This window comes from Pseudomonas sp. zfem002, from assembly GCF_032621685.1.
Taxonomy (GTDB): domain Bacteria; phylum Pseudomonadota; class Gammaproteobacteria; order Pseudomonadales; family Pseudomonadaceae; genus Aquipseudomonas; species Aquipseudomonas japonica.
Genome location: NZ_JAVYJH010000009.1, coordinates 57,672 through 170,084 on the forward strand (window position 1 = coordinate 57,672; position 112,413 = coordinate 170,084).

Sequence of the window (112,413 nt, forward strand, 5' to 3'; positions counted from 1 at the left end):
TGACCGCGGCGCGCAGCCGGGCCGAACTGAAGCAGGCACTGGAACGGGTCGCCACGGTACTCGGCGAATTCACGGCGCAGGATCCGGGGTGACAAGTCGCCCTGCCCCCCTACACTCCAGCGGCTTTTGCGGAACGGATAGCCATGAACGAACGCGACCTTTTCTACACCCGGGCCACGGATCACCTGCGCCAGCAGAGTGCGCAGTGGGCCGCGCATATCGAGGCCATCGGTGCGTGCCTGCATATGCCCTTGCCGACCCGCGATCCCTACCAGGCGCTGGTGCGGGCCATCGCCTATCAACAATTGCATGCCCGGGCCGCGGAAGCGATTCTCGGACGTTTTCTCGCGCTGTATCCCGGGCAGGACTTTCCGTCGCCCGAACAGCTGCTGGCGACCACCCCGGAACAACTGCGCGCCTGCGGCTTTTCCGGACGCAAGATCAGCACCGTGCAGGCCGTGGCGCAGGGACGGCTGGACGGGCTGGTGCCGGATCATGGCGAGGCCCGGAACATGGATCACGAGGTGCTGATCGAACGCCTGACCCGCCTGCCCGGCGTGGGTCGCTGGACCGTGGAGATGCTGCTGATCTACACCCTGGAGCAGATGGATATCCTGCCGGTGGACGACTTTGGCGTGCGCGAAGGCTATCGCCGGCTGCATGGCCTGGAGGCGCAGCCAACGCCCAGGCAGTTGAGGGAACTGGGCGTGGCGTGGAGCCCGTACCGGACGGTGGCGGCCTGGTATCTGTGGCGGGTGCCGGCGAAGTGAATTCGAAAGCAAGAGGCGGAGTTACTGAATGTCGTGGAGTTTCTAAGCTCCATCCACAGCCCTCGAGAACGACACGATCCCTGTAGGAGATCGCCATGCGCCGCAACGACAAACTCGTCATCACCGAATCCGACCCACGCTGGCAAGCCCTGCTGGCCCGTGACGCCTCCGCCGACGGCACCTTCGTCTATGGCGTGCGCACCACCGGCGTGTACTGCCCGCCATCGAGCCCCGCACGACGCCCGCGGATCGAGAACGTCGAGTTCTTCGACACCCCGGCCGACGCCGAGGCCGCTGGCTATCGTCCCAGCCGTCGACGTGGCGGCGACCAGGGCGCGCTGGCGCGCCAACACGCCGCCCAGGTCACCCGTGCCTGCAAGCTGATCGAAAGCGCCGAGGTCGAACCGAGCCTGAACCAGCTGGCCGAGCAGGTGAACATGAGCCCCTACCACTTCCACCGGGTGTTCAAGCGCGCCACCGGCCTGACCCCCAAGGCCTACGCCAGCGCCCACCGCGCGCGCAAGCTGCGCAACCAGCTGCAGCGCGCCGACTCGATCACCGAGGCGATGTACGAGGCCGGCTTCAACTCCAACAGCCGCTTCTACGAATCGAGCAACGCCCGCCTCGGCATGACCCCGGGCACCTGGCGCGACGGCGGCGCCAACACCGACATTCACTTCGCCATCGCGCAGTGCTCGCTGGGCGCGATCCTGATTGCGCAAAGCGCCCGGGGCATCTGCGCGATCCTCCTGGGCGACGACCCGCAGGCGCTGCTGCAGGACCTGCAGGACAAGTTCCCCAAGGCCAATCTCATCGGTGCGGACGCACGCTTCGAGCAACTGGTGGCGCAGGTGGTGGGCTTCGTCGAGGCGCCGGCCATCGGCCTCGACCTGCCCCTGGACCTGCGCGGCACGGCCTTCCAGGAGCGGGTCTGGCAGGCGCTGCGGGAGATTCCGGTGGGCAGCACCGCCAGCTATGCACAGATCGCCGAACGCATCGGCGCGCCGAAAGCAGTGCGCGCGGTAGCCCAGGCCTGCGGTGCGAACAGCCTGGCGGTGGCGATCCCCTGCCACCGGGTGGTGCGCAGCGACGGCAATCTCTCCGGCTACCGCTGGGGTGTGGAACGCAAACAGCAACTTCTCGAACGGGAAAGACAATGAGCAGGCAATAAAAAAGCCCCCGTCAAGACGGGGGCTTTTTTATTGAGCTCTACAACTTTCAGCCCTGGCTGCAACCATCACCCATTACCCGGTATTCGATGGTATGACGCTGGCCTTGATGATCTTCATAGACCATGGTGGCCGGCACGACTTCACAGACATTGGCAACTTTCGACAGGCTGATGACCTTGGCGATATCCAGGTCGGTGCTGTAGCTGTATTGCTCGGGCGCCGGCTGCTGGGCACTGGCGGCCTGGTCAGCGAGGGCGAACGAAGACACGGCAAGTAATGCAACTGCAACTAATGCTTTCATGATGTGTGGGCCTTTAAAGCAATCGAACCAACAGATTGACTTCATATGCCAAGTGGCGCGGAGAAGTTGTTATTCCAACACTGGAGATAACACGAAGTACCGATCCCATCAGGTGGTGTTCAGTGGGGATGCGCTCAGTTTACTGATCTGCTAACTTCATTGAATCATCAAGCCTGACATTCACTGTTACCGATTCGACAACAATCCCGGCTGATCCTTACCCGATCGACCCGCATTCAGTCCGCAGCAAATGCCCGCCCCAGAGCCCCCGCCCGTGACCGACCCGATACCGATCCAGTGCAGCCCGCTGAGCGCCAGCGAACGCCCGCTGCTGAACAAGTTCTATAAAAGCCAGGCCTCGTCCATGCGCGGCAGCGACAGCGGCGTGGCCTGGGTCGCCCGTGCCGGAACGATCGTCGCGGCGCTGAACCTCAGCCCGGTGCCGGGCGGGTACTGGTTGACCGGTTTGCTGGTGGCCGAGGACTGGCGGTGGCAACAGGTGGCGCGGCGCCTGATCGAACGGGCCAGCCAGGACGCCGCAGGCTGCGTCTGGCTGTTCTGTCATCCGGACCTGCGGACGTTCTATGAAAGGCTGGGCTATGCCGTCAGCGAAGACCTGCCCGCCGTGCTCGCCGAGCGCCTGGCCCGCTACCGGCGCAGCAAGCCCCTGCTGGCGATGGCGCGGCATCAGTCGTCGGCGGCGGGATCGAGTCCGGGGAACAGCACCTCGGTGTAGCCGAAGCGGCTGAAGTCGTGGATGCGCGACGGGTACAGGCGGCCGATCAGGTGATCGCACTCATGCTGCACCACCCGGGCGTGAAAACCGTCGGCGGTGCGGCGAATCGGCTCGCCCTGCGGGTCCACGCCCTCGTAGAAGATGCTCTTGTAGCGACTGACCACCCCGCGCAGGCCCGGCACGGACAGGCAGCCTTCCCAGCCCTCCTCCAGCTCGGTACCGATCGGGGTGATGAGCGGATTGAGCAGGATGGTCTGCGGTACCGGCTCGGCGTCCGGGTAACGCTCGCTGCGCTCGAAGCCGAAGATCACCAGTTGCAGGTCGACCCCGATCTGCGGCGCGGCCAGGCCGACCCCACCGACATGGCGCATGGTTTCGAACATGTCGTCGATCAGTTGCTGCAGTTCGGCACTGCCGAGCAGGTGTTCAGGGACCGGCGGAGCGATGCGCAGCAGGCGTTCATCGCCCATTTTCAGGATTTCACGAATCATGGGAGGTTCGGCTCACGGGTTCGGGTCCGGCGGCCGGGGCGTGATCGCGGCCCAGCCCGGAGTCGCGAGTTGTAGCACGATCCGGTGCGCCGTCGCCGGGTTGTTTTTCCCCGGGACGCTTGCCTTCGGCGCACAGGTGCTCGATCGCCGCGTTCATTTCCGCGCCGAGCAGCAGCACCGCGGCAGAAATGTAGAAATACAGGAGCAGGACGATGATCGCGCCGATGCTGCCGTACATGGCGTTGTAGTCGGCGAAGGTCTTGACGTAGTAGCCGAAGCCCAGCGAGGCGATGATCCAGACCACCACCGCCAGCACCGAACCTGGGGTGATGAAGCGGAACTCCTGCTTGACGTCGGGCATGACGTAGTAGATCAGCGCCACCGCCACCATCATCAGCATGACGATGGCCGGCCAGCGCGCCACGGTCCACAGGGTAACGATGAATTCCTCCATGCCCACCTGCGAGGCCACCCAGCCCATCACCTGCGGGCCGAGCACCATCAGCGCGGCGGCGGCCAGGAGCATGCCGGCGATGCCGACGGTGTAGAAGATCGACAGCGGAATGCGCTTCCACAGCGGGCGCCCCTCGACCACGTCGTAGGCGGCGTTCATCGCGCTCATCATCAGGCGCACGCCGGCCGAGGCGGTCCACAGGGCAATGACGATACCCACCGAGAGCAGGCCGCCCTTGGATTGCTGGAGCTGGTCGATCACCGGATTGACCTGTTCCAGCGCCTGCGGCGGCAGGACCAGTTCCGACTGCAGGCGCAACCAGGAGAAGAAGTCCGGCAGGTGCAGGAAACCGATCAGGGCGATCAGGAACAGCAGGAACGGAAACAGCGAAAAGAGCATCTGGTAGGCCAGTGCCGAAGCGTAGGTGGACATCTCGTCATCGAGGAATTCCTTGACGGTGTGCACCAGTACGCGATGTACCGGAACACCGCGCAGATGGGTGAATCTCATTGGCGTCTCCTTGCGCTGCCCGCTCATATTCCCGGGTCACAGTGGGAAGAGTTACAAAACAGTCTAATAGACCCTCGATCACCAGTCGCGATTCACTGTCCCGGTAAAAAAAACGGCCATCCGAAGATGGCCGTCATCGTGCGCCGGGTACAACGATCAAGGCTTCTTCACGGCATCCTTGACCTTGCCCACGGCTTGCTGGGCTTCACCCTTCAGCTCCTGGGCCTTGCCTTCGGCGCGCAGGCGATCGTTGTCGGTCGCCTTGCCCACGCCCTGCTTGATATTGCCGACCGCTTCGTTGGCCATGCCTTTGACTTTGTCTTTGGTGCCACTCATGGGATGTCTCCTTGAAGGGAACGTCGGAATCGACAGTCGGTGGAGTGGCGAGCGCAGCGCAGAGTTTCATTTATTTTCACGCAAGGTGCCGCGGACCTTGCGTGAACGTGCCTTGGCGTTGTCGGTTCAGCGCGTTTCAGACTCGCACATCCTGCGCAGATCGTCGTCGCCGATACTGCCGCAGCTGCCATTGTGGGTTTTCGCCTCGCAATAGCGACGCTGGTCGGAATCGTCGATGCTGCCGCAACTGCCGTTTCCGGTTTCGGCTTCGCACATCCTGCGCAGATCCGAGTTACCGATGCTGCCGCAGCTGCCATTGTTCGTTTTCGCCTCGCAATAGCGACGCTGATCGGAATCGTCGATGCTGCCGCAACTGCCATTCCGGGTTTCGGCCTCGCACATCCTGCGCAGGTCGGAGTTGTCGATGCTGCCGCAACTGCCATTGCCCGTCTTCGCTTCGCAATAGCGGCGCTGGTCCGAATCGTCGATGCTGCCGCAACCGGCATGGGCGAAACCGCTGAACAATACCAACAGCGCGACAAGTACTCGCATTTTCGTTCTTCCTTGCAGGGGGTAGGCGAAGAAAATCGCCGGTCGCCGAGTAGCGACATCACATTGACATCAGCCGTGGAAAAAGTTCCGGCTTTCGAGGCGCCCTGCGACTTTATGTTTCAGCCCATTCCCCGCAAAATACCCGGCCTTACCAAGCGTCACTCGCAGGACACCCGCATGAAACTCGACAAGACCACCGCCATTGCCCGTCGCAACGAGGCCCTGGGGATCCCCGCGCTGGACAGCGACAACACCCTGTTCGCCGTGCTCGACGGCAAGCGCTGCCTGTGGTGGTTCGATGTGCCAGTGGCCTGGCTGCGCACCAATACCGGGTGGGTGAACCTGTTGCTGCACACCCCGGAAGGCGACCAGTTGCAGCACCTGAAGGTACCGAGACGCTACCTGCGCTCGCACATGGAGCAGATGGAAGTGCGCAACCCGGGCAAGCGCCGCTCGACCATCAGCCTCGCCCTGTCCGCCGACCGCGACTCGCTGCTGCGCGACCTGCGCCCGGGCGGCGAAAACCTGGATTTCTCGGGTTTCCGCCAGCGCTGATCAGGCCAGTTCGATGCGGTTGTCGTGAATGACGATCTGACCGCTCTTGTACAAGGCGCCGATGGCCTTCTTGAAGTTGCCCTTGCTGACCCCGAACAAGTCGCTGATCACCTGCGGGTCGCTCTTGTCGCTGACCGGCAGCACGCCGTCGGCGGCCTTGAGCTTGCTCAGGATCTGCTCGTGCAGGCTGCTGGCGGCGGCTTCGCCGACCGGCTGCAGGCTCAGGGCGATCTTGCCGTCGTCGCGGATTTCCTTGATGTAGCCCTTCTCCTGCTTGCCCGAACGAAGGAACTTGAACACCTCGTTCTTGTGGATCAGGCCCCAGTGCTGGTTGTTGATGATGGCCTTGAAGCCCATCGGGCTCTCTTCGACCACCAGCAGGTCGACCTGCTGGCCGACCCGGTAGTTGACCGGGGCCTTGTCCAGGTAGCGGTCGAGCTTGGCGGTGGCGGTGATGCGCCGGGTACGGCGGTCGAGATAGACGTGCACCACGCAGTACTCGCCGGCGCGCATCTGGCGCTTTTCCTCGGAGTACGGCATCAGCAGGTCCTTGGGCAGGCCCCAGTCGAGGAAGATGCCGATGCTGTTGATCTCGACCACCTTGAGGCTGGCGAACTGGCCGACCTGGACCTTGGCCTTCTCGGTGGTGGCGATCAGCTTGTCCTCGCTGTCCAGGTAGACGAAGACGTTCAGCCAGTCCTCGACCTCGGTGGGCGTGTCCTTGGGGATGTAGCGATTGGGCAGAAGAATCTCGCCATCCGCGCCGCCATCCAGGTACAGACCGAAGTCCGTGTGCTTGACCACTTGCAAAGTGTTGTAACGCCCAACTAAAGCCATCGTCGAAATCCTCGTTGCGAGCCGCGCATTCTACACCCGAACCGCAACCCTCGCCCGGCGCTTCGGCAGTTTCCCCCCATCGATCGGGCCAGGGACATCGGCTTGAACCGCATTGGCCGAACCTGCTCTATAAACACAGAGGAAGCCCACGCAAGGACTCGCATCATGTCCGCTCGTCCATCTCGCTGCCTGCGCCCGGTTCTGCTGATGCTCGCCAGTCTCCTGCTGCTGTCCTGCACGCGCCTGGACCTGGCCTACCGCAACCTCGACGTGCTGGTGCCGTGGTCGCTGAGCGACTACCTGGACATGGACCGCCAGCAGAAGCGCTGGCTCGACGAGCGCCTCAAGGAGCAACTGGCCTGGCACTGCAAGACCCAGTTGCCGGGCTACCTGACCTGGCTGGACGGCATCCGCCAGATGGTGGCGAGCAACCAGGTCACCGACCAGCAGTTGCGCGAGCGCACCGGACAGGCGCACCAGGCCGTGGCCCGGGTCGCCGAACGGATCACCCCGCAGGCCGCCGAGCTGCTGCGCGGCATGAACGACGAGCAGGTGCGCGAGCTGCGCGAGAACTTCGCCCGCGACATCGAGAAACGCCAGGCCTGGTACGTCAGGACGCCGCTCGCCCAGCAGATCGAGGAGCGCGGCGCGCGCATGGAAAAACGCCTGTCGCCGTGGCTCGGCGGGTTGAGCCCGCAACAGAAGGAGCGCGTGGCCGCATGGTCGGCGCAACTGGGCGGGCAGAATCGCCAGTGGATCGCCAACCGCGCCCACTGGCAGGCGCAGTTCAGCCAATTGATGGAGCAACGCCACCAGGACGATTTCGAACCGCGCCTGGGTCAGTTGCTCAAGGAGCGCGAGCGCTTCTGGACCCCGGAATACCGCATCGCCTTCGCCAGCACCGAAGCCCACCTGCGCAGCCTGCTGGTGGACCTGATGGCGCAGAGCAGCACCGAACAGCGCCAGCATCTGGACCAGCGCCTGGACAAGGTGCGCAAGGACTTCAGCGAACTGAAGTGCCTCAAGCGCTAGGGTCTGTATGAAATGTATTGGAGCGAAGGCCAGGCAAGGCGAAAACGGGCGAGGAACGGCCGGGGTCGCGCCCGACTTTACTTGTGTAAATGAGCATTCCGAGCCCGTTTTCAACGCAGCATGGGCGAGCTCGGATGCATTTCATACAGAGCCTAGACGATGGCCTGCTCCCTGCCCTTGCGCCGATACGGGAACACATCGATCACCTTGCCTTCACGAATCGCGTCCTGCAGGCCTTTCCAGTAATCGGCGTCGTACAGCTCGCCATGCAACTGGTTGAACAGCCGGCGCTGACCGATATCGGCGAACAGGAACGGCGGGAACTCCTCGGGGAACACGTCGTGCGGGCCGATCGAATACCACGGCTCGCTGGACATCTCGTCCTCGGGGAAGCGCGGCGGCGGGATATGGCGGAAGTTGGCTTCGGTGAGGAAGGTGATCTCGTCGTAGTCGTAGAACACCACGCGACCATGGCGAGTGACACCGAAATTCTTCAGCAGCATGTCGCCGGGGAAGATGTTCGCCGCCGCCAGTTGCTTGATCGCCAGGCCGTAGTCATCCAGCGCCTCGCGCACCTGGGCGTCGTTGGCGTTTTCCAGGTAGAGGTTGAGCGGGGTCATGCGCCGTTCGGTCCAGCAGTGGCGCACCAGCACGGTGTCGCCTTCCAGGCTGACCGTCGAGGGCGCCACTTCCAGCAGCTCGGCCAGGCATTCCGGTTCGAACTTGCTCAGCGGGAAGCGGAAATCGGAGAACTCCTGGGTATCGGCCATGCGCCCGACCCGGTCGACGCTCTTCACCATGCGGTACTTTTCGATCACCGTGGCGCGATCCACGCTCTTGGACGGCGAGAAGCGGTCCTTGATGATCTTGAACACGGTATTGAAGCCCGGCAGGGTGAACACGCTCATGACCATGCCGCGCACGCCGGGGGCCATGATGAAGCGGTCGTCGGTGCTGGCCAGGTGGTTGATCAGGGCGCGGTAGAACTCCGACTTGCCGTGCTTGTAGAAACCGATCGAGGTGTACAGCTCGGCGACATGCTTGCCCGGCAGGATGCGCTTGAGAAAGCCGACGAACTCCGCCGGCACCGGGACATCGACCATGAAGTACGAACGGGTGAAGGAGAAGATGATCGACACGTCGGCTTCGTCGGTGATCAGCGCGTCGATCTCGATGCCATGGCCTTCGCGGTGCAGCAGCGGGATCACCAGCGGCCATTGTTCGTCCTGGGTGAAGATGCGCCCGACCAGGTAGGCACCCTTGTTGCGATAGAGCACCGGGGAGAACAGCTCGACCTGCAGCTGCGGGTCCTTGCACACCCAGTCCGGCAGGCTATCGCGCAGTTGCGTCTGCAACCGCGCCAGGTCGCCGGGCAGGTCGGCATAGGGCGCATCGAAGCGATAATCCTCGAAGATCCGCGCCAGCAGACCGGACAGGTGGCCATCAGGGCGGTAGATACGGGTCTGCGCCGCGCGTTCGTGGGCGCGCAGCGACGGCCGGGTGGTGTGGATGAACATGCAGCCATCGCTGATCAGGTCGTGGCTGAACAGGCTGCAGAAGATCGAGTTGTACCAGGTCTCCGACAGCTCGTCGTCCAGACGCGGGTCGATCAGGCCGATGTAGGCGCTCTTCACCAGCGGCCACAGGGACACGTCCAGCAGTACCTCGTCGGTGAAGGCTTCATGCAGGCGCACGGTGACTTCCGAGACTTTCTCTTCGTACAGATTGATCCGCGCCGCGGCGGCGCTCTGGATCTGTTGCCAGAGGGCTTTTTCGAAGCGCTCGCGGGCACCGTCGGTGATCTGGCGGAAATGCTCGCGATAGTTGTCGAAACCATCGAGGATCGTCCGCGCGATAGCGGCGGCCGGCCATTGCTGGGGCATATCTGGACCTCTGGCGGGAAGGGCGAAAGCCTGAGAGTAACCGCGGCGCCCGCGCCTGCACAGGGGTGGATCGGCCAAATCGGGGCCAGGGTGCCAGCATCGCGAACGGCTGTTTCTGCGCAACAGGCGGCATAAACCGCAATGAACGGATTCAGCCCGCAAGAAAGCGCACGAGATCGGCCCCGGTTATGCCGTACACTCGCTTCCCGGTTTTCCCCTGGAGTACCCCGTGAGCCCCATCGCCCTGTCCCGCCTGCTGATCCTCGCCGCCATCTGGGGCGCCAGCTTCCTGTTCATGCGCATCATCGCGCCGGTCCTGGGGACGGTGCCGACCGCATTCTTCCGGGTGTCGATCGCCTGCCTCGGGCTGATCGCGATCCTTGCCCTGCTGCGGGTGCACTGGGACTTCGACGGCAAGTTCAAGGTGGCCCTGGTGCTGGGGATGATCAACTCGGGGATTCCCGCGACGCTGTATTCGGTGGCGGCCCAGGTGCTGCCGGCGGGCTACTCGGCGATCTTCAACGCCACCACGCCGCTGATGGGCGTGCTGATCGGTGCGCTGTTCTTCCGTGAGGCCATGACCCTGGCCAAGCTCGCCGGGATTTTCCTCGGGCTGCTCGGAGTGGGCATTCTCAGTGGTGCGGGGCCGGTGGCCTTCGACCTTCAGTTGCTGCAGGGCGCCCTCGCCTGCCTCGGCGCGACCGCGTGCTATGGCCTGGCCGGGTTTCTCGCGCGGCGCTGGCTGGACCAGCGCGGCGGCCTCGACAGCCGCCTGTCGGCGCTGGGCAGCATGATCGGCGCCAGCCTGCTGCTGTTGCCGCTGTTCGCCTGGAGCGTTGCCACCCAGCCACCTGCCAGCTGGGGCGGCTGGCAGGTGTGGCTGTCGCTGCTGGGCCTGGGCCTGCTGTGCACCGCCTTCGCCTACATCCTGTATTTCCGCCTGCTCAGCGAGATCGGCCCGGTGAAATCCTCCACCGTGACCTTTCTCATACCGGTGTTCGGCGTGCTCTGGGGTGCCTGGCTGCTGGACGAACCGCTGTCCACCGCACACCTGTACGGTGGACTGCTGATCGGCCTGGCCCTGTGGCTGGTGCTCAAGCCGGCGCCGCGGCCCGCGCCGGCTGACGGAACACGAACAGCAGGCCGATGACGATCAGCCCCATGCCCAGCAGGCCCATGGCCGCGAGACGGTTACCGAAGATCAGGTAGTCCATCAGCGCAGTCACCGCCGGCACCAGGTAGAACAGACTGGTGACGTTGACCAGGTTGCCGCGGGCGATCAGGCGGTACAGCAACAGGGTCGCCAGCACCGAGACCACCAGGGCCATCCACAGCACCGCCAGGCTGAACTGCCGGGTGGGCTGGATTTCCAGCGGCTGGAACGGCGCGAACGCCATGCACAGCAGCAGGCCGGCCAGGTACTGCAAGGGCAGCGTGCCAAGGGGCTCGCGGGTGATGCGTTTCTGCATGATCGAGCCGCCGGTCATGCTCGCCAGGGCCAGCAGGGCGAAGCCCATGCCGGCCAGGGACATGCCGCCCAGGCCGATCCCCTGCCAGACCACCATGACCAGCCCCGCCAGCCCCAGGCACAGGCCGAACAGGCGGCTGAAGGAACGCTGCCGCTCCATCAGGGCCACGGTGAGGATCGGCTGCACACCCATGACCGTGGCCATGACGCCGGGTGTGACCTTCAGGTCCAGGGCCAGCAGGTAGAAGATCTGGTAGGCGCCGAGCAGGACCGCGCCGGTGGCCAGGGCCTGCCACACAGCGCCCCGCTCACGCGGCCAGCGCAGGCGCAGCAAGGGCCCGAGCAGCAACAGCGCGACCAGGGCGATGGCGAAGCGGACGAGGAGGAAGGCGAAGGGTGTCGCCTGGGCCAGTCCCAGCTTGGAGACGATCGCCCCGCTGCTCCAGAGCAGGACGAACAGGCTGGTGGTGGCCGACGAGGCCACGGATGCTTTGTTGAAAAGAGACATGTGAATTGCCACCTGTATTCGGGCAAATGAGCCGAACGGTCGGGCTGCGTCGTGGCAGCCGCCGTACTTCAGAAACGTTGGCGGTGCAGGGGCCTCAGGCCACTACCACCACGGCTGGCGGTGCGACTACTACGCACGCCACAACGGTTCCGACAGGTGGAGACTGGCTGATGGCCGGCTGCTGAATCCCGCGCACGACAACCACCGCGTCAGGCGCGGCAGCGAGTACTGGGGTTACAGGGGAAGCTGGCATGAGCGAGTCTTCGGTGAAGAGAAAGAGGTGGGGACTATAGGCCTGGCCATTTGATAGCGCAAGCTCCAGTTCAATTGCCGCGCGCTGCTCTTGTAGGAGCGCGGCTTGCCCGCGAAAGGACCGCGTCAGCGGTCCCAGACATCACCGCTATCGGGACCGCTGACGCGGTCCTTTCGCAGGCAAGCCAGCTCCTACAGCCCCAACCCGATCAGAACAACCAGCGATACAGCAAGTAAGCCACCACCACCGCCAGCACCGGCCGCAGCACGCGGTAGGCCTTCGGATTGGCGCGCTTGAAGGTCTTCACCCGGGCGCTGATGACATTGCTGAACTTCTTGCTCCAGGCATAGGCCTGGTTGATCCCGCCGACACGCTCGTCGTCAGTGTTCTGCGGCGCGGTGGCACGGCCGAGGAAAGCACTGACCTTGCGGTTGATCTTCGTCATCAACGGGCTGCTCAACGGACGCTCGACGTCGCAGAACAGGATCACCCGGGTCGTCTCGGTCTCGTTCTTCACCCAGTGCACGTAGGTTTCGTCGAACATCACGTCCTCACCGTCGCGCCAGGCATAAGGCTGGCCGTCGACGTAGATGCGGCAGTTGTCCGAGTTCGGCGTGGCCAGGCCCAGGTGATAACGCAGGGAACCGGCGAACGGATCGCGGTGCGGGTTCAGGTGGCTGCCGCCGGGCAGCAGGGCGAACATCGCGCCCTTGACGTTGGGGATGCTGTTGACCAGCTCGACGGTCTTGGGGCACAGCAGCTCGGCCGATGGCAGGGCCTTGTCGTACCACTTCAGGTAGAAGCGCTTCCAGCCCTTCTTGAAGAACGAACCGAAGCCGGCATCGTTGTCCTTCTCGGCGGCGCGGATGTAGCCCTCGTCGAACAGGTGCATGGCCTCTTCGCGAATGGTTTCCCAGTTGTTCTTCAGCACGTCCAGCTCGGGGAAGCGCTCACGGTCCAGGTACGGCTTGGACGGTACTCCGGAAAACAGGTACATCAGCGAGTTGTAGGGAGCGAACAGCGCCGAATGGTTGACGAATTGGCGCAGCACGGGCAGCCGCGCCTTGCCGCGCAGGTGCACGAACAGGACGCTGCCGAAGAACAGCAGCAGCACGCCTGCCTTGGCGATGAAGGAAAAAGTCATTCAACACTCCTAAGAAATTTCGTTCGGACTCGGCGCCGGAAATCGCCCATGATAAACCGAACAGGCCCCGGTAAAAACAACCGGGGCCTGACATACAGTGTTGAGGATTGTGCAACAACGGCAGGGCCGCTTCCTTGCCCTCGATCAGGCAACGCGGCCCCGGTCGGGCTTACTGCTGGTTTTCCTGATCGGTGAACAGATCGCTGAACAGCATGCTGGAGAGGTAGCGCTCACCGGAGTCCGGCAGGATCACCACGATCGTCTTGCCCTGCATTTCCGGCTTCTCGGCCAGGCGCACGGCGGCAGCCATGGCGGCGCCACAGGAAATCCCGCAGAGAATCCCCTCCTCCTGCATCAGGCGCAGGGCCATGGCCTTGGATTCGTCGTCGGTGACCAGTTCCACCTGGTCGACCATGGCCAGGTCGAGGTTCTTCGGCACGAAGCCGGCACCGATACCCTGGATCTTGTGCGGGCTCGGCTTGATCTCCTCTCCGGCCCGCGCCTGGGTGATCACCGGCGACACCACGGGCTCGACCGCCACGGAGAGAATCGCCTTGCCCTGGGTCTGCTTGATGTAGCGCGACACACCGGTGATGGTGCCGCCGGTGCCGACGCCGGCGACCAGCACATCCACCGCACCATCGGTGTCGTTCCAGATTTCCGGGCCGGTGGTCTTCTCGTGGATCGCCGGGTTGGCCGGGTTGTCGAACTGCGCCGGCATGAAGTACTTGGCCGGGTCGCTGGCGAGGATCTCGTTGGCCTTCTCGATGGCGCCCTTCATGCCCTTGGCCGGCTCGGTCAGGACCAGTTCGGCACCCAGGGCCTTGAGCACCTTGCGCCGCTCGATGCTCATCGACGCCGGCATGGTCAGCAGCAGCTTGTAGCCGCGGGCGGCGGCGACGAAGGCCAGGCCGATGCCGGTGTTGCCCGAGGTCGGCTCGACGATGGTCATGCCCGGCTTGAGCTTGCCGCTGCTTTCCGCGTCCCAGACCATGTTCGCGCCAATCCGGCACTTGACCGAATAACCCGGGTTGCGCCCCTCGATCTTGGCCAGGATGGTCACGCCGCGCGGGGCAATGCGGTTGATCTGCACCAGCGGTGTATTACCGATGGAATGGGCGTTGTCAGCAAAGATACGGCTCATGGCAGGAGGTCCTTTTGGCACCGAGCGAAAACCTCAAGGGTAAGCCTGCCCCGGGAGGTCGTCTACCCCGGTGAAACTCCGTCGGTGCGCTACAGGTCAACCGTTCATCCGTGTCCATCCGCATTCCGGGAGAGGCCGATGAAACGCCGCTATCGCTGGCCGCTGCTGGGGCTCGCCAGCCTCCTCGCCGTGCTGCTCGCCGTGCATCTGGCGCTGCCCTGGCTGGTGCGTGACTACCTCAATGAAAAGCTCGCCGACATGGGCGACTATCGCGGCCAGATCGCCGACGTTGACCTCGCCTGGTGGCGTGGCGCCTACCGGATCAACGGCCTGCAGATCGTCAAGACCCGCGGCAAGGTGCCGGTGCCGCTGCTGCAGGCGCCGCTGATCGATCTCTCGGTCAGCTGGTATGCCCTCTGGTACGAGCGGGCGGTGGTCGCCGAGGTGGAGTTCCTGCGTCCCGAGCTGAACTTCGTCGATGGCGGCAGCCAGCAGGCCTCGCAGACCGGCCAGGGCACCAACTGGCGACAACAGCTGGAAAAACTTCTGCCAATCACCCTCGACGAAGTGCGCATCGTCGACGGCACCCTGAGCTTTCGCAACTTCAACTCGAAACCGCCGGTGGACCTCCAGGCCACCCGCTTGAACGCCAGCATCCGCAACCTGACCAACGTGGTCGACAAGCAAGGCCGGCGCGACGCCAGCTTCGCCGGCAAGGCCCTGCTGCCGGGCGACGCGCCGGTGGAAAGCACTGCCACGTTCGACCCGCTGAGCGATTTCGAGGACTTCCAGTTCCGCCTGCGCGCCACCGACCTGCAGTTGCGCCGGCTCAACGCTTTCGCCAGCGCCTACGGCAAGTTCGATTTCAAGGCCGGGCATGGCGACCTGGTGATCGAGGCCCAGGCGGTGAAGGGCCGGCTGAGCGGCTATATCAAGCCACTGCTGCGCGATGTCGAGGTATTCGACTGGCAGCAGGACGTCGAGAACAAGGACAAGACGATCTTTCGCTCGATCTGGGAAGCCCTGGTCGGCGCCACCGAGACAGTGCTGAAGAACCAGCCGAAGAACCAGTTCGCCACCCGGGTCGAGCTGTCCGGCAGCGTGCGGCAGAGCGATATCAGCGCCTTCGAAGCCTTCCTGCAGATCCTGCGCAACGGCTTCATCGAGGCCTTCAACGCACGCTACGAGCGCTCGCCGCCCAAGTCTGACTGAGTCACCGAGTGACGGCCCATTCAGAGACTGAATGGGCCGTCTGCGTTCCCACTCCTGTAGGACGCGCGTTATAGTCGCGTATGACAATTTTCCACCAGGGCCACGTCCCCTGGCATTCGCAACGAGGATGGACAGATGAAGTTCGAAGGCACCAGCGCATACGTCGCCACAGACGACCTGAAACTGGCGGTCAACGCGGCGATCACCCTGGAGCGACCGCTGCTGGTCAAGGGCGAGCCGGGCACCGGCAAGACCATGCTCGCCGAGCAACTGGCGGCGTCCTTCGGGGCAAAGCTGATCACCTGGCACATCAAGTCCACCACCAAGGCTCACCAGGGCCTGTATGAATACGATGCGGTCAGCCGCCTGCGCGATTCGCAACTGGGCGTGGACAAGGTCCACGACGTGCGCAACTACCTGAAGAAAGGCAAGTTGTGGGAAGCCTTCGAGGCCGAGGAGCGGGTGATCCTGCTGATCGACGAAATCGACAAGGCCGACATCGAGTTCCCCAACGACCTGTTGCAGGAACTGGACAAGATGGAGTTCTACGTTTACGAGACCGACGAGACGATCAAGGCCAGGCAGCGCCCGATCATCATCATCACCTCGAACAACGAGAAGGAACTGCCGGACGCCTTCCTGCGCCGCTGCTTCTTCCACTACATCGCCTTCCCCGACCGCGACACCCTGCAGCAGATCGTCGACGTGCACTACCCCAACATCAAGAAGGACCTGGTCAGCGAGGCGCTGGACGTGTTCTTCGACGTGCGCAAGGTCCCGGGCCTGAAGAAGAAACCCTCGACCTCGGAACTGGTGGACTGGCTCAAGCTGCTGATGGCCGACAACATCGGCGAGGCCGTGCTGCGCGAGCGCGATCCGACCAAGGCCATCCCGCCGCTGGCCGGCGCCCTGGTGAAGAACGAACAGGACGTGCAACTGCTCGAGCGCCTGGCCTTCATGAGCCGCCGCGGCAACCGCTGAAGCCACGGGGGCGATCGCCATGCTGCTCAACCTGTTCAATGAAATGCGCGCGGCGAAGGTGCCGGTGTCGGTGCGCGAACTGCTCGACCTGATCAATGCCCTGAAGCAACGGGTCACCTTCGCCGACATGGACGAGTTCTACTACCTGTCGCGGGCCATCCTGGTGAAGGACGAACGGCATTTCGACAAGTTCGACCGGGCGTTTGCCGCTTACTTCAAGGGCCTGGAAAACCTCGATCGGCACCTCGAGGCGCTGATTCCCGAAGACTGGCTGCGCAAGGAGTTCGAGCGCTCGCTGACGGACGAGGAACGCGCGCAGATCCAGTCCCTGGGTGGCCTGGACAAGCTGATCGAAGAGTTCAAGAAACGCCTGGAAGAACAGAAGGAACGCCATGCCGGCGGCAACAAGTGGATCGGCACCGGCGGTACCAGCCCGTTCGGCTCGGGCGGTTTCAACCCGGAAGGCATTCGCATCGGCGATGCCGGCAAGCGCCAGGGCAAGGCGGTGAAGGTCTGGGACCAGCGCGAGTACAAGAACCTCGACGACCAGGTCGAACTGGGCACGCGCAACATCAAGCTGGCCCTGCGCCGGCTGCGCAAGTTCGCCCGCCAGGGCGCCGCGGACGAGCTGGATATCGACGGCACCATCGACCACACCGCGCGCGATGCCGGCCTGCTCAACATCCAGATGCGCCCGGAGCGGCGCAACAGTGTGAAGCTGTTGTTGCTGTTCGATATCGGCGGCTCGATGGATGCCCACGTGAAGACCTGCGAGGAGCTGTTCTCCGCGTGCAAGACCGAATTCAAGCACCTGGAGTACTACTACTTCCACAACTTCGTCTACGAGTCGGTGTGGAAGAACAACCTGCGCCGCACCTCGGAACGCACCTCGACCCTGGACCTGCTGCACAAGTACGGCGCCGACTACAAGGTGGTGTTCGTCGGCGATGCGGCGATGGCGCCCTACGAGATCACCCAGCCGGGGGGTAGCGTCGAGCACTGGAACGAGGAAGCCGGGTATGTGTGGATGCAGCGCTTCATGGAGAAATTCAAGAAGCTCATCTGGATCAACCCGTATCCGAAGAACACCTGGGGTTATACGTCTTCGACCAATATCGTCCGCGAACTGGTCGAGGACCGGATGTATCCGTTGACCTTGCAGGGGCTGGAGGAAGGGATGCGGTTCCTCTCCAAGTAATGGGCTGCCTGCGCGGTGCCCTGTAGGAGCTGGCTTGCCTGCGAAGGACCGCGTAGCGGTCCCTGATAGCGGTGAGGTCCGGGACCGCTGCGCGGTCCTTCGCGGGCAAGCCTCGCTCCTACGGGGGAGTTTGAGTATCGGCAAATCTCTTCAGCCAGTCCTGCATCTCGCCCCACGCCAACGCCTGCACCACCGCCCTGAACCGCACCTTCTCCCCCGGCAGACACTGCGCCAACCGTGCCACCGCCAGCGGCGTCAACGCCCCCAGCCGCGGATACCCGCCAATCGTCTGTCGGTCATTGAGCAACACGATCGGCTGCCCGTCCGGCGGCACCTGCACCGCGCCCAGCGGAATGCCTTCGGAGATCATCGGCTGGCCCTGGTAGCGCAAGACCGGTCCGGTCAGGCGAATGCCCATGCGGTCGCCGCGGCTGTCCAGCGTCCAGGCGCTGTTGAACACCTCGAACAGGCTCTGCCCGCTGAACTCGCCCAGTTGCGCGCCCATCACCAGGTCCAGGCAGACCTCGCCGACCAGGCACGGACGCAACGCTTCAGGCACCTCGCCGCGCCCCTGTGATCGCCCCTCGAAGCGCAGCTCATCGCCCTTGGCCAGCGCCCGCCCTGCCCCATCCGGTCCGCCCAGTCCCTCGCGAACCACGGTGGCACAACTGCCCAGCACGTGCGGGGCGGCAAACCCGCCGGGCGCCGCCAGATAGGCGCGAGCGCCCTGCAGTGGCTGGCTGAACTGCAAACGCTGGCCCTGGCGCAGGGTGAAACTGCGCCAGGGTTGCAAAGGTTCTCCATCGATCCGCGCATCCAGATCGGCCCCCGCCAAGGCCAGACGACAATCCGCCTCGGCCACCACGGCAAAGCCCCCCAGGGTGATTTCCACCACCGGCGCCTGCGCCGGGTTGTCCAGCAACCAGTTGGCCCACCGCGCGGACACCCAGTCCAGCGCTCCGCCCTGGGTCACGCCCAGGTGGCGCACGGCGAAACGCCCGGCATCCTGCAACTGGCATAGCGGCGTGCTGGCCTCGATGCGCAGGTGGCTCATGAACGCTCCTCCAGCGGCGTGTCATCGCCGCCCAGCTTCAGGAATTCGTTTCTTTCGATCGCCACGAAACGCACCCGGTCGCCGGGTTGCAACAGGCTGTAGCCATCACGCTGGCGATCGAACAACGGCGCCGGTGTCCGTCCGATCAGGTTCCAGCCGCCGGGGGACAAGGCCGGATAAGCCGCCGTCTGTCGCTCGGCAATCCCCACGCTGCCCGCCGCCACGCGCTTGCGCGGAGTGGCCAGGCGCGGCGAAGCCAGGGATTGCTCCACCAGCCCCATGAAAGCGAACCCGGGCGCGAAGCCCAGGGCGAACACCTGGTACTCGCGGCCCGTGTGGCGCTTGACGATCTCCGCCTCGCCGACGCCGCAACGCGCCGCCAGCAGCGGCAGTTCCGGCCCGACGCTGGCGTCGTACCACACCGCGATCTGCATCGACCGCCCGCCCTGGCCGCTGTCGGGCTGCAGGTCGCGCAGGGCATCGGCGATCAATGCCCGTGCCTCGCCCGGCGCGCAGTCGAACTGCACCATCAAGGTGGTATAGGACGGCACCAGCTCCACCAGCCGCGCGCCGAACACCGCGCGCAGGCGCCGGCTGGCGGCAAGCATCCAGGGCATGTTGGCTTCGTCGATCGCGTCGAACAGACGCACCATCAGCGCGTCGAGGCCGACCACTTCGATACGCGGTTTCATGCGTCGGTCAGGGCGTCCAGCGCCTGGCGGATCTGCCGTACCGCCGCCAGCGAGCTGTCGTTGTCGCCATGCACGCAGAGGGTCTGCGCGCGCAGCTGCACGGCGCTGCCATCGCTGGCAGTCAGCGCCTCGCCCCGGGCCAGGCGCAGGGCCTGCTCGACGATCAGCGCCGGATCGTGGTGCACCGCCCCCGGCAGGCGCCGGGAAAGCAGACGGCCGGCGGCGTCATAGGCGCGGTCGGCGAAGGCTTCGAACCACAGGGTCACCCCCACTTCGTCACCCAGCGCCCGCGCCGCGCTGTTGTCGGCGGTAGCCATGAGCATCAGCGGCAAGTGGCGGTCGTAGGCGGCCACGGCGTCGAGCACGGCGCGCAGCTTGCCGGGGTCGGCCATCATGTCGTTGTACAGCGCGCCATGGGGTTTGACGTAGGCGACACGGCTGCCCTGGACCCGGCAGATGCCGTCCAGCGCGCCGATCTGGTAATGCAGCAGGTCGCGGATTTCCTCGTTGCTGCAGGCCATGGAGCGGCGGCCGAAGCCGACCAGGTCGGGATAGGACGGATGGGCGCCGATCCTGACACCGTTCGCCACGGCCAGGGCCACGGTCTGGCGCATGATTCCGGGATCGCCGGCGTGAAAACCGCAGGCGATGTTGGCACAGTCGACGAAGGGCATGACCTCGGTATCCAGACCCATCGTCCAGTTGCCGAAGCTTTCGCCCATGTCGCAGTTCAGTAGCAGACGGCTCACGGCAGGAACTCCGAAAAGAGGTTAACGCCAGCTGGGCTGCACGGCCTTGCGCCGGCCACCCATGATCACCCAGCCGATAAGCAGCAACAGGCTTTCCACCAGCAGCGCAAACAGCAGCGCGCAGGCCAGGCCCCAGCCCGCCGCTTCCGGCGTGAGGAGAATCTGGTAGCTGTAGCCCTTGAGGGTTTCCTCGCGGATCGCCGGGTCCGGCTGGGTCAGCACATGCAGGGTGCGACTGGCCCAGCCGGCCTGCAGCGCCTGCCATTCGCCCTCGAGCATGCGGTTGCGGCTGACCAGGCTGTCGATGCTCTCGGCGTCGCTCTGGAACACCGGGTCGTCGCTGGCGCGGTAATGCCGCACCAGGGCCTGCAGGTCGCCCTTGAAGAAACGCTGCGCGGTCTGCTGGAAACCCTTCAGGCCCTCCCGCGACTCCAGCAGGTGCGCCTGCACGCGCTGGCTGTAGTCGTTGATCAGGCCGGGCACCTGGATGCCCAGCAACAGGCCGCATGTGAACAGGATCAACCGCAGGTAGCTTCTGAGCATGTGCCCGTCCTTAGCTGGTCTGGCCCTGGGCGATGCATTCGCCCTTGCGCCACAGGCCCCACTCGCCGGGCTGGTAACGCTGCCAGGTTTCGTTCTCGGTGAGCGCTTCGGTGGTGATCACCGTGACCACGTCATCGGGTGTGGTTTCGGCGTGGAAGTCGACGATCATGTCGACGTCCTTGAGCCGCGCGGGGCCGAACGGCGCGCGCCGGGTGATATGCACCAGCTTGGTCGAACAGAAGCAGAACAGCCAGTCGCCATCACTGAGCAGGCAGTTGAACACGCCCTTGCCGCGGTACTCGGCGCAGGCCTGCTGCAGCACCGGCAGCAGTTGCTCGGCCTCGACCGGCTCGGGGAAGGCTTCGCGGATGCGGTTGAGCAGGTCGCAGAACGCCGCTTCGCTGTCGGTGTCGCCAATCGGCCGGTAGAAGGTGGTCAGGCCGTCGAGCCCGGCCAGCTGGCCGTTGTGCGCGAAACACCAGTTGCGCCCCCACAGCTCGCGCACGAACGGGTGGGTGTTGGACAGGCAGACCTTGCCGACGTTGGCCTGGCGGATATGGCCGATGACCACTTCGCTCTTGATCGGGTAACGCTGCACCAGGTTGGCGACTTCCGATTCGCTGCTCGCCGCCGGGTCCTGGAACAGCCGCAGGCCGCGGCCTTCGTAGAAGCCGATGCCCCAGCCGTCGCGGTGTGGGCCGGTGCGGCCGCCGCGTTGCATCAGGCCGGTGAAGCTGAAGACGATATCGGTAGGGACGTTGGCGCTCATGCCCAGCAGTTCACACATGTTCGGGTCGCTCCAGGGCTGCACTCAGAGACGCGGTTCGAGACGCTGGCGCGGGCCACCCAGCGGCGGCTCGGGCGGCTCGTTGCGATAGCGCTCGCGGCTCTGCGCAGGCTCGGCCACGACTTCCTCGGCATCGCGCCTGGCCGCCGCCTCGGCGCGCTCGCGTCGGGCACGGGCGCGAGCCTCCAGGGGCATGCGAATGGCGACGAAGATCAGGTACAGGGCGAAGGCGATCATGCCGTACATCGCCAGGTCCGCAGCCGCGCGCCAGACGTTGTTGCCGACCTTGAAGGCCAGATCGAGGGCGCTGATGGCGATGGCCGGGGCGAACAGGTCCTTGGCCGGATCGACGATGGTCGGGGTCAGCAACAGCACCGCCAGCAGCAGGCGCAGCGGCTCGCGCAGCCAGCGCCACATCCAGCCGGTGATACGGAAACCCACCCACAGGCAACCCAGGGCAGCCAGGGCATACAGTCCCCAGGCGTACAGATAATCGTTTTCGGTCATGGCGTCCGTGGAAGGTAGGCAAACAGGCGCTTATGATAACGATTTTTCCGCGCGCAGGCGCCCCCCAGCCAAGGAACCGCACATGCCCTCCACTGCCCCAGCCCTTTGCGCCCCGCTCGCCCGCCGCGACGACGGTGCGGATCCCTATGCCTGGCTGCAGCAACGCGACACCCCCGAGGTGATGGCCTACCTGGAAGCGGAGAACGCTTTCCAGGACGCGCAGCTGGCCGATCAGGCGCCGCTGCGCGAGCAACTGTTCGAGGAGATCAAGGCGCGCATCCTCGAAACCGACCTGTCGCTGCCCTCGCCCTGGGGTCCGTACCTGTACTACACGCGCACCACTGCCGGCGACGAATACCCGCGGCACTATCGCTGCCCGCGCCCGGCAGACGACTCCAACAGCGTCGACGAAAGCCGCGAGGAACTGCTGCTGGACCCCAACGTGCTGGCTGCCGGTGGTTTTCTCAGCCTCGGCGCCTTCAACGTCAGCCCGGACCACCAGCGCCTGGCCTACAGCCTGGATACCAGCGGCGACGAGATCTACACCCTGTACGTGAAGGAACTGGCTGACGGCAGCCTCAGCGAACTGCCGTTCGACGACTGCGACGGCAGCATGACCTGGGCCAACGACAGCCAGACCCTGTTCTTCACCGAACTGGACGACACCCACCGGCCGTTCCGCCTGCGCCGCCACCGCCTCGGCAGCGCAGAGGCCGACACCGTGTTCGAGGAACACGACGGGCGTTTCTTCCTGCACTGCTACCGCGCCAGCTCCGAGCGCCAGCTGGTGCTGGCGCTCAACAGCAAGACCACCAGCGAATCCTGGGTCCTCGATGCCGATACGCCGCAACAGGCCTTCCAATGCATGGCGCCGCGGGTCGAGGGTCACGAATACGACGTCGACCACGGCAAGCTGGACGGCGAATGGCACTGGTTCATCCGCAGCAACCAGGACGGCATCAACTTCGCCCTGTTCCACGCACCGAGCGCTTCGCTGCCGACCCGCGAACAGTGGCAGGTGCTGGTGGCGCACCGCGACGACGTCATGCTCGATGGCCTGACCCTCAGCGCCGACGCCCTGACCCTGAGCCTGCGCGAAGGTGGCCTGCCGGTGATCGAGGTCCGCCCGGCCGGCCTGCCGAGTTACCGCGTACAACTGCCGGACGCAGCCTACAGCCTCTACGTGCAGGACAGCCTGGAATTCGCCAGCCCGCGCATCCGCCTGCGCTACGAGGCGCTGAATCGTCCGGCCCAGGTGCGCCAGCTGGAGCTGGCCGATGGTGCACAGAAAGTCCTCAAGCAGACCCCGGTGCTCGGCGACTTCAACGCCGACGACTATGTCAGCCAGCGCCTCTGGGCCCGCGCCAGCGACGGCACCCTGGTGCCGATCAGCCTGGTGCAGCGCCGCGCCGACGTCGGCCACCCGGTGCCGCTGTATCTGTACGGCTACGGCGCCTATGGCGAAAGCCTCGACCCGTGGTTCTCCCATGCCCGCCTGAGCCTGCTGGATCGCGGCGTGGCCTTCGCCATCGCCCATGTGCGCGGCGGCGGCGAACTGGGCGAAGCCTGGTACCGCGCCGGCAAGCAGGAACACAAGGCCAACACCTTCAGCGACTTCATCGCCTGCGCCGAGCACCTGATCGCGACCGGCGTCACCAGCGCCAGCCGCCTGGCGATCAGCGGCGGCAGCGCCGGCGGCCTGCTGATCGGCGCGGTGCTGAACCAGCGTCCGGATCTGTTCAAGGTCGCCATCGCCGAAGTGCCGTTCGTCGACACCCTCAACACCATGCTCGACCCGGACCTGCCGCTGACCGTCACCGAATACGACGAATGGGGCAATCCGCAGGAGCCCGAGGTGTACCAGCGGATCAAGGCCTACGCGCCCTACGAGAACGTCAGCGCCCAGGCGTATCCAGCCATGCTGGTGATCGCCGGCTACAACGACAGCCGCGTGCAGTACTGGGAAGCGGCCAAGTGGGTGGCCAAGCTGCGGGTGACCAGGACCGACAGCAACCCGCTGCTGCTCAAGACCGAACTGGGCGCCGGCCACGGCGGCATGAGCGGGCGTTATCAGGGCCTGCGCGATGTGGCCCTGGAGTACGCCTTCGTCCTGAATCAGCTGGATGTGGTGTAAATCGCGTTTTTCATTGTCTGAGCTTGCGCCGCGACCGCCGTCGCGGTGCGATCTCCTCCGGACCGACAACAAAGACCGAACCTGATGCCCGACGCCTCCCTGCTCAACAACGCAATCCGCGACCAGCTGATGGACTGCGGCCTCTTCGACCAACTGCAGCCCGGCGACTTCGCCGCGGCCGCCGGTTACTTCGCCCTGAGCGCCATGAGCGCAGGCCAGGACATCTTCCGCGAAGGCGATGCCGGCACCTTCATGTGCATCATCGTTTCCGGCCAGGTCTCGGTACGCAAGACCGATGCCGAGGGCCGCGAGGTGGAAATCGCCGTGCTGCGCAAGGGCCGCGCCTTCGGCGAAATGGCGGTGCTCGACGGCGAACGGCGCTCGGCTTCCTGCGTCGCCGCCAGCGATTGCCAGTTGCTCAGCCTGGGCAAGGACGCGCTGGAAAAGATGCTCAACGATGCGCCGAAGATCGCCGCCAAGGTGATTCGCGCCCTGGCGGTGGCGTTGTCGAAGCGCCTGCGCATGGTGGACGGGCAGTTGCTGGCGCAGCAGGTCTAGCTCGACCGTTAGGCGCCTTTCGCCCGGTCCCGTTGCGAATCAGGGGTCAGGCCCGGCAAGGGCTGGTCCTTCGGCGGTGCTGGCAGGGGCATCGGCGGCAGCAGCGGCCCGCCGGGCTGGCCATCGTTGGCGCGCGGCGCCTGGGGTGGCGTCACTTGCGGATACGGAGTGGGCGTCGGCGTGCCCGGCGCACCGGGCACCGGGGCGATGACCCGCGGTTGCAGGTCTTCGGCCTGGGCGCTGGCAGCACTGGCCAGGCACAACAGCAGGATGCTCGTCAGACGCATGGGGGGCTCCTGGTCGAGGTCATGTCCTACAGCCTACTCCGCCGTGTGGCGGATTGCCTGCCCTGCGTGCCGGAGTAGCGTTAGACTGACGTCAAAACCGTGAAACACCTGAGCAGGCACAACAATGACGCAATCTTCCTCCGCCGCCGCCACCGCGCGGCTCGACCGTATCCTCGCCGACGCCAAGCGCGACGACGAAAGGGGCTATCGCCAGAAAGCACTGAGGATGTACCCGCACGTCTGCGGGCGCTGCGCCCGTGAGTTCTCCGGCAAGCGCCTGAGCGAACTGACCGTGCACCACCGCGACCACAACCACGACAACAACCCGCAGGACGGCTCCAACTGGGAGCTGCTGTGCCTCTACTGCCACGACAACGAGCACGCCCGCTACACCGACCAGCAGTACTTCAGCGAAGGCTCGCTGAGCACGCCGTCGATCGCCAAGGCCACGCACAACCCGTTCGCCGGCCTGGCCGGGCTGCTCGGCAAGAAGGACGAGTAAGGTTCGCCGCCCCGCACCCGGGCCCGTATAATCGCGTCTTTTTTGCGAAGGGCCCGGCACGTGGCGAACAAAAGGTACAGCTGCATCGGCCTGTACAACCCCAAATCCCCTGAGAACGTCGGTTCGGTGATGCGCGCCGCCGGCTGCTATGGCGTCAATTCGGTGTTCTACACCGGCAAGCGCTACGAGCGTGCCCGCGACTTCGTCACCGACACCAAGCGGGTGCACTACGACATCCCGCTGATCGGCATCGACGACCTGCAGAAGATCATTCCCCTGGGCTGCACCCCGGTGGCCGTGGAGCTGGTGGATGGCGCGCGCCCGCTGCCGGAATACACCCACCCGGACCGCGCGATCTACATCTTCGGCCCCGAGGACGGCAGCCTGGACGACGACGTCCGCGCCTGGTGCGAGGAGACCATCTACATCCCGACCAACGGCTGCATGAACCTTGCGGCCACGGTCAACGTGGTGCTCTACGACCGCATGGCCAAGGGGCTCAACACCCGTTCCGGGCCAAGGTTCAAGTAAGCGATTGAACGCCGGCCGCGGGCTGGCGGTCTGCTGACTATCCCATCACGCAAGAGGAGTAGCGCCCATGCGCCAGAAGCCCGAGATTCCGCCAACGCCCTTTCACAGCGACCCCGAACACAACGTGCAGGGCTGGGAGCGTGCCGGCTCCGTGGCCACCGGCGTGGTGATGGTCGGCAAGGGCCTGCGCCGTGGCGGCCTGCTGGGCCTGATCCAGATCGCCATTGGCGGCGCGGTACTGGCGCGCGGGGTGACCGGACATTGCTCGGCCAAGAGCCTGCTGGAGCGCGGGCGCCAGGACCTGGACGGGATCCGGGCGAAGATCGAGCGCACCGGGAGCGAGTTGAAGGCGCTCAAGGATGCGGCGGAAGCAGCCACCAGCAGTGCCACCGTGACCGGGAATGACTCCCTGGTAAATCCCAAGCCCTGAGTCTTGCAGGGTTCTTGAGGACCTCATCGCTGGCAACGCCAGCTCCCACAGGGTCCGTGGCGTCGCTGAACCCTGTGGGAGCTGGCGTTGCCAGCGATGAGGCCCTCAAGAGCAACGCAAAAACCAGCGCCCGTCAACGCAACAACGAACTCTGCAAAACCTCCGACTCCCGCCCCAGCACACGCTCCGCCAACTGCACGAACTCCGCCGTATTCACACTGTCCAGGCGCATCAACGCCCGCACCAGGTCATCCAGCGACTGCTTGTTGTGGGTATGGATGCGAATCTCCCGGTCCAGCGCCTGCAACAGCAGCACCGCGCGGGCAACGGTCGGTGCGTTGACCTGCTCGCCACGCAGGCTGGTCACCGCCTTGCTCTCCTTGGCCAGGCGCGCCTGCAGCGCCTGGTAGCGGTCATCGCTGATCCCGCCGGCACGCCGCAGCAGCTCGGTGGCGTAGTACTCCGCCAGCCCTTCGCCGATCCAGTCGCTGGCCTCGCGATCGTCGATCCGCGCGAACACCCGCACCAGCTCGCGCAGCAGCGGACTGCTACCGCTTTCACTGACCAGCGGCGTGGCGCTGTTGAGGTAGATCGAGTTGTTCGCCGCCCGCGCGCCACGCCACAGGTGCTCGCGGGCCCCGACCAGCAGCAGCTTCGGCGGATTGCGCGGGAACACCGCCTGGTACTGCGGCCAGACGAACGTCAGCAGGGTCAGCGCATCCATCCGGCGCAGGCCCTGCCCCACCGGGCCGGCCACACTGACCTCGGTTTCGCCGAGCCGCGCCCGCCGCGCACCGACATTGCCGGCGAGCATCCAGCCGGTCGGCCGGTCGAACAGCCGCGAGGGGTTGTCGATGCGAAAACGCTGCTTGCCGACCCGCGGCCAGGCGGTTTCGATGCTGTTCCAGCCGCTGGGCAGATCGACGCTCAGGCGCGCCACCAGCTCGGTGCCGTCCTGCTGGTCAAGGTGCGCCGCCGGTACCAGGTCATCGCCACGGAACAGCGCCCAGTTCGGCGCAATGCGGCTGTCGTAGCTGCCGTTGCGCAGCTTGTGGTTGAGGCGCACCCGGTAGCTCAGGCTGGCCTTGCCCGACGCCGGCTGCCAGCGCCCGCGCTGGTTGTCGGGCTGCAGTTGCCACGGCCCGTCGGCCTTGAAGTCGCTGTACAGGCCTTCGGTGCCCAGGTCGAAATCCAGGCTGCGGACCTGGGTGCCCTCGGCCAGGGTCAGGCGCACCTCGGCCTGGCCGCTCTGCGGCAGCAGGCGCACGTGGTAATCCAGGTCGACTTTCTTCGCCCAGGCGGCATTGCTCGCCAACAGCAACACGACCCACGCCAGAGGGTGACGCACAGGCATTGCCCGACTCCTTGTTCGAACGCGGAACGCGCCAGCTCAGCTAGCGCGGAATATCAGATAGTCTTCCCAGTCGTCTTCGGCGACGCTGTTCTCGCTGAGCATGCGCCCGGACTGCGAGATGCGCTGGACGTGGACCTGCTCGCGGTCGCCACAGACCAGGTGGTGCCAGCTTGGCAGGTCCTTGCCTTCGCTGACCAGGCGGTAGCCACAGGTGGGCGGCAGCCATTTGAACTGGTCGGCCTTGCCCGGGGTGAGCTGGATGCAATCCGGCACCTGCTCGAAGCGGCGCGGGTAATCGCTGCACTGGCAGGTCTTGAGGTCCAGCAGTTTGCAGGCGATCCGCGTGTAGTAGACGCTGTTGTCGTCTTCGTCCTCGAGCTTCTGCAGACAGCACAGACCACAACCGTCACACAGCGACTCCCATTCCTGGGGGTCAAGCTGATCGAGGGTCTTGCGGGTCCAGAACGGCTCGGGGCTTGCCAGCATGTTGCGGTGATCCTGTATCAAAATTCTTCGGCCTGTGTCAGGCGGCGCCAGTCTAGGACGTGTGCTGCAGCTTTGCCAGACCGCTTGTCAGGGTGCTGGCGACAGTTGTAGTTTTGCAAATCGTTTCAGTTCTCATCCCCCCATCAGGAACCCGTCATGAGCGCCAACCCACGTATTGCCGATTACGCCATTCATGAACAGTTCATCCAGCGCTGGTCGCCGCGCGCCTTCACCGGCGAGGCGATCAGCGAGGAAACCCTGCTGAGCTTCCTCGAAGCCGCGCGCTGGGCGCCCTCGGCGTACAACTCGCAGCCCTGGCGGTTCCTCTACGCCCGTCGCGACACGCCAAGCTGGGAGCGTTACCTGGGCCTGCTCAACGAGTTCAACCGCAGCTGGGCGCAGCATGCCTCGGCGTTGGTGATCGTCATCTCCAAGACCACCTTCACCGCCCCGGGCGCCAGCGAGGAAACCCCGGCGCTGTGGCACACCTTCGATACCGGCTCGGCCTGGGGCCACCTGGCGCTGCAGGCCAGCATCAGCGGCTGGCATACCCACGGCATGGCCGGCTTCGACCAGGAGCTGACCCGCAAGGAACTGAAGATTCCCGAGGAATACGCGCTGCACGCGGCGGTAGCGATCGGCAAGCTGGGCGACAAGGCGACCCTGGCCGAGTACCTGCAGGCGCGGGAAGTGCCGAGCCCGCGTCGGCCGTTGAACGAGCTGGTGGCCGAGGGTGATTTCACTCTGTAAGCCTTTTGGGACCGCTTTGCGGTCCTTCGCGACGGTTCGGCGCCCCGACAAGCTCGCTCCCACAAGAGCAGATCGGCGCTGTTCCTGTGGGAGCGAGCTTGTCGGGGCGCCGAACCGTCGCGAAGGGCCGCAAAGCGGCCCAAATCAATAGCCCCGCTGGAAATCCACCTCGCCACGCAACCCGTCATCCCGCTGATACGCCCCCAGGTTCTCGACGAACAAGCGCACCATCGCCGCCGGCGAGGTCGGTGCCGAGCTGTGCCCGGTCAGCAGCAGCCCCAGCGCAGTCCAGAACGGATGATTGCGCGGCAGCGGCTCCTGCCGGCAGACATCGATCACCGCCGCGGCCAGATGGCCCTTGGTCAGCGCCTCGACCAGGTCACCATCGACCACCGCCACGCCCCGCCCGGCGTTGATGAACAGCGCGTCCGGATTGAAGCGGGCGAACAGCGCCGCGTCGTAGATATCCTGCGTTGCCGGGGTGTCCGGCAGCAGGTTGAGCACATAGTCCACCTGCCCGACCAAACGCCCGAGATCCTCCAGCCCGGCCACTTCGATGAACGGCGCCAGTTGCCGCGGCGCGCTGGCGATGCCGTACAGCCTGCAGCCAAACGGCACGAGGAAGCGCGCCACCTCGCAGCCGATATCACCGGTACCGACGATCAGCACCCGACGCCCCTCCAGGCTGCGCCCGGGACGACCATCCCATTTACGCTCGACCTGGCTCATCAGCCGGGTCAGTACCTCGCGCTCGTGACCGAGCATGTAGGTCAGCACGTACTCGGCCATGACCTGGCCGAAGATGCCCACGGCGCGGGTCAGCCGGTAGTCGCGGGGCAGCCCCTCGGCCAGCAGCGGGGTGATCCCGGCCCAGGTCGACTGCAGCCAGTCCGGGCGATGCCCCTGGCGCAGCAGGCTCGCCAGCAGGTCGGGCTGGCCCAGCCACACCGGGCACTGCGCGGCATGGCGCGCCAGTTCGGCGGAATCACCGCTGGTCAGGACGTCGAGTTCGGGCAAAGCCTCGCGCAGCAGGCGGGCATAGAGGGCGTGATCCTGTTCGGCGATCAGAACGCGCATATCGATTACAACCTTGCAGAACGGCAGGAGGACCGACCGCCAGAGTCGGTCCCGCGGGGAGAGGGATCAGACCGGGTCGTTGCGGCGCAGCAGCTCTTCCGGGAGGTGTTCGATGTACTCCTCCTCGGTCGGCGGCATCTGCAGGTGATAACCCTGGGTGTCGAGGTTTTCCAGGACCTTGGCGATGTCCTCGCGGGCCAGGGTGCGCTCCGGGGTCAGCACCAGGTCGAAGGCGTGCTGCGGCGTGCCGAACAGCGGCAGCAGGGCTTCGGGCACCTTGCTCAGGCCGTCGGCCTTGAGCAGGTAGAGGTACATTTCGTTCTTGCGGGGACTGCGATAGATCGAACAGATACGTTTCAAGACGGTTCTCCAGCGTCGGCCAGGCAATCCAGCAGGGCCTGGCCCATGCGCTCGCGGCGCCAGCCGCGCAGCGAGTCGGGCAATTGGTACGGTCCCCCGGGGAAGCCGCTCTTGAGCAGCAGTTCGAGGGTTTTCTTGCGCAGCATCAGCTCCGGGGCGATGTTCAGGCGCTCGGCCTCTTCCTGGCCGATGGCGCGCAGCTTCTTCAGCAGCGCCGCGGCTTCGATCGGCAACGGCTCCGCGACCGCCGGCGGCCACTGCGCGGGCGGCAGGCTGCCCGTGCGCTTGATCAGGTCGAGGAGGAATTCGCCATCCTGACGGATGGTGCGCGGGTGCATGTCTTCGATGCGGCCCAGGGCCACCAGGTTGTCCGGCTGGGTCCGCGCCATCGGCCACATGGCGTGTTCACGCAGGACGCGGTTGCGCGGTACGTCGCGCTCGCGGGCCTGGATCTCGCGCCAGGCGCACAGCTCGCGCAGCACCGCCAGTTGGGCACGGGACAGCTTCCAGGCCAGCTTGGCCTCGCGGTACAGCTCGTAGGGATCGGTTTCGCGGCGCAGCTGCACGACCAGCTCGGCGCCGTCTTCCAGCACCCAGGCGTTCTTCTCGTCGCTGAGCTGCGGGCGCAGGCGCTCGTAGAGCTCGGCCAGGTGCACGGCATCTTCCGCGGCATAGCTGATCTGGGTGTCGGAGAGCGGACGCTGCAGCCAGTCGGAGCGGGTTTCGCCCTTGGGCAGCTCGATGCCCAGGACTTCCTGGACCAGGCGCGAATAGCCCATGGAGAAGCCGAGGTTGAGGTAACCGGCGGCCAGCTGCGTGTCGAACAGCGGCGCCGGCAGGCTGCCGGTCAGCCGGGCGAGCACTTCGAGGTCTTCGCTGCAGGCATGCAGGACCTTGATCACAGCGGCGTCTTCGAGCAGCTCGGCGAACGGCCGCCAGTCATCGATCAGCAGCGGGTCGATGAGGAAGGCGCGGAGCCCGTCGCCGACCTGGATCAAACCGGCTCTGGGATAGAAGGTATCGACCCGCATGAACTCGGTATCGAGGGCCACGAAGGGCAGTTGACGCCAGCGCCGGCAATGTTCCGCCAGGGCGCTGTCGTCGCGAATCCAGTGAATATCGATGGCCACAAGGCTCTCCCACAAACAATGGCGCGCAGTATATACGGCACAGGCCGCCGCCGGGAAACCGCTCGACGGTGGCTCTTGGAGCGTAGATGCGGGAGGCCCGGGGCGGCGTTTTTTCGATTGGGCGCTAGCGCGAAGCCTGCGCCGGACGACACCCGGCGAACAGGTCCAGCTGCGGGTTGTACAGCGCGGTCTGCACCTGCAGCAGGCCGAGCATGGAATGGAACAGGTTGTCCTGGCTCAGCGGGCGCTCGCGCTGCTGCCGCAGGCAATCGACATCGACGGCGAAGCTCGCCCGGTAGTTGTCCGAGAACCAGGCCAGCATCGGCACGTGCTTCTGCTGCTGCGGCGCCAGCATGTACGGGGTGCCGTGGAGGAACAGGTTGTACTCGCCCAGCGACTCGCCGTGGTCGGACAGGTAGATCATCGCGGTGTCGACCCGGTCCTGCTTGCTGCGCAGCACATCGATCAGCGCAGCCAGCACATGGTCGGTGTACAACAGGGTGTTGTCGTAGCCATTGACGATGCTCTGCCGGTCGCACTGGTTCAGGGCATTGCTGTGGCAGACCGGGGTGAAGCGTTCGAACGCCGTCGGGTAGCGCTTGTAGTAGTCCGGGCCGTGACTGCCCATCTGGTGCAGGACCAGCACAGTGTCCTGCTTGAGGTCGTCGATGCGCGCGGCGAGGTCCTTGAGGAGGATTTCGTCATGGCACTCGCTGTCCGCGCACAGCCCGGGCTCCTTGAGGTCGCTGACGTCCTCGAGGTGCACGCGATCGCAGGTGCCCTTGCAACCGGACTGGTTGTCGCGCCAGTACACGGCAAGGCCAGCGCGCTGCAGCATGTCGAGCAGGCCCTCCTGGTTCTTCGCCCGGGCCGCGTCGTAGTCCTTGCGGGTCATGCCGGAGAACATGCAGGGCACCGACACCGCGGTTTCGGTGCCGCAGGAAGTGACATTGGCGAACGCCACCAGGCCCTGCTCCTTGCTCAGTTGCGGCGTGGTATCACGCTCGTAGCCGAGCAGGCCGAAGTTTTCCGCCCGGGCGCTCTCGCCCACCACCAGCACGGTCAGGGATTTGCGCGGATGAGCGGCCCAGGCCGGCGCCAGCGTGGCGTCCTCGCCAATCTTGCGGAAGGGTTGCGAGGCCACGCCGACTTTCTCGCGGACATAGTTCAGCGAAGCGCCGATGTAGTTGCTCGGCACCACCATCAGGCGCAGTTCGTGGTGATTGCGAAACAACGACGCCAGGCCCTGGTAATTGACCATCGCCACCGCCGCGAGCAACACCGCGCTGGCCAGACCCACCCATAACTTCTGCAATAACTCGCGGGGCCAGGAACGAAACGCGATGGGGGCCTTGAACAACAGCAACGTCGGCAATACACCGAGCAGCACTATATAGACGAACAACTTCAGGGAAAGCAGATCACGCACTTCCGTGACATTGGTTTCCACGGTATTGCGCAACATGCCGATATCGATCAATACCCCATACTGGCTCATGAAATAAGCCACACCGGCACTGACGATGAACAGCGTCGCCAGCAGCGGCTTGAGGGTTCTGCGAAAGGCCAGCAGGGTCAGCACGATATTGAACGCGCACAGCAGCAGCACGCCGAAGGCCAGGCGCAATAGCAGTGCATGGCGATCACCCTGCAGCACGCTGCCGATGTGTTGCCACAGCACGGAATTGAAACCGAGCAACAGATAGGCACTGGCAAGCAGCGTCACCCATTCCGGACGCAGCGAAGTTATTTTCGGCATGACGATTCGCTTATAAAAAGTTCCACCACTAATGTCTTTGCGACATCAGTCTGTTTGCGGGGTGGACTTTAAGCAGCCTTTCATCAATTTTCCGTGAAAAAAACGCCAACAAATACGGGTCTGAAATTAACTTTTATTTATCTGCGCGGTAAGGTTCGGCCGCCGTTCGGCAAACGGCGGCCGTGGCACTCAGCCCGGCAGGCGCACTTTCGAGTAGGAATCGCGATCGATATCGAGCATTTCCACGCACAGCTGGATATCCACCCCGGCCTGCGCCGGCACCAGGTCCTTGAGGACCTCGAGCAGATCGGCGGACAACTGGCGCTTCACCTCCGGCGAGCGACCGCTGAGCAGCGCCAGCTTCACATGGACGAAGGCCCGCTCCGCCGGCGCGATGCCGACGCGGAACACCTGATGGGCCACGGCGCGGCTCTTGATATCCACTTCGTCGCTGAACTGGCCGCTGGCGACCAGCGCGTTGTTCAGGCGCAGCAGCGCCTTGTCGGTGTCCAGACTGCGCAGGTTGGCGCTGTACTCCAGATGCAGTTGAGGCATGACGGTTACCGGTTACAGGAAAGATCCGACAGACTAACGCCAGCTTTCCAACCCGGCAAAGGCAACTATTCTGAAGGTTCATGCCCCGACCCGACTGAGGAGATCCATCTATGCCGGTCAAGCACAATCTGTACGCCGACCTGGGCGTGACTGCGGAAGCATTCGAGGCTCACAAGAAAAAGGACTCACGCCTGAGCACCCTCGAAGAGGACTACCTGCGCAAGGACAGGCAGGTCGTCGAAGCCGAGGAGAACGCCAGCGCGGATGAGGAGATCAACCGGCTACGCAAGGAGCGCCTGAAGATCAAGGACGAGATCACCGCCCATCTGCGCAAGACCTGACCCACCCGCGACGCTGGCGCGGGCAGGCACTCGCCCCGCGTCAGCGCCGCGCCTGGCGCAGCGCCTCCAGTTCCAGGTACGGCTGCCGCGCCCACGCCTCGACCCGCTCGCGCACACCCTCGGACGCTTCGTCGCGCTTGCCCTGGCTGTCGGCAACGAAGGCATCGCGCGGGTGCTTGGCGTTGCGCGTCGAGGCGCTCATGGCCAGTTCCACCTCCTCCGGGTCAAGGCCGAAGAAATCCGCCAGGTGCCCGCTCATGGCCGCGGGCAATTCGTCGTAGTTGAGCAGCAGGCTGCCTTCCGCCCGGCTGTGCTGCACGGCGGCCTCCAGGATCAGGCCCAGGCGCCGGGCAATTTCATCCTCTCGCGTACCCGGCCCCTGCTCGCCGTCCAGCCAGGCCGAACCGATCAGGCCCGGGATCATGTGCATGCCGCTCTGACGCAAGTGCGACACGGCGATCTCCAGCGGCTCGCGATACAGATACAGCCAGGGCACCTCGGGGAAGCAGTCACGCAGCAAGGCCCGCTCGCGGATGTTCCAGGCGTCCAGCTTGATCACCAGCGCCCGCTCCTGGCCGCCGCGGACCTGACCGAACGCCGAGAGCAGGCCGCGCAGGGCCGGCCTGCGCACGGCATCGGGCAGCTCGGCGCGCAACAGGGTGTCCAGCGGCGGCGGCTCGGAAAGCACCACCTGGCTCGGCAGGCGCGCAAGCATCTGGCCGAGCAGCGTCGAACCGCAGCGCGAGGCATGGTAGATGAAGGCGCTCGGCGCCACACCGGGGCTTTCGTGCTGCCACTGGGTCAAGGCCGCCAGCGGCGTCTGGCGCCGGAAGGCCTGGTTGAACGGCAGGCGCAGGACGTCGTCCACCGACTCGCGGAAAAACGGCTGGTCGAGGCGCTGCTCACCGAACCAGCACCAGTCCACCGACCATTCCCCGGCCTGCTCCCAGATGCGGATCGGCAGCCAGCCGTGCAGATTCAGACTTTCCATTGATCACTCCAGCTGCTGCGCCCCTGGCGCATGGCCGCGCGCACCTGCGCGTGGCTGAAGACGAAACCCTGTTCGGCGGCGAGGGCCAGGGTCTGTTCGATGAACGACTCGCGGTCGCTCAGGGCCTGCAATCGCGCGCAGGCCTGCGGCTGGCGTTCCAGCCAGCGGGAGAAACCGGCGAAGGCCGCGGCGAAACGGCCGATACCCGGCGCCGGGGTGGTTGCCAGGCCGTTCTCGATCGCCGCGTCCAGCCATGGGCCGGGACGACAGTCGATGACCAGGTGGACCCGCGGGCTGCTGTCGTGGTTGTTCACGCTGTGCGCCCGGTTCAGGTCGAGAAACCAGCACTCGCCGGCCTGCATCGGCACGCGCCGGCTTTCCAGCATGAAGTCCACCTGCTCCGGCGTGAGCAGCGGCACATGCAGGCGCATGTCGGCATCCGCGCCGCCGAGGTCGTAGTCGCGGTGCTCGTGGATATGGCTGTTGGGGCCGAGGCGCATCAGCCGGGCGCTGCGAATCTCCACGTCGAGCCCGCGCAGACCCTGCTGCCAGCGCGCATCGTCGCGCCAGGGCTGGCGTTGCACCGCCGGCCCCTCGCCATGGGTCAGTTCACTCGTCGCGTCGGCCGGAGAGATCAGTGCGACACCGCTCCAGTCGCCCTCGTAATAGCCGTGATTGAAATGCGCCTGCCACTGCCCCTCGTCGATCTCCGCCAGCGCCGCCAGCAACGGCACCACGTCGATCGCGACGGGCAGGCGCGAGAACGCCGGACGACGCACGCCGGCGTCCAGACAACGCGAAGAATCCATATGCCCAACTCCCAGTGGAATGCGGCCCAGTCTAGGGCGGGCAGGATTGCCGTCAAGCAAAATGCCATCACGCAGCCCACGCACTTCGTCGCAGGCCTTCGCCAGCTCCGGCTACCCTGAACCGCCATACCTGTTGTGGTCAGCGGAGCGCCTGGTGCATGCTGCGCCGGCCTTCATGTTCGCCGCCCGGCGGCCGATACACTGGTTGAGCCGGCCCACCTGGCCGCCGAACTTCACGCCCCCTTCGAAGCGATAACGTATGCAGTCCATCTACCTGAATCTCGGTTGCGCCGACCACCCACGCCAGGGCTTCTTCAATATCGACCTGGACGAAGCGGGTGCGGATTTCCAGCTTGTGCCGGGCCAGGCCCTGCCGTGGGAACGCGGGACGGTTCCGGGGATCTACAGCGCCCATCTGCTCGAACGCCTGCCGTTCAACCAGGGCATCCGCCTGCTCCACGAGTGCCGCCGGGTCCTGCAGCCGGGTGGCGTGCTGCGCCTGGTGGCGACCGACCTGCGGGCGCTGATCGACGATTACCTGAGTGACCGCGCCCACCCCGAAGCGCCTGGCATCGGGCGCAGCGAGCGCCTCAATCGGGCCCTGCGCGCGCAGGCCTGGAGCTACGACGCCGAGGAACTGACGCGGATCTGCAAGAGGATCGGCCTGGAGCCGGTGGAAGACATCGCGGCGGGCCGCAGCAGCGATGCCAGGCTGAACGACCTGGAAGACGCGGTTACGGGGCAACTGGTCCTGGAGTTCCGCAAGCCGCAGCGCCAGTTGGCCGCGGATGCCGAGCCGCTGGTCAGCATCGTCATGCCGACCTACAAGACCGAACACCTGCACCAGGCCCTGGAAAGCGCGCTGAACCAGACCTACCGCAACCTGGAAATCCTCCTCTGCGACGACTGCCCCAGCGACGCCATCGAAAACATCGCCCGCGAGTACGGCCGGTTCGACCCGCGCGTGCGCTACGTGCGCAACCCGGACGCCGGCAAGGACATCGGCCGCCTCAACCATGTGCTGTGCCTGAACGAAGCGCGCGGCGAATTCATCAAGTTCCTCAACGACGACGACCTGCTCGACGTCGAGTGCGTCGAGCGCATGGTCAAGGCCTTCAGCGACTATCCGGACATCACCCTGGTCACCTCCAAGCGCCAGCGCATCGACCAGCATGGCGCGCCGCTGGCGGATATCCCGGCGACCCAGGCACCGGTCGCGGCCGACTCGATGATCGAAGGCCTGTCCCTGGGCACCGCGCTGATGCTCTCGCAGATCAACTTCGTCGGTGAGCCGAGCACGGTGATGTTCCGCCGCGCGGACATGCTGGAGGTCACCCCGGACTTCATGTCGGTGGACGAGCAGCCGATCGCCTGGGCCTCGGACGTGGCGATCTTTCTCAACCTGGCCCTGAAGGGCAATACGGTGTACCTGATCCAGCCGCTGAGCAGCTTCCGCATCCACGGCGAACAATGCCAGGTACTCTATGGCGCCGCGGCGCAGGGCGAGTCGCGGCGCTGCTGGGGCATCATGCGTGACTTCTGGACCCGGCATGAATTCGACAAATCGCTGTGAACAGGCCACCCGGCCATGGATCGGATGAAGAAACGGATCGAGGCGATGTACAACCCATGAGCAAGCGGGAACCGATCTACGTCACCCAGCCCGCCCTGCCCGAGCTGGAAGCGTTCATCCCCTACCTGGAGGAAATCTGGGACAGCCGCATGCTGACCAACGGCGGTGGCATGCACCAGCGCCTGGAAGCGGCGCTGTGCGAGTACCTGGAGGTCGAACACCTGTCGCTGTTCTGCAACGGCACCCAGGCACTGATCACGGCCATCCAGGCCGCCGGGCTCAGTGGCGAGGTCATCACCACGCCCTACTCCTTCGTCGCCACGGCGCATTCGCTGCTGTGGAACAACCTGCGCCCGGTGTTCGTCGACATCGACCCGCACACCCTGAACCTCGACCCGGCGCGTATCGAAGCCGCGATCACCGCACAGACCACGGCGATCCTGCCGGTGCACTGCTACGGCCATCCCTGCGCCACCGCGGCGATCCGCAGCATTGCCGAGCGCCATGGCCTGAAGGTCATCTACGACGCCGCCCACGCCTTCGGCGTGCGCGACGCATCCGGCAGCCTGCTGCGCCACGGCGACATGGCGGTGCTGAGTTTCCATGCGACCAAGGTGTTCAGCACCTTCGAGGGCGGCGCCATCGTCTGCCGCGATGCGGCGACCAAGCGCCATATCGACCAGTTGAAAAACTTCGGCCTGTCCCCTGATGGCAGCACCGTCGAGTTCACCGGCAGCAACGGCAAGCTCAGCGAGGTCCATGCCGCATTCGGCCTGCTGCAGCTGCGCCATCTCGACCAGGCCCTGGACAAACGCCAGGCCATCGATCAGCGCTATCGCCAGGGCCTGGCCGGGGTCGCCGGCATCCGCTGCATCGACGGCATCGGCGAGCAACGGGCCAACCATGCCTATTTCCCGATCCTGGTCGAAGCCGATTACCCGCTGCAGCGTGATGAACTGTTCGAGCGCCTCGCCGCCCACGACATCCATGCCCGCCGCTATTTCCAGCCGCTGCTCAGCAGCCTGCCGATGTACCGCGACAGCCCCTCGGCCGCCGCCGCCAACCTGCCGGTGGCGCAGCGCGTGGCGGACCAGGTGATCTGCCTGCCGATCTATCCCAACCTGGACCATGACAGCGTCGACTTCATCATCGAACTGATCGCCGGGGCCGCTGCATGAGCGCCGTGGCGATCATGCAGCCGTACCTGTTTCCCTACATCGGCTACTGGCAACTGCTCAAGGCCACGGACTGCTTCGTGGTCTACGACGACGTGAACTACATCAACCGCGGCTGGATCAATCGCAACCGCATCCTGGTCAACGGCGAACCGGGCCTGATCACCCTGCCGCTGCTGCAGGCCTCGCAGAATCGCAAGATCGACCAGATCGACATCGCCCCCGCCGGGCAGTGGCAGGGCCGCCTGCTGCGGACCCTGGAGCTGACCTACCGCAAGGCGCCGTGTTTCGCCGAGGTGTTCCCCGTGCTGGAGCGCATCCTCAGCCATGACGAGCGCAACCTCGCGCGCTTCCTCAGCCACCAGCTGCAGACCCTGGCCCGCTTCATGGACCTGCCGACGCGGATCGTGCCGAGCAGCCGGGTCTACGCCAATGCGCACCTGGCGGCGCAGGAGCGCATCCTCGATATCTGTCGCCAGGCGCAGGCGAGCCGCTATGTGAATGCCCAGGGCGGGCGCGAACTGTACGATCCGGCGGCGTTCGCCACAGCCGGCATCGACCTGCGCTTCATCGCCATGCGCGCCCTGCCCTACCCGCAGCGCGGCAAGGGTTTCACGCCGTACCTGTCGATCGTCGATGCGCTGATGGAGGTGGGGGCCGCCGGTATCGGGGTGCATCTGGCGGCCTTCGATCTTTGCTGATCCAGTACCGCAGTCGTTACTTCGGCCGGGCCGCGAGCCAGCCTCTGAGGACATTGACGACCACCGGGGCGAAAGGTTGCAGCCTGCCCTGCTGAGGACGGCTGAGATCATCGATGAGCATTTCCAGCAAGTCGTCGTCCTCAAGAGGTGAGGACGGATCCAGACCATTTACCGTCAACAGGGTTCGCGAAAACTCCCGGCGCTTTTCCACCAGCTTCTTGTTGTTTTTCTCGTGGTCACCCAGGTTGAGCACGGCAATCGCCTCGATCGCTCTCGGCGACAGGCCTTCGACGCGCCCACTGATGGAAAAACGCAGCTCCTCTTCGCATGCGCTGATCAACGGCGAGAGCGGAAGGTCCTTGTTGCCCTTGGCGGCATCACACTGACCGGGGGTAGTACAGCTGGCAACGATGTTGTCGAAGGTCAGGCTGAGGTGGGGATGACGGTCGCGACACTGCAGATGCTCGTTCATGGTGTCGGGTCGCTCACCGGAAACTTCCGCACAACAGTAGGCGCACAGATAGAACTGCTCTGCAGCGCAGGTTGCCCGGATGGCGGAGCGCTCCGGCTGATCAAGATCCCGGTAGTGCTGGCCAGGGTGGCGTGCCTTGAAGCTCGTCAGCGCCGGCGGCTCTGCGCCCTTATCGATCTTTCTCAAAGCGCAATTCCTGCTTGCGAAGGACCAGCTTGACCTTGGCCAATTCCAGGTTGGATGAGGGCAACTGCTCGTCGAGCGCTGCGATGAGTGCTCGGGCTTTATCCAGATGTCCGCTCTGGATGGCATCCAGTGCATCATTCAGTTTCGCGCCGACTTCCGGATTGCGAATATCCGTATCCATGACATCCAGCAGGACGGTATTGGCATCCTGGCCGAACTGCGACGGCACCTTTTCCAGCTGACCATCGTTCAAGGCGTATACCAGGACGTCCGGATAATCACTGATGACCAGGGGAGAATGAGTGGTGAGGATGAACTGGCAGTTGGGGAATGTCTGCGTCAGGTTGTGAATGATCCTTCGCTGCCAGGTCGGATGCAGGTGCATATCGACTTCATCGATCAACACGATGCCCTGGCCGTGAAGAGGGTTTTCAAGGGCCGGGTTCATCATCGCCAGACGCCGGGCGATATCACCGACCAACGCCATCAGGGTTTTCTCGCCTTGGGAAAGTTGCAGGATATTCAGTGTCAGATCGTTCTTGTCGATAATCAACTGCAGGCGCGGCTTACGCTGGACACGAAGATTGGAAAAGCCGGGCATGAATTGCTCGATCGCGGAACGGACCGCTGACAGCTGAGGGTCCTTGGGGACCTTCGAGAAGTTTCGAATACCCGTCATCACCTCGCGCAGCTTGGAAAACTCTTTATTCAGCGCTTTGAAATCCAGAGGTTCTATATCCTCGATGGACTGCTCGCTCAAGGCATGCACGAGTTTGTCCAAGCGCTCAAACTCATCGCGTTTGCTATCACTTTTGAATGCTTTGCTACTCAATTCATTTTCATGATCTTCACGATCCCTGAACCACTCGAAGAACTTCGTGAAGTTTACCGACGGGGTCAAAAAATCCTCATACCCGACCAATTGATAGAAAGCATTTCTCTTGTTGACCTTCAACGGCACTTCCAGCACCGAGCGCTCAACCGGGTAATACGCCACGAGCGGAAGACTGCAGTTGCCAATGAGGGTCAGCTGGGAGCGATAGTGCTCCGCCAGGTCCGAAGCATCGATCAACACGGAAGAATGCTGACCTTTCATACCTTGACGGACTCGCGCCACGGTCCAGCGAAACGGCTCATGCCCTACCTCAGCGTTGTCGACACTGATGTCGATTGCCGCCGACGGCGCGCGCTCACGAATCGAATGGTCGGAGATTGGCGTACCACTGCCCTTTTCCGCACGCAGTCGACCGACAAACCAGCTCAGAGAAGTGGCCAGCGCCTTGAGGATGGACGTCTTGCCGGCACCGTTGTTGCCAACCAGGACGATGACCTTGGCAGGATCGGTTTCGTTCTCCATGAACGAAGCCTCGAGGTGTTCGAACCGTCCGAAGTTATGTAGCTGAAACGCTCTGATCTGCATGCTTGATTTCCGGAATAGCCCTGCTTCCAGGGAATACCCAGGGCCCTGAAAATTGCCCGAGCATAGCATGAGGTCACCCGGGAATCAGGGCGCGGGCCCTGATTCCGCCTCAGGCCGTACAGACCACGTACACGCTGGCGGTCAGATCCGGGTACTTCATGCCCAGCTTGTAGCAGCCATCGAAGAACGCCTGGTCGATGATGCCGGCGCGGTATGCCGCATCGAACTGGAAGTTGGCCAGCGGCTTGAACAGGATGCCGCCGCGCTGCTCGACCTGGAACCCCGCCTGCAGGGCTTCGTGTTCCAGGGTATCGAGGCTGTAGGTGCAACGGTGGCCATGCTTGCGCTCGCCCTCGGTGACCGCCGCGTTGAAGTCGATCAGGCCCATGCCCACGGCGATCTGCCGCGACGCCGCATTGGCGTTGGGCACCACGATGAACAGGCGACCGCCCGGGCTCAGCCATTCGCGCACCTTCTTCAGCACCGGCTGCGGCTCGCTGAGGTGTTCGAGGGTGTGGATCAGGAAAATATTGTCGAAGCGCTGTTCCAGCTCGACGTCCTCGAACTGGCCAAGGATGAATGTGGCTTTTTCCTCGACATTCCTGCGGGCGATCTCGATCAGGTCCGAAGCCCCCTCGATCACCGTCACATCGGCGAACGCCTGCAGCAGCTTGCGGGTGAATTCACCGTGATAGCAGCCCATTTCCAGGGCGTTGCCGGGACGGAAATACCCGGCCAGCGCCTTGATCATGTAATCGCGGTGGATGTAGTCGAAGTCGTAGGCGTACAGGCGGTTTTCCGTGTCCTGGTACTCGGTGTTGAGGTCGCGTGACATGCTCAGCCCTGATTGGAGTGGTACATGCGACGGGCCGGCGGCTGGTACCACTCGTCGAGGGTGGCGGGCACCCGCGCGTTGTAGCCGAGTACCTGTCGCAGGGATTCGTCGAATTGCGCGCCGCGGTCATAGCCCAGCGCCCGTGGGTAATCGAACTGCTGCTTGACGAATGGCTTGCAGAACATCGGTGTCACCGAGCGGCGCACCTGGTCGGTGATGTTGCTGCCCCCCGCGTGCCAGACGTTGGAGTTGAACATCAGGATGCTCCCCGCCGGGGCGATGGCCTGCTCGGCGTGGGCCCTGAAGTACTCGTCGTCGGGCTTGGCCTCGGCCTTGTGCGAGCCGGACAGCATCCAGGTCGCGCCGTTGTCGGCGGTGAAGTCGTCGAGCATCACCAGGGTGTTGAGCAGCAGCGCGGTGTCCCCGGAGTAGGAACGGATATCCCGGTGCACGCGCTGCGCGTAGGACTGGCTGGCACGGGTGTTGATCGCACCGCCGAAGGAATTGAGGATGAATTTTCCGCCGAAGTAGCGCTCGATGAGCGGGTGGATCGGGTAGGCCGCAAGGCAATCGAGAAAGCTGTCGAACTGGCCGATCAGGTGGTGCACCGTGTAGCTGGTGTCCTGGTCGATGCCGTTCTTGATCTGGTAATCGCGACAGATGGCATAGGCCTTGTGGATGTCCTCGCGCATCTGTTCGACGATGGCCATGGGAATAGCGCTCTCGAAAATGACCCAGCCCTGCTCCTCCATGCGGGCGTCGAATTCCTCGATAGAAATCATGAACAGTCCTTACCTGATGGTGACGATGCACTTGGAAGGGTACAGCTCGCATTTCTCCAGGGTGTATTCGTGGGCCTGGAACACTTCCTTGAACGCCAGCGCCTCACCCGGCGACTCGGCCCAGGTCAGTTCGTCCATCAGCAGCACGCTGCCGCTGACCAGGTGCGGCCTGATCGCCTGCAGCGCGGCCAGGGTCGGCTCGTACAGGCCCATGTCGAAATAGGCGAAGGCGACGATGGCCGAGGCGTTGTCCTGGAAGTACTGCGGTGCGGTCTGGCACACGTCACCAGCCACCAACTGGTGGATGCCGCGCTTGTGCCCGAGGACGTTGTTGCCCTCGTGCACCTGCAGCAGCGCTTCGAGGTAGTCCTTGTAGCTGGCCTTGGTCGAGTAGGAGTTTTCCACCCACACACCGCTTTCCTTGCGGTCCTTCTCGCCCGGCGCGGAATACCCTTCGAAGGTGTCGAAACCGACGATCCGCCGTTGCTTGTTGAACGGCTCGTGGATGGAGCGCAGGTTCTCCAGCAGGACCAGGTTATGGCCATACCAGGTGCCGAACTCGCAGATCATCCCGGGGATGTGCTTGAAGCGCTTGTACAGGTCGCTGAGGACGATGAACTTCACCAGCACCGAACTGCGGGTGTACAGGCCGATGTTGAACAGCAGGTCGTCGTCCGACAGCGGGCTGTTCAGGTACAGGTCGCGCAGCTTGTCACGGAACGCGAACTGCTGCTCCGAGGCCGTGGATTCGAGTTTGTAGATGTCGTCTTGAAGCTGTTCGTTACTCATCGTCACTCCACTGGGCCAGGCCGAATCCGCTGCTGCCGAAACGGTTGCCGTTGTACAGCATGTAGGTGTGGCCACCGTTCTCGAAGATGAACGGGTAGCAGGTCATCAGGGAATCCCAGCCTTCGCTGGAAGGCGGAATGCCATCGTCGTCATGCCGGGTCCAGGTGCGCCCGTCCAGCGACTCGGCGTAGCGGATCCGGTAGGAGCCGGCACCGTTGCGGTAATCCTCGGAGGCCCGGGAGCAGAACCACATCCTGAACAGACCGCCCTGCTTGATCACGCAGGGGCGCGAGAACGCCTCGGTTTCGAAGCGCGATTCCAGGCACTGCTCGGGGAAGCGGGTCCATTCGAAGCCGTCCCGCGACTCGGCGTACTTGATCACGTAGAGCGGCTCGTACTTGCCGTTCACGTCCAGCCAGCGGGTGCCGGAGACGTACCACATCTTCCACAGGCCATCATCGAACAGCACCGTGGGGGTCACCGCCAGGTACGGCTCGGTGGCGGTGCGGTCCATGATCGGGCCTTCGAACAGCTTTTCGAAGTGCAGGCCGTCGTCATCGGAGACGGCCACGCCCATGGCGTTGTGGTAGGGCACGGTCAGGCGCTGGTTCCAGCCGCTGTAGTAGAGGTAGGTTCGCCCGTCGCGCTGCACCGCGTAGCTGGGCATCACGCCTTCGTCGTCGAAGGTGCCGGGAACGCCGAAGCCCTGGCACGGCTCGCGGTGGCGGGCCACCACCTTGCGCGGGTCCTGGCGGTCCAGGTCGACCGCGTAGGTCAGGCTCTTGCCCGCGGCATTGCGGGTGGAAATGAATACCCGGACCACATCGTCCAGCACCAGGGCCGTGGGCACCTGGGCGTGGGAGCCGACCCAGTCGCTGTCGGGGTCGAAGATTCTGCCAAGTTTTATCCAGGCCATGTTCTACCTAAAAATCCAGGTCCTGGCTGCTCTTCACCGCGCGCGCGGGTGCGCCGATGTACAGCTGCCAGGGTTGGGTGTCTTTGGAAATCAGTGCGCCCATCGCCACGCAGGTGCCTTCGGCGATGGTGCAGTCATTGGTGATGGTGGCGTTGACCCCGACCCAGGCGTAGGGCTCGACCAGGCAGTGCCCGGAAAGCACTACGTGGGAGGTGAAGAACACATGGTCGCGGATCTCGCCGTGATGGCCGATATGGTTGCCACTCCACAACACCACATTGTTGCCGATGGTGGTGAACGGCTGCAGGGTGTTGTCTTCGAGAATGAAGCAGTTCTCGCCGATCACGTTGTCGTTCACCGTGGCGTTGGGGCTGACATAGGAGATGAAGTCGTAGCCCTTTTCCTTGCCCTGCAGGTACACCGACTCACGCAGGCGGTTCATCTTGCGTCCGGTCATCGGCGCGAAGAGTTTGTATTCGGTATTCGGGAAGTAGTCGTGCAAGGTCTCGAACGGCACCACCGGCAAGCCTTCGAACAGTTTCGATTCGGGGATATAGCGCGCGTGCACGGTAAACCCGACGACCTGCACGGAAGGGTCTTTTTTCAGGTAGTAATGCGCCAGTTGCGCGGTATCCAGCACTCCGAAAATGACAACTTTGTGCATCGCGAATATCCAGGACATTGAAAGGTGAGTCAGGTCAAACCGACGTGAAACAGGCGCTGTGTATACTGCCGCCCACGATAGCACTGTCGCTGGCGTAACGAAAAAGGACACCGCGCCGATGGGAAAGCTTCTTGATCGAAATCAAATCCGCTCCTACCAGGACAACGGTTATCTGGTGGTCGAAGATATCTTCGATCCACGGCACCTCGATGAAACCCTCGAACACTTCAATCTTTCCTTCGCCCAGCAACTCGATCGGCTGAATCTGCCAGTCGCCAGCGGCCCGCTTCTGCACGCGCTGCACGCCAACATGGCCAGCCTGCTCGGAGCCAGCATCCCGCTGTACCTCGCCACCCTGCGCATGTGCTCGAAGCTCTACGGCGTCTATCGCCTGATGAGCACCGAACGCCTGCGCGAGGCCTGCGCCGACCTGGGCATCGCCACCCCGCTGTTCCAGACCACGCCCGTGCTGCACCTGATGTCGCAACGCCTGGTGATTCCGGGCGGTTACCAGGGCTTCGACGTGCATCAGGACTGGACCTCGGTGCAGGGCAGCCTGGACACCATCACTACCTGGATTCCGTTCATGGACATCGATCCACGCCTGTTCACCATGGAGGTGATCCCCGGCAGTCATCTGCTCGGCCTGCTCAGCGGCAACCAGGAGCAGCATGTGCTGCGGGTCGACCAGAAGCACTTCAGCGAAGACGCCTTCGTCCCTGTCTGTGTCGGCAAGGGTGGCGTTTGCTTGATGTCGAACTTCACCATTCATCGTTCTTCGCGCGAAGGCGACGAGCGCCTGCGTATTTCCATCAGCGGCCGCTACGAGAATGCCAGCGAGCCGACCTTCATCGAGCGCGAGTATCCCTTTACCCAGCACAAGTCGCTGCAACGCGGCTTCATCACCGAGAACTTCCCCAGCGTGGCGCAGGTCCGTCACACCTATTGCCGAGAAGACGAACAATGAGCGATGGCAATCCATTTCCCGCGCTGATCGAGTATTTCGCCGCCAAGCGAGCGCTGTTCCAGCAGGACAAGAACCACCTGAGCAGCATCGCCCTGGGCTCGTCCCATGGCGACTTCGCCTTCGACCCCGCGTACTGCCCGGGTTCGTTCAACCTGTGCAGCCGCTCCCAGGACTTTCGCCATTCCCTGGCGCTGTACCAGTACGCCGCGGGCCAGGCGCCGAACCTGGATACGCTCATCGTGTTCTATTCGCTGTTCTCGCCGGGCAACGTGCTGGAGCAGTCGCCGAGCGAGAAAATCCTGGCACCGTTGATGAACGAGGTCTTCAAGCTCGGCCTGAGCTATGACGACCCGTTGCTGGCACAGATCGCCGGGCAACTGGCGGGCAGGCTGGAGACGGTCGGCGATACGCTGGGCGGCACATCGGGCTACCTGCCCGAACGGGTGGAAAGCTTCATGCCGGCCGGCTGCGACGTGCACCAACGGGTCGCCGATCACCTGCGGCTCAACAACCGCGAAGAGGGCAACCAGTACCTGGCGCAACTGCTGCTGTTGGCAGCCGAGCGCAAGCACCGGGTACTGATGGTCATTCCGCCGGTGCACCCCGAATACCAGGCCGTTGCCGGCACCGACTCGGCCTATCTGTTCCGTGGCGTCCACGAACTCAGAATGTTGATGGGCACCCTCGCCCCCGACTTCGCCATGGAGATTCTCGACCTCTACGCCGACCCGGATTTCCAGCCCGGGCACTTCGGCGACTTCGACCACATGGTGCCTCGCGGCGAGGGAACCCGCCTGTTGTCGAGCAAGGTCGCCGTGGCGCTCGCAGCGTTTTGATCGAGGGGCTGATCGCCCGGGTGAACCTGGACGATCATGCCCGGTGATTTTCGCTTGACGCTGGCCAAGGACATGGCCTGAATCACGCCACTCTTTCAGGGATGACGAGCAGCCCCATGTTCAAGCACGCGCAACTGGAATCGGTGAAAGCCTGGATCCGCGACCCGGCCCATGGGGCTCTCACCCTGCCGCTGCGCATCCAGCGCGGCATCCGCCAACTGATCCTCGATGGCACGCTGCTGCCGGGCAAACCCCTGCCCGCCTCGCGCCCGCTGGCGAAATCACTGGGGGTGTCGCGAGACACCGTGGAAGCCGCCTACACCCAACTGCACGCCGAAGGCTTCATCGAGCGGCGGGTCGGCAGCGGCAGTTGCGTGTCGCAACGGGCCCGGCCGCCAGCGGCAGGAAAACCCCAGCGCACGAAACCGGACGCCGAACACCCCGAGCTGAGTCGCCGTGGCGCGATGCTGTGCCAGGACGGCGGCGTGCGCAATTTCCACTACCCCCGTCCCTTCGCCCCGGGTGTCGCCGAGACGAGGAATTTCCCCCTGCATCTGTGGGAAAAACTCGAACGCCAGGTGATCAGGGAACAGGGCACCCGCGCCCTGCTGCACAGTGCCCCGCAGGGCATGGAAACACTGCGCAGCGCGATCGCCGATTACCTCAACCTCGAACGTGGCGCTCGGGCATCCGCCGATCGCCTGCTGATCCTGACCAGTTCCCAGCAGGCCTTCAGCCTGTGCGCCAACGTGCTGATGGATCAGGGCCAGCGGGTCTTCGTCGAAGAGCCGATGTATCACGGCGCAAGAAAGGCCCTGCTCGCGGCGAGCCTGGAGTGCGTGCCGGTCGCCGTGGACCGGGACGGCATGCGCATGGATGGCCTGGCCGAACGGGCGCCGGATGCGCGGGCGCTCTTTCTCACGCCGTCGCACCAGTACCCCAGCGGCGCGACCCTGTCGCTCGACCGGCGCCTGGCCGCCATCGAATGGGCCAGGGCGCAGCGGGCGTGGATCGTCGAGGACGACTACGACAGCGAATTTCACTACGAGGGCCGCCCCACCGCTTGCGTGCAGGGACTCGATGGGCATCAGCGGACGGTCTATATCGGCACCTTCACCAAATCCATGTTCCCCGGCCTGCGCATCGGCTACATGGTCCTGCCGGCCGGGCTGGTCGCACCGATGACTGCGGCGCGGACCCTGCAGGACGGGTATACCGCCTCCTTGTCGCAGCTGACCCTGGCCAGGTTCATCGAAAGCGGCCATCTGAGCGCCCATGTGCGAACCCAGCGCGCGCTCTACGCCGAGCGGCGCGATGTGCTGGCCGAGCTGGTGCGCAGGCACCTGGCCGATTTTCTCGTGCCGCTGGTCCCGGCGGGCGGCATGCAGTTGCCCTGCCTGTTCACCCGTCCGCTGGATGAACAGACCGTGGTGAAGGCCGCCCGGGCGCAGGGGGTGGACCTGCTCGGCCTGGGCAGCCTGTATGCCGAACCGCGCCGTGACCAGGGCTTCCTGATGGGCTTCGCCGCCCATGCGCCGGCCGAGCTGAACGCCGCGGTGATGAAACTGAAAAGGCTGCTGCAGGAAATGGTCTGCTCATCCTGAAAAAAGTGGCGGGGAAATCCAGGCCATTCGCCGGCTATAAAAGCCGTCCCGAGCAGGTGCCGGCAGCGGCAACCCGGCTTGGTTCCACCCGTCAGAAAAGGATGCTTGCACATGACCGTTGAACAACAGCCAATCGTGATTCGCCCGCTGGCCGAGGGCGATTGGGAACAGTGGTGCGTCTACTGGGCGCAGTACCAGCGTTTCTACAAGGTCAACCTGGGAACGGAAATCAGCCGCCTCACTTGGGCGCGCTTCTTCGACCCCGCCGAGCCCGTGCATTGCGCCGTTGCCGCGGGCAACGACGGCATCTACGGCTTCGTCCACTACGTCTTCCACCGCTCCACCTGGGGCCGCAACGACTTCTGCTACCTCGAAGACCTCTTCGTCTGCCCGAGCGTGCGCGGGCGGATGATCGGCAAGCAGCTTATCGAGTTCGTCCAGGGCCAGGCCCGGGAAAAGGCCTGCGACCGGCTCTACTGGCACACCCAGGAAAGCAACGAGACCGCCCAGCGCCTGTATGACTGGATCGCGGAAAAACCGGGGGTGATCGAATACCGGATGGCGCTGGACTGACCTGACGAGCAGAACACCTCATCCTCCACCCCTGTAGGAGCGGGCTTTGCCCGCGAAAGGACTGCGCAGCAGTCCCAGATAGCAGTGAGGTCTGGGACCGCTGCGCGGTCCTTTCGCGGGCAAAGCCACGCTCCTACGGGGGGGATACCTCAGCAGTGCGTCAGTCCCAATCTGCGGCCGCTGCGCGCCCGTTCGCGACGGTTCGGCGCCCCGACAAACTCGCGCCTACAAAGATCGGACTCAACAGGCCAGCTCGCGCCCGCCCCTCAAAAATCGCCGCGCAGGGTCAGCATGTAGCTGCGTGGCGTCCCGTAGGTCGTCCCGCGCGTCCAGTACCCGGTCGAGTCGAAGTACTTGCGATCCAGCAGGTTGTCGACGTCCACGCCGACGGTCCAGTTCTGGTCGAGCTTGTACGCAGCCCGCGCATCGAAGACCGCCCGACCGCTGTTGCTCACGCCGTTGTAGGCATCGTAGTAGTCGTTCTGTGCCGAAACGCCACCGCCAATGCTGAGGCGATTCCACTCACCCGGCAGGGTGTAGTTGGTGTTCAGGCGCAGCATGTGCTTGGGCGTCTGCGCGGAGATCGGGCCACCGTCCGACGAGCGCGTGGTGTTGAAGGTGTAGCCGGCCGCCACCTGCAGCCCGGGCAGCAGTTCGCCGCTGGCCTCGGCCTCGAAGCCTTTGCTGCGGTTGATGCCGTCGCTGTTGACGAAGCAGCGGCCGGCGACGTCCTGCGGGCATTTGCCGGTATTTTCGTAGTCGCGGGCAGCGACATCTTCCTGCTCGATGTAGAACACCGCGAAGGAAACGTTCAGGCGCTTGTCCAGCAACTCCCCCTTGATCCCGGTCTCGTAGTTCGAGCCGATCGCCGGGTCGAGCATGCCGCCAGCGGCGGTGCGGTAGCTGGCCTGGGGCATGAAGATGTCGGCATAGCTGGCGTACAGCGACCAGGACTCGTCGAGGTCGTAGATCGCGCCGACGAACGGGGTGAATTCATGCCGCTGTTCGTTGGTGGTGACCCGGGTACCGTCCAGGACCTCGGTCTTGTACCAGCTCAGCCGGCCACCCAGCACCAGGCTGAGGTCTTCGGTCATGTGCAGGCGGGCGTTGAGGTAGGTGCCATAGCGAGTGTCGATGGTGTCTTCGATGGCATCCCAGCGGGTCCGCTCGGGCTCCGGCACGATGTGATGGTCCGGATCGTAGACATTCAGCGGAATCGGGTTGTCCAGCCTGACCGTGGCGTCCTTGTCGTTCATCTTGCGTTTCGACCAGTTGCCGCCCAGGGTCACCTGGTGGCTCAGGCCGAAGGCTTCGAACTCGCCGTCCAGATGGCCGTCGACGGCGTTGGAAGTGGAGTCGAACTTGTGGAAGCTGGTGTCGTTGATCATCGGCCCGGTCGGGCTGCCGTATTCCAGCGTGTCGTCCGCGCCCCACTCGATGGCGCTGCGGTTGTAGCTGCTTTCGGAATGGGACAGCGCCAGCTTGCCGCTCCAGTTTTCGTTGAAGCGATGGCTCAGGTCCGCGAACACTTCGTCGGTGCGGGTCTGCAGCTTGGTCCAGTCCTGGCCCAGGTAGGTGGAGCGCTTGAGGTGCGGATTGCTGCCATCGGGGTTGTTCGGCAGGCCAAGCACACTGTAGCCGTCGGTGCGCGCGGTCTGCCGGCGCAGGCCGAGGGCGACGGTGGTGGCATCGCTCAGATCACCCTCGACGATGCCGTACAGCAGCGGGCGTTTCGACTTGGTCACGTCGGTGAAATAGCCGCGGTCCTCATAGGACGCGACCATGCGCCCGCGCAGCGTGCCCTCGGCGTTCAGCTTGCCGCTGGCGTCGAGGTCCAGGCGATAGTTGTCCCAGGAACCGGCGCGGGTGGTGACGGAAAAATGCGGATCGACGGTAGGACGCTTGCGCACCAGGTTGACCGCCCCGCCAGGACCGCCCGCCCCCACCAGCAGCCCCGCGGCACCGCGCAACACTTCGACGCGGTCGAATACCGCCATGTCCGGGGTCATCCAGCCGGTATAGGCGAAGGCCTGCCCGGGCACGCCATCGACCATGTAGCTCTCGTCGGTCAGGTCGAAACCACGGGAGCTGAAGTGGTGGTTGCCGTAACCCCGGTTGGCTCGGGTGATGCCTGGTGTCTGGGCCATCACCTGATCCAGGGAGACCAGGTTCTTGTCATCCATCAGCTTGCGCGTGACCACGGTCACCGATTGCGGTGTCTGGCGCAGCGATTGCGCGGTTTTGCCGATGGTCACCGCGCCGGTGGTGTAGGAACCGCTGCCTTCGGTGGTTTCCCCCAGGCCCGTGCCATTGACGTTGGTCGCTCCCAGCTCCAGCGCGCCAGTCACTGCCGGCACCACGCTGAAGGTCCCGCTGCCGGTGACGATCACCTGCAGGCCCTTGCCCGCCAGGGCCCGTTGCAGGGCCTGCAGCACGCTCATCTCGCCTTGAATGGCAGGCGCCTGCTTGCCCGCGACCAGCGCGGGATCGAGGGAAATCACCTGGCCGCTCTGCCGGGCGATGGCGTTGAGGGTTTGTGCCAGGCCGGCGGCGGGCAGGTCGAAGCGCTGCACCTGTTGCTGGGAAGAGCCTTCGGCCCGGGCGAAGGCCGTGGGCACGGCGGCCAGGGCAATGGCGAGAGCGAGGGGCCAGGGTTTGAACACTTGAATTCTCCTGATGCGGTTGGCGTTGTCAGGAGAAAGGTGCAACGAGTGCGGAAAACCGGACACGAATGAGAAAAATTTCTACTTGCATTGTCATCAGAGCCCGTCGATCAGGGTCAGCCACGGGCCGAAACGCTTGATCCGGATCGGCTGGGTCTCCGCCAGCGCCGCCAGGGTGCGCTCACTGTCGTCCAGCGGGAACACGCCCTGCACGCGCAGGTCGCGCACCCGCGGGCTGACGCGGATGAACCCGGAGCGATAGGGGCGCAGGGCGTCGATCAGCGTCGACAGGGGTTCGTCCAGCACACTGAGGCGGCCCTCGACCCAGTCGGCCCGGTAGGCCTGGCCGGCCGGCAAGGCTTCGATGCGTTGTGCCCGCAGCAGTGCGGCCTGGCCCTCCGCCAGATCCTGGGTCGCACCGCTGGGCAGCGAGACGCGCACGGCATGTTCGAGCACCACCACGCGGGTGCTGTCGTCCGCCAGTTGCTCGACCAGGAAGCGGGTGCCCAGGGCACGGATGTCGCCCTGCGCCGTGCGCACGATGAAGGGCCGGGTCGGGTCCGCCGCCACCTGGACCACCAGGGCGCCCCGGTACAAGCGCAGCAGCCGGCGCTCGCCGGCGAGGTCGATATCCACCGCGCTGTCGGCATTGAGGATCAGCCGGCTGCCATCGGCGAGGATCAGGCGCCGGCGCTCGCCGGTGCCGGTGCGCAGATCGGCCATCAAGGTACGCCCGCCATCGCTGCGCGCGCCCAGCCAGAGCCCGCCGCCCAGCAGGCCGACAGCGACCAGCCCGCGCAGGACATCGCGCCGCGCGGTGTCCGTTTGCAGCAAGGTGTCGCGCAAGGCACCCGGTGCGCGGCGCACGACGTCGTAGTGCCGGCCCAGCCCGCGCTGCAGTTGCTCCCAGGCCGCGGCATTGGCGGGGCTGCGCGCCAGCCACTGCTGGAACAACACCTGCTGCCTGGCTTCGTCCTGCCCGGAACGCAGGCGCACCATCCAGGCGATGGCCTCCTCGGCGACCGGGTCCAGCGCGTTGCGGCTCATGGCTGCGCTCCGCTGAGATAGCACTGGCGCAGGGCCATGGTCATGTAGCGGCCGACAGTGCGCACGGAGACATCGAGGCGGCGGGCGATTTCCGTGTAGCCCAGGCCGTCGAGCTGGCTCATCAGGAAGGCTTTCTTCACCTCCAGCGGCAGGTCGGCGAGGCTGCGATCGATGGCGTGCAGGGATTCCAGCAGCAGGTGGGTTTCTTCCGGCGAAGGCGCCAGCTCTTCCGGCAACAGCATCAGCCGTTCCAGGTAGGCCTGCTCCAGGCGCCGTCGCCGATGGCGATCGAAGATCAGCCGGCGCGCGATGGTGGACAGATAGGCGCGGGGTTGCTCGATCGTGTCCGGATCGACCCGCGCGGCGATGATCTGGCAGAAGGTCTCGGCCGCGGTGTCCTCCGCGTCCGCGCGATTGCTCAGCCTGCGCTGCACGTGCTGGAGCAGCCAGCGGTGGTGGTCGCTGAAGAAGAAACCCAGTTTGTTGGAGTTGGATGCGGGCACGACAGGAGCCTGGAGCAAATGAGAAAGAGTCGCAATCTTATAGAGGAGATGGTCGGTCTCGCAATGCTCTGGCGGATAAACTCCGGGAAACCACAAAGCCTCTGAATCCTGGCGGATTCAGAGGCCTGTGGCTGCACTTGATGGCGCGCCGGTTCAGCCGCCGTGCGGATCACTGGCTCCAGTGGGTTGCAATGACGACATTCACTTGCTCCTGCTGCGTCTGATTCAGGATGATTTCGCCCCCGGCCGGCGCCCCGAACGCGGCCATCGCGCTGACCAGACTATCGACCGCATTGGCATACAAGGCCTGACTCCCCGCCTGAATCACATCCACCTGCTGAGCCTGGCCGACATACCAGTCCTTGATCGTGATCCGGTCCTCGGAACCCCGGGCATCGATCACCAGGTTGTCGTTGTCTCGCGAGAACCACAGGCTTTGCGCGGTCAGGCCTTCGATGCCGAGCACATCGACATCGTTCGGGGAGGTCGACAGGTTATTGATGATGTCCTGGCCATCTCCAGCGATGAACACATAGCGATCACTGCCTTCGCCGCCCTGCAGCAGATCGTTGCCCTTGCCTCCCTGCAAGCGATCGTTGCTGCTGGAACCGGTGATGGTGTCATTACCCGCCGTGCTCGCGCGGGACGCTACCTGCGCGCTGGTCCACGAAGCGCCATCGGCGAACTCGATGCGCTCCAGCTTGTAGCGGTCGTCGCTGGTGGTGAACCAGTTCTGGACGGTGACCTGGTCCTGGCCGTTGCTGTGGGCGAGGATCACGTGGTTGCCCGAGCGGCTGACCGAGATGTCGCTGGTGCTGATGCCCGCGCCGAAACGCAGGACATCGATGTTGCCGCTGTAGTAGGCGGTGTCGTCATTGATGATGTCGCGGCCGTCGCCCAGTTCGAAGAGATACAGGTCGGAGCCAGTACCGCCGTTGAGCACGTCATTGCCCTGGCCACCGCTCAACTGATCGTTGCCGGCATTGGCATTGAGTGTGTCGTTGCCGCTGCCGCCGTCCAGGACATCGTTGCCCGAACCGCTGGTCAGCGTGTCGTTGCCCGCCAGTCCCGACAGCGTCTGGTTGCCCGTGCTCGGACCGGTGAGGACATCGTCCCCCGAACTGCCCGTGGCCACCAGCAGCGGCGCCGCCACAGCAGCACTGTTCCACGATGTGCCATCGGCGAATTCGATGCGTTCCAGCTTGTAGCGATCATCGCTGGAGGTGAACCAGTTGCGCAGGGTGACCTGGTCCTGGCCATTGCTGTGAGCGAGGATCACATGGTCGCCCGAGCGGCTGATGGTGATATCGCTGGCACTGATCCCCGCGCCGAAACGCAGGACATCGACGTTGCCGCTGTAGTAGGCGGTGTCGTCGTTGATGATGTCGCGGCCATCACCCAGCTCGAACAGATACAGATCCGAGCCGGTACCGCCATTGAGCACGTCATCGCCCTGGCCACCGCTCAACTGGTCGTTGCCGGCATTGGCGTTGAGCGTGTCGTTGCCACTGCCGCCGTCCAGGACATCGTTGCCCGAGCCGCTGGTCAGCGTGTCGTTGCCCGCCAGTCCCGACAGCGTCTGGTTGCCCGTGCCCGGCCCAGTGAGGACATCGTTTCCTGCACTGCCCGTGGTCACCAGCAGCGGCGCCGCCACAGCAGCACTGTTCCACGACGTGCCATCGGCGAACTCGATGCGTTCCAGCTTGTAGCGATCATCGCTGGAGGTGAACCAGTTACGGATGGTGACCTGGTCCTGACCGTTGCTGTGGGCGAGGATCACATGGTCGCCCGAGCGGCTGATGGTGATATCGCTGGCGCTGATGCCTGCGCCGAAACGCAGGACATCGACGTTGCCGCTGTAGTAGGCGGTGTCGTCATTGATGATGTCGCGGCCGTCGCCGAGCTCGAAGAGATACAGATCGGAGCCGGTACCGCCATTGAGCACGTCATCGCCCTGACCACCGCTCAACTGGTCGTTGCCGGCGTTTGCGTTGAGCGTGTCGTTGCCGCTGCCGCCGTCCAGGACATCGTTGCCCGAACCGCTGGTCAGCGTGTCGTTGCCCGCCAGTCCTGACAGCGACTGGTTGCCCGTGCTCGGCCCAGTGAGGACATCGTTTCCTGCACTGCCCGTGGCCGCCAGCAGTGGCGCCGCCACAGCGGCACTGCTCCACGATGTGCCATCGGCGAATTCGATTCGCTCGAGCTTGTAGCGGTCGTCTCCGGAGGCGAACCAGTTGCGGATAGTGACCTGATCCTGGCCATTGCTGTGAGCAAGGATCACATGGTCGCCCGAGCGGCTGATGGTGATATCGCTGGCACTGATCCCCGCGCCGAAACGCAGGACATCGACGTTGCCGCTGTAGTAGGCGGTGTCGTCATTGATGATGTCGCGGCCATCACCCAGTTCGAACAGATACAGATCGGAGCCGGTACCGCCATTGAGCACGTCATCGCCCTGGCCACCGCTCAACTGGTCGTTGCCGGCATTGGCATTGAGCGTGTCATTGCCACTGCCGCCGTCCAGGACATCGTTGCCCGAGCCGCTGGTCAGCGTGTCGTTGCCGGTCAGGCCACGTATCGTCTGATTGCCGGTGCTGGGGCCGACCAGCACGTCATCACCGGCGGTGCCGTTCAAGGCGAGGGACAGCTCGGAGACATAGCTGCTGCTCCAGACGGCCCCATCGGCGAATTCGATGCGCTCCAGCTTGTAGCGATCATCGCTGGCGGTGAACCAGTTCTGGACAGTGACCTGGTCCTGGCCGTTGCTGTGGGCAAGGATCACGTGGTTGCCCGAGCGGCTGACCGAGATATCGCTGGCGCTGATGCCTGCGCCGAAGCGCAGGACATCGATATTGCCGCTGTAGTAGGCGGTGTCGTCATTGATGATGTCGCGACCATCGCCAAGGCCGAACAGATACAGGTCGGAGCCAGTGCCGCCGTTGAGCACGTCATTGCCCTGGCCACCGCTCAACTGGTCGTTGCCGGCATTGGCGTTGAGCGTGTCGTTACCGCTGCCGCCGTCCAGGACATCGTTGCCCGAGCCACTGTTCAGCGTGTCATTGCCCGCCAGCCCCGACAGCGTCTGGTTACCCGTGCTCGGACCGCTGAGCACATCGTCCCCTTCACTACCCGTGGCCACCAGCAGCGACGCCGACACCGTCGCACTGGTCCACAGCGTGCCGTCGGCGAATTCGATCCGTTCCAGCTTGTAGCGATCGTCACTGGCGCTGAACCAGTCGCGGATAGTGACCTGGTCCTGGCCATTGCTGTGAGCGAGGATCACATGGTCGCCCGAGCGGCTGATGGTGATATCGCTCGCGCTGATCCCCGCGCCAAAACGCAGGACATCGACGTTGCCGCTGTAGTAGGCGGTGTCGTCGTTGATGATGTCGCGGCCGTCGCCGAGCTCGAACAGATACAGATCCGAGCCGGTACCGCCATTGAGCACGTCATCGCCCTGACCACCGCTCAACTGGTCGTTGCCGGCATTGGCATTGAGCGTGTCATTGCCACTGCCGCCGTCCAGGACATCGTTGCCCGAGCCGCTGGTCAGCGTGTCGTTGCCGGTCAGGCCCCGTATTGTCTGGTTGCCGGTGCTGGGGCCGACCAGCACGTCATCACCGGCGGTGCCGTTCAAGGCGAGGGACAGCTCGGAGACATAGCTGCTGCTCCAGACGGCACCATCGGCGAATTCGATGCGCTCCAGCTTGTAGCGATCATCGCTGGCGGTGAACCCTGGCCGTTGCTGTGGGCAAGGATCACGTGGTTGCCCGAGCGGCTGACCGAGATATCGCTGGCGCTGATGCCTGCGCCGAAGCGCAGGACATCGATATTGCCGCTGTAGTAGGCGGTGTCGTCATTGATGATGTCGCGCCCATCGCCCAGGCCGAACAGATACAGGTCGGAGCCAGTGCCGCCGTTGAGCACGTCATTACCCTGGCCGCCGCTCAACTGGTCGTTGCCGGCATTGGCGTTGAGCGTGTCGTTACCGCTGCCGCCGTCCAGGACATCGTTGCCCGAGCCACTGTTCAGCGTGTCATTGCCCGCCAGCCCCGACAGCGTCTGGTTACCCGTGCTCGGACCGCTGAGCACATCGTCCCCTTCACTACCCGTGGCCACCAGCAGCGACGCCGACACCGTCGCACTGGTCCACAGCGTGCCATCGGCGAATTCGATCCGTTCCAGCTTGTAGCGATCGTCACTGGCGCTGAACCAGTTCTGGAGGGTGACCTGGTCCTGGCCGTTGCTGTGGGCGAGGACCACATGGTTGCCCGATCGGCTGATGCTGATATCGCTCGCACTGATCCCCGTGCCGAAACGCAGGACATCGACGTTGCCGCTGTAGTAGGCGGTGTCGTCGTTGATGATGTCGCGACCATCGCCAAGGCCGAACAGATACACATCGGAGCCGCTGCCGCCGTTGAGCAGGTCGTTGCCCTGCCCGCCCTCCAGCACATCGTTGCCCGAACTGCCGGTGAGCGTGTCATTGCCCGCCAGTCCCGACAGCGTCTGGTTGCCCGTGCTCGGACCGGCGAGGACATCGTCCCCGGCGCTGCCGGTGATCACCAGCAACTGTGCCGAAACAGTGGCACTGGTCCACAGCGTGCCATCGGCGAACTCGATCCGTTCCAGCCTGTAGCGGTCGTCATTGGAGGCGAACCAGTTCTGGATGGTGACCTGGTCCTGGCCATTGCCGTGAGCGAGGATCACATGATTGCCCGAGCGGCTGACGCTGATGTCGCTTGCACTGATCCCCGCGCCGAAACGCAGGACATCGACGTTGCCGCTGTAGTAGGCGGTGTCGTCATTGATGATGTCGCGACCATCGCCAAGGCCGAACAGATACACATCGGAACCGGTCCCGCCATTGAGCACGTCGTTGCCCTGGCCCCCACTCAACTGGTCGTTGCCGGCACTCGCGTTGAGCGTGTCGTCGCCGCTGCCGCCGTCCAGGACATCATTGCCCGCGCCACTGGTCAGCACATCGTTGCCTGCCAGCCCGGACAGCGACTGGTTGCCGGTGCCAGGCCCGGTGAGCACGTCATCCCCGGCACCTCCGACCATGGTCAGGAGGGCTGCGGTAAGCGCCGTACTTGTCCAGACCGTACCGTCACTGAACTCGATCCTTTCGACCCGATAGCGGCCATCGGTCACATTGAACCAGTTGCTGACGATGACCCGGTCCAGCCCGTTGCTGTGGCTCAGCACCAGATTGCCATCGGCATGGCTCACGCTGATATCGGCAGCCTGTATGCCCGGACCGAACCTCAGCACATCGGTACCGTCCACAGCGCCGCCGGTATCGCTGATCACATCCTGGCCATCGCCGAGGTCGAACAGATAGGTGTCGGAACCCACCCCGCCGTTCAGAAAGTCATTGCCGCCGCCGCCCTGCAGGACATCGTCGCCCTGAGCGCCGTACAGACTGTCGTTGCCCAGGCCGCCACTCAGGTTATCGGACGAGGCATAACCATGAATCTCGTCATTGCCTGACGTCTCGACAACCACCATGACCTTGATCTGGTCGAAGTTCCACTCGGTGCCGTCAGCGAAGCGGATGGCATCCAGGTAGTAGGCACTGGCACCATCGTCGAGAAAGTAGTTGACCACTTTCAGCCTGTCGGACGTGCCGCGCAGGGCAAGTATCAAGTCATCGCCAGAGCGAGTGGCGAGCAGGTCGTCCGGCAGTATGTTGCCGCCGAATTCGACGACATCCCGCTGATTCACACCACTCTCGAAGTTGTTGAGCGTGTCCTGTCCCCAGCCCCGGCTGAATTTATAGACATCCGCGCCCTCGTCACCGCTCAGGTAGTCGTTATCCGCGCCACCTTCGAGGATGTCATTGCCGGCGCCTCCATATAACGTGTCCTGGCCTGACAAGCCGAGCAGGCTGTTGTCGCCGGCATCGCCATAGAGTTCATCGCCACCCACGCCACCCAACGAGTTGCCGGCATTACCCAGGAGGTAACTGAAACCCGAGGCGGTGACATCACCCGCCTGGCGCAGGCGAGACAATACCGAAGCGCCAAACTCGCCGGCATCCAGCAGGGAGCGGAAGAACTCCACCATGACCTGCGTACCGGCCGAGGGGTTGGCGCTGTAATCCGCTTGCAGTTGCACTACTACAGGCGTCACATCGAACTCGAATCGGTTCTCGACGAAACTCAGGCCCACCGCGGCAACCAATGGCTTGAAATGCGTCTGCAACATGAGACCGGAATAGATGAAACCCGCCAATGTGTCATAGGTTTTCATCAACTTCGCCGCGGCATTGGGACCCGGGTTGGGCGTACCGCCGTTCGTCCCGGAACCCTGGGTGAATTCCCGGCCGAGGAATGCCTCCAGCGCATAGAGCTTGCGCCCATCGTCGATAAAGCCGCCGCGACTGTTCGAGCCGTATTGCGCAGCGCCGCTCCAGGCAAAGATGATGTCGTCCAGCAACGAAGTCCTGGCCGCACTGTCCGCCTCTTCAGCGAACCGCTGCAGCAACTGCTTGAGGCCTCCCGTCGAATCCTGCGATACCACCTGGCTGAGGTCGGCGACATTGCCAAAACCCGTCATATCGACGGCAGATCCGCCGACGAGGATCTTGTGCATGTCCAGGGATCGTGCGGTGTCGACGACAAACCACACATCATTCAATTCACGTTGCACACCGCCGCTATCGACGTAGCTGCCTGTCTGCAGCGTTTCATTGCCGTGTGCATCGACGCTGTGCCCGCTGGCATACGCCACCCCGAGACTTCTGACATTCACCTCGGCAAGACTCAGTAACTCGCCGATCCCTAGCCGGGCATCACTGTCGGCATCTTTCCACACACGCAACTGGGAAAACGCAACATCGTCGGCATCGATCTTTCCATCCTGGTTGCTATCCAGATCAGCCAGTGCGGCAAAACCGTTGGCCGCATTCTGACCATTGGCGAGTTTTGAGTAATTGCCAAAAAGCTCACTGCCATCGTCTATCTGGCCATTTCCGTTTCGATCCCATACCAGCAGCCCGTCATCTCGCCCAACCCAGCCTGTGGCCTCGGCAAAACCATTGCCGTCATGATCGAAATACACGCCAGCACTCAGACCTTGCGTTTCAACGCCATCGCCATCGAGATCCAGAATCAGCGGCGAAACAGTTTGCTTGGCTGCATTGAATCCATCGTTGACCAGGGGCAGACAGGAAAATCCGGTATCGGAGAAGCCCTGGCTGAACTCTGCCCATGACCACATGGCAGGTGAGCCGACGGCATCACCGAACTGGCTTGGAGGAATACCGCCGCCACTGCTCTCGTACAGGCCACCCAGCGCATCGAACATATCGGCGACGGCATCACTGACTTCCTTGCTGTCGCCGGAAACGGTCAACGCATAAATGCCAAGGCCAATGCTTGCCGCGGTGAATGCGGCTGCCGTCGCGGGTGCCGCGGCCATCGCGCCGGCGATGGCGGCCAATGAGCCGAGGGCACCTATCAGGCTTCTATCGGTTACCGTGCCAGTGGAGTCGAGGTCCGAATAAATGGAAAGTGCACTCGACAAGGCACCGGCAGCATTGCCGGCCGCCGGCTTTATAAAACTCAGCGCTGCCGAAAGTGCCGACGTTGATGCCGCCGCCGCCGACGCGGCAGTCAGGTTGCCGTCATTCACGGCAGCGTTTACATCCCGGCCGGCATTCGCCGTCGCAGTCGCCCCACTCGCACCATCTGCGATGTGCTTTGCCACCTCTTTAGCCAATGAGTCGACTGCCATTTTTCAGTGCTCCCGTTTTTTAATGAGATAAGCCACCAGACAGATCACAGCCAACGCAAGCATCGTATAAAGCGTCTTTTTCAAGGTCGAAATACTGACCTGATAAAGATTGAGCTCGCATTCATACTTCGTGGTACACATCGCAGCGCAATACTCGACACGGTCGATCCAGCAGGACACCACCGACGGTCCATAGTGCCGCACGACAATATTTCGCCCGACTCCCTCGCTGAAACCGCTGCGAATATTTGTATAACCGGAAGTGGCACTTAACTTGACACGCTCTCCCGACCCGCTTTCTTCCACAATAAAGGTGGTGCTTCTTTGCGAGCTGGATGCAATGACCAGAAATTTGCCTTCAGTGCGCGACAACACGCCATCCGAAGGCGCCGGCTTGTTTGCCAGCGCATAGATGTAGAATCCCAGGCACAATAAAAAACAAAGAATGAAGATCAGACTTGCAAGCAATAACTTATTGCCGGAAAAAGCGTCACCCCTAATTTTAAACATGACGTTCCAGGCCGCGACGAATGTTCCTGAACACATTCCGCGGTGTAATCGATTCTCTGGAATAACGCAGGTCATGCTGAAGATTCGCCCACGCGAAGATCCGGGCGAATGCAGAGGGCAGCGCTTTCAACCAGCGCTCATGGGGGGCCTGTACTGTGTCACTCGACGTTGCATCCATGCACGGGGCGCTCTCATCCGCCTCTGACGAACATCCTGTGCTACGAGCATAGGCAAGAAGTTCCAGGCGGGCTGACGTCCCTTATATCAAAGCGCTATCACCACCCGTGCAGAAACGACAAAGCCCCTGAAACCTTGCAGTTTCAGGGGCTTTGGCATGTATGGCGGAGAGATAGGGATTTGAACCCTAGGTACCCGCGAAGGTACAACGGATTTCGAATCCGTCCCGTTCGGCCACTCCGGCATCTCTCCAGTGGCGCGCATCATACCAGCACTTTTCTCAAAGGCGAAGCCTTTTGATGAAAAAAATCGCGTGCTTTCAGATGCTTGCGCGAACGTTTCGCCTTACAGCGGCACGCCCAGGCGTTTTGCGACTTCTTCGTAGGCCTCGATGACATCACCCAGGCCCTGACGGAAGCGGTCCTTGTCCATCTTCTTGCGGGTTTCCTTGTCCCACAGGCGGCAGCCATCCGGGCTGAACTCGTCGCCCAGGACGATCTCGCCGTGGAATACGCCGAACTCCAGCTTGAAGTCGACCAGCAGCAGACCTGCGTCGTCGAACAGCTTGGTCAGCACTTCGTTGACCTTCAGCGACAGCGCTTTCATCTTCGCCAACTGGTCAGCGGTGCCCCAGCCAAAGGCGACAACGTGGGATTCGTTGATGAACGGATCGCCCTTCTCGTCGTTCTTCAGGAACAGTTCGAACGTCGATGGCTCCAGCTTGATGCCTTCCTCGACACCCAGGCGCTTGACCAGGCTGCCGGCAGCGTAGTTGCGCACCACGCACTCGACCGGGATCATGTCGAGCTTCTTGACCAGGCATTCGTTGTCGCCCAGCAGCTTGTCGAACTGGGTCGGAATGCCGGCCTCTTCGAGCTTCTGCATGATGAAGGCGTTGAACTTGTTGTTCACCATGCCCTTGCGGTCGAGCTGCTCGATACGCTTGCCGTCGAACGCCGACGTGTCGTTACGGAACAGCAGGATCAAGCGGTCGGCGTCGTCGGTCTTGTACACCGACTTGGCTTTGCCGCGGTAGAGTTCTTCACGTTTTTCCATGATGGGCTCCGCTTGCTAAATGAGAGGGGCTAGACGATTTCGCGCCAGTCGAGCCCACAATCCTGGTTGGCCACTTGCAGCCAGTCCGGGTCGCACCCGAGGGTATCGACGAAACATTGCCGGGCCAGCTGTGGCAGGTTGTTCTTGCTGCTGAGATGGGCCAGCACCAGGTGCTGCAAATTCTCCCATCCCAGCTCCGCCACCAGGTTCGCAGCCTGGTGGTTGTTCAGATGTCCGTAATCGCCACCGACCCGCAGCTTGAGAAAATGCGGGTAATGCCCGCGGGCAAGCAGGTCACGGCAATGGTTGGCTTCGATCATCAGGGCGTCGAGGCCGCGGTAATGCTCCAGCAGCACCGCGTCGTAGCAGCCGAGGTCGGTCAGCACGCCAAGGCGCCGGCGACCGTCGCTGAACACGTACTGCAGCGGCTCCAGCGCATCGTGGGTCACGCCCACCGCCTTGATGCTCAGGGCGCCTACGTCGAACGTGTCGTTCGCCGCGAGAAACCCCGTCGCCTCCAGCGGTTTGCGCAAACCGCGCAAGGTGCCGCGACTCAGGTACACCGGAAGATTGTAGCGCCGTGCCAGCAAGCCCACCCCATGCACGTGGTCGGCATGTTCGTGGGTCACCAGCACGGCGCTCAGGCTGCCTGGCGCGACGCCGAGCCGCGCCAGGCGCCGCTCGGTTTCGCGCAGGGAAAAGCCGCAATCGACCAGGACGTGAGTATCGCCACTGGTGACCAGCGTGCCATTTCCCTGGCTACCGCTTCCGAGAACCGCGAAGCGCACTTAACCCAGGTTGTCCTGGATGACGCTCAGCACGCGACGGGCCACGTCAGCCGGGGCCACGGTATTGATGTTCTTCTCGACGGTGACCTGGACGCTGTCGCCCACCTTGCTCAGGCGAACCTGGTAACGCTCGGCACGGGCTTCGATCTCTTCCTTGCTCGGCTCGCTGCCGAACATGCGACCGAAGAAGCCAGGCTCCTTGTTCTTCGGTTCGGCCTTCTCGGCCAGGTTGATGTAGTACAGGCCCAGGCTGCGGTTGATGTCCTCGACACGCCATTCGCCGTGCTCCAGGGCACGACCGACGCTGGACCAGGCACGATCGAGATCGGCGCCCAGGTTCAGCACCGGGTTGCCGCTGCCGTCTTCGCTCAGGCTGACACGGCTCGGTGCATCGAAATCGCGGGCCGCGAGCAGGGACACCGAACCGCCCTTCTCGGCGCTGCGAGTCATGCTGGCGAGCATCTCGTCGACCAGCACGGCGTCGACGCCGGTGTTGCTGGAGCGTGCCGGGAATTCCTGCTCGGCGCTGTCGCCGGCCTTGCGTTCCACGGTCACCACGTAGACTTCAGAAGTGTTGCGCTGCACGCCCGGTTCGATGCGCACGCGCGCACGGATCTCGCTGTCGCGGCTGCTGGCCGCACCGCCGAGACGATCGGCCATGGATGCGGAAAGCTCGTCGAAACGCTGCCAGGTGGTGTTGAACTCACCGGTCTGCGGACGCTCCTCGGCAATGCGGAAACCGTTGTCCTCGAAGAACTGCCGGGCCACCGGCCAGACTTCGGCCGGTGCACGCTGGGCCAGGACCCAACGCGCGGCGCCGCTCTTCTGCAGGCTGAAATCACTGGCTTCGGCGCTGGCGGCCAGAGGCAGCGGACGCGGCACTTCGAACTCGCCCTTGACGTTGTCGTCAGCGACGTTGCGCGGAATCGGCAGCAGCGGGTCGAGACGCTTGACGTTGCTCACATCGGGCGGCAATTGCATCGGCGGCTTCTGGTTTGCTTCCAGATAGTCGCTGCCACGGTCACGGAAATACCCGTCTTCGCCCCACAACCAGGCGCAGCCGCTGGTGCTGGAAATGATCAGGGCAAGGGCGGAAAGACCAGCCAATCGCTTCATGCGGTGTACTTCCTCGATTAATACTGCACGCCAGCCTGGCGCAGGGCCTGGCGGACGGTGTCGTGACAGGATTCGCTCAGCCAGGTCAGCGGCAGGCGGATTCCCTTGTGCATCAGACCCATTTCCACGAGCGCCCACTTCACCGGAATCGGGTTGGCCTCGCAGAACAGGTGCTTGTGCAGCGGCATGAGTTTTTCGTTGATGGCCCGCGCGGTCTCGGCATCGCCACGCAGGGCGGCCTCGCACAGGTCGGCCATTTCACGCGGGGCGACGTTGGCGGTCACGGAGATGTTGCCCTTGCCACCCAGCAGGATCAGCTCGACCGCGGTCGGATCGTCGCCGGACAGGACGATGAAGTCGTCGCTGACGCCGTCGATGATCGCCTTGGCGCGCTTCAGGTCGCCGGTGGCTTCCTTGATGCCGATGATGTTCGGCACGGTCGACAGGCGGATCACGGTCTCGGCGAGCATGTCGCAGGAGGTGCGGCCCGGCACGTTGTAGAGGATCTGCGGGATGTCCACCGCCTCGGCGATGTGCTTGAAGTGCTGGTACAGGCCTTCCTGGGTCGGCTTGTTGTAGTAAGGCACGACCAGCAGGCAGGCGTCGGCACCGGCGTCCTTGGCATTCTGGGTCAGGTGAACGGCTTCGCTGGTGGAGTTCGCGCCGGTGCCGGCGATGACCGGGATGCGGCCATTGACTTGCTTGACCACGAACTCGATGACCTTGATGTGCTCTTCGACATCGAGGGTCGCCGACTCGCCAGTGGTGCCGACGGCGACGATGGCATGGGTACCGTTCTGCAGGTGGAAGTCCACGAGTTTGCTGAGGCTGTCCCAGTCCAGACGCCCTTGTGCATCCATGGGTGTGACCAATGCCACCATACTGCCCGCAATCATGAAGCTGCTCCTGCCGGAAAAAGAGAGCGGTAATGGTACTGGCGCCATCGGGCTTGCACAAGCGACGCAGGCGGGCGGAGCATTCCCCTTCGCGGCCATTTTCGCTACCCTTCGTCCTTTGATCGGTACACAGCGGCCCGCCGGGCTGCCAACAATGCGTTCCGGCCGTGTCCGCCCCCTCGATCCAGAGGCTCTGGAGCACGCTGACCCGCCTCTTTTCCGCGTCAGGTACCGACCGCTCATCGTTTTAGGAATGCTATGTCCACCCCCACCGTCCGCGAACAATTCCTCGTCGTCAGCGCCCTCGGCCCGAGCCCGATGGAACTGACCAACATCCTCTGCCGCGCCAGCAACGACAGCCGCTGCTCGGTGGTCACCTCGCGCCTGACCCGCCACGGCGAGTGCAGTGCCCTGATCCTGCAGGTCAGCGGCAACTGGGATGCCCTGGCACGCTTCGAGGGCTCGCTGCCGAGCCTGGCGAAGAAGCACGGCTTCATCGTCAACGTGGTGCGCAGCAGCGAGCTGGAAGTGCGCCCGCTGTCGCTGCCCTACGTCGCCTACGTCAGCGCGGCCTACCGCCCGGACATCATCAACGAGCTGTGCCAGTTCTTCATCGACCACCGTGTCGAGCTGGAGAACCTGACCTGCGACACCTACCAGGCCCCGCAGACCGGCGGCACCATGCTCAATGCCACCTTCACCGTCACGCTGCCTGCCGGCACCCAGATCAGCTGGTTGCGCGACCAGTTCCTGGACTTCGCCGACGCGCTCAACCTGGACGCGCTGATCGAACCGTGGCGCCCACAGAACCCGATGTAAGGAACCCGTCCCATGGCCGTTGAACTCGACAAACCCGTCGCCGACTTCCAGGTCCAGGCCACCAGTGGCCAGCAGATCAGCCTCGCCGACCTGAAGGGTCGCCAGGTGGTCCTGTACTTCTATCCGAAGGACAGCACGCCGGGCTGCACCACCGAAGGCGGTGACTTCCGCGACCAGTACGCCGCCTTCCAGGCCGCCGGTACCGCGGTGTTCGGCGTCTCTCGCGATGGCCTCAAGTCGCACGAGAACTTCAAGGCCAAGCAGGGCTTCCCCTTCGAGCTGATCAGCGACAAGGACGAAAGCCTCTGCCAGCTGTTCGATGTGATCAAGCTGAAGAAGCTCTATGGCAAGGAATACATGGGCGTCGACCGCAGCACCTTCCTGATCGACAAGGACGGTGTGCTGCGCAAGGAATGGCGTGGCGTGAAGGTGCCGGGCCATGTCGCCGCGGTCCTGGCCGCGGCCGAAGAACTGAACCAGGCCTGAAACCGACACGGGACAGATCGCGATCTGTCCCGTCGGGCACTACAACAGCGGCGCCACCTGTGGCTCGGGCCGCGGCCAGGCATCCAGCACCGCCTTGAACAGCGTCGCCAGCGGAATGGCAAAGAAGATCCCCCAGAATCCCCACAGCCCGCCGAACAGCAGCACCGCGCAGATGATCGCCACCGGGTGCAGGCTCACCGCCTCCGAGAACAGCAGGGGCACCAGCACATTGCCATCCAGCGCCTGGATGATCGCGTAGACCGCCATCAGGTAGATGAACTGGTCACCCCAGCCCCACTGGAACAGCGCGATCAGTGTCACCGGCACCGTCACCACTACCGCGCCGACATACGGCACCACCACCGACAAGCCCACCAGCAGCGCCAGCAAGGCGGCGTAGTTCAGCCCCAGGGCGACGAAAGCGATATAGGTCGCCACGCCGCAGATCAGGATCTCGATGCCCTTGCCGCGGATGTAGTTGGCGATCTGCCGGTTCATCTCTTCCGCGACCCGGGTCATCAGCGCGCGCTCCTGCGGCAGATAGCCGCTGACCCAGCGCGCGATGGTCTCGCGGTCCTTGAGGAAGAAGAACACCAGGATCGGCACCAGCACCAGGTAGATCATCACGTTGACCAGCAGCGGCAGGCTCGACAGGGAGAAGGTCAGCGCCCACTGGCCGAATTTGCCTATTTCGCCACGCATGGCTTCGATGGCCTGCAGTACCTGATCGTCCGAGACCAGGTGCGGATAGCGCTCCGGCAACAGCAGGAGCAGCGACTGCCACTTGCCGAGCATGCCCGGCAGCTCGTTGAACAGGGTGATCAACTGATGCCAGAGCAGCGGCACCAGCACCAGCAGGAACACCGCCAGCGCGCCCATGAACAGGGTGAAGACCAGGCCGACGGCAACCTTGCTCGGCACCCGCAGGCGCTCGAGCGCGTTGACCAGCCCTTGCATCAGGAAGGCCAGGACCATCCCCGCCAGCACCGGCGCGAGCATGCCGCCAAGGGTCAGGACCGCGGTGAAACCGAGGAACAGCAGGACTGCCAGAACCACAGCTTCCTCGTCGGAGAAATAGCGGTGCAGCCAGCCGCGAAGCACTTTGAACATCGAGGATCCTTGGAAAACGAATCAGGCCTTCTTCAGCCAGTAGGTGTAGATCCCGCCTTCGGCGGTATCGAGCAGCAGCGTATGACCGGCCAGTTGCGCGAAAGTGCGAAAGTCGCGTTGCGAGCCGGCGTCGGTGGCGATCACCTTGAGCACGGCGCCGGAAGCCAGGCGATTCAGTTCCAGCTTGGCCTTGAGCAACGGCAGCGGGCAGTTCAGGCCGCTGGCGTCCAGTTCGGCGTCATGGTGCAGGGTGTCGGTCATTGCAACTCTCCAGAAAAACCGGCGCGCCAGATAGCCCTGGCGCACAGCACCGGCAAGCCTCGCAGAATACCGCCACTGGTCGCAACCGTGCGAGGCGGCTACAGTAAGGCTCTTTGTCGACCAGAGCTCCGTGCATGAATGTTCTGCGCCCTACCCTGCTGACGCTGGCCTGCCTGCTTGCGCTTCCGAGCCATGCCGACGACCTGCCGTCACTCGGCGACGCCAGCTCCGCCATTGTCTCGCCGCAACAAGAACACCAGCTTGGCCGGGCCTGGCTGAGTCTGCTGCGCGGCAATGTCAGCCAACTGTCGGACCCACAGCTCAAGGATTACGTCGAATCCAGCGTCTACCGGCTTGCCGAGACCAGCCAGCTGCAGGACCGCCGCCTGGAATTCATCCTGATCAACAGTCCTGACCTCAACGCCTTTGCCGCGCCAGGCGGGATCGTCGGGGTCAACGGCGGCCTGTTCCTCAATGCGCAGACCGAGGGCGAATATGCCTCGGTACTGGCCCACGAACTCGCGCACTTGTCGCAACGCCACTTCGCCCGCGGCGTCGAGGCCCAGCAACGCATGCAGTTGCCGATGATGGCGGCGCTGCTGGCAGGCATCGTGGTCGCCGCCGCCGGTGCCGGCGATGCCGGTATCGCCGCCATTGCAGGTACCCAGGCCGCGGCGATCCAGGAGCAGCGGCGCTTCTCCCGGCAGAACGAACAGGAGGCCGACCGCATCGGCATCCTCAACCTGGAAAAGGCCGGGTACGATCCGCGCAACATGCCGACCATGTTCGAGCGCCTGATGCGTCAGTACCGCTTCGACGCCAAGCCGCCTGAATTCCTCCTCACCCACCCGGTCACCGAATCGCGTATCGCCGACACCCGCAACCGCGCGGAACAGGCGCCAGCCGGCGGTACCGAAGACAGCGCGCGCTACCAGCTGATGCGCGCCCGTGTGCAGTTGTTCTACGAAGGTACGCCGGGGCTGGCGGCCAAGCGCTTCCGCGCCCTGCTGGATGAAAACCCGAAACTCGATGCCGCCCGCTATGGCCTGGCCCTGGCCCAGATCAAGGGCGGCCAGCTCAACGAAGCGCGGGAAAACCTCAAGCCGCTGCTGGCCAAGGCGCCCAACGACATCACCTACAACCTGACCCAGATCGACCTGGACATCACCAACAACCGTCTTGGCGATGCCCAGCAACGGGTCGACCGGATGCGTCAGCTGTATCCCGGCAACTATCCGCTGCGCCAGGTGGCCGCCGATCTGCTGCTCAAGCAGAACAAGCCGGCCGAGGCGGAAAAGTCACTGGAAGCGCTGGTCAAGAATCGGCCTGACGACCCGGATGTCTGGTACGACCTGGCCGAAGCCCGCGGTCTTTCCGGCAACACCATCGGCCTGCACCAGGCCCGGGCCGAGTTCTTCGCCCTGACCGGTGATTTCGACCAGGCGCTGCAGCAGCTGGACTACGCCAAGCGGCGTGCCGGCAACAACTTCCAGTTGGCCTCGCGGATCGATGCGCGGCAGCGGGAACTGCTGGAGCAGCAGCGGATGGTCAAGGAAATGATGCGCTGAAACTGTTTGGGGCTGCCTTGCAGCCCCAGAAGCTCAAGCGTTACCGGACAGCTTCAAGCGCGCCGCCGCGGTGAAATCCAGCATCCGCTGCAACGGTTTGATCGCCTGCGGCACCAGTGCCGGCTCGACGAAGATCTCGTTGCTGCCGTCACGCAAGCACTGCAGGGTGCGCTCCAGCGTATTCATCGCCATCCACGGGCAATGCGCACAGCTACGGCAGGTCGCGCCATTGCCGGCGGTCGGCGCCTCGATGAATTCCTTGTCCGGGCACAGCTGCTGCATCTTGTAGAAGATGCCGCGGTCGGTGGCGACCACGAAACGCTTGTTCGGCATGCGTTGTGCGGCAGCGATCAACTGGCTGGTGGAGCCCACCGCGTCGGCCAGCTCGATCACCGCCTCCGGCGACTCCGGGTGCACCAGGATCGCGGCATCCGGATACAGCGCCTTGATGTCGGCCAACTGCCGCGACTTGAACTCTTCGTGAACGATGCAGGCACCGTCCCACATCAGCATGTCGGCACCGGTCTGTTTCTGGATGTAGCGGCCCAGGTGCTGGTCCGGCCCCCAGATGAAGGTTTCGCCGTTGTCCATCAGGCTTTCGACGATTTCCAGCGCGCAACTGGAGGTCACCACCCAGTCGGCACGCGCCTTGACCGCCGCCGAGGTGTTGGCATAGACCACCACGGTGCGCTCGGGATGCTTGTCGCAGAACGCCGAGAATTCATCCACCGGGCAGCCCAGGTCGAGGGAGCAGGTCGCCTCGAGGGTCGGCATCAGTACACGTTTTTCCGGGGTGAGGATCTTCGCCGTCTCGCCCATGAAACGCACCCCCGCCACCAGCACGGTGCTGGCCGGGTGATTCTTGCCGAAGCGGGCCATCTCCAGGGAGTCGGCCACGCAGCCGCCGGTTTCCTCGGCCAGGGCCTGGATTACCGGATCGCAGTAATAGTGGGCAACCAGCACCGCATCCCGCGCCTTGAGCTCGGCGGCGATGGCGGTACGGTATTCGGCCTCTTGTTCGGGCGTGAGGGGCTTGGGCTGCTTGGCGTCCAGGTGGGCCTGAACCAGAAGGCGTTCGGAAATTTGCGTCATGTTCGCAAGACCTGCAGGCGCTGATGCGCGTAAGTCGAGTGTATCATCGGGCACGGACAAATCGGGTAACAGCTTGGCCTTTGCACGGACGGCAAAAATCCGCTGCGACCTCGGTTTTATGAGTCGCCGAAGGCTACAGACAATCGGATGAATTCTAAAGAGATTTTTACCCGACAAGGCCCGCGGACGACGCTCGACACGCCCTCCGCGAGCCCCCGTGACTACTGCGCGGCGCCGGAGAATGCCGCGGTGCGCTGCTGAACCAGCTCGGCGAACTGATCGACGGTCATTTTCTGGCCATTGAAGTCCACCTGGCCGTCGGCATACCCCAGTCGCATCAGGATATCGTCGCCTTGCACGGTCGCCAGCTGGCTCTGCAGGGCAATCATCCCGACCATCTCCCCGGAGGCCGACGCCTGGCGGACCTGCTCGGCGTCCAGCCCTTCAAGGGTGGCGCGCAATGCGGCCAGATCGCCGAGCATCGGCTTGGAGAGCTTCAGGTCGGTCTGCATCGACTTCACCGACTGGGCGAAGGCCTGCTCCAGCGGAACATCCTGCGGGGCCTGGGCGGAGAGGTCCAGGTCGATAGCCAAGCGGCTCTCGCCGTTGGCCGTCCTGAACGCCAACTCTTCCAGCGCGACGCGCGGGCCACCGGCCAGCAATTGCCGAAGCGGTGCCTGCAGCCGCGGATCATCCAGCATCGCCGCACCGGTATCCGGGGTCAGGCCCAGGGCCATGCTCTCCAGCTGGGCAAGGTTCTGCTCATACCACTTCACCAGGCTGCCGACCGCCTCGGGGTTCAGGCGCTCCACGCGCCAGGCCATGCGCGCGCTGCCGATGGGCTTGCCGGAGAAACTGATGTCCGCAAGATTGACCGCCTGCTTCAGGGAAAGCCCGCCCTCCTCGATCCGATAGACATCACGCTGTTCGAACTTGCCGAAACGCAGGGGCTGACTGTCGCCGAAGGACAAGGCGCTTTCGGCGATATCGACATTCATCGAACCGACAAAGTAGCCGTAGCCGCTCATATTGAAGTCGGTGGACAGCGCCACACCCTTCAGGGTGACGCTCGTCGGTCCCTCGCCGCCGCTGGCCATCGCTACCCGCTCCAACTCGCCCCGCAGGCGCAGGCCCTCGCCCTCCAGGGCCGAGTCCAGGTGCAGGGTCAAGCCGGAGAACGACAGGGAAAAGCCATCCTCGTCACTGACCTCGAAGGGCATCACCCGCAACTCGTTGCGGATCGCCCCGCCGTAACCGACGCTCAGGCTGCCTTGCAGTGGCGCCTGTTCACCGGCGGCAGCGAACCAGGGCGCGCTGTCGTCGGTCTTTTCCAGCGCGTAGCTGCTCGCCGCCATCACCGGCAGCAGTTGCAGGCGCTTGACCCGCGACCAGGGAAACGGGCCGTGCTCCAGGTGATCGCTGAAATCGAGCTGGACATGCTCGCCCTCGACACCCTGGAGCGTGACCCGATAACGGGCATCGCTGCTGAACACGCCGGATTCCAGGGACAGCAGTTCCACCTTGCCCGTGCCGCTGCCACTCAGGGCCGCCGCCAACTGTCGGTTGGACTGGGCGAGCGAGGTTTCGAGCACCTCGGGCAACTGCTTGCCGGTGTACCACGCCACCGCGCTGCAGGCCGCCGCGCCCACTACGACCAACCCGCCGATAACTAGTGCTTTCTTCATGAAATGATCCGGATGCTGTCCCTGATATGGATGGTCGGCATTCCCGCCAGGGCTTGCCGGGGAGCGAGATTACCACCGTCGGCCGTGGCGGTTGCTCCGGATTCGCCGTTTACGGGGTGAGACCTGTCGACAAAACCTGTAATCCTCGTCCCTCTATCTGGCAGGCCATTGCCAGGCCAAACGCTCATACAACTGTCATCGGACGCTGACATGTTGCAGGACATGCCCCTCTCTGAGTGGCGGGAGGAACCGCATCGGCCTGATAACGGAGCTTCGCAATGAAACTTGCAGTGTTTGGTACCGGTTACGTTGGCCTGACCCTGGCCGCCTGCCTTGCCGAGGTCGGTCACTCGGTGTGCTGCGTCGATGTCGACGCCGATCGCGTGGCGAGCCTGTCCAGAGGACTGTGTCCGCTCTTCGAACCCGGCCTGCCGGTACTCCTGAAAAAGGGACTGGCCAACGCCCACCTGCAGTTCACCACCGACGCGGCGCGGGCCATCGAGGCGGCCACGGTGATCTTCATCGCGGTCGGCACCCCATCCCTGCCGGATGGCAGCGCCGACCTGAGCCAGGTTTTCACCGTAGTCGACAGCATCGTCCGACATGCGGAAGGGAAAAAGATCATCGTCAACAAGTCCACTTCGCCCGTGGGCACCGTGGATGCGATCAAACAGCGCCTGGCCCGCCACGACGCCAGCCTGGCCAGCCGCCTGGAAGTGGTCAGCAACCCGGAGTTTCTCAAGGAGGGCTCGGCGGTCCTCGACTGCATGCGCCCGGACCGCATCCTGATCGGCGGCGCCAGCCCGGCCACCCTGAACCTGCTGCGCGACCTGTTCGCGCCGTTCAGCCGCAATCACGACAAGTTCATCGCCATGGACGCGCGCAGCGCCGAGCTGGCCAAGTACGCGGCCAACTGCATGCTGGCGACGAAGATCTCGTTCATGAACGAAATGGCCAACCTGGCCGAACACCTGGGTGCGGACATCGAGGCGGTACGCCGCGGCATCGGTTCCGATCCCCGCATCGGCTACGACTTCATCTACGCCGGCTGCGGCTTTGGCGGCTCGTGTTTCCCCAAGGATCTCTCGGCCCTGCAGCGGGTTGCCGAGCAGCACGAGTACCAACCGCGCCTGCTGCAGGCGGTGGAGACGATCAACCAGCGGCAGAAGCATCGCCTGTTCGAGAAGATCATCGCCCACTACGACGGCGACCTGGCCGGCAAGACCTTTGCCGTGTGGGGCTTGGCGTTCAAGCCGAATACCGACGACATGCGCGAGGCCTCGAGCCTGGTGCTGCTGCGCGCGCTATGGCAGGCCGGCGCGACAGTACGGGCGTTCGACCCGCAGGCGCGCGACGAAGCCCGCCGCCTGTTCGGCGAGCGCAAGGATCTGTACTTGCTGGACAACAAGGAAGACACGCTGATCGGTGCCAACGCGCTGGTGATCGTCACCGAGTGGCAGGACTTCCGCATTCTGGACGGCGAAACCGTCAGCCAGCAATTACTCGATGGCGTGCTGTTCGACGGACGCAATCTGTTCGAGCCGGCGCAGATGGCCGCCGCGGGTCTGACCTACTACAGCATCGGGCGGCCGCTGCCGGAACGCGCAGAGGCGTCCCGGCGTAAGGAAACGCCTTACTCGTTGACGTCCATGAACTCACGAGCCCAGACGATGTAGTCATTGGGCTGGGTGTAGGTGTGAGTCAGCTCCGTCGCGCTCAGGTCGGAGGCGGAGCTGGTGATCCGGCGTTGCTCGCGCAGGCAGTCGTAGGTGGCCTTGATCGCGGCGAAGTAGGCGCCATGGCCATCCACCGCAATGCGCACACCCAGCTCGGCCAGGCGCACGTCGTCGTGCAGTTGCGGATTGCCGTAGGTCACCAGCATCAGTGGTACGGTCAGGTGAGCGGCGATCTCTTCGAGGTGGGCGAAGTCACGCACGCCAACCATGCACACACCGTCGGCGCCGGCATTCTGATACGCCACGGCGCGGGCGATGACTTCTGCGGTGGGAATGGCCGCGGCATTGGTCCGGGCAATGATCACCAGCTCCGGATCGACACGGGCCTCCAGGGCCGCGCGAACCTTGCCCACGCCTTCCTCGATGCTGATCAGGTCGGTGGACTTGCGGCCGAACTGGGCCGGCAGCAGGGTGTCCTCGATGGTCAGGGCGGAAACCCCGGCGCGCTCCAGTTCGATCACCGTGCGCATCACGTTCAGCGCATTGCCGTAACCATGGTCGGCATCGGCGATGAACGGCAACTGGGCGACCCGACCGATGCGGGTCGCCTGCTCGGCGAACTCGCTCAGCGTGATCAGGGCAAAATCCGGTGCTGCAAGTACCTGTAGCGACGCCACCGAGCCCCCGAGGATACCGACTTCGAAACCGAGGTCGGCGGCGATACGCGCGGACATCGGATCGAACACCGAAGCGGTGTGGTAACAGCGGGGGGAAGCAAGGAGTTTACGAAACGCACGGCGCAGTTCTTGGTGGGACGCTTTAGGCATGATCAATCCACTTATTTCGACTTCATTCTGCGGGGGAACATACCACTGCTTGATGTCGCTCTGACAGCAGCAAAGGTCTCGTTCCGACAAATAGACGAAACGTTTCATCTGGCAAGGCTGAACGGCGGCGAAGGATCAGGGTTTCCCTGAGCACGGGTCTTGTACTGAAGGCTGTCAGGGCGATGCCGTTCGTGTGCGTGAATACGCCAACCCGAGCCAACCGGCGAGATCGCGAAAAACACGAATTTTGCAGATTTCATCAAAAGTTCGCGAAATGAGTACGAACTGTGCATGACATTGCTCATCCACAGCGACTCAGCATTTACCTGATACGCGGATCAGGGAAAACCGGAGCGAATACGTTTGCGTACTCAGCGTTTCCCCTAGGTAAGTAAGCGTAGAGTTTGTGCGTCTATGGCATAATGAAATCATCCCGCAACTCCAGACAACGAGCCGTGACCTGTGTCAGTGACTACCTTAACCGTCTGTGACGATTCCACCGTTGCCCGCAAGCAGGTCCTGCGAGCACTGCCAGCTGACTGGCCGGTGTCGATCACCGAGGCCAGCGATGGCCAGCAATGCATGGAGGCTGTTCGCAAGGGCCTGGGCCAGGTCGTCGTGCTCGACCTGAACATGCCGGAAATGGATGGCTATCAGGTCTTGCACGCGCTGCGCGATGAAGGGCTGGCGAGCAATGTCATCGTCATCTCCGGCGACGTGCAGCAGGAGGCGTTGCGGCGGGTACAGGAACTCGGCGCCCTCGCCTTCCTGAAAAAGCCCTTCGACCAGGCCGAACTGCGCCAGACCCTGGAGCGCCTGGGCCTGCTCAACCTGGCTGGACACGCGGCGCAGAGTCATCGCCCACAGACCAGCGCCCACGTCACCTTCAACGAAGTGTTCCGCGAAACGGTCAACGTCGCCATGGGCCGGGCTGCGGCGCTGATCGCCAAGGTCCTCGGGGTTTTCGTCCAGTTGCCGGTGCCGAACGTCAATGTCCTTGAAGTCGGCGAACTGCATATGGCGCTGGCCGACGCCGGGCGCTGCAAGCAACTGACCGCGGTGTGCCAGGGCTTCATCGGCGGGGGTATCGCCGGCGAGGCGCTGCTGATGTTCCACGACTCGGAAATCGCCGAGATGGCGCGCCTGATGAAGCACCAGAGCAGCCAGTCCTCCGACCTGGAAATGCTCCTGGACCTGTCCAGCATCCTCATCGGCGCCTGCCTGAGCAGCATCGCCGAGCAGGTCGATGTCGTGTTCTCGCAATGCCACCCGCAGATCCTCGGCCAGCACGCCGGTATCGAGGAGCTTATCCGCGTCAACCAGCGCCGCTGGAAGAAGACCCTGGCGGTAGAGATCAGCTACAGGCTGGAGGGCCATGACATCAGCTTCGACCTGCTGCTGCTGTTCACCGAAGACTCCATCGAACGACTGACCCATAAACTCGCGTACCTGATGAACTGAGCCCATGAACAAACCCATTGATCTGACCGAGTTCCACTGGCTGCTGGCGATCGTGCAGAGCATCGATGTCGGCGTGGTGGTGCTCGATCGCGACCATTGCGTCCAGGTCTGGAACACCTTCATGGAGAACCGTTCCGGGGTCCCGCCCAGGGACGCCCACAACCAGTCGTTCTTCAGCCTGTTTCCGGAGGTCAACGTCGACTGGTTCCGGCGCAAGCTGGACAGCGTGGCGACCCTCGGCACGGCAGCGTTCACGGTATGGGAGCAACGCCCCTATCTGGTGCGATTCAAGAACTACCAGCCGATCACCGGGCAGGAAGATTTCATGTACCAGAACACCACGCTGTTCCCGCTGCGCTCGACCGACAGCAGCATCAGCCACTTCTGCCTGGTGATCTACGACGTGACCGATGTCGCGACCAACCGGCACATGCTGCAGTCGGCCAATGCGCAGTTGCAGAAGCTGTCCAGCACCGACCGCCTGACCGGCCTGTACAACCGCGGGCACTGGGAGGACAGCCTCAAGGTCGCCTACGCCCGCCATCAGCGCCACGGCAATCACACCAGCCTGGTGATGTTCGACATCGATCACTTCAAGCGCATCAACGACACCTACGGCCACCAGGCGGGCGACAAGGTCATCGAGCAGGTCGCGGCGATGCTGCGCCAGTACGTGCGCGATACCGACGTGGCGGGCCGTTATGGTGGCGAGGAGTTTGGCGTGGTGCTGTCGGATACCGACAAGCATGGCGCGGTAGCCTTTGCCGAGCGCCTGCGCAAGGCAATCGAGAGCCTGGAGGTGGTACATGAAGGACACAGTATCCGCTTTACCATCAGCCTCGGCGTCGCCGATCTCAGCCAGCCCTCGGACAGCCATGCCGACCTGATCGCCTGGGCCGACCAGGCGCTGTATGCCTCGAAGAAAGGTGGGCGCAACCAGGTGTCGATCCACCCGTGAGCAGGCGCTGTCTGCCTCGACAGGAAAGGATGCCAGCTGACAGGGGCTGAGCAGCCCCTGTCGTGGCGATGCTTCGAATATCAGCGGTTGGCGAAGTACATGGTCACTTCAAATCCGATGCGCAGGTCGGTGAAGCTGGGTTTTGTCCACATGGCACGAGGTCTCCCGGTTGTTTTATTGCTCATTGATTTGGCCGCGACTGGCGATCTGCTTCGTCGCGGTGAAGCGGCTGAATCACTGTCATCGCCAGCGACGCACGTCCTTGTGCGTCACTGAGACAGCAGGTGTTTCAGCGAGTCCCCTCTACCGGCCCCTTGCCCTCATGGGCATCCCAGGCCTGATTGATCAGGTAGGCAAAGATTGCCTTGAGCTGATCATCGCTGAAGTCTGCAAAAGCAGGCATTCCACCACCGCCTTTGGACAGCAGGCCCTGACGCACGACAGATTCGAAGAACTCATAGCTCGGTGGCGGGGCGTAAATGAGGTTGGGCACACGCCCGCCTGCAGCGTTGCCGTGCAAACCATGGCACTCGATACACGCACTGCCCTCAAACAACTGCTTTCCAATCGCCGTCAATTCTTCAGGCTGCCGGGGCGTGAGAGGAGCCGGCACTTTCTGCAATTGTGCGAAGGGTGGGTACTCTTTTGTGCCGCCAACCTTGAACGCCAGCAGACGCGGCGTGGTCCTGGCCCTGGGGGCAGAAGCGGAGTCCGAGTTCAGAGAACCTGTCGCTGCCGCCGTCCCGGTACCGGTCGCCAACAGAACGTATTGCTCCCCGTCGACCATGACTGTCGACGGCGCTGCCCGCACCGCACCGCCGATCTCATGACTCCACAACGTCTTGCCCGTCACATCGTCCAGGACCTGCAGGCGCCCGTCTCCCGTGCCCTGGAACACCAGGCCACCGGCGGTGTGCAGCAAGCCGCCGTTGGTCGGCATCGGCAAGCGCGAGCGCCACTTCACGGCATTCTTGCGCACGTCCCAGGCAACGGTTTCACCATAGGTTTCGTATTTGCCATCGGCAGAACGCTGGATAGGTTCGAACGACTGGCCACCGAGCGCAGAATCAGGATCATCCTTGACCAGCGTCGGCTGGGACATTGCCGGGATGAATACCGTCTCGTCATCCGGATTGAAGGCCAACGCCTCCCAACCATGCGCACCCAGGCCATTGGGGAGTTGCATATAACTCTTGCTGGAATTCAGCCAGTACTGCCCTTCCGGGCGCATGACAGGGCGACCATTGGCATCCAACCCGGAAGCCCACTCCATTGGCATATAGGCCCCACCGGAAATGAACTTGCCGGTCTGCGCATCCAGTGCATACGCGAAGCCACTCTTCGGCACGCTCAGCACCACCCTCTTCGATTGCCCTGCCACGGTAATGTTGGCGACCATGATGCCGACGCTGGAGTCATAGTTCCAAGCGTCTTGCGGCGTTTGCTTGAAATGCCATTTGTATTCGCCAGTGCTGGCGTCCAGGGCGACGATGGAGTTGGTAAAAAGCTCATCGCCCGCATCTTCGCCACGTTTCGACGGATCGAACGGCGCGGGTCCACCGACGCCTATATAGAGCAGATTGAGTTGCGGATCATAGGTCATGGCGTCCCAGGCACTGCCGCACCCGTGAGACTTCGAGTACCAATCCTTCCCCCAGGTTTTGGCCGCGTTCTCATACAACGCCGATTGCGGCTTCGAGGGATCGTCGGGAACCGTGTAGAAGCGCCAGCGGTGATCGCCACTTTTCTCGTCGAAGGCATCTACATAACCGCGGGTCATCCCGGTATCGAGACAGGCGTTGCCAGTAAAGACCAGACCGTTACCCACTCGCGGCGCAGCAGTGATGGCGTACATATCTGCCGAGTCGCAGGACGTGGCTTCCCAGACTTTCTTTCCGGTGCGCTGGTCGACGGCGATCAAACGGCAGTCTCCCGAGGCGATGATGACATTGCTTCCACTCAAGGCAACGCCCCGATTGAATCGGCGCCCCCAGTACCCTGCGAACGACGACCCCTGTTGCGCATTGTCATCCTGGAAGTTCCAGATCAACTTGCCGGTTTTTACATCGTTGGCAATTATCTGGCCGTTGGGCGCCCCTTGAAAGACGATGCCATCCTTGATCAATGGGTTGCCCACCAGACCGTCGCTGACAGGCAAGTCCACCCACCAGGCCAGGCCCAGGGAAGCGACGGTTTCCTTGTTGATCGCCTTCAACTCGGAAGAATGCTGCATCTCGCTGGAGTTCCCAAGGAACTCCCAGTTCGTATTGGCTTTTTGAGACGGCTGGTCATTCATCCCGCAACCAGCAATGGAAACCAACAGCGAAGCTATGATTATTGTTCTCATATTTGCCCTCTACACATACCCACACCAAGGCCGGGAAATATCGTTGCGTTATCCGTCAATGCGTCAGTGGTTCGCCGAGTCAATCGACAGATACTTCATGCGCTCAATTGACTTCGGCGTAAGCGTCAGTCCGCCCGCAAGGTGAAAATGCCCATTTCACCTCACAACCAGCAGAAAACGATCACCTGACTTGATCAATTGACCACATTCCAGACTGATCATTTGACCAGCAATGGCGACGTCACGCTACAAAAATTTTTAGCGCTTACAAATCAATGGGATAGAGCAAATACCGGCGCTGATGCAGCACCGTTGCAGCTTATCGAGGAGGGAGTGAGTACTTCGGCGAGGTCGAAAGAACCCCGACCCGTGAGCTGCCCGACAGGCCTGCTGCTGACGGCCACCCGAGCGGACAAGGGCGCACCGGGATTGTCTGAAGCGAAGAGCAGACCGCCTGATCGTGCGAGCCAGGAATTTGCAGAGTACTGGAACGAAATAGCCCGCTGACCGTTGCCGGTAGCGGGCTATTTCACTCTGACGTGAACCTGGGTTCACAGCAGATCTTGCATATGGTGGGTCGTGTAGGATTCGAACCTACGACCAATTGGTTAAAAGCCAACTGCTCTACCAACTGAGCTAACGACCCGTTGGATGGCGCGTATAATACTGATTTCTAACAGGAAATCAACACCCCATCGCAAAATAATTCAAAAATATCGGGTCGGGTCCTGCACACCGGCTGCCACGAAGCCTTCTGCACGCAGACGGCAGCTGTCGCACTTGCCACAGGCACGGCCGTCATCGTCCGCCTGATAGCAGGAAACCGTAAGACTGTAGTCGACCCCACGCGCCATTCCGGCCTGGACGATCTGTGCCTTGCTCAGGTTCTGCAATGGCGCCTGAATGCGGAACCCCTGCCCTTCCACCCCGGCCTTGGTTGCCAGATTGGCCATGCGCTCGAAGGCCTCGACGAACTCCGGACGGCAATCCGGATAGCCGGAGTAGTCCACCGCATTCACGCCGATGAAGATGTCCCGCGCTTCCAGTACCTCGGCCCAGCCCAGAGCCAGCGAGAGGAACACGGTATTGCGTGCCGGGACGTAGGTCACCGGGATGCCTTCGCTGGGCGCTTCCGGCACGTCGATGCTGCTGTCGGTCAACGCCGAGCCACCGATACCGTCGAGGTTCAGGCCAATTACCTTGTGCTCCACCACACCCAGGTCGCGAGCGACCCGCGCCGCCGCGTTCAGCTCGGCACGATGGCGCTGGCCGTAGTCGAAGCTCATGGTGTAGCAGCTGTAGCCTTCGGCCTTGGCCATGGCGACTACGGTGGCCGAGTCCAGGCCGCCAGACAGCAGGATTACCGCGCGTTTCTCAGTCATTGCTCAAGCTCCTCTCAGCGTCCCGGTTCGTCGTTCCAGAGCAGTTTGTGCAACTGCATCTGCAAGCGAACCGGCAGGTTGTCGGCGACGATCCAGTCAGCCAGATCGGTGGCGCTCAATTGGTGGTGGCTGGGCGAAAACAGTACTTCGCCAGCGCGCTTGTCGAGGCCGTACTGAATCAGTTTCGACACCGCCCAGTCGTAATCCTCGCGGGAGCAGAGGACGAACTTGACCTGGTCGTTGGGGGTCAGCAGCTCGATATTCTCGTAGCGGTTGCGCTGGACCTCGGCGGAGCCCGGTGTCTTCAGGTCCACCACGCGGCTGACGCGGGTGTCGACGGCCGAGATATCGATCGACCCACTGGTTTCCAGGGAGACCTCGTAGCCGGCGTCGCAGAGCCGCTGCAGCAAGGGAATGGCATTCGGCTGGGCCAGTGGCTCGCCACCGGTCACGCACACGTAACGCGGCCGGTAGCTGGCGACCTGTTCGAGGATCGAATCGAGGGTGCGGATCGTCCCGCCATTGAAGGCATAGGCGCTGTCGCAATACTGACAGCGCAGCGGACAACCGGTGAGACGCACGAATACCGTGGGCAGCCCAGCGGTGCGCGTTTCACCCTGCAGAGAGTAAAAGACTTCGGTGATGCGTAATGTGTCTTGCATGGTCGCCACGGGCGTGACAGCGATACAGGCCGTCCGCCTCCGTCAGGCACCGTCGCGAACTCGACATAGCGTTATTCGCGACAGCGTTTCAATAAAAAGGGCGCAGATTCTAACGAAAAAACCCGCGACAGGCGCGGGTTTCTTTCACAGCGTGCGAATCAGAGCTTCTGCAGGTCGCGCTGGGCCAGTTGCGCGGCAGAGGTGCCAGGGTACTGGGTGACCACTTGCTGCAGGATACCCTTGACCCGGTCGGTATGACCCAGGCGACGCTCCACGTCGGCCAGCTTGTACAGCGAATCAGGCACCTTGTTGTGCTTCGGATACAGCTGGCTGACCTTGGCGAAGGCCTGGCCAGCGCCTTGCAGGTCGCCTTTGGCCAGGTTCACTTCACCCAGCCAGTACTGGGCGTTGCCGGCGTACTGGCTGTTCGGATACTTGCGCAGGAAGGCGTTGAACGCCTGGGCGGCCTTGTCGAAATCCTTGGCCTTGATCAGGTCGAAGGCTGCGTCGTAATACAGCTTTTCCTTCGCCGGATCGCCCGGTTCACTGCTCGCCGCGGGCGGGTTGGCCGGCGCAGCGGTGTTGCCGGCGGCCGGTGCTGGAGCACCACCGTCAGCGGAATTCTCGGGGGTTGCGGACGGTGCTGGCGCAGCGCCGCTGGAGATACGCCGATCCAGGTCCTGGTAACGCTCCAGGCCTTCCTGTTTCAGGCGGGATACTTCGTTCTGCAGGATCTCGATGGTGTTCTGCTGCCGATCGATCTGTTCCTGCATCTGTTGCAACTGCATGAACAGCTGGCCCTGCGCCGAGGCAGGGGTCGAGACCCCTCCCCCGGCGTAGGCGCCGTTCGTACCGTAACCTGCCGGTGGATAACTGCTTGCGCCGCTATATCCAGCATTGTCATCGACAACAGGAACCTCGGCCGCTGCCATGAGAGGCAGGGCGAGAGCCAGGACGGTTACAGCACGACGGCACGCTCGCATATCGAATTACTTACGCAGTTCGACGCGACGGTTCTGAGCCCAGGACTGCTCGTCGTTGCCGGTGGCAACTGGACGCTCTTCGCCGTAGGAAACCAGTTCCAGCTGAGCTGGGGAAACGCCTTGCAGCACCAGGTAGCGCTGAACGGCCTTGGCACGACGCTCGCCCAGAGCCATGTTGTACTCGCGAGTACCGCGCTCGTCGGTGTTGCCTTCCAGAACGACGCGAGCGCCGTTGCCTTTCAGGTCCTTGGCGTGAACGTCCAGAGCGCGCATGGCTTCTGGCTTCAGGTCCGAGCTGTCGTATTCGAAGTAGAAGGTGGTGATTGCGCGCAGAGCAGCTTCTTCGCTCAGGCTGCCGTCGACAGCACCGGTGTTGGCGCCGTAGCCAGCGTTCGGATCAACAGCGCCTTCGCCAGCGTTGTCACCGCCTTTCGAGGAGCAACCTACAGCTACGGCCATGGCCAGAGCCAGCGCAGCAAACTTACCAAACTTCAGCATTTCCATCGTGAAACTCCTAATGAACCCCAGTGTGTTAAGTAAAACGTGTATCGCCGCATCAGTTCAGGTAAGGGGACCAGGACGGTTCTCTGACTTCGCCTTGAGCGGTAGGAAGCGGGAGCCTCACGCGTCCGTTGAGAGAGACGAGCATCAAGACTCCCCGGCCCTGCTGGCGGGTGGCGTAGATTAGCATGGTGCCGTTGGGCGCGACAGTGGGAGACTCATCAAGGTTGGTATCCGAGAGAATCTTTACACTGCCCCGTTGCAGATCCTGCGCAGCAACTTTGAAGTTGGTGAAACCTTCCTGGCGATGAATCATTACCAGGGTCTTTTCATCCGCGGAAAGTTTCGGGTTGGCGTTGTAGTTGCCGACGAAAGTCACACGCTCGGCACCGCCGCTGCCAATGCTGGTCTTGTAGATCTGCGGTTTGCCACCACGGTCCGAAGTGAAGTACAGGGTCGAACCATCCTTGCCGAAGAACGGCTCGGTATCGATGGCCGGGCTGTTGGTCACGCGGGTCATCTGGCGCGAGCCCATGTCCATCACGTAGATCTCCGGGTTGCCATCGCGGGACAGCACGAACGCCAGGCGGTTGCCATCAGGCGACCACGCAGGAGCACCGTTCAGGCCCTCGAAGTTGGTGATCTGCTCGCGGCGACCGGTATCGATGTGCTGGACGAAGATACGCGGGCGACGCTGCTCGAAGGACACATAGGCGATGCGCTTGCCATCCGGCGCGAAACGTGGCGACAGGATAGGTTCGCGAGATTGCAGCAAGGTTACCGCGCGCGCACCGTCGTAGTCAGATCGTTGCAAGGTGTAACGAGTGCTGTTGGTGGAGAAACGCTCGGCGGTCACGTACAGCATGCGGGTAGAGAACGCGCCCTTGATGCCGGTGAGTTTTTCGAACGACTGGTCGGCGATGTAGTGCGACATGTCGCGCAGTTGATCGACGGTGCCGGACACGCTGCCGGTCAGCACCTGCTGCTCGGTGGCAACGTTGAACAGCGCGTACTGCACCTGCAGGCGACCGCCCGACGGCACGATGCTGCCGACCATGATGTACTGGGCGCCCAGTGCCTTCCAGTCGCGGAAGATCACTTCGCTGGCCTGGCTCGGCAGGCTGATCATGTTCTGCCGCGGAATCGGCGCGTAGTAACCGGAGTTGCGCAGATCGTTGCCGATGATGTCAGCCATGTCCTCGGGCAGCACGCTGCCGCCCTGCAGACCGAACGGCACGACCGCGATCGGTGCCGCGCGGTCGCTGCCGCTGGTCACCAGGATGTTCTTTTCTTCCGCGTTGGCCATCCCTGCTGCACAGCAGAGAACGACCAGCAGTCCTCTAAGAAGGTTAATCACAAGGCTAGGTCCTCAGGTGTGAATGTCATCTTGAATGAGCGGTACGGAGCGAAGTCGCTCGGTTTCAAACCCTGCATCTCGGTCAAGCGGCCAATGCCCTTGACTGCCGCGACGGCGGAGCTGTCGAACGGACCGTCACCACTGGAGCGTGCCACGCTGACGTTGGTGATGGTGCCATCCGGCAACATGTTGATCTGCAGGACCACGGTCATGTTCTTGCGCGCTGAAGGAGGTCGCGCCCAGCCTTCGGCCGCACGGGCACGAATCAGGTCGTCGAAGTCGCCGGCGACCTGGTCGCCCTGCTCGTCCGCCAATGCCTGCTGGCGCTCGGTGGTGTCGGACAGCAGCTCGGCCAAGGCCTGGGCTTTCTTGTCTTCCGCCGCCTTGCGGGCTGCTTCGGTAGCCTTTTTCTTGGCTGCGTCGGCTGCCGCCTTCTTCTTCGCTTCTTCAGCGGCCTTCTTCTTCGCCTCTTCGGCGGCAGCCGCTTTCTTCTTGGCATCCTCGGCCGCTTTCTTCTTCGCGTCCTCGGCAGCCTGTTTCTTGGCTTCTTCAGCCGCCTGTTTCTTGGCCTCGTCTTCAGCCTTCTTCTTGGCTTCTTCCTCGGCCTTCTTCTTCGCGATATCGGCCAACTGTTTCTCTTCAGCCTTCTTCGCTTCCTCGGCTTTCTTCGCCGCTTCGGCTTTCTTGGCTTCGTCAGCCGCCTTCGCCGCCTCGGCCTTCTTCGCTTCCGCAGCCTCGCGAGCTTCCTCGGCTTTTTGAGCCGCCTCTTCTTTCTTTTGTTCCGCAGCCTTCACCGCTTCCTGCTTCTGCTGCTCGACCTTCTTCTGCTCCATCTGCTCTTCTTCGGTCTGGCGCGAAGCGGTCTTCTTCGCTTCCCCGGCAATCTTCTGATTGGTCTGGGTGGTCGCCTGACTCTTGGATTTCAGTTGGTACAGGGTTGCCTGGACGATAGGCTTGGCCGGCGGCAGCTCAGGCGTCATGGCGAAGCTGACGAACAGCATGCCGAACACCAGGAGGTGCAGCGCGATGGCCCAGACACTGGGCCAGAAGTAGCTTTCCGAGGCGGATGGCTCTCGCTGTTGCATCAGGGCGCCTCGGTAATCAGGCCAACGTTACCGACACCGGCCTTCTGCAACCCGCCCATGGCGCCCATGACCGCGCCGTAGTCGACGGACTTGTCGCCACGGATGAAGACCTGGGTCTGTTTGCCCTGATCGCGACCGGCGGCGATGATCTTGGTCACCGCGTCGGTCATTTGCGGCAAGGTCATGGCCTTGTCCATCTGCTTGTCGGTGTCGACTTCGCTGCCGAGGTTCCAGTAGTAGGTCTTGTCGGCCTTGATCGAAATGGTCAGGACCTGGACGTTGTTGTCCTGCGGCAAGGCTTCGCTGGAAACCTTGGGCAGGTCGACCTTCACGCCCTGGTTGAGCATGGGTGCGGTGACCATGAAGATGACCAGCAGTACCAACATCACGTCGATGTAGGGCACCACGTTCATCTCGGCGACCGGCTTGCGTTTTTGGCGAACTCGGGCCATTGGCTTCTACCTGATCACTCTTCGCTGGTGTGCACTTTACGGTGCAGGATGGCCTGGAACTCGTCGGCGAACGTGTAGTAACGACCGATCAGCACTTCACTGCGGGCGGAGAACCGGTTGTAGGCGATAACCGCCGGGATCGCGGCGAACAGACCGATCGCCGTGGCGATCAGCGCTTCGGCGATACCCGGGGCGACGGTGGCCAGGGTAGCCTGCTGCGCGGTCGCCAGGCCCCGGAAGGAGTTCATGATGCCCCACACGGTACCGAACAGACCGATGTACGGGCTGGTGGAACCGACGGTGGCCAGGAACGGCAGGCTCTGCTCGAGCTTTTCTTCCTCGCGGGAGATGGCGACGCGCATGGCACGACCGACACCTTCCATCACCGCATCAGGGTCGACGCCAGGCTGCTGACGCAGACGGGAAAACTCCTTGAAACCGGCCCGGAAGACCTGCTCGACACCCGAGTCGGGGTCCGGGTTGCTGCCGGCCTGGCGGTACAGCTTGGACAGGTCGATACCCGACCAGAAGCGCTCTTCGAAGCTGTCCAGGGCACGACGACCGGCGCGCAGCATGGTGCTGCGCTGAAAGATCATGATCCATGAAGTCACCGATGCGGCAACCAGCGCCAGCATGACCAGCTGCACCACGATGCTGGCATTGCTGACCAGGCTCCACATGGAGGTATGGTCGACGACGTTAGCTTCCACGCTTAATCTCCTGCGTTTGTATGTATGCCCGGGCTGCCTGCCTCGATGAAGGCCGCTCGCAGCTCGGAGGGAATAGCCCGGGGTTTGAAAGTATCGGCGCGCACACAGGCCACCAGGAACTGCCCTTCGCAGAGCAACGTTGCATCACTTTCGCGCCAGACCTGCTGCACGAAGCGCAGGCTGGCACGATTCAATTCAAGCACTTGCGCGGTCACCCGCAATTCGTCGTCCAGACGGGCCGGCGCGTGATAGCGCGCTTCGGCGGAATGGACCACGAACAGGGTATTCTGCTGGGCCAGCGTCGACTGGACGAAGCCCAGGTCGCGCAGCCTTTCGGTGCGGGCGCGCTCCATGAATTTCAGATAATTGACGTAATACACCACGCCGCCCGCATCGGTGTCCTCGTAATAGACACGAAAACGATGTGCGAACGGTTCAAGCCCATTTTGCGCGCGCATACTCTAGTGCTAACTCCTCAGCTTGCCAATCCGCCCCACCAACTGTTTTTAACGGATTATGTCGTATTGCCAGCGCAGTCGATCGCAGTCCGCCGATAGGACCACAAAAGTACCGATTAGATCTGTCATTCATCGCTCAAATCGGAAAAATCACTGCTACCAGATGATTCATTCATTCGCGTAGGAATATTCAGGCCGAAATGCAGGTATGCATGACGGGTCACGACCCTCCCCCGCGGGGTACGCATGATGTAGCCCTGCTGGATCAGATAAGGCTCCAGCACATCCTCGATGGTATGGCGTTCCTCGCTGATGGCCGCGGCCAGACTGTCGACCCCCACCGGACCACCGTCGAACTTTTCGATCATGGTCAGCAGCAGGCGCCTGTCCTGATGGTCGAAACCACGCTCGTCGACATCCAGCAGGTTCAACGCCATGTCCGCCACGCCCTTGGTGATCTCGCCCTTGCCGCGCACCTCGGCGTAGTCACGCACCCGGCGCAGCAGACGGTTGGCGATCCGTGGCGTGCCGCGGGCACGCCGGGCGATCTCGAAGGCACCGTCGTCCTCGATGGGCAGACCGAGAATCCCGCCGGAACGACTGACGATGGTGGCCAGGTCGGCGTTGTTGTAGAACTCCAGACGCTGGACGATACCGAAGCGGTCACGCAACGGGTTGGTCAGCATGCCGGCGCGGGTGGTGGCACCGACCAGGGTGAAGGGCGGCAGGTCCAGCTTGATCGAGCGTGCCGCCGGGCCTTCGCCGATCATGATGTCCAGTTGGAAGTCTTCCATCGCGGGATAGAGAACCTCCTCGACCACCGGCGAAAGGCGGTGGATCTCATCGATGAACAGGACGTCGTGGGGTTCCAGGTTGGTCAGCAGCGCGGCCAGGTCACCCGGGCGCTCGAGAATGGGCCCGGACGTGCTCTTGATCGATACGCCCATTTCCTGGGCGATGATATTGGCCAGCGTGGTCTTGCCCAGCCCCGGCGGCCCGAAGATCAGGGTGTGATCGAGGGATTCGCCACGACCACGGGCGGCCTGAATGAACAAGGCCATCTGCTCGCGTACCACCGGCTGACCGATGTATTCGGCCAGGCGCAGCGGACGGATCGCCCGATCCTGAACTTCTTCCCGGTCACGGCCGGTTGCGGTTATCAAACGGTCGGCTTCGATCACTTAAATCATCCCTTTCAGGCTGCGCCTGATCAGCTCTTCGCTGCTCAGGCCCTTGGCATCCACGGCAGCCACCGCACGACTGGCCTCCTGGGGTTTATAGCCCAGGGAAATCAGGGCACTGACCGCGTCGGCCTCGGCGGTGGAAACGGTTGGCAGCGGTGTCGGCCCGTTCGGTACCAGCTGGAACATGCTTGGCACGGTTTCCCAGGCCTTGAAACGGTCCTTGAGTTCGACCAGCAGACGCTCGGCGGTCTTCTTGCCGACACCAGGGACCTTGACCAGGGCCGAGGTGTCCTGGGCCTGGACGCAGCGCACCAGTTCGTCGACCTCAAGGCCGGACATCAGTGCCAGCGCCAGTTTCGGGCCCACGCCATTGAGCCGGATCAGTTCGCGGAACAGCTCTCGCTCGCGCTTCTCGTGGAAGCCATACAGCAGGTGGGCATCCTCGCGCACTATCAGATGGGTGTGCAAGGTCACCGCCTGCCCCACCGCGGGCAGGCGATACAGCGTGGTCATCGGCACTTCCAGCTCATAGCCGAGGCCGTTGATGTCGATAATCAGGTGCGGCGGTTGCTTTTCAGCCAGCGTGCCGCGCAAACGTCCAATCACGTTCAGGTCCTTTCTCATGAGCGCCGGCTGGAGGCCGGTCGGCACATTACCTATAAAGCAGGGATGCTATCAGAGACGCAGACGTCCGTTGCGACTGCGCGCGACTCCCAGGCCATGAGGCACCAGGCTGGAGCGGGTATGGGCATGGCACAAGGCGATGGCCAGGGCATCGGAGGCATCGATCTGCGGTTTCTGGGTCAGCTTGAGCAAATGCATGACCATCATCTGCACCGCTTCCTTGTTGGCCCCGCCACTGCCCGCCACGGCCTGCTTGACCTGGCTGGCGGTGTATTCGGCGATTTCCAGCCCGGCCTCGGCCGCGGCGACGATGGCCGCCCCGCGCGCCTGGCCGAGTTTGAGCGCCGAGTCGGGGTTGCGCGCCATGAACACCCGCTCGATGCCCATGGTCACCGGGCCGTGCAGGCGAATGATCTCGCTCACGCCACGAAAAACGATCTGCAAGCGCTCATGCAACTCGCCGCTGCCGGTGCGGATGCACCCCGAAGCCACGTACTCGCAGCCGCGCCCGTTGTGGCGAACCACGCCGTAGCCGGTTATCCGCGAACCGGGGTCGATACCAAGAATCAGAGTCATAACGCCTGCGCGACAAAGGGCGCGTCACCGCGCCGTGTTGCAAATACAAAAGCCGGTCCCGCCTGGAGACGGGACCGGCCTCGGACAAACCGGAGAAACAGCTCAGCCGAGCTTTTCCATGACCTCGTCAGGAATTTCAGCATTGGAATAGACGTTTTGCACGTCGTCCAGGTCTTCCAGCATGTCGATCAGCTTCAATACCCTCTGCGCGCCGTCCAGGTCCAGCTCGGCGCTGGTGGTCGGCTGCATGACGATTTCCGCGTCGGCAGCCTTGAAACCGGCAGCCTCGAGGGCGGCGCGCACGGCGTAGAAGCTGGCGAACGAAGTGAACACGTCGAACGAGCCGTCGCCATTGCTGACCACGTCGTCGGCATCGGCCTCCATCGCCGCTTCCATCAGGGCATCTTCATCGACGCCTTCGGCGAAGCTGATCTGGCCCTTGCGCTCGAACAGGTAGGCCACGGAACCGTCGGTACCGAGGTTGCCGCCGCACTTGCTGAAAGCATGCCGTACGGCCGCGGCGGTACGGTTGCGGTTGTCGGTCATGGCTTCGACCATGATCGCCACGCCGCCTGGGCCGTAACCCTCGTAGCTCAGTTCCTCGACGTTGTCCGCCTCGGCGGTGCCGGCACCGCGGGCGATGGCGCGATCGATGATGTCGCGGCTCATGTTGGCGCCCAGCGCCTTGTCCAGCGCCAGACGCAGGCGCGGGTTGGAGCCCGGATCGCCACCGCCCTGCTTGGCGGCGACGGTCAGCTCACGAATCCACTTGGTGAAGACTTTGCCTCTCTTGGCATCCTGGCGCTCTTTGCGGTGCTTGATGTTCGCCCACTTGGAATGGCCCGCCATAACTGACTCCAAAAAATCCTTGAAACAAAATCACGCACCCTCCCGCCTTGCTGCGGGAAGGCACAATCAAATCCGGTGCCTCAAAGCAAAGGCGCATCCCGTGGGATGCGCCTTGTCGGTCCGCTTACTCAGCCTTCTGCTGTTCGCGCAGACGGATGTGCAACTCGCGCAGGGCCTTGGCATCGACCAGGCCAGGGGCCTGGGTCATGACGCACGCGGCGCTCTGGGTTTTCGGGAAGGCAATCACTTCACGGATCGACTGGGCGCCGGTCATCAGCATGACCAGGCGGTCCAGACCGAAGGCCAGGCCACCGTGAGGCGGCGCACCGAATTTCAGCGCGTCGAGCAGGAAGCCGAACTTCTCTTCCTGTTCCGCCGCTTCGATGCCCAGCAGGCGGAAGACCGCCTGTTGCATTTCCTTGCGGTGAATACGGATCGAACCGCCACCCAGCTCGGTACCGTTGAGGACCATGTCGTAGGCACGGGACAGGGCGGTGGCCGGGTTGGCCTCCAGCTCTTGCGGGGTGCACTTCGGCGCTGTGAACGGGTGGTGCAGCGCGGTGAAGCTGCCGTCGTCGTTTTCCTCGAACATCGGGAAGTCGACGACCCACATCGGTGCCCACTCGCAGGTGTACAGGTTGAAATCGCCACCCAGCTTGATACGCAGCGCGCCCAAGGCCTCGCTGACGATCTTGGCCTTGTCGGCGCCGAAGAAGACGATGTCGCCGTCGACCGCGCCGACGCGATCGAGGATCACGTTCAGGTTGGCTTCCGGAATGTTCTTGACGATCGGCGACTGCAGGCCTTCGACGCCCTTGGCGCGCTCGTTGACCTTGATGTAGGCCAGGCCCTTGGCACCGTAGATGCCGACGAACTTGGTGTACTCGTCGATCTTGCTGCGCGGCATGCTCGCGCCACCCGGCAGGCGCAGGGCGGTGACGCGGCATTTCGGATCGTTGGCAGGACCGGCGAAGACCTTGAAGTCGACGTCCTTGAGCTGGTCGGCAACGTCCACCAGCTCCAGCGGGATACGCAGGTCAGGCTTGTCGGAACCGTAGCGGCGCATGGCTTCTTCGAAGGTCATGTGCGGGAACTCGCCGAACTCCAGGTCCAGGACTTCCTTGAACAGCTTGCGGATCATGCTCTCGGTCAGGCCGATGATCTCGGACTCGTCGAGGAAGCTGGTCTCGATGTCGATCTGGGTGAATTCCGGCTGGCGGTCGGCACGCAGGTCTTCGTCGCGGAAGCACTTGGCGATCTGGTAGTAGCGGTCGAAGCCGGCGACCATCAGCAATTGCTTGAACAGCTGAGGCGATTGCGGCAGGGCGAAGAAGCTGCCGGCGTGGGTACGGCTCGGCACCAGGTAGTCGCGGGCGCCTTCCGGAGTCGCGCGAGTCAGGATCGGGGTTTCGACGTCGAGGAAGCCGTTCTCGTCGAGGAAGCGACGGATGCTCGAGGTGATGCGCGAACGCAGACGCAGCTTGTCGGCCATTTCCGGACGACGCAGGTCGATGAAGCGATAACGCAGACGGGTTTCCTCGCCGACGTCGGAGAATTCGTTCAGCGGGAACGGCGGGGTTTCCGCTTCGTTCAGCACTTCCAGCTCATAGCCCAGCACTTCGATGGCGCCGGAGGCCATGTTCGGGTTGACCGCGCCAGCAGGACGCAGGCGCACCCGGCCGGTGATCTTCACCACGTACTCGCTGCGCACACGGTCGGCGGCGGCGAAGCTGTCCGCGCGGTCCGGGTCGAACACGACCTGGGCCATGCCTTCGCGGTCACGGATGTCGAGGAAGATCACCCCGCCGTGGTCGCGACGACGATGGACCCAGCCGCAAAGGGTGATTTCCTGACCGTCCAGGCTCTCGTTCAGTTGGCCGCAATAGTGGCTGCGCATCATGATGGTGGTTTCGCTTCTCGTCATTCGTGAATTCGGTTTAGGCCGTGGCGGCCCGAAAGGGTCAATAGTGCAAGACCCGGGCAGTGCAGTTCAACTCAGTCGCCGCTGCCAGCCAGATTCTTTTTCGCGCCGGTCTTGAAATCGGTTTCGTACCAGCCCTTGCCGCTCAGGCGAAAACCGGGGGCGGACAGGACCTTTTTCAGTTCGGGCTGCTGGCAGGCCGGGCAATCGGTCAGCGGCGCCGCGCTGATCTTCTGCAGAACTTCCATCTGGTGGCTGCAGGAAGCACATTGATAGTCGTACAGAGGCATGGGGCGTTTCTCGTCGATCCCGTGCGGGCCACGCCGCACAGTAAAAGGCGAGATTATATATGGTTAACCGGGGCTGTGCAGCCCGCAGCGCGCCTGCGCATCACCAACGGTTGTCGGGAAAAGCCGCCGCCTGCGCGTCATCCGGCTCCTCATTGCCTTGCGCGCCACCGTTCATCAGGAAGACCACGCAGATCACCCGTACCAGGCCGCTGAAATTCTTCACCCCGCCATGGCGCAGGTGAACCTCTCGATCGACATGGGACAGCACCGAGTTGACCGTGCAGCCGTTGGCCTGGGCGATCCGTTCGAGCACCGCCCAGTAGATGTTTTCCAGACGCAGGCAGGTGGCGAAGCCATTCAGCCGCACCGAGCGCGACAGCGGCTGGGCAAGGTTCATGTTGAAGTCCGATTCGAACGGATCGATATCGATCGTCCGCGGATCGCCAACCTTGGGCACGCTCCGATTCAAGGGTCGAGACATTGCAACACCACGCAGCAGGACAGAGGGATGAACGCATGCGGACTTACTTCGCACACCCCTGCCATGAAGCGCCGATGCGCTAGCCGACACCAGCAGACGCCCGCACTCTTGACGTAGGATTGATCGACAATCCAGGCCTCATCGGATAACCCCTGAAAAGACTTCCAGGCCTCGAGAAACCTGACCTGCAGCCACAAAAAAGCCCGACTCTGGTTAAGGAAGCCGGGCTTTGCGCATTCTCCTGGCGCGTCAGCGACGCATCATTTGCCTTCCAGAAGCACGCGCAGCATCCACGCAGTCTTCTCGTGAACCTGCATGCGCTGGGTCAGCAAGTCTGCGGTAGGTTCATCACTGACCTTGTCGGTCAGCGGGAACAGGCTGCGAGCGGTACGCACCACGGCTTCCTGGCCTTCTACCAGGTATCTGATCATGTCGTCCGAAACCGGCACACCCTCGGTTTCCTTGATGGAAGCCAGACGCAGGTACTGGGCGTAGGTGCCCGGTGCGGGGAAGCCCAGTGCACGGATGCGCTCGGCGATCGAGTCGACCGCCAGTGCCAGTTCGTTGTACTGCTCCTCGAACATCAGGTGCAGGGTGCGGAAGCTCGGGCCGGTCACGTTCCAGTGAAAGTTGTGCGTCTTGAGGTAGAGCACGTAGGTATCGGCAAGCAGGCGGGACAGGCCGTCGGCAATGGACTTGCGATCTTCTTGACTGATTCCGATATCGATTGCCATGCAAAAATTCCTTCCTAGGGTTTTCGATTCAACAGCTCTGCCACCAACTGTATCAAGAGTTTTTCATACATGCAGCCTTGAGCCCGCGACACAGTGCTGCAGGCCATGCGTGCCGGGCGTCCCGCTGATTTGAGAAGCCTCCGGCTTTGCTGTTAAATAGACGACGTGCCGCCATGGCTGATCGTCAGCGCCATGGCGCATAGGCTGGAATCCCCACCCTTTTGCGCCTTTTTCATGCACGTGCACCGTGGGACCAGCTCTTCCTGTGATCCGCCTAATAAGATGCGAGCCAAACCATCATGTTCAAGATCGTCCACCTCCTGACGGGCGCAGCGGCCTTGCTGCTGTCCTTCATACCCAGCCTCCGCGCTGACGTAACACCCTACCTGCTGCAACACGATGCCATCTATCTGGCACTCTTCGGCCTGGCCAACCTGATCCTCGCGCCTGTCGTACCGCAGTACTACAAAGGCGCCCGCCAATTCCTGCAGATCACCGCCAGCGTACTGCTGGTCCTGACCGTGGTGCTGCAGGCGCTGGCCCTGCTGGCGCTCCCGGAGATGGGCAGCCTGGCCGCGCTGATCGCCGCCCTGTTCGCCGCGGTACTGCACCTGATCGCCGGGTTCATGAAACCGGCCAAGGCACGCAACAGCGCCAGCAACACCAGCTACGACATGGGCAAACGCGATACCGGCACCGTGAAGTGGTTCAACACCTCCAAGGGTTTCGGCTTCATTTCCCGTGACTCCGGCGACGATATCTTCGTGCACTTCCGCGCCATTCGTGGCGAAGGTCACCGTGTGCTGGTCGAAGGCCAGCGCGTGGAGTTTTCGGTGATGAACCGGGACAAGGGCCTGCAGGCCGAGGACGTGATCGCCGCGCCGCGCCGCTGACAGCGCCCACAAAAAAGCCGCGAAACCCAGTTCGGGTTATCGCGGCTTTTTTTCGTGTGCGAACTATCAGTAATGCGGCGGAGGTGCTTCGTCCTCGCTCGCCTCGTACTGCCCCATCACTTCTTCATAGCGCTTGAGCAGAGCCGCCATCTGCAACTGCAGACGCTCCACCACCCGCTGCTGCTCCACCAGCACATCGTTCAACGCCGTCAAGGTGTCGTCCTGAAACGCCAGGCGACTTTCCAACTCCATTACCCGCTCTTCGAGACTCATGACTCATGCCTCCACGAACTGGAAGTCGTCACCGAGCACCGCGGCGACACGTTGACGCACCTCGTTCAGTTGATCAGCGGAATATTCAATTGCAGGTTTCGCGCCCCAGACCGGAGCGGGCCAGGCAGCATCGTCGCGCCGGCGAACAATCACATGCATATGTAACTGACTGACCACATTACCGAGGGCAGCCACGTTCATTTTATCGGCGGCAAAACAATCCTTGAGGGTTTCACTCAGGAATTGGGTTTCGCGCCAAAGTTGCTGGCGATCACTGTCATCCAATTGAAATATTTCACTGATATCGGCGCGCCGCGGCACAAGAATGAACCAGGGATAGTTAGCATCCTTACTAAGTAATAACCGGCAAAGAGGAAAATCCCCCACTACGCAGGTGTCTTGTTCAAGGCGCGAATCCAAAGCAAACACGGGGCAATCTCCTCATCGATCAGTGCGGCCGCCACGGCGGACCCTGGCGAGCAGGATACTCCGATCGCGACAGGCCAGCACCGACGAGCCGTCCGAAGCACTGAAAAGCAGCACCATTCCCCCGCACTACCTTCGTTTCAGCCCGTGTTTTCGGGGCCCGGTAACAGAATGCTACTTTCCGCACCAAAATGGCGCTCGGCGAACCGTACGGGAGCGTCGGATATCCGCAAACTACCCACTCAGAGCCTTGCAACGGTAACGTCCTGACTCGAAAGTCCGCTTTTCCGCTTATTCCAGAAAAACACCGACGAAAGAGCGGAGCGATCTTTCACCCCCGGTTTTCGGCAATTTTCCCGAGTGGCCCGGAACAAAAGTGAAAAATTCGTCAACGCGGTCTACAGTTGAGCACGCTTGTTGCATCACTCCAGTCCATGGTCGGCACGCCACCTGCATAGGCAAGTGAAGTGCGACAAATTGCACCAGCCGCACGGGTAACCATGGAGTTTGGGAATCAAGGCATTAGATTCCTGCAAAACAGCGCTGGAGTTGTACGAACCGTCTGATACGGAACGTGATTTGCGACATGGATATAACTATTTGCGACGTGACCATAAAGTTAACGAAAGGTTCCACTCGCAAGTATCGCTAATGACAGTCAGCGTGATATACATTTCCGCCGACTCAAACAAGAAAGAGCAGCCCCAATAAAAAAACCAGGTGGGGCAGCAGCAATCTTCCTAAAAACCAAAGGAGCAAATCACGATGCGCGTGATGAAGTGGAGCATGATCGCCCTGGCCGTAGCCGCCGGGACCTCGCAACTGGCTGTAGCGTCCTCGCAAGAAGAATCCAAGGGTTTCGTCGAAGACAGCACCCTGAACGTGAAAACCCGTGCCATGTACATGAACCGTGACTACAAGCACGGTGCCGGCAACATTCCCACCCCCTTCACCTCCAGCGGCTACAAGAGCGGTTACCGTGAAGACAGCGGCGCATCGCTGCTGGGTACCTTCGAGTCCGGCTTCACCCAGGGCACTGTCGGCGTCGGTGTCGACGTCATCGCAATGGGCTCCGTCCGTTTCGATGGTGGCGAAGGCCGCCAAGGCAACGGCCTGTTCCGTTCCGACAGCGATGGCAAGCCAGAAGACTCCCAAGGTAAAGCAGGCGCAGCCGCCAAGTTCCGCATCTCCGACACCGTGCTGAAAGTAGGTGACCAATTCGTCGCCAGCCCGGTTTTCGCTACCGACGACAGCCGCCTGATGCCTGAACTGGCGCGCGGCACCTTGATCACCAGCAAGGAAATCAAGGGCCTGGAATTGAGCGCAGGTCGCTTCACCTCGCTGAGCTCGCAGACCGGCATGGGCCATGACAGCATCAATGGCAAGCACACCCCCGGCCTGACCTCCGCCAACATCGCTGGCGCCACTTACGCCTTCACTGACAACTTCACCGGCACCATCGCCGCGTCGGACGTCGAAGACTACTTCAAGAAGCAATACGTCAACCTGAACCTGACCGTTCCGGTAGACGACAAGCAGTCTCTGAACTTCGACTTCAACGCCTACCGCACCAAAGACCAGGGCGAAGCCCTGTACGGCGAGCAGGACAACAAGATCTGGAGCCTTGCAGCAGCCTACAGCCTGGAAGGTCACAAGTTCACCGTGGCCTACCAGCGCAACAGCGGTGACACCGGCTACAACTACGGTGTCGACGGTAACGGTACGGTCTTCGTAGCCAACTCCATCCAGATCTCCGACTTCGTCGGTCAGGAAGAGAAATCCTGGCAGGCTCGTTACGACCTGAACATGTCGTCCTACGGCGTCCCAGGCCTGAGCTTCATGACTCGCTATGTCTACGGTGACAACATCGAGACCGCTGCCGGCGAAGGCAAAGAGCACGAGTGGAACCTGGAGAGCAAGTACGTTCTGCAGGAAGGCCCGGCGAAAGACCTGTCCTTCCGCGTTCGCTACGCTGTCTATCGCTCCAACGAGGCGTACTCCGGCTACTCCGCCGACCTCAACGACCTGCGCCTGATCGTCGAGTACCCGCTGAGCATCCTGTAAGCCCCACGGCCTGCGGACCCCAGCACGAAAAAGCCCGGCCCTGCCGGGCTTTTTCATTTGCGTCATCCACTTACGACCGATTAGGTTTCCTGCGTCCTATACGTCACCGATTCCCCCCCGTACAATGCGGGGTCATTTCAGTTAAGCAACCGACAACGGCCTATCATGCGCACCAGTCAATATTTGCTCGCCACACAAAAAGAAACCCCTTCCGACGCGGTCGTCATCAGCCACCAGCTCATGCTGCGTGCCGGCATGATCCGCAAGCTCGCCTCCGGCCTGTACACCTGGCTGCCGATGGGCCTGCGCGTGATGCGCAAGGTCGAAGCCGTGGTTCGCGAGGAAATGAACGCCGCGGGCGCCCTGGAAGTGCTGATGCCGGCCATCCAGCCCGCCGAACTGTGGCAGGAATCCGGCCGCTGGGAACAGTACGGCCCCGAGCTGCTGCGCCTGAAGGACCGCCACAACCGCGAGTTCTGCGTCGGCCCGACCCACGAGGAAGTGATCACCGACCTGGCGCGCAACGAGCTGAGCAGCTACAAGCAGCTGCCGCTGAACATGTACCAGATCCAGACCAAGTTCCGTGACGAGATCCGCCCACGCTTCGGCCTGATGCGCGGCCGCGAGTTCATCATGAAGGACGCCTACTCGTTCCATGCCGACCAGGCTTCCCTGCAGGAAACCTACGACCGCATGCACCAGGCGTACTGCAACGTGTTCACCCGCCTGGGCCTGAACTTCCGTCCGGTGCAGGCCGATACCGGCTCCATCGGCGGCAGCTACTCCCACGAATTCCACGTGCTGGCCGAGTCCGGTGAAGACGATGTGATCTTCAGCGACAGCTCCGACTACGCCGCCAATATCGAGAAAGCCGAGGCCATTCCTCGCGAGACCGTGCGTCCCGCGCCGAGCGAAGCCCTGCGCCTGGTCGATACCCCGGACACCAAGACCATCGCCGCCCTGGTGGAAGGCTTCGGCGTGCCGATCGAACGCACCATCAAGACGCTGATCGTGCACGGCGCGGAAAAAGGCAAGCTGGTTGCCCTGGTCGTTCGTGGCGACCACGAGCTCAACGAGATCAAGGCGACCAAGCTGGCCCAGGTCGCCGAGCCGCTGGTGATGGCCAACGAAGTGGAACTGCGCGCCGCCATCGGCGCCGGCGCTGGCTCCCTCGGCCCGCTGAACCTGCCGCTGCCGTGCATCATCGACCGTTCGGTCGCCCTGATGAGCGACTTCGCCATCGGCGCCAACATCGACGACAAGCACTACTTCGGCGTGAACTGGGAACGCGACCTGCCGGTTCCGGAAGTCGCCGACCTGCGCAACGTCGTCGAAGGCGACCCGAGCCCTGACGGCCAGGGCACCCTGCAGATCAAGCGTGGCATCGAGGTCGGCCATATCTTCCAGCTCGGCACCAAGTACAGCGAAGCGCTGAAGTGCCAGGTGCTGGGCGAGAACGGCAAGCCGGTCACCCTGGCCATGGGTTGCTACGGCATCGGTGTGTCCCGTGTGGTCGCCGCCGCCATCGAGCAGAACTACGACGACAAGGGCATCATCTGGAGCGACGCCCTGGCGCCATTCCAGATCGCCCTGGTACCGCTGCGCTATGAAACCGAAGAAGTGCGCGCGGCCACCGACAAGCTCTACGCCGAACTGACCGCCGCCGGCTTCGAAGTACTGCTGGACGACCGCGACAAGAAGACCAGCCCCGGCATCAAGTTCGCCGACATGGAACTGATCGGTATCCCGCACCGCATCGTCGTCAGCGATCGCGGCCTGGCCGAAGGCAAGCTGGAGTACAAGCACCGTACCGAAAGCGAGGCCCAGTCCCTGCCGGTGGCGGACATCGTGTCGTTCCTGCAAGCCCGTATCCGTCGCTGATCGATAGCCAACGCAAGAGTAACCATGTTCAAGCGAAGTACCTTTACCTTTGGGGGCGCCGCCTTGTGCGGCGCCCTGCTCCTCAGCGGCTGCGCCAACCAGATGTCCCAGCGCAGCGAGCACGAGGAACGCATCGAGCGCAAGCTGCTCGAGCACAGCCTGCAGATCGATGTCGGGGAACCCAAGGTACTCGAGCTGCCGCAACGTCGTGTGCGCATCCATGAGCAGAAGAACTTCGAGATCACCGAGTTCGAAGTGACCCGTCGCTACGATCGCTACACGCCCTACCAACCCTGGCGGGAGATCTACGAGATTCCGCTGGGCGCGGTTGCGGTGGTGGCCGGCCTCGGCGCCAACGTGGTGAACGTGCTCACCTTTGGCAGCCTGCCCGACAGCGTGACCCAGGACTGGCTCGGCTACGGCTTCGCCGGGCTCAACCCGTTCATGAACGTGCAGTCCAACGGCCGTGCCCAGCAGAACCTGGCGGGCATCGAGGAAGTTCAGAAGGACAAGCGTCAGGAATACACCAGCGTGCCATGGGGCGAACGCCCGGTGGAGGTCAAGGTCGGCAAGGTGGTTCACGAGCTGACCACCGACCGTAACGGCATCCTGCGCCTGAACCTGCTGGACAGCCCGTTCAGCGAGCAGAACCTGACACATATCGGCACCCTGCACCTGTCGGTGGCCGACGAGGACAGCGCCGTTCGTGCCGACGCCAGCCTGCTGGTCAGCGGTACCCTGCGCAGCAAGCTGGTGGAAGCCCATGACCTGATTTTCGACGACCTCGAGGACGACGATGTCAGCCAGTGGGTGCATCGGGTCAAGCGTCTGTCCGACCTGGGCCTGGAAGAGGAAGCCAGCGAACTGGAACAGAGCCTGATCGAACTGACCCGCAACGATCCGGAACTGCAGCAGGAATTCCTGCAGTCACTGAGAAAGGACGCAGGCCGGCTGGTTGCCGATCCCGGCGCGCACTAGCACTTACGCAATTGGGGCTGCGTTGCAGCCCTTCGCGAGCAAGCTCGCTCCTACAGGATGCATTCGCAGTGGGAGCGAGCTTGCTCGCGAAGGGCCGCAACGCGGCCCCAATATCTTTCAGGACGCAGGAAACAGCTCAAGCTGCTCATGGGCCCCACGCAGATCCTGCAGTCGCACACCGATCCCCAGCAACCGAACCGGCCGACCGCCGCGGGCGAACGCCTGGCTGAGCAACTGCTGATAGCTCTGCAGATCCCGCCCTGCCCCCGCCTGTTCCAGGGTGGTCTGGCTGAAGTCGTGGAACTTGACCTTCACGAAGGGTTTGCCGGGACGGTAACTGCTGTCGATGCGGGCCATGCGGCCATTGAGGGACTCCAGCAGTTCCGGAAGTTTTTCCAGGCAACTGGCCAAATCCGGCAGATCCTGGTCGTAGGTGTTTTCCACACTGACCGATTGGCGACGACTGTCGTTCTGCACCGGTCGCTCATCGATGCCCCGGGCCAGATTGAACAACCGTTCACCGAAACCGCCGAATTCACGGACCAGGGCCAGCCGCTCCCACTGACGAAGGTCCAGGCAGGAGACGATGCCCAGGCGATGCAGCTTGTCCGCAGTCACCTTGCCAACCCCGTGCAGCTTGCTCACCGGCAGTTGCGCAACGAAATCCTCCACCTCCGCCGGGGTGATCACGAAACAGCCGTTGGGCTTGCGCCAGTCACTGGCGATCTTGGCGAGAAACTTGTTCGGCGCCACCCCGGCCGACACGGTGATATGCAGACGCTGGGCGATCTTGCGCCGGATATCCTGGGCGATCAGCGTGCCACTGCCGGAACAGCGCTGGCTTTCGCTGACATCCAGATAGGCCTCGTCCAGCGACAACGGCTCGATCAGGTCGGTGTACTCGCGAAAGACGTTGTGAATTTCCCGCGATGCTTCCTTATAAGCATCCATCCGCGGCTTGACGATCAACAGATCCGGACACAGCCCCAGGGCATGCCGCGACGACATCGCCGAGCGCACGCCAAACGCCCTCGCCTCGTAATTGCAGGTCGCTATCACCCCGCGGCGCTCCGCCGACCCGCCCACCGCCAGCGGTCGCCTGGCCAGACGCGGGTCGTCACGCATCTCGATGGCCGCGTAGAAGCAATCGCAGTCGATATGAATGATCTTGCGCTGGAGCATGGCTGACCGTTAATGCGGAAAATTCGTACGCGCAGTATCTCACCCGGCCTGAGCGACCGCATCAAACCTCTGCATAACCCCCGGATAGCACGGCCTGTGGCCTGACGCTGACCGGCAGGTCATCCTTCAGGAATGCTAAGCATTTGAAGAAAAAAGGATTTTTTAAAGCTTTCGCTTGACAGGGAAAAGCATCCCTGTAGAATTCGGTCTCACAGGCGCGGGATGGAGCAGCCTGGTAGCTCGTCGGGCTCATAACCCGAAGGTCGTCGGTTCAAATCCGGCTCCCGCAACCAGATACAAGGAAAAGGCCAATCGAAAGATTGGCCTTTTTCGTTTGCCCGCGTTTTCATCGCGACAAGTTTTTCAGGAAAATCAATAATTAAGCATTGACAGCCAGATTCAAGGCTGTAGAATGCGCACCCATCAGACGCGGGATGGAGCAGCCTGGTAGCTCGTCGGGCTCATAACCCGAAGGTCGTCGGTTCAAATCCGGCTCCCGCAACCAGATACAGAAAAAGGCCAATCGAAAGATTGGCCTTTTTCGTATGCGTTCGAAAAATCTCGCCTCCCCCTCCTGACCTCAGCGGCAATGTGAATATTGTTTAACTAACATGACCGGCACGGATTCGCCTGAACGCTAGTAATATTCAGACATTATTATTCCATAGGGATTGGTAAATTGACCGGATACTCCCGTCCTGTCGCGCACAATCCCCGAGGTGATTGATGCGCCCAACCGCTGAAACCGACATTCCCGTTACCGCCGCCCAGCCCATCGCCCCCAGCCGCCTGCGCTGGCTCGATCTGCTCAGCAAGTACCGTCAACCCATCGGCCTGGCCGTGACCCTGCTGCTGTTCGGGATTGCCCTGATCGCCTGCCGCCATCTGCTCAGCGAGCTGGATATCTATGCCCTGCACGACCAGATCCTGAGCGTGCCCGGCCCCGCGCTGGGCGGCGCCTTGCTGGCGACCGTCCTCGGCTTCATCACCCTGCTCGGCTACGAGTGGTCGGCCAGTCGCTACGCCGAGGTGAAGCTGCCCGCCGGCAGCCTGGTGATGGGCGGCTTCTGCGCTTTCGCGATCGGCAACGCCATTGGCCTGTCGCTGTTGTCCGGCGGTTCGGTGCGCTATCGCCTGTATGCCCGTCAGGGTGTCGGCGCCGCCGAAGTGGCGCGCATGACCCTGTTCGCCAGCCTGTCGCTGGGTTGCGCACTGCCACCACTGGCCGCCCTGGCCACGCTGAGCGACCTTCCCGCCGCCGCAGTGGCCCTGCGCCTGCCGGAAGGCGTGCTGGCAAGCATCGCGATTGCGGTTCTGCTGCTCGCCGCGGCCCTGGCCTATGGCCTCTACCGCCGTCGCCTGCCAGAGCAGCCGTTTGCCCATGCCCTGCTCAGCCGTGTCGGGCGCCGCACCCTGCGCCTGCCGGGCGCCAGGCTGACCTTGCTGCAGCTGGTGATCACCGCGCTGGACGTCGCCGCCGCCGCAACCGTGCTCTACCTGCTGCTGCCTGAAGCGCCGCCCTTCGGCGCCTTCCTCCTGGTGTACCTGCTGGCCCTGGCCGCTGGCGTCCTCAGCCATGTGCCGGGTGGTGTCGGGGTGTTCGAGGCGATCCTCCTGGCCGCGTTCGCCAACCAGCTCGGTGCCGCTCCGCTGGCCGCTGCGCTGCTGCTGTATCGCCTCATCTACGTGGTCCTGCCGATGCTGGTCGCCTGCGTCATCCTGCTGGCCAGCGAAGCCCGGCGCCTGCTGTTCGCCCAGCAGGCGATCAAGGTCGCCTCCGGACTCGCCGCGCCGGTACTGGCGGTGCTGGTGTTCCTGTCCGGCGTGGTCCTGCTGTTCTCCGGCGCCACGCCGGAAATCGACACTCGCCTCAAGCACCTCGGTTTCCTGATTCCCCATCGCCTGATCGACGCTTCGCACTTCGGTGCCAGCCTGATCGGCGTGCTCTGCCTGCTGCTGGCCCAGGGCCTGCGCCGGCGCCTGTCGGCGGCCTGGATCCTGACCACCATTCTTCTGCTGGTCGGCGCCCTGCTGTCCCTGCTCAAGGGCTTCGACTGGGAAGAAGCCAGCATCATGGTGTTCACCGCCAGCCTGCTGGCGGTGTTCCGGCGCTCCTTCTATCGCCCGAGCCGTCTGCTGGAGCTGCCCTTCTCACCGATCTACCTGATGGCCAGCGCCTGCGTGGTCGGCGCCTCGATCTGGCTGCTGCTGTTCGCCTACCAGGACGTGCCCTACAGCCATCAGTTGTGGTGGCAGTTCACCCTGAACGCCGACGCCCCGCGCGGGCTGCGTTCGGCCCTGGGCAGCGCGGTGCTGCTGGTGGTCGTGGCGCTGACCTGGCTGCTGCGCACGGCGCGGCCGGTGATCCACCTGCCGACGCCCGACGAACTGCAGCGTGCCAACCGCATCCTGCTGGCCTCGGAGCAGCCCGACGGGGGACTGGCCCTGACCGGCGACAAGGCCCTGCTGTTCCATCCCGACGATGATGCCTTCCTCATGTACGCCCGCCGCGGCCGCAGCCTGGTGGCGCTGTACGACCCGATCGGCCCGGCCCAGCGCCGCGCCGAGATGATCTGGCAGTTTCGCGATCTCTGCGATATCCATCACGCCCGCCCGGTGTTCTACCAGGTGCGCGCGGAGAACCTGCCGTTCTACATGGACATCGGCCTGAGCGCGATCAAGCTGGGCGAGGAAGCCCGGGTCAACCTGCTGCGCTTCGACCTGGAAGCCAAGGGCAAGGAGATGAAGGACCTGCGCTACACCTGGAATCGAGGTGGACGCGATGGCCTGAGCCTGGAGATCCACGAACCGGGTCAGGCGCCGCTGGCGGAGCTGAAAGCGATCTCCGACGCCTGGCTGAGCGGCAAGAACGTGCGCGAGAAAGGCTTCTCCCTCGGTCGCTTCAGCGAGGACTATCTGCAACACTTCCGCATCGCCCTGATCCGCTTCCAGGGTCAGCCGGTCGCCTTCGCCAACCTGCTGGAAACCCATGGTCGGGAACTGGCCAGCCTCGACCTGATGCGCGCCCATCCGGACGCGCCGAAGCTGACCATGGAATTCATGATGATCGGCCTGATCCAGCACTATAAACAGCATGGCTACGCCCGCTTCAGCCTGGGCATGGTACCGCTGTCGGGCCTGCAACCGCGGCGCGGTGCCCCGTTGACCCAGCGCCTGGGCTCGATGGTGTTCCAGCGCGGCGAGCAGCTCTACAACTTCCAGGGCCTGCGCCGCTTCAAGGACAAGTTCCAGCCTGACTGGGAACCCCGCTACATGGCCGTCCCCGCCGGACTCGATCCGCTGGTCGCACTGGCCGATACCGCCGCCCTGATCGCGGGCGGTCTTACAGGATTGGTGAAACGCTGATGATTCGACGTTACTGGTACTACCTGCTCGGCACGCTGATCGTGGCACTGCTGGCAGCCGCTGTTGGTTTCTGGGCATGGACCCGTCCCGCGCCCGCAGCCCACCTGGAGCACATCACGCTCAGCGATGGCAGCAGCCTGACCCGCGCCACCCCTGGCAGCCAGGCCAGGGCCCGGGTGGTCATCGCCTCGCCGCAGGAGCAACTGCTGAGCGACAAGCAACTGCTGGACCTGAGCCAGAGCGGTGCGGCGCAACTGGTCCAGGTGGCGCTGCCGCCCAGCGACTGCGCCCTGCAACAGCAAGCCGTGCAACTGGCCACGCAACAGCTCGAGGGCGCGCCGACGCTGGTCGCCGGCATCGGCCCCGGCGCCAACCTGGCCTGGGACTGGCTGGCAGGCCAGAAGGACGACAAGGCGCAGGCCATCTCCGTGGACTTCACCCTGGAGCGTCCGGGCTGCTCGATCGCCGCGCCCAAATCGGCGGCACACGGCCACTGGAACGTGGCCTGGAACGACAACCCGGATGACGCCAGCGCCGCCTTCGTGCGCGACCAGGCCAATGCCGAAACCAGCATCGCCGACTACGACATCCATCTGCCGCAGGTGCTCAAGGCCCAGCTGACCCACGCCCTGGTAGGCCAGGACGGCAATGCCATGAGCATTCCGGTGGTGGAAGTTCCCGCCGGCCAGACTACCGACACCGTCACCCTGTTCCTCTCCGGCGATGGCGGCTGGCGTGACCTCGACCGCGACGTCGCCGGGGAAATGGCCAAGCTCGGCTATCCAGTGGTCGGCATCGATACCCTGCGCTACTACTGGCAGCACAAGACCCCGGAACAGAGCGCCGTCGACCTGTCCGAGCTGATGCAGCACTACCGGCAGAAATGGGGCACCAAGCGCTTCGTGCTGACCGGTTACTCGTTCGGCGCCGACGTCCTGCCGGCGATCTACAACCGTCTGCCGGAAGAAGACCAGAAACGCATCGACGCAGTGATCCTGCTGGCATTCGCCCGCAGCGGCAGCTTCGAGATCGAGGTGGAGGGCTGGCTGGGCCAGGAGGGCAAGGAGGCACCGACCGGTCCGGAAATGGCCCGGATGCCGGCAGCCAAGGTACTTTGCGTGTACGGCGTGGAAGAGACCGACGAAAGTGGCTGCACCGACACCACCGCGGTGGGCGAGAAGCTCAAGCTGCCGGGCGGGCACCACTTCGACGAGAACTATCCGGCGCTGGCGCGCAAGCTGATCAGCGAGATCGAGAGCCGCCAGGGCAAGAACAGCGTCGCTGAGCAGAATTGAAGTTGGCCTGAGGGCCCCTCGCTGGCAAGCGATGAGGCCCTCGGCAGCAACCTAGATCTCGACCTGGGTCCCCAGCTCGATCACCCGGTTCAACGGCAGATTGAAGAACCGCAGGTTGCCGTTGGCATTCTTCAGCAGGAAGGCGAACAGATTCCCCCGCCAGCGCGACATTCCCTCCAGCCGTGACGAAATCACCGTCTCCCGACTGAGGAAATAGGTCGTGCGCATCGGGCTGAAATCCAGCTCGTCCAGATGACACAGGCGCAACGCCGCCGGCACGTCCGGCTCATCCATGAAGCCGAAATGCAGGAGCACGCGGAAGAAGCCATCACCATAGGCCTCCACCTCGAAACGCTCATGCTCCGGCACCCTCGGACGATCCTCACTGACCACGGTCAGCAGCACCACCTGGCTGTGCAGGACCTGGTTATGCAACAGGTTGTGCAACAGCGCGTGCGGCACCGCATCGGCCCGTGCGGTGAGGAAGATCGCCGTACCCTCGACCCGGTGCGGCGGCTGCACACGAATGCTGCCGATGAATACCGGCAACGGCAACGCACCTTCGTCGATGCGATCCACGAGGATCTGCTTGCCGCGCTTCCAGGTGCTCATCAGCACCAGCAGGACAGCCCCCGCCAGGACCGGGAAGGCCCCGCCCTGCACCACCTTGGGCAGGTTGGCGGCGAAGAACAGGCCGTCCACCAGCAGGAACCCGAGCAGGATCGGCAGCGCCAGCAGCGGTGGCCATTTCCACAGCAGCAGCATCACCGTGGCCACCAGCAGCGTGGTCATCAGCATGGTGCCGGTCACCGCCACGCCGTAGGCCGCGGCCAGGGCGCCGGAGGACTCGAAACCGATCACCAGCAGCACCACCGCCACCATCAGCGACCAGTTCACCGCGCCGATATAGATCTGTCCCTGCTCATCGCTGGAGGTGTGCTGGATCTGCATGCGCGGGATATAGCCGAGCTGGATGGCCTGGCGGGTCAGGGAGAAGGCCCCGGAAATCACCGCCTGGGAGGCGATCACCGTGGCCAGGGTGGCCAGGGCGATCAGCGGCAGCAGCGCCCAACCCGGCGCCAGCAGATAGAACGGGTTGCGCGCCGCGTCCGGGTTCTGCAGGAGCAAGGCGCCCTGGCCGAAGTAGTTGAGCACCAGCGCCGGCAGCACCAAGGCGAACCAGGCACGGGCGATCGGCTTGCGGCCGAAATGGCCCATGTCGGCGTACAGGGCCTCGGCACCGGTCAACGCCAGCACCACGGCACCGAGGATCGCCACGCCCATGCCCGGATGGACGATGAAGAAACGCACCGCCCAGACCGGGTTGAAGGCATTGAGCACTTCGGGGCTCTGCGAGATGCCATGCAGCCCCAGCAGCCCCAGGACCACGAACCAGGTGACCATCACCGGCCCGAAGAGAATGCCGATCTTCGCCGTGCCGTGCTTCTGCACCAGGAACAGCGCGACCAGCACGATCAGGGCAATGGGCACCACCCAGTGATCGATACCGTCGAAGGCCAGCTCCATCCCCTCCACCGCCGACAGCACCGAAACCGCCGGGGTAATCATGCTGTCGCCGTAGAACAGCGCCGCACCGATCAGGCCACAGACCACCATCATCGCCTTGAGCCGCGGCCGCGACGCGGCCGCGCGCGTGGCCAGCGCGGTCAGCGCCATGACCCCGCCCTCGCCCTGGTTGTCGGCGCGCAGGATGAAGGTCACGTATTTGAACGACACCACCCAGATCAACGACCAGGCGATCAGCGAGAGAATGCCCAACACACCATCATGGTTGACCGGCACCCCATAACCGCCGGTAAAGACTTCCTTCAGGGTATACAAGGGGCTGGTGCCGATATCGCCGTACACCACCCCGACAGCTGCCACCAGCAGGCCCAACGACCGCGTCGCTCCCTGCCCCGCCGAGGCTTCACTGCTTGCCTGACCCATCAACCACTCCCACGAACGAGTACCGGAAACCGGTGAATTTCGTGCCAGACGCTATGATTTTTATCGTCGGCAGAACCCTGTCGCGCCTGTCTGAAAATGACCGGGGCGCAACGCCGCGAAGCATAGCGCAGCGTTCGTCGTTTTTCTGCTGGTCAAGCAGACGATCGCTCGCTAGAATTGCGCACTTTTTGATCAGAGGCGCCTGGAAGCGCCCAGCAGGGTTGCCTTTCGTCATGTACACGGCAGCCCCTCTACACCGAGGTTAGCCATGTCCACCACCGCAACCCCCACCACGCCAAAGGTAGGATTCGTCTCGCTCGGATGCCCGAAGGCCCTGGTTGACTCCGAACGCATCCTCACCCAGTTGCGCATGGAAGGTTATGAAGTCGTGCCCACCTATCAGGACGCTGATGTGGTGGTGGTCAACACCTGTGGCTTCATCGACTCGGCCAAGGCCGAATCCCTCGAAGTGATCGGTGAAGCCATCAAGGAAAACGGCAAGGTCATCGTCACCGGCTGCATGGGCGTCGAGGAAGGCAATATCCGTGACGTGCACCCGAGCGTGCTGGCCGTCACCGGCCCGCAGCAGTACGAGCAGGTGGTCAACGCCGTACACGAAGTGGTGCCACCGCGCCAGGACCACAACCCGCTGATCGACCTGGTGCCGCCACAGGGCGTCAAGCTGACCCCACGCCACTACGCCTACCTGAAGATTTCCGAAGGCTGCAACCACAGCTGCAGCTTCTGCATCATCCCGTCGATGCGCGGCAAGCTGGTCAGCCGCCCGGTCGGCGAAGTGCTGAGCGAGGCCGAGCGCCTGGTCAAGGCCGGGGTCAAGGAAATCCTGGTGATTTCCCAGGACACCAGCGCCTATGGCGTCGACGTCAAGTACAAGACCGACTTCTGGAACGGCCGCCCGGTCAAGACCCGCATGCTGGAGCTGTGCGAAGCCCTCAGCAGCCTCGGCGCCTGGGTTCGCCTGCACTATGTCTACCCGTACCCGAACGTGGACGACGTGATTCCGCTGATGGCCGCGGGCAAGATCCTGCCGTACCTGGACATCCCGTTCCAGCACGCCAGCCCGAAAGTGCTGAAGTCGATGAAACGCCCGGCCTTCGAAGACAAGACCCTGGCGCGCATCAAGAAATGGCGCGAACAGTGCCCGGACCTGATCATCCGTTCGACCTTCATCGTCGGCTTCCCCGGCGAAACCGAGGAAGACTTCCAGTACCTGCTGGACTGGCTCAGCGAAGCCCAACTGGACCGCGTCGGCTGCTTCCAGTACTCGCCGGTCGAAGGCGCACCGGCCAATGACCTGGGCCTGGAAGAAGTCCCGGACGAGATCAAGCAGGATCGCTGGGATCGTTTCATGGCCCATCAGCAGGCCATCAGCAGCGCCCGGCTGCAACTGCGCATCGGTCGCGAAATCGAAGTACTGATCGACGAAGTCGAGGAACAGGGCTCGGTTGGCCGCAGCTTCTTCGACGCACCGGAAATCGACGGCAACGTGTTCATCGACGGCGACCACGGCTACAAGCCGGGCGACAAGGTGCGCTGCCGGGTGGTGGATGCCGACGAGTACGACCTCTGGGCCGAACCGATCTGAGATCGGCCCCGCTGAACAGCCCCGCCCCCTGGCGGGGCTTTGTTTTTATCCCCGCGCGAAATGTAGCCGGACCCGAGCCCGCCTCGGCGGTTACAATGGACGCCTTTCCCTGCACCACGGCCCTGTCATGTCCGAAACCACCCGCCTGTCCAAATGCCTTGTCGCCCAGCTCGGCTGTTCCCGCCGCGAGGCCGAACTGTATATCAGCGGAGGCTGGGTCACGGTGGACGGCCAGGTCGTCGATGAACCCCAGTTTCCGGTCGACCGGCAGACCGTCGCCCTGCTCCCTAGCGCCAGGACCGAACCGCTGGACCCCGTCACCCTGCTTCTGCACCAGGAAGCCGGGCAGAGCGCCGAGACCGGTCGCCTCGGCATGAACGCCGGCAACCTCTCGGCAGCCCACGCCGAGGGCCGGCGCGTGCTGCGCGGCCACTTCGCCCGCCTGACCTGCCTGGCCGAACTGCAGGCCGGCGCCAGCGGCCTGCAGGTGTTCAGCCAGGACTGGCGCACCGTGCGCAAGATCAACGCGGACATCCAGAAGCTCGAACAGGAATACGTGGTCGAAGTCCGCGGGGAGATCATCGGTACCGGCCTCGAGCGACTCAACCGCGGCTTCACCTGGAAGGGCCACGAACTGCCGAAGGTCAAGGCCAGTTGGCAGAACGAAACCCGCCTGCGTCTGGTGCTGAAGAATCCTCCGGCGGGGCTGGTCGAGTTGCTGTGTCGCAGCGTCGGCCTCGAAGTGGTCAGCATGCGCCGCATCCGCATCGGCGGTGTCGCCATGAGCAAACTGCCAGCCGGCCAGTGGCGCTACCTGGAAAGCAAAGAAAAATTCTGAGCCGCGCCGCGCTGGCGAGGTTCCCGATCAGGACAATCTTGATGATTCACAACGACGTACTGCGCAGCCTGCGCTACATGCTGGACATTTCCGACACCAAGATGGCGCAGATCACTCGTGCCAACGGCTTCAACGTCAACGACGCGGACATGGCCAGCTACCTGAAGAAAGACGACGATGCAGGCTTCCGCCATTGCCCGGACGAGGTCATGGCGCACTTCCTCGATGGCCTGGTGATCTTCCGCCGCGGCCGCGATGAGAGCCGTCCACCACTGCCGATCGAGCTGCCGGTGAGCAACAACATCATCCTGAAGAAACTACGAGTCGCCTTCGAACTGAAGGAAGACGACCTGCATGCCGTGCTCAAGGCCGCCAACTTCCCGGTGTCCAAGCCGGAGCTGAGCGCCCTGTTCCGCAAGGCCGACCATCACAACTACCGCCCGTGCGGCGACCAGTTGCTGCGCAACTTCCTCAAGGGGCTGACCCTGCGTATCCGGGGCTGAGCCGGACATGGAGCACAGCGTCTCGCCCGTCGGCTTCGTCCGCTCCTGCTTCAAGGAGAAGTTCGCCATCCCGCGGCAGCCACAACTGGCGCCGGCGGCGCGTGGCGTTCTGGAACTGGTCCCGCCGTTCGACACGGGCGAGGCGGTAGCCGGGCTGGAGCAGAGCAGTCATGTCTGGCTGCTGTTCCTGTTCCACCAGGCCCTGGAAGACAAGCCGCGCCTCAAGGTGCGCCCGCCGCGCCTGGGCGGCAATGCCTCGGTAGGGGTGTTCGCCACCCGAGCGACCCACCGGCCGAATGGCATCGGACAGTCCGTCGTGCGCCTGGAGAAGGTCGAACCGGGGCGCCTGCTGCTGTCGGGCATCGATCTGCTGGACGGAACGCCGGTGCTGGATATCAAGCCCTACGTGCCGTATGCCGACAGCGTCAGCGAGGCCAGCAACCAGATGGCCAGTGCGCCGCCTGAGCCGATCGCCGTGGAGTGGGGCGAAAGCGCCCTGCCCCAGGCCCATGAGCATGCACTGCGCCTGGGCGAGCCGCTGGTGGAGCTGATCGAGCAGTGCCTGGCCCAGGACCCGCGCCCGGCGTATCAGGTGCCGCCGCCGGAGCGGGTGTATGGGGTGAAGTTCTGGGATGTGCAGGTACGCTGGCACTACCCGACACCGGAGCGGATCCGCGTGCTGGAAGTGGTGGCTGAGTCACTGTAGG

111 protein-coding genes and 4 tRNA genes (1 of these 115 cut by a window edge) are annotated in these 112,413 nt (G+C 63.4%); 42 read left to right on the plus strand and 73 right to left on the minus strand.

Translation table 11 applies throughout. The features are described 5' to 3' along the window. The 3 genes from RTI28_RS12350 to ada form a co-directional block, all read left to right on the plus strand. Positions 1-92, plus strand: partial view of a PLP-dependent aminotransferase family protein gene (locus RTI28_RS12350; RefSeq protein WP_316920710.1) — the 3' end only. The gene continues 1,270 nt to the left of window position 1, outside the view; the window shows 92 of its 1,362 coding nt (coding positions 1,271-1,362); its start codon lies beyond the left edge, outside the window; the stop codon is at positions 90-92. Positions 93-143: 51 nt separating this feature from the next. Further along, complete coding sequence (locus tag RTI28_RS12355) at positions 144-770, plus strand: DNA-3-methyladenine glycosylase (protein ID WP_316920711.1); 627 nt, start codon at positions 144-146, stop codon at positions 768-770. A 95-nt stretch (positions 771-865) separates the two neighbouring features. Beyond that, a complete protein-coding gene (gene ada, locus RTI28_RS12360; protein ID WP_316920712.1) occupies positions 866-1,930 on the plus strand; it encodes a bifunctional DNA-binding transcriptional regulator/O6-methylguanine-DNA methyltransferase Ada in 1,065 nt (354 codons plus the stop codon). Between the two features lie 58 nt (positions 1,931-1,988). On the opposite strand, the gene RTI28_RS12365 is transcribed toward ada, so the two are convergent. Then, the gene (locus RTI28_RS12365; protein WP_316920713.1) at positions 1,989-2,243 is read right to left on the minus strand and encodes a DUF2790 domain-containing protein; all 255 of its coding nucleotides are present in this window, start codon (positions 2,241-2,243) and stop codon (positions 1,989-1,991) included. Positions 2,244-2,517: 274 nt separating this feature from the next. Between RTI28_RS12365 and RTI28_RS12370 the strand changes: the two genes are divergently transcribed. Then, positions 2,518-2,979: a GNAT family N-acetyltransferase gene (locus tag RTI28_RS12370; RefSeq protein ID WP_410478979.1), complete on the plus strand. Its 462-nt coding sequence runs from the start codon at positions 2,518-2,520 to the stop codon at positions 2,977-2,979. On the opposite strand, the gene def is transcribed toward RTI28_RS12370, so the two are convergent. The 4 genes from def to RTI28_RS12390 form a co-directional block, all read right to left on the minus strand. Continuing rightward, positions 2,931-3,470: a peptide deformylase gene (def, locus tag RTI28_RS12375; RefSeq protein WP_316920715.1), complete on the minus strand. Its 540-nt coding sequence runs from the start codon at positions 3,468-3,470 to the stop codon at positions 2,931-2,933. The two genes, RTI28_RS12370 and def, sit on opposite strands and share 49 nt — an antisense overlap. Beyond that, entirely contained in the window at positions 3,460-4,434 is a 975-nt protein-coding gene (locus RTI28_RS12380) for a YihY/virulence factor BrkB family protein (protein WP_316920716.1), read from the minus strand. The genes def and RTI28_RS12380 overlap by 11 nt, the downstream gene beginning before the upstream one ends. A gap of 156 nt (positions 4,435-4,590) precedes the next feature. Beyond that, complete coding sequence (locus RTI28_RS12385; RefSeq protein ID WP_316920717.1) at positions 4,591-4,770, minus strand: CsbD family protein; 180 nt, start codon at positions 4,768-4,770, stop codon at positions 4,591-4,593. A gap of 126 nt (positions 4,771-4,896) precedes the next feature. Beyond that, positions 4,897-5,322: a hypothetical protein gene (locus RTI28_RS12390; RefSeq protein ID WP_316920718.1), complete on the minus strand. Its 426-nt coding sequence runs from the start codon at positions 5,320-5,322 to the stop codon at positions 4,897-4,899. Positions 5,323-5,499: 177 nt separating this feature from the next. Here RTI28_RS12390 and RTI28_RS12395 point away from each other — a divergent pair, with 177 nt between their 5' ends. Next, a complete protein-coding gene (locus RTI28_RS12395; protein ID WP_316920719.1) occupies positions 5,500-5,877 on the plus strand; it encodes a hypothetical protein in 378 nt (125 codons plus the stop codon). Here the strand turns inward: RTI28_RS12395 and RTI28_RS12400 are convergent, their stop codons facing one another. Then, positions 5,878-6,714: a S1 RNA-binding domain-containing protein gene (locus tag RTI28_RS12400; RefSeq protein ID WP_316920720.1), complete on the minus strand. Its 837-nt coding sequence runs from the start codon at positions 6,712-6,714 to the stop codon at positions 5,878-5,880. Between the two features lie 165 nt (positions 6,715-6,879). Between RTI28_RS12400 and RTI28_RS12405 the strand changes: the two genes are divergently transcribed. Continuing rightward, entirely contained in the window at positions 6,880-7,746 is an 867-nt protein-coding gene (locus tag RTI28_RS12405) for a DUF6279 family lipoprotein (protein ID WP_316920721.1), read from the plus strand. 152 nt (positions 7,747-7,898) lie between these two features. Here the strand turns inward: RTI28_RS12405 and aceK are convergent, their stop codons facing one another. Continuing rightward, entirely contained in the window at positions 7,899-9,629 is a 1,731-nt protein-coding gene (gene aceK, locus RTI28_RS12410; RefSeq protein WP_316920722.1) for a bifunctional isocitrate dehydrogenase kinase/phosphatase, read from the minus strand. Positions 9,630-9,858: 229 nt separating this feature from the next. Between aceK and RTI28_RS12415 the strand changes: the two genes are divergently transcribed. Further along, on the plus strand, positions 9,859-10,779 hold the full coding sequence (locus tag RTI28_RS12415) for a DMT family transporter (protein ID WP_316920723.1): 921 nt from the start codon (positions 9,859-9,861) through the stop codon (positions 10,777-10,779). On the opposite strand, the gene RTI28_RS12420 is transcribed toward RTI28_RS12415, so the two are convergent. The 3 genes from RTI28_RS12420 to cysK form a co-directional block, all read right to left on the minus strand. After that, entirely contained in the window at positions 10,724-11,605 is an 882-nt protein-coding gene (locus tag RTI28_RS12420; protein ID WP_316920724.1) for a DMT family transporter, read from the minus strand. The genes RTI28_RS12415 and RTI28_RS12420 overlap by 56 nt on opposite strands. Before the next feature lie 461 nt (positions 11,606-12,066). Then, entirely contained in the window at positions 12,067-13,002 is a 936-nt protein-coding gene (locus tag RTI28_RS12425; RefSeq protein WP_316920725.1) for an aspartyl/asparaginyl beta-hydroxylase domain-containing protein, read from the minus strand. A 169-nt stretch (positions 13,003-13,171) separates the two neighbouring features. Further along, positions 13,172-14,146, minus strand: a complete 975-nt coding sequence (gene cysK / locus RTI28_RS12430; RefSeq protein WP_316920726.1) for a cysteine synthase A — start codon at positions 14,144-14,146, stop codon at positions 13,172-13,174. A 138-nt stretch (positions 14,147-14,284) separates the two neighbouring features. On the opposite strand from cysK, the gene RTI28_RS12435 reads away from it, so the two are divergent. The 3 genes from RTI28_RS12435 (at position 14,285) to RTI28_RS12445 (ending at position 17,537) form a co-directional block, all read left to right on the plus strand. Beyond that, complete coding sequence (locus tag RTI28_RS12435; protein WP_316920727.1) at positions 14,285-15,358, plus strand: DUF748 domain-containing protein; 1,074 nt, start codon at positions 14,285-14,287, stop codon at positions 15,356-15,358. Positions 15,359-15,493: 135 nt separating this feature from the next. Continuing rightward, a complete protein-coding gene (locus RTI28_RS12440) occupies positions 15,494-16,339 on the plus strand; it encodes an AAA family ATPase (protein ID WP_316920728.1) in 846 nt (281 codons plus the stop codon). Between the two features lie 19 nt (positions 16,340-16,358). Further along, positions 16,359-17,537: a VWA domain-containing protein gene (locus RTI28_RS12445; protein ID WP_316920729.1), complete on the plus strand. Its 1,179-nt coding sequence runs from the start codon at positions 16,359-16,361 to the stop codon at positions 17,535-17,537. 118 nt (positions 17,538-17,655) lie between these two features. Here the strand turns inward: RTI28_RS12445 and RTI28_RS12450 are convergent, their stop codons facing one another. The 6 genes from RTI28_RS12450 to RTI28_RS12475 are packed head-to-tail and all read right to left on the minus strand — an operon-like array spanning position 17,656 to position 21,869. Further along, positions 17,656-18,591 carry a biotin-dependent carboxyltransferase family protein gene (locus RTI28_RS12450; protein ID WP_316920730.1) on the minus strand — a complete coding sequence of 312 codons (936 nt, stop codon included), beginning with the start codon at positions 18,589-18,591 and terminating at the stop codon, positions 17,656-17,658. Further along, positions 18,588-19,283: a 5-oxoprolinase subunit PxpB gene (pxpB, locus tag RTI28_RS12455; RefSeq protein WP_316920731.1), complete on the minus strand. Its 696-nt coding sequence runs from the start codon at positions 19,281-19,283 to the stop codon at positions 18,588-18,590. The genes RTI28_RS12450 and pxpB overlap by 4 nt, the downstream gene beginning before the upstream one ends. After that, positions 19,280-20,032 carry a 5-oxoprolinase subunit PxpA gene (locus RTI28_RS12460; RefSeq protein ID WP_316920732.1) on the minus strand — a complete coding sequence of 251 codons (753 nt, stop codon included), beginning with the start codon at positions 20,030-20,032 and terminating at the stop codon, positions 19,280-19,282. The genes pxpB and RTI28_RS12460 overlap by 4 nt, the downstream gene beginning before the upstream one ends. Positions 20,033-20,053: 21 nt before the next feature. Then, positions 20,054-20,575, minus strand: coding sequence for a DUF2937 family protein (locus RTI28_RS12465; RefSeq protein WP_316920733.1), 522 nt, complete (start codon positions 20,573-20,575; stop codon positions 20,054-20,056). Positions 20,576-20,585: 10 nt separating this feature from the next. After that, positions 20,586-21,362 (minus strand): class II glutamine amidotransferase, encoded by a 777-nt coding sequence (locus tag RTI28_RS12470; RefSeq protein WP_316920734.1) that lies wholly within the window; start codon positions 21,360-21,362, stop codon positions 20,586-20,588. 24 nt (positions 21,363-21,386) lie between these two features. Beyond that, positions 21,387-21,869 carry an MFS transporter gene (locus tag RTI28_RS12475; RefSeq protein WP_316920735.1) on the minus strand — a complete coding sequence of 161 codons (483 nt, stop codon included), beginning with the start codon at positions 21,867-21,869 and terminating at the stop codon, positions 21,387-21,389. 82 nt (positions 21,870-21,951) lie between these two features. Between RTI28_RS12475 and RTI28_RS12480 the strand changes: the two genes are divergently transcribed. Then, positions 21,952-24,003: a S9 family peptidase gene (locus tag RTI28_RS12480; protein WP_316920736.1), complete on the plus strand. Its 2,052-nt coding sequence runs from the start codon at positions 21,952-21,954 to the stop codon at positions 24,001-24,003. Positions 24,004-24,087: 84 nt separating this feature from the next. Continuing rightward, positions 24,088-24,561, plus strand: a complete 474-nt coding sequence (locus RTI28_RS12485) for a Crp/Fnr family transcriptional regulator (protein ID WP_042126618.1) — start codon at positions 24,088-24,090, stop codon at positions 24,559-24,561. Positions 24,562-24,569: 8 nt separating this feature from the next. Here the strand turns inward: RTI28_RS12485 and RTI28_RS12490 are convergent, their stop codons facing one another. Further along, positions 24,570-24,848 (minus strand): hypothetical protein, encoded by a 279-nt coding sequence (locus RTI28_RS12490; protein WP_316920737.1) that lies wholly within the window; start codon positions 24,846-24,848, stop codon positions 24,570-24,572. 124 nt (positions 24,849-24,972) lie between these two features. Here RTI28_RS12490 and RTI28_RS12495 point away from each other — a divergent pair, with 124 nt between their 5' ends. The 3 genes from RTI28_RS12495 to RTI28_RS12505 all read left to right on the plus strand — a co-directional run bounded on the left by RTI28_RS12495 (position 24,973) and on the right by RTI28_RS12505 (position 26,311). Then, positions 24,973-25,350, plus strand: a complete 378-nt coding sequence (locus tag RTI28_RS12495) for a YajD family HNH nuclease (RefSeq protein WP_316920738.1) — start codon at positions 24,973-24,975, stop codon at positions 25,348-25,350. 60 nt (positions 25,351-25,410) lie between these two features. Further along, positions 25,411-25,881 carry an RNA methyltransferase gene (locus tag RTI28_RS12500; protein WP_075806095.1) on the plus strand — a complete coding sequence of 157 codons (471 nt, stop codon included), beginning with the start codon at positions 25,411-25,413 and terminating at the stop codon, positions 25,879-25,881. Positions 25,882-25,948: 67 nt separating this feature from the next. After that, the gene (locus RTI28_RS12505) at positions 25,949-26,311 is read left to right on the plus strand and encodes a DUF2892 domain-containing protein (protein WP_316920739.1); all 363 of its coding nucleotides are present in this window, start codon (positions 25,949-25,951) and stop codon (positions 26,309-26,311) included. Positions 26,312-26,444: 133 nt separating this feature from the next. Here RTI28_RS12505 and RTI28_RS12510 read toward each other — a convergent pair whose 3' ends face one another. Next, positions 26,445-27,665 (minus strand): hypothetical protein, encoded by a 1,221-nt coding sequence (locus RTI28_RS12510; protein WP_316920740.1) that lies wholly within the window; start codon positions 27,663-27,665, stop codon positions 26,445-26,447. 36 nt (positions 27,666-27,701) lie between these two features. Continuing rightward, positions 27,702-28,151, minus strand: a complete 450-nt coding sequence (locus tag RTI28_RS12515; protein ID WP_316920741.1) for a YcgN family cysteine cluster protein — start codon at positions 28,149-28,151, stop codon at positions 27,702-27,704. A gap of 156 nt (positions 28,152-28,307) precedes the next feature. Between RTI28_RS12515 and RTI28_RS12520 the strand changes: the two genes are divergently transcribed. After that, complete coding sequence (locus RTI28_RS12520) at positions 28,308-28,901, plus strand: nitroreductase family protein (protein ID WP_316920742.1); 594 nt, start codon at positions 28,308-28,310, stop codon at positions 28,899-28,901. Between the two features lie 144 nt (positions 28,902-29,045). On the opposite strand, the gene RTI28_RS12525 is transcribed toward RTI28_RS12520, so the two are convergent. The 5 genes from RTI28_RS12525 to RTI28_RS12545 form a co-directional block, all read right to left on the minus strand. Then, a complete protein-coding gene (locus tag RTI28_RS12525) occupies positions 29,046-29,978 on the minus strand; it encodes a D-2-hydroxyacid dehydrogenase (RefSeq protein WP_316920743.1) in 933 nt (310 codons plus the stop codon). Between the two features lie 66 nt (positions 29,979-30,044). Continuing rightward, positions 30,045-30,338, minus strand: a complete 294-nt coding sequence (locus tag RTI28_RS12530) for a YcgL domain-containing protein (RefSeq protein WP_316920744.1) — start codon at positions 30,336-30,338, stop codon at positions 30,045-30,047. After that, positions 30,335-31,468, minus strand: a complete 1,134-nt coding sequence (rnd, locus tag RTI28_RS12535; RefSeq protein WP_316920745.1) for a ribonuclease D — start codon at positions 31,466-31,468, stop codon at positions 30,335-30,337. Before rnd ends, RTI28_RS12530 begins: the two co-directional genes overlap by 4 nt. Before the next feature lie 124 nt (positions 31,469-31,592). Continuing rightward, positions 31,593-33,227 (minus strand): phosphoethanolamine--lipid A transferase, encoded by a 1,635-nt coding sequence (locus RTI28_RS12540; RefSeq protein WP_316920746.1) that lies wholly within the window; start codon positions 33,225-33,227, stop codon positions 31,593-31,595. Positions 33,228-33,416: 189 nt separating this feature from the next. Continuing rightward, entirely contained in the window at positions 33,417-33,782 is a 366-nt protein-coding gene (locus tag RTI28_RS12545; protein WP_316920747.1) for a 5-carboxymethyl-2-hydroxymuconate Delta-isomerase, read from the minus strand. A 110-nt stretch (positions 33,783-33,892) separates the two neighbouring features. Here RTI28_RS12545 and RTI28_RS12550 point away from each other — a divergent pair, with 110 nt between their 5' ends. After that, the gene (locus RTI28_RS12550) at positions 33,893-34,123 is read left to right on the plus strand and encodes a YdcH family protein (protein ID WP_316920748.1); all 231 of its coding nucleotides are present in this window, start codon (positions 33,893-33,895) and stop codon (positions 34,121-34,123) included. A gap of 40 nt (positions 34,124-34,163) precedes the next feature. On the opposite strand, the gene RTI28_RS12555 is transcribed toward RTI28_RS12550, so the two are convergent. Together RTI28_RS12555 and RTI28_RS12560 are read right to left on the minus strand one after the other, a co-directional pair. Beyond that, positions 34,164-35,114, minus strand: a complete 951-nt coding sequence (locus RTI28_RS12555) for a sulfotransferase family protein (protein ID WP_316920749.1) — start codon at positions 35,112-35,114, stop codon at positions 34,164-34,166. Further along, positions 35,102-35,893, minus strand: a complete 792-nt coding sequence (locus RTI28_RS12560) for an aspartyl/asparaginyl beta-hydroxylase domain-containing protein (RefSeq protein WP_316920875.1) — start codon at positions 35,891-35,893, stop codon at positions 35,102-35,104. The genes RTI28_RS12555 and RTI28_RS12560 overlap by 13 nt, the downstream gene beginning before the upstream one ends. Positions 35,894-36,182: 289 nt before the next feature. Here RTI28_RS12560 and RTI28_RS12565 point away from each other — a divergent pair, with 289 nt between their 5' ends. The 3 genes from RTI28_RS12565 to RTI28_RS12575 are packed head-to-tail and all read left to right on the plus strand — an operon-like array spanning position 36,183 to position 39,372. Continuing rightward, a complete protein-coding gene (locus RTI28_RS12565) occupies positions 36,183-37,496 on the plus strand; it encodes a glycosyltransferase (protein WP_316920750.1) in 1,314 nt (437 codons plus the stop codon). A gap of 56 nt (positions 37,497-37,552) precedes the next feature. Further along, positions 37,553-38,674 carry a DegT/DnrJ/EryC1/StrS family aminotransferase gene (locus RTI28_RS12570; RefSeq protein ID WP_316920751.1) on the plus strand — a complete coding sequence of 374 codons (1,122 nt, stop codon included), beginning with the start codon at positions 37,553-37,555 and terminating at the stop codon, positions 38,672-38,674. After that, the gene (locus RTI28_RS12575) at positions 38,671-39,372 is read left to right on the plus strand and encodes a WbqC family protein (RefSeq protein ID WP_316920752.1); all 702 of its coding nucleotides are present in this window, start codon (positions 38,671-38,673) and stop codon (positions 39,370-39,372) included. The genes RTI28_RS12570 and RTI28_RS12575 overlap by 4 nt, the downstream gene beginning before the upstream one ends. A 16-nt stretch (positions 39,373-39,388) precedes the next feature. On the opposite strand, the gene RTI28_RS12580 is transcribed toward RTI28_RS12575, so the two are convergent. From RTI28_RS12580 to RTI28_RS12610, 7 genes are all read right to left on the minus strand, one after another. Next, positions 39,389-40,030 carry a TIGR02646 family protein gene (locus tag RTI28_RS12580; RefSeq protein ID WP_316920753.1) on the minus strand — a complete coding sequence of 214 codons (642 nt, stop codon included), beginning with the start codon at positions 40,028-40,030 and terminating at the stop codon, positions 39,389-39,391. Beyond that, complete coding sequence (locus RTI28_RS12585; RefSeq protein ID WP_316920754.1) at positions 40,014-41,450, minus strand: AAA family ATPase; 1,437 nt, start codon at positions 41,448-41,450, stop codon at positions 40,014-40,016. The genes RTI28_RS12580 and RTI28_RS12585 overlap by 17 nt, the downstream gene beginning before the upstream one ends. Positions 41,451-41,559: 109 nt before the next feature. Beyond that, positions 41,560-42,285, minus strand: coding sequence for a class I SAM-dependent methyltransferase (locus tag RTI28_RS12590; protein WP_316920755.1), 726 nt, complete (start codon positions 42,283-42,285; stop codon positions 41,560-41,562). 2 nt (positions 42,286-42,287) lie between these two features. Then, positions 42,288-43,067, minus strand: coding sequence for a phytanoyl-CoA dioxygenase family protein (locus RTI28_RS12595; RefSeq protein WP_316920756.1), 780 nt, complete (start codon positions 43,065-43,067; stop codon positions 42,288-42,290). 9 nt (positions 43,068-43,076) lie between these two features. Then, positions 43,077-43,856, minus strand: a complete 780-nt coding sequence (locus RTI28_RS12600) for a class I SAM-dependent methyltransferase (RefSeq protein WP_316920757.1) — start codon at positions 43,854-43,856, stop codon at positions 43,077-43,079. Continuing rightward, entirely contained in the window at positions 43,849-44,772 is a 924-nt protein-coding gene (locus tag RTI28_RS12605) for a hypothetical protein (protein ID WP_316920758.1), read from the minus strand. The genes RTI28_RS12600 and RTI28_RS12605 overlap by 8 nt, the downstream gene beginning before the upstream one ends. 7 nt (positions 44,773-44,779) lie before the next feature. Then, a complete protein-coding gene (locus RTI28_RS12610) occupies positions 44,780-45,436 on the minus strand; it encodes an acetyltransferase (RefSeq protein ID WP_316920759.1) in 657 nt (218 codons plus the stop codon). Between the two features lie 118 nt (positions 45,437-45,554). On the opposite strand from RTI28_RS12610, the gene RTI28_RS12615 reads away from it, so the two are divergent. The 4 genes from RTI28_RS12615 (at position 45,555) to RTI28_RS12630 (ending at position 49,416) form a co-directional block, all read left to right on the plus strand. Continuing rightward, positions 45,555-46,403, plus strand: coding sequence for a phytanoyl-CoA dioxygenase family protein (locus RTI28_RS12615; RefSeq protein ID WP_316920760.1), 849 nt, complete (start codon positions 45,555-45,557; stop codon positions 46,401-46,403). Beyond that, on the plus strand, positions 46,400-47,239 hold the full coding sequence (locus RTI28_RS12620) for a hypothetical protein (RefSeq protein ID WP_316920761.1): 840 nt from the start codon (positions 46,400-46,402) through the stop codon (positions 47,237-47,239). The genes RTI28_RS12615 and RTI28_RS12620 overlap by 4 nt, the downstream gene beginning before the upstream one ends. A gap of 116 nt (positions 47,240-47,355) precedes the next feature. Further along, the gene (locus RTI28_RS12625) at positions 47,356-48,843 is read left to right on the plus strand and encodes a PLP-dependent aminotransferase family protein (protein WP_316920762.1); all 1,488 of its coding nucleotides are present in this window, start codon (positions 47,356-47,358) and stop codon (positions 48,841-48,843) included. Positions 48,844-48,954: 111 nt separating this feature from the next. Further along, positions 48,955-49,416, plus strand: a complete 462-nt coding sequence (locus RTI28_RS12630) for a GNAT family N-acetyltransferase (RefSeq protein ID WP_316920763.1) — start codon at positions 48,955-48,957, stop codon at positions 49,414-49,416. A gap of 266 nt (positions 49,417-49,682) precedes the next feature. Here the strand turns inward: RTI28_RS12630 and RTI28_RS12635 are convergent, their stop codons facing one another. The 11 genes from RTI28_RS12635 to dapA all read right to left on the minus strand — a co-directional run bounded on the left by RTI28_RS12635 (position 49,683) and on the right by dapA (position 65,912). Further along, a complete protein-coding gene (locus tag RTI28_RS12635; RefSeq protein ID WP_316920764.1) occupies positions 49,683-52,079 on the minus strand; it encodes a TonB-dependent siderophore receptor in 2,397 nt (798 codons plus the stop codon). Between the two features lie 96 nt (positions 52,080-52,175). Next, entirely contained in the window at positions 52,176-53,126 is a 951-nt protein-coding gene (locus RTI28_RS12640; RefSeq protein ID WP_316920765.1) for a FecR domain-containing protein, read from the minus strand. Beyond that, on the minus strand, positions 53,123-53,629 hold the full coding sequence (locus RTI28_RS12645) for a sigma-70 family RNA polymerase sigma factor (RefSeq protein ID WP_316920766.1): 507 nt from the start codon (positions 53,627-53,629) through the stop codon (positions 53,123-53,125). The genes RTI28_RS12640 and RTI28_RS12645 overlap by 4 nt, the downstream gene beginning before the upstream one ends. Positions 53,630-53,798: 169 nt before the next feature. Beyond that, entirely contained in the window at positions 53,799-57,335 is a 3,537-nt protein-coding gene (locus tag RTI28_RS12650; RefSeq protein ID WP_410478984.1) for a beta strand repeat-containing protein, read from the minus strand. Continuing rightward, positions 57,263-61,369 (minus strand): calcium-binding protein, encoded by a 4,107-nt coding sequence (locus RTI28_RS12655; RefSeq protein WP_316920768.1) that lies wholly within the window; start codon positions 61,367-61,369, stop codon positions 57,263-57,265. The genes RTI28_RS12650 and RTI28_RS12655 overlap by 73 nt, the downstream gene beginning before the upstream one ends. A gap of 3 nt (positions 61,370-61,372) precedes the next feature. Continuing rightward, positions 61,373-61,954: a hypothetical protein gene (locus RTI28_RS12660; protein WP_316920769.1), complete on the minus strand. Its 582-nt coding sequence runs from the start codon at positions 61,952-61,954 to the stop codon at positions 61,373-61,375. A 264-nt stretch (positions 61,955-62,218) separates the two neighbouring features. Then, positions 62,219-62,308: transfer RNA gene (locus RTI28_RS12665), tRNA-Ser, on the minus strand. A 93-nt stretch (positions 62,309-62,401) separates the two neighbouring features. After that, complete coding sequence (purC, locus tag RTI28_RS12670; RefSeq protein WP_316920770.1) at positions 62,402-63,112, minus strand: phosphoribosylaminoimidazolesuccinocarboxamide synthase; 711 nt, start codon at positions 63,110-63,112, stop codon at positions 62,402-62,404. A gap of 29 nt (positions 63,113-63,141) precedes the next feature. Beyond that, positions 63,142-63,900, minus strand: a complete 759-nt coding sequence (locus RTI28_RS12675) for an MBL fold metallo-hydrolase (protein ID WP_316920771.1) — start codon at positions 63,898-63,900, stop codon at positions 63,142-63,144. Continuing rightward, a complete protein-coding gene (gene bamC / locus RTI28_RS12680) occupies positions 63,901-65,016 on the minus strand; it encodes an outer membrane protein assembly factor BamC (RefSeq protein WP_316920772.1) in 1,116 nt (371 codons plus the stop codon). Between the two features lie 17 nt (positions 65,017-65,033). Further along, positions 65,034-65,912 (minus strand): 4-hydroxy-tetrahydrodipicolinate synthase, encoded by an 879-nt coding sequence (dapA, locus tag RTI28_RS12685; protein ID WP_316920773.1) that lies wholly within the window; start codon positions 65,910-65,912, stop codon positions 65,034-65,036. Between the two features lie 258 nt (positions 65,913-66,170). Here dapA and RTI28_RS12690 point away from each other — a divergent pair, with 258 nt between their 5' ends. Both RTI28_RS12690 and RTI28_RS12695 read left to right on the plus strand, forming a co-directional pair. Next, the gene (locus tag RTI28_RS12690) at positions 66,171-66,731 is read left to right on the plus strand and encodes a glycine cleavage system protein R (protein ID WP_042121771.1); all 561 of its coding nucleotides are present in this window, start codon (positions 66,171-66,173) and stop codon (positions 66,729-66,731) included. Positions 66,732-66,743: 12 nt separating this feature from the next. Continuing rightward, positions 66,744-67,217: a peroxiredoxin gene (locus tag RTI28_RS12695; protein ID WP_316920774.1), complete on the plus strand. Its 474-nt coding sequence runs from the start codon at positions 66,744-66,746 to the stop codon at positions 67,215-67,217. A 39-nt stretch (positions 67,218-67,256) separates the two neighbouring features. On the opposite strand, the gene RTI28_RS12700 is transcribed toward RTI28_RS12695, so the two are convergent. Together RTI28_RS12700 and RTI28_RS12705 are read right to left on the minus strand one after the other, a co-directional pair. Further along, complete coding sequence (locus RTI28_RS12700) at positions 67,257-68,327, minus strand: AI-2E family transporter (protein WP_316920775.1); 1,071 nt, start codon at positions 68,325-68,327, stop codon at positions 67,257-67,259. Between the two features lie 21 nt (positions 68,328-68,348). Then, positions 68,349-68,588 (minus strand): sulfurtransferase TusA family protein, encoded by a 240-nt coding sequence (locus tag RTI28_RS12705; RefSeq protein ID WP_042121777.1) that lies wholly within the window; start codon positions 68,586-68,588, stop codon positions 68,349-68,351. Positions 68,589-68,722: 134 nt separating this feature from the next. Between RTI28_RS12705 and RTI28_RS12710 the strand changes: the two genes are divergently transcribed. Then, positions 68,723-70,156 (plus strand): M48 family metalloprotease, encoded by a 1,434-nt coding sequence (locus tag RTI28_RS12710; protein ID WP_316920776.1) that lies wholly within the window; start codon positions 68,723-68,725, stop codon positions 70,154-70,156. 33 nt (positions 70,157-70,189) lie between these two features. Here the strand turns inward: RTI28_RS12710 and nadA are convergent, their stop codons facing one another. Beyond that, positions 70,190-71,248, minus strand: coding sequence for a quinolinate synthase NadA (nadA, locus tag RTI28_RS12715; RefSeq protein ID WP_316920777.1), 1,059 nt, complete (start codon positions 71,246-71,248; stop codon positions 70,190-70,192). Between the two features lie 221 nt (positions 71,249-71,469). After that, on the minus strand, positions 71,470-72,933 hold the full coding sequence (locus RTI28_RS12720; protein ID WP_316920778.1) for a YdgA family protein: 1,464 nt from the start codon (positions 72,931-72,933) through the stop codon (positions 71,470-71,472). Positions 72,934-73,211: 278 nt separating this feature from the next. On the opposite strand from RTI28_RS12720, the gene RTI28_RS12725 reads away from it, so the two are divergent. Continuing rightward, the gene (locus RTI28_RS12725; RefSeq protein WP_316920779.1) at positions 73,212-74,609 is read left to right on the plus strand and encodes a UDP-glucose/GDP-mannose dehydrogenase family protein; all 1,398 of its coding nucleotides are present in this window, start codon (positions 73,212-73,214) and stop codon (positions 74,607-74,609) included. Here the strand turns inward: RTI28_RS12725 and RTI28_RS12730 are convergent. Next, positions 74,567-75,436: an oxaloacetate decarboxylase gene (locus RTI28_RS12730; RefSeq protein ID WP_316920780.1), complete on the minus strand. Its 870-nt coding sequence runs from the start codon at positions 75,434-75,436 to the stop codon at positions 74,567-74,569. The two genes, RTI28_RS12725 and RTI28_RS12730, sit on opposite strands and share 43 nt — an antisense overlap. Before the next feature lie 462 nt (positions 75,437-75,898). Between RTI28_RS12730 and RTI28_RS12735 the strand changes: the two genes are divergently transcribed. Then, positions 75,899-76,897 (plus strand): response regulator, encoded by a 999-nt coding sequence (locus RTI28_RS12735; RefSeq protein ID WP_316920781.1) that lies wholly within the window; start codon positions 75,899-75,901, stop codon positions 76,895-76,897. A gap of 4 nt (positions 76,898-76,901) precedes the next feature. Next, positions 76,902-77,855, plus strand: coding sequence for a diguanylate cyclase (locus tag RTI28_RS12740; protein WP_316920782.1), 954 nt, complete (start codon positions 76,902-76,904; stop codon positions 77,853-77,855). Between the two features lie 80 nt (positions 77,856-77,935). Here RTI28_RS12740 and pqqA read toward each other — a convergent pair whose 3' ends face one another. The 20 genes from pqqA to RTI28_RS12840 form a co-directional block, all read right to left on the minus strand. Then, positions 77,936-78,007, minus strand: a complete 72-nt coding sequence (gene pqqA, locus RTI28_RS12745; RefSeq protein ID WP_081941331.1) for a pyrroloquinoline quinone precursor peptide PqqA — start codon at positions 78,005-78,007, stop codon at positions 77,936-77,938. A gap of 137 nt (positions 78,008-78,144) precedes the next feature. Continuing rightward, complete coding sequence (locus RTI28_RS12750; protein ID WP_316920783.1) at positions 78,145-80,151, minus strand: PQQ-binding-like beta-propeller repeat protein; 2,007 nt, start codon at positions 80,149-80,151, stop codon at positions 78,145-78,147. 621 nt (positions 80,152-80,772) lie between these two features. Further along, positions 80,773-80,848 (minus strand) — tRNA-Lys (locus tag RTI28_RS12755). Positions 80,849-80,909: 61 nt separating this feature from the next. Next, a complete protein-coding gene (gene queC / locus RTI28_RS12760; RefSeq protein WP_316920784.1) occupies positions 80,910-81,584 on the minus strand; it encodes a 7-cyano-7-deazaguanine synthase QueC in 675 nt (224 codons plus the stop codon). A 14-nt stretch (positions 81,585-81,598) separates the two neighbouring features. Further along, a complete protein-coding gene (gene queE, locus RTI28_RS12765) occupies positions 81,599-82,246 on the minus strand; it encodes a 7-carboxy-7-deazaguanine synthase QueE (RefSeq protein WP_316920785.1) in 648 nt (215 codons plus the stop codon). Between the two features lie 158 nt (positions 82,247-82,404). Continuing rightward, entirely contained in the window at positions 82,405-83,229 is an 825-nt protein-coding gene (ybgF, locus tag RTI28_RS12770; RefSeq protein ID WP_316920786.1) for a tol-pal system protein YbgF, read from the minus strand. Between the two features lie 6 nt (positions 83,230-83,235). Next, positions 83,236-83,733 (minus strand): peptidoglycan-associated lipoprotein Pal, encoded by a 498-nt coding sequence (pal, locus tag RTI28_RS12775; RefSeq protein ID WP_042121796.1) that lies wholly within the window; start codon positions 83,731-83,733, stop codon positions 83,236-83,238. Positions 83,734-83,785: 52 nt separating this feature from the next. Next, the gene (gene tolB, locus RTI28_RS12780) at positions 83,786-85,036 is read right to left on the minus strand and encodes a Tol-Pal system beta propeller repeat protein TolB (RefSeq protein WP_316920787.1); all 1,251 of its coding nucleotides are present in this window, start codon (positions 85,034-85,036) and stop codon (positions 83,786-83,788) included. A 47-nt stretch (positions 85,037-85,083) separates the two neighbouring features. Then, positions 85,084-86,172, minus strand: a complete 1,089-nt coding sequence (tolA, locus tag RTI28_RS12785; RefSeq protein ID WP_316920788.1) for a cell envelope integrity protein TolA — start codon at positions 86,170-86,172, stop codon at positions 85,084-85,086. Further along, positions 86,172-86,624, minus strand: coding sequence for a protein TolR (tolR, locus tag RTI28_RS12790; RefSeq protein WP_042121801.1), 453 nt, complete (start codon positions 86,622-86,624; stop codon positions 86,172-86,174). The genes tolA and tolR overlap by 1 nt, the downstream gene beginning before the upstream one ends. 14 nt (positions 86,625-86,638) lie before the next feature. Next, entirely contained in the window at positions 86,639-87,334 is a 696-nt protein-coding gene (gene tolQ / locus RTI28_RS12795) for a protein TolQ (RefSeq protein WP_316920789.1), read from the minus strand. Positions 87,335-87,336: 2 nt separating this feature from the next. Continuing rightward, complete coding sequence (gene ybgC, locus RTI28_RS12800) at positions 87,337-87,792, minus strand: tol-pal system-associated acyl-CoA thioesterase (protein ID WP_042121804.1); 456 nt, start codon at positions 87,790-87,792, stop codon at positions 87,337-87,339. A gap of 125 nt (positions 87,793-87,917) precedes the next feature. Beyond that, positions 87,918-88,973: a Holliday junction branch migration DNA helicase RuvB gene (ruvB, locus tag RTI28_RS12805; RefSeq protein ID WP_316920790.1), complete on the minus strand. Its 1,056-nt coding sequence runs from the start codon at positions 88,971-88,973 to the stop codon at positions 87,918-87,920. Further along, positions 88,974-89,582, minus strand: a complete 609-nt coding sequence (gene ruvA, locus RTI28_RS12810; protein WP_042122166.1) for a Holliday junction branch migration protein RuvA — start codon at positions 89,580-89,582, stop codon at positions 88,974-88,976. A 69-nt stretch (positions 89,583-89,651) separates the two neighbouring features. Then, positions 89,652-90,176, minus strand: a complete 525-nt coding sequence (gene ruvC, locus RTI28_RS12815; RefSeq protein WP_042121808.1) for a crossover junction endodeoxyribonuclease RuvC — start codon at positions 90,174-90,176, stop codon at positions 89,652-89,654. A gap of 102 nt (positions 90,177-90,278) precedes the next feature. Next, a complete protein-coding gene (locus RTI28_RS12820) occupies positions 90,279-91,025 on the minus strand; it encodes a YebC/PmpR family DNA-binding transcriptional regulator (RefSeq protein ID WP_316920791.1) in 747 nt (248 codons plus the stop codon). A 124-nt stretch (positions 91,026-91,149) separates the two neighbouring features. Continuing rightward, positions 91,150-92,925, minus strand: a complete 1,776-nt coding sequence (gene aspS / locus RTI28_RS12825; RefSeq protein ID WP_316920876.1) for an aspartate--tRNA ligase — start codon at positions 92,923-92,925, stop codon at positions 91,150-91,152. A gap of 95 nt (positions 92,926-93,020) precedes the next feature. Then, the gene (locus RTI28_RS12830; RefSeq protein ID WP_042121811.1) at positions 93,021-93,236 is read right to left on the minus strand and encodes an FmdB family zinc ribbon protein; all 216 of its coding nucleotides are present in this window, start codon (positions 93,234-93,236) and stop codon (positions 93,021-93,023) included. Between the two features lie 100 nt (positions 93,237-93,336). Further along, entirely contained in the window at positions 93,337-93,717 is a 381-nt protein-coding gene (locus tag RTI28_RS12835) for a ribbon-helix-helix domain-containing protein (protein WP_316920792.1), read from the minus strand. Between the two features lie 260 nt (positions 93,718-93,977). Then, a complete protein-coding gene (locus tag RTI28_RS12840) occupies positions 93,978-94,451 on the minus strand; it encodes a Dps family protein (RefSeq protein ID WP_316920793.1) in 474 nt (157 codons plus the stop codon). A 299-nt stretch (positions 94,452-94,750) separates the two neighbouring features. Between RTI28_RS12840 and RTI28_RS12845 the strand changes: the two genes are divergently transcribed. Beyond that, complete coding sequence (locus RTI28_RS12845; protein WP_316920794.1) at positions 94,751-95,344, plus strand: cold-shock protein; 594 nt, start codon at positions 94,751-94,753, stop codon at positions 95,342-95,344. Positions 95,345-95,410: 66 nt separating this feature from the next. Here the strand turns inward: RTI28_RS12845 and RTI28_RS12850 are convergent, their stop codons facing one another. Next, the gene (locus tag RTI28_RS12850) at positions 95,411-95,617 is read right to left on the minus strand and encodes a SlyX family protein (protein ID WP_316920795.1); all 207 of its coding nucleotides are present in this window, start codon (positions 95,615-95,617) and stop codon (positions 95,411-95,413) included. A 3-nt stretch (positions 95,618-95,620) separates the two neighbouring features. Further along, on the minus strand, positions 95,621-96,046 hold the full coding sequence (locus tag RTI28_RS12855) for an HIT domain-containing protein (protein WP_316920796.1): 426 nt from the start codon (positions 96,044-96,046) through the stop codon (positions 95,621-95,623). Between the two features lie 762 nt (positions 96,047-96,808). Here RTI28_RS12855 and RTI28_RS12860 point away from each other — a divergent pair. The 3 genes from RTI28_RS12860 to RTI28_RS12870 all read left to right on the plus strand — a co-directional run bounded on the left by RTI28_RS12860 (position 96,809) and on the right by RTI28_RS12870 (position 100,966). Continuing rightward, positions 96,809-98,107 (plus strand): OprD family porin, encoded by a 1,299-nt coding sequence (locus RTI28_RS12860; RefSeq protein WP_316920797.1) that lies wholly within the window; start codon positions 96,809-96,811, stop codon positions 98,105-98,107. A 165-nt stretch (positions 98,108-98,272) separates the two neighbouring features. Beyond that, positions 98,273-99,988, plus strand: coding sequence for a proline--tRNA ligase (locus RTI28_RS12865; RefSeq protein WP_316920798.1), 1,716 nt, complete (start codon positions 98,273-98,275; stop codon positions 99,986-99,988). Positions 99,989-100,012: 24 nt separating this feature from the next. Beyond that, complete coding sequence (locus RTI28_RS12870; protein WP_316920799.1) at positions 100,013-100,966, plus strand: hypothetical protein; 954 nt, start codon at positions 100,013-100,015, stop codon at positions 100,964-100,966. 117 nt (positions 100,967-101,083) lie between these two features. On the opposite strand, the gene dinB is transcribed toward RTI28_RS12870, so the two are convergent. Continuing rightward, positions 101,084-102,148 (minus strand): DNA polymerase IV, encoded by a 1,065-nt coding sequence (gene dinB / locus RTI28_RS12875; protein ID WP_316920800.1) that lies wholly within the window; start codon positions 102,146-102,148, stop codon positions 101,084-101,086. A 216-nt stretch (positions 102,149-102,364) separates the two neighbouring features. Between dinB and RTI28_RS12880 the strand changes: the two genes are divergently transcribed. The 4 genes from RTI28_RS12880 (at position 102,365) to RTI28_RS12895 (ending at position 106,809) form a co-directional block, all read left to right on the plus strand. After that, positions 102,365-102,441 (plus strand) — tRNA-Met (locus tag RTI28_RS12880). Between the two features lie 135 nt (positions 102,442-102,576). Then, positions 102,577-102,653 (plus strand) — tRNA-Met (locus RTI28_RS12885). Between the two features lie 221 nt (positions 102,654-102,874). Next, positions 102,875-105,514, plus strand: a complete 2,640-nt coding sequence (mprF, locus tag RTI28_RS12890; protein WP_316920801.1) for a bifunctional lysylphosphatidylglycerol flippase/synthetase MprF — start codon at positions 102,875-102,877, stop codon at positions 105,512-105,514. Then, positions 105,514-106,809 (plus strand): virulence factor family protein, encoded by a 1,296-nt coding sequence (locus RTI28_RS12895; RefSeq protein WP_316920802.1) that lies wholly within the window; start codon positions 105,514-105,516, stop codon positions 106,807-106,809. Before mprF ends, RTI28_RS12895 begins: the two co-directional genes overlap by 1 nt. A 51-nt stretch (positions 106,810-106,860) precedes the next feature. Here the strand turns inward: RTI28_RS12895 and RTI28_RS12900 are convergent, their stop codons facing one another. Further along, entirely contained in the window at positions 106,861-108,759 is a 1,899-nt protein-coding gene (locus RTI28_RS12900) for a potassium transporter Kup (protein WP_316920803.1), read from the minus strand. A 268-nt stretch (positions 108,760-109,027) separates the two neighbouring features. On the opposite strand from RTI28_RS12900, the gene rimO reads away from it, so the two are divergent. The 4 genes from rimO to tsaA all read left to right on the plus strand — a co-directional run bounded on the left by rimO (position 109,028) and on the right by tsaA (position 112,412). Beyond that, positions 109,028-110,365, plus strand: coding sequence for a 30S ribosomal protein S12 methylthiotransferase RimO (gene rimO / locus RTI28_RS12905; RefSeq protein WP_042121836.1), 1,338 nt, complete (start codon positions 109,028-109,030; stop codon positions 110,363-110,365). A 127-nt stretch (positions 110,366-110,492) separates the two neighbouring features. Then, the gene (locus tag RTI28_RS12910) at positions 110,493-111,203 is read left to right on the plus strand and encodes an rRNA pseudouridine synthase (protein WP_316920804.1); all 711 of its coding nucleotides are present in this window, start codon (positions 110,493-110,495) and stop codon (positions 111,201-111,203) included. A 41-nt stretch (positions 111,204-111,244) separates the two neighbouring features. Continuing rightward, the gene (locus tag RTI28_RS12915) at positions 111,245-111,706 is read left to right on the plus strand and encodes a DUF1456 family protein (protein WP_316920805.1); all 462 of its coding nucleotides are present in this window, start codon (positions 111,245-111,247) and stop codon (positions 111,704-111,706) included. Positions 111,707-111,713: 7 nt separating this feature from the next. Next, a complete protein-coding gene (gene tsaA, locus RTI28_RS12920) occupies positions 111,714-112,412 on the plus strand; it encodes a tRNA (N6-threonylcarbamoyladenosine(37)-N6)-methyltransferase TrmO (RefSeq protein WP_316920806.1) in 699 nt (232 codons plus the stop codon). Position 112,413 lies beyond the last annotated feature (1 nt).

What these genes read in the sequence shown, in the direction of transcription:
- RTI28_RS12395 (WP_316920719.1), top strand. Translation starts at nt 5,500, where the DNA reads ATGAAACTCGACAAGACCACCGCCATTGCCCGTCGCAACGAGGCCCTG.
- RTI28_RS12710 (WP_316920776.1), top strand. Translation starts at nt 68,723, where the DNA reads ATGAATGTTCTGCGCCCTACCCTGCTGACGCTGGCCTGCCTGCTTGCG.
- RTI28_RS12425 (WP_316920725.1), bottom strand. Translation starts at nt 13,002, where the DNA reads ATGACTTTTTCCTTCATCGCCAAGGCAGGCGTGCTGCTGCTGTTCTTC.
- pxpB (WP_316920731.1), bottom strand. Translation starts at nt 19,283, where the DNA reads ATGAAACCGCGTATCGAAGTGGTCGGCCTCGACGCGCTGATGGTGCGT.
- RTI28_RS12700 (WP_316920775.1), bottom strand. Translation starts at nt 68,327, where the DNA reads ATGTTCAAAGTGCTTCGCGGCTGGCTGCACCGCTATTTCTCCGACGAG.
- RTI28_RS12605 (WP_316920758.1), bottom strand. Translation starts at nt 44,772, where the DNA reads ATGGCCTGGATAAAACTTGGCAGAATCTTCGACCCCGACAGCGACTGG.
- RTI28_RS12525 (WP_316920743.1), bottom strand. Translation starts at nt 29,978, where the DNA reads ATGCGCGTTCTGATCGCCGAACAGGATCACGCCCTCTATGCCCGCCTG.
- aspS (WP_316920876.1), bottom strand. Translation starts at nt 92,925, where the DNA reads ATGATGCGCAGCCACTATTGCGGCCAACTGAACGAGAGCCTGGACGGT.
- RTI28_RS12510 (WP_316920740.1), bottom strand. Translation starts at nt 27,665, where the DNA reads ATGCCTGTGCGTCACCCTCTGGCGTGGGTCGTGTTGCTGTTGGCGAGC.
- tsaA (WP_316920806.1), top strand. Translation starts at nt 111,714, where the DNA reads ATGGAGCACAGCGTCTCGCCCGTCGGCTTCGTCCGCTCCTGCTTCAAG.
- RTI28_RS12480 (WP_316920736.1), top strand. Translation starts at nt 21,952, where the DNA reads ATGCCCTCCACTGCCCCAGCCCTTTGCGCCCCGCTCGCCCGCCGCGAC.
- ruvC (WP_042121808.1), bottom strand. Translation starts at nt 90,176, where the DNA reads ATGACTCTGATTCTTGGTATCGACCCCGGTTCGCGGATAACCGGCTAC.
- RTI28_RS12660 (WP_316920769.1), bottom strand. Translation starts at nt 61,954, where the DNA reads ATGACCTGCGTTATTCCAGAGAATCGATTACACCGCGGAATGTGTTCA.
- RTI28_RS12625 (WP_316920762.1), top strand. Translation starts at nt 47,356, where the DNA reads ATGTTCAAGCACGCGCAACTGGAATCGGTGAAAGCCTGGATCCGCGAC.
- RTI28_RS12850 (WP_316920795.1), bottom strand. Translation starts at nt 95,617, where the DNA reads ATGAGTCTCGAAGAGCGGGTAATGGAGTTGGAAAGTCGCCTGGCGTTT.
- aceK (WP_316920722.1), bottom strand. Translation starts at nt 9,629, where the DNA reads ATGCCCCAGCAATGGCCGGCCGCCGCTATCGCGCGGACGATCCTCGAT.
- RTI28_RS12910 (WP_316920804.1), top strand. Translation starts at nt 110,493, where the DNA reads ATGTCCGAAACCACCCGCCTGTCCAAATGCCTTGTCGCCCAGCTCGGC.
- RTI28_RS12540 (WP_316920746.1), bottom strand. Translation starts at nt 33,227, where the DNA reads ATGCCGAAAATAACTTCGCTGCGTCCGGAATGGGTGACGCTGCTTGCC.
- RTI28_RS12490 (WP_316920737.1), bottom strand. Translation starts at nt 24,848, where the DNA reads ATGCGTCTGACGAGCATCCTGCTGTTGTGCCTGGCCAGTGCTGCCAGC.
- RTI28_RS12385 (WP_316920717.1), bottom strand. Translation starts at nt 4,770, where the DNA reads ATGAGTGGCACCAAAGACAAAGTCAAAGGCATGGCCAACGAAGCGGTC.
- RTI28_RS12355 (WP_316920711.1), top strand. Translation starts at nt 144, where the DNA reads ATGAACGAACGCGACCTTTTCTACACCCGGGCCACGGATCACCTGCGC.
- RTI28_RS12585 (WP_316920754.1), bottom strand. Translation starts at nt 41,450, where the DNA reads ATGCAGATCAGAGCGTTTCAGCTACATAACTTCGGACGGTTCGAACAC.
- RTI28_RS12590 (WP_316920755.1), bottom strand. Translation starts at nt 42,285, where the DNA reads ATGTCACGCGACCTCAACACCGAGTACCAGGACACGGAAAACCGCCTG.
- RTI28_RS12595 (WP_316920756.1), bottom strand. Translation starts at nt 43,067, where the DNA reads ATGATTTCTATCGAGGAATTCGACGCCCGCATGGAGGAGCAGGGCTGG.
- RTI28_RS12615 (WP_316920760.1), top strand. Translation starts at nt 45,555, where the DNA reads ATGGGAAAGCTTCTTGATCGAAATCAAATCCGCTCCTACCAGGACAAC.
- RTI28_RS12515 (WP_316920741.1), bottom strand. Translation starts at nt 28,151, where the DNA reads ATGCTGGCAAGCCCCGAGCCGTTCTGGACCCGCAAGACCCTCGATCAG.
- RTI28_RS12750 (WP_316920783.1), bottom strand. Translation starts at nt 80,151, where the DNA reads ATGAATGACCAGCCGTCTCAAAAAGCCAATACGAACTGGGAGTTCCTT.
- RTI28_RS12835 (WP_316920792.1), bottom strand. Translation starts at nt 93,717, where the DNA reads ATGTCTCGACCCTTGAATCGGAGCGTGCCCAAGGTTGGCGATCCGCGG.
- RTI28_RS12420 (WP_316920724.1), bottom strand. Translation starts at nt 11,605, where the DNA reads ATGTCTCTTTTCAACAAAGCATCCGTGGCCTCGTCGGCCACCACCAGC.
- RTI28_RS12380 (WP_316920716.1), bottom strand. Translation starts at nt 4,434, where the DNA reads ATGAGATTCACCCATCTGCGCGGTGTTCCGGTACATCGCGTACTGGTG.
- RTI28_RS12900 (WP_316920803.1), bottom strand. Translation starts at nt 108,759, where the DNA reads ATGGGTCAGGCAAGCAGTGAAGCCTCGGCGGGGCAGGGAGCGACGCGG.
- def (WP_316920715.1), bottom strand. Translation starts at nt 3,470, where the DNA reads ATGATTCGTGAAATCCTGAAAATGGGCGATGAACGCCTGCTGCGCATC.
- queE (WP_316920785.1), bottom strand. Translation starts at nt 82,246, where the DNA reads ATGCAAGACACATTACGCATCACCGAAGTCTTTTACTCTCTGCAGGGT.
- RTI28_RS12860 (WP_316920797.1), top strand. Translation starts at nt 96,809, where the DNA reads ATGCGCGTGATGAAGTGGAGCATGATCGCCCTGGCCGTAGCCGCCGGG.
- RTI28_RS12610 (WP_316920759.1), bottom strand. Translation starts at nt 45,436, where the DNA reads ATGCACAAAGTTGTCATTTTCGGAGTGCTGGATACCGCGCAACTGGCG.
- pal (WP_042121796.1), bottom strand. Translation starts at nt 83,733, where the DNA reads ATGGAAATGCTGAAGTTTGGTAAGTTTGCTGCGCTGGCTCTGGCCATG.
- RTI28_RS12440 (WP_316920728.1), top strand. Translation starts at nt 15,494, where the DNA reads ATGAAGTTCGAAGGCACCAGCGCATACGTCGCCACAGACGACCTGAAA.
- RTI28_RS12495 (WP_316920738.1), top strand. Translation starts at nt 24,973, where the DNA reads ATGACGCAATCTTCCTCCGCCGCCGCCACCGCGCGGCTCGACCGTATC.
- cysK (WP_316920726.1), bottom strand. Translation starts at nt 14,146, where the DNA reads ATGAGCCGTATCTTTGCTGACAACGCCCATTCCATCGGTAATACACCG.
- RTI28_RS12575 (WP_316920752.1), top strand. Translation starts at nt 38,671, where the DNA reads ATGAGCGCCGTGGCGATCATGCAGCCGTACCTGTTTCCCTACATCGGC.
- RTI28_RS12570 (WP_316920751.1), top strand. Translation starts at nt 37,553, where the DNA reads ATGAGCAAGCGGGAACCGATCTACGTCACCCAGCCCGCCCTGCCCGAG.
- RTI28_RS12695 (WP_316920774.1), top strand. Translation starts at nt 66,744, where the DNA reads ATGGCCGTTGAACTCGACAAACCCGTCGCCGACTTCCAGGTCCAGGCC.
- tolA (WP_316920788.1), bottom strand. Translation starts at nt 86,172, where the DNA reads ATGCAACAGCGAGAGCCATCCGCCTCGGAAAGCTACTTCTGGCCCAGT.
- rimO (WP_042121836.1), top strand. Translation starts at nt 109,028, where the DNA reads ATGTCCACCACCGCAACCCCCACCACGCCAAAGGTAGGATTCGTCTCG.
- RTI28_RS12830 (WP_042121811.1), bottom strand. Translation starts at nt 93,236, where the DNA reads ATGCCTCTGTACGACTATCAATGTGCTTCCTGCAGCCACCAGATGGAA.
- RTI28_RS12565 (WP_316920750.1), top strand. Translation starts at nt 36,183, where the DNA reads ATGCAGTCCATCTACCTGAATCTCGGTTGCGCCGACCACCCACGCCAG.
- bamC (WP_316920772.1), bottom strand. Translation starts at nt 65,016, where the DNA reads ATGAAGCGATTGGCTGGTCTTTCCGCCCTTGCCCTGATCATTTCCAGC.
- RTI28_RS12405 (WP_316920721.1), top strand. Translation starts at nt 6,880, where the DNA reads ATGTCCGCTCGTCCATCTCGCTGCCTGCGCCCGGTTCTGCTGATGCTC.
- RTI28_RS12865 (WP_316920798.1), top strand. Translation starts at nt 98,273, where the DNA reads ATGCGCACCAGTCAATATTTGCTCGCCACACAAAAAGAAACCCCTTCC.
- RTI28_RS12820 (WP_316920791.1), bottom strand. Translation starts at nt 91,025, where the DNA reads ATGGCGGGCCATTCCAAGTGGGCGAACATCAAGCACCGCAAAGAGCGC.
- RTI28_RS12870 (WP_316920799.1), top strand. Translation starts at nt 100,013, where the DNA reads ATGTTCAAGCGAAGTACCTTTACCTTTGGGGGCGCCGCCTTGTGCGGC.
- RTI28_RS12550 (WP_316920748.1), top strand. Translation starts at nt 33,893, where the DNA reads ATGCCGGTCAAGCACAATCTGTACGCCGACCTGGGCGTGACTGCGGAA.
- mprF (WP_316920801.1), top strand. Translation starts at nt 102,875, where the DNA reads ATGCGCCCAACCGCTGAAACCGACATTCCCGTTACCGCCGCCCAGCCC.
- RTI28_RS12465 (WP_316920733.1), bottom strand. Translation starts at nt 20,575, where the DNA reads ATGCTCAGAAGCTACCTGCGGTTGATCCTGTTCACATGCGGCCTGTTG.
- RTI28_RS12720 (WP_316920778.1), bottom strand. Translation starts at nt 72,933, where the DNA reads ATGAAGAAAGCACTAGTTATCGGCGGGTTGGTCGTAGTGGGCGCGGCG.
- RTI28_RS12655 (WP_316920768.1), bottom strand. Translation starts at nt 61,369, where the DNA reads ATGGCAGTCGACTCATTGGCTAAAGAGGTGGCAAAGCACATCGCAGAT.
- tolR (WP_042121801.1), bottom strand. Translation starts at nt 86,624, where the DNA reads ATGGCCCGAGTTCGCCAAAAACGCAAGCCGGTCGCCGAGATGAACGTG.
- RTI28_RS12555 (WP_316920749.1), bottom strand. Translation starts at nt 35,114, where the DNA reads ATGGAAAGTCTGAATCTGCACGGCTGGCTGCCGATCCGCATCTGGGAG.
- ada (WP_316920712.1), top strand. Translation starts at nt 866, where the DNA reads ATGCGCCGCAACGACAAACTCGTCATCACCGAATCCGACCCACGCTGG.
- RTI28_RS12895 (WP_316920802.1), top strand. Translation starts at nt 105,514, where the DNA reads ATGATTCGACGTTACTGGTACTACCTGCTCGGCACGCTGATCGTGGCA.
- RTI28_RS12450 (WP_316920730.1), bottom strand. Translation starts at nt 18,591, where the DNA reads ATGAGCCACCTGCGCATCGAGGCCAGCACGCCGCTATGCCAGTTGCAG.
- RTI28_RS12840 (WP_316920793.1), bottom strand. Translation starts at nt 94,451, where the DNA reads ATGGCAATCGATATCGGAATCAGTCAAGAAGATCGCAAGTCCATTGCC.
- purC (WP_316920770.1), bottom strand. Translation starts at nt 63,112, where the DNA reads ATGGAAAAACGTGAAGAACTCTACCGCGGCAAAGCCAAGTCGGTGTAC.
- RTI28_RS12730 (WP_316920780.1), bottom strand. Translation starts at nt 75,436, where the DNA reads ATGCCTAAAGCGTCCCACCAAGAACTGCGCCGTGCGTTTCGTAAACTC.
- RTI28_RS12435 (WP_316920727.1), top strand. Translation starts at nt 14,285, where the DNA reads ATGAAACGCCGCTATCGCTGGCCGCTGCTGGGGCTCGCCAGCCTCCTC.
- RTI28_RS12470 (WP_316920734.1), bottom strand. Translation starts at nt 21,362, where the DNA reads ATGTGTGAACTGCTGGGCATGAGCGCCAACGTCCCTACCGATATCGTC.
- RTI28_RS12445 (WP_316920729.1), top strand. Translation starts at nt 16,359, where the DNA reads ATGCTGCTCAACCTGTTCAATGAAATGCGCGCGGCGAAGGTGCCGGTG.
- RTI28_RS12475 (WP_316920735.1), bottom strand. Translation starts at nt 21,869, where the DNA reads ATGACCGAAAACGATTATCTGTACGCCTGGGGACTGTATGCCCTGGCT.
- RTI28_RS12705 (WP_042121777.1), bottom strand. Translation starts at nt 68,588, where the DNA reads ATGACCGACACCCTGCACCATGACGCCGAACTGGACGCCAGCGGCCTG.
- RTI28_RS12725 (WP_316920779.1), top strand. Translation starts at nt 73,212, where the DNA reads ATGAAACTTGCAGTGTTTGGTACCGGTTACGTTGGCCTGACCCTGGCC.
- tolB (WP_316920787.1), bottom strand. Translation starts at nt 85,036, where the DNA reads ATGGCCAACGCGGAAGAAAAGAACATCCTGGTGACCAGCGGCAGCGAC.
- dinB (WP_316920800.1), bottom strand. Translation starts at nt 102,148, where the DNA reads ATGCTCCAGCGCAAGATCATTCATATCGACTGCGATTGCTTCTACGCG.
- nadA (WP_316920777.1), bottom strand. Translation starts at nt 71,248, where the DNA reads ATGACGCAAATTTCCGAACGCCTTCTGGTTCAGGCCCACCTGGACGCC.
- ybgC (WP_042121804.1), bottom strand. Translation starts at nt 87,792, where the DNA reads ATGCGCGCGCAAAATGGGCTTGAACCGTTCGCACATCGTTTTCGTGTC.
- dapA (WP_316920773.1), bottom strand. Translation starts at nt 65,912, where the DNA reads ATGATTGCGGGCAGTATGGTGGCATTGGTCACACCCATGGATGCACAA.
- RTI28_RS12365 (WP_316920713.1), bottom strand. Translation starts at nt 2,243, where the DNA reads ATGAAAGCATTAGTTGCAGTTGCATTACTTGCCGTGTCTTCGTTCGCC.
- RTI28_RS12400 (WP_316920720.1), bottom strand. Translation starts at nt 6,714, where the DNA reads ATGGCTTTAGTTGGGCGTTACAACACTTTGCAAGTGGTCAAGCACACG.
- RTI28_RS12505 (WP_316920739.1), top strand. Translation starts at nt 25,949, where the DNA reads ATGCGCCAGAAGCCCGAGATTCCGCCAACGCCCTTTCACAGCGACCCC.
- RTI28_RS12690 (WP_042121771.1), top strand. Translation starts at nt 66,171, where the DNA reads ATGTCCACCCCCACCGTCCGCGAACAATTCCTCGTCGTCAGCGCCCTC.
- RTI28_RS12640 (WP_316920765.1), bottom strand. Translation starts at nt 53,126, where the DNA reads ATGAGCCGCAACGCGCTGGACCCGGTCGCCGAGGAGGCCATCGCCTGG.
- RTI28_RS12545 (WP_316920747.1), bottom strand. Translation starts at nt 33,782, where the DNA reads ATGCCTCAACTGCATCTGGAGTACAGCGCCAACCTGCGCAGTCTGGAC.
- queC (WP_316920784.1), bottom strand. Translation starts at nt 81,584, where the DNA reads ATGACTGAGAAACGCGCGGTAATCCTGCTGTCTGGCGGCCTGGACTCG.
- RTI28_RS12845 (WP_316920794.1), top strand. Translation starts at nt 94,751, where the DNA reads ATGTTCAAGATCGTCCACCTCCTGACGGGCGCAGCGGCCTTGCTGCTG.
- RTI28_RS12620 (WP_316920761.1), top strand. Translation starts at nt 46,400, where the DNA reads ATGAGCGATGGCAATCCATTTCCCGCGCTGATCGAGTATTTCGCCGCC.
- RTI28_RS12520 (WP_316920742.1), top strand. Translation starts at nt 28,308, where the DNA reads ATGAGCGCCAACCCACGTATTGCCGATTACGCCATTCATGAACAGTTC.
- RTI28_RS12390 (WP_316920718.1), bottom strand. Translation starts at nt 5,322, where the DNA reads ATGCGAGTACTTGTCGCGCTGTTGGTATTGTTCAGCGGTTTCGCCCAT.
- RTI28_RS12740 (WP_316920782.1), top strand. Translation starts at nt 76,902, where the DNA reads ATGAACAAACCCATTGATCTGACCGAGTTCCACTGGCTGCTGGCGATC.
- RTI28_RS12600 (WP_316920757.1), bottom strand. Translation starts at nt 43,856, where the DNA reads ATGAGTAACGAACAGCTTCAAGACGACATCTACAAACTCGAATCCACG.
- RTI28_RS12630 (WP_316920763.1), top strand. Translation starts at nt 48,955, where the DNA reads ATGACCGTTGAACAACAGCCAATCGTGATTCGCCCGCTGGCCGAGGGC.
- ybgF (WP_316920786.1), bottom strand. Translation starts at nt 83,229, where the DNA reads ATGCGAGCGTGCCGTCGTGCTGTAACCGTCCTGGCTCTCGCCCTGCCT.
- RTI28_RS12485 (WP_042126618.1), top strand. Translation starts at nt 24,088, where the DNA reads ATGCCCGACGCCTCCCTGCTCAACAACGCAATCCGCGACCAGCTGATG.
- RTI28_RS12915 (WP_316920805.1), top strand. Translation starts at nt 111,245, where the DNA reads ATGATTCACAACGACGTACTGCGCAGCCTGCGCTACATGCTGGACATT.